Origin of the sequence: Arthrobacter sp. E44 (genome assembly GCF_041877125.1) — a bacterium.
Taxonomy (GTDB): domain Bacteria; phylum Actinomycetota; class Actinomycetes; order Actinomycetales; family Micrococcaceae; genus Arthrobacter.
In genome coordinates, this window is sequence record NZ_JBHDJA010000002.1 from 166,878 (window position 1) to 281,153 (window position 114,276).

100 protein-coding genes and 1 pseudogene (2 of these 101 running past the window's edge) are annotated in these 114,276 nt (G+C 66.2%); 37 read left to right on the forward strand and 64 right to left on the reverse strand.

The window, feature by feature from the left end; all coding sequences use genetic code 11:
• Together ACETK3_RS02930 and ACETK3_RS02935 are read left to right on the forward strand one after the other, a co-directional pair.
• Positions 1 to 366, forward strand: partial view of an AMP-binding protein gene (locus tag ACETK3_RS02930; RefSeq protein WP_373992484.1) — the final stretch only. It extends 837 nt beyond the left edge of the window; the window shows 366 of its 1,203 coding nt (coding positions 838–1,203); its start codon lies beyond the left edge, outside the window; the stop codon is at positions 364 to 366.
• A gap of 76 nt (positions 367 to 442) precedes the next feature.
• Positions 443 to 1,324: a 1,4-dihydroxy-2-naphthoate polyprenyltransferase gene (locus tag ACETK3_RS02935; RefSeq protein WP_236799501.1), complete on the forward strand. Its 882-nt coding sequence runs from the start codon at positions 443 to 445 to the stop codon at positions 1,322 to 1,324.
• On the opposite strand, the gene ACETK3_RS02940 is transcribed toward ACETK3_RS02935, so the two are convergent.
• Entirely contained in the window at positions 1,321 to 1,629 is a 309-nt protein-coding gene (locus ACETK3_RS02940; protein WP_236799502.1) for a DUF4229 domain-containing protein, read from the reverse strand. The two genes, ACETK3_RS02935 and ACETK3_RS02940, sit on opposite strands and share 4 nt — an antisense overlap.
• Before the next feature lie 62 nt (positions 1,630 to 1,691).
• Between ACETK3_RS02940 and ACETK3_RS02945 the strand changes: the two genes are divergently transcribed.
• Positions 1,692 to 2,081: a PLD nuclease N-terminal domain-containing protein gene (locus tag ACETK3_RS02945; RefSeq protein ID WP_236799503.1), complete on the forward strand. Its 390-nt coding sequence runs from the start codon at positions 1,692 to 1,694 to the stop codon at positions 2,079 to 2,081.
• A gap of 4 nt (positions 2,082 to 2,085) precedes the next feature.
• The gene (locus tag ACETK3_RS02950; protein ID WP_373992485.1) at positions 2,086 to 2,655 is read left to right on the forward strand and encodes a hypothetical protein; all 570 of its coding nucleotides are present in this window, start codon (positions 2,086 to 2,088) and stop codon (positions 2,653 to 2,655) included.
• Between the two features lie 23 nt (positions 2,656 to 2,678).
• Here ACETK3_RS02950 and ACETK3_RS02955 read toward each other — a convergent pair whose 3' ends face one another.
• The 10 genes from ACETK3_RS02955 to ACETK3_RS03000 all read right to left on the reverse strand — a co-directional run bounded on the left by ACETK3_RS02955 (position 2,679) and on the right by ACETK3_RS03000 (position 16,915).
• The gene (locus ACETK3_RS02955; protein WP_237428875.1) at positions 2,679 to 4,172 is read right to left on the reverse strand and encodes a dynamin family protein; all 1,494 of its coding nucleotides are present in this window, start codon (positions 4,170 to 4,172) and stop codon (positions 2,679 to 2,681) included.
• The gene (locus ACETK3_RS02960) at positions 4,169 to 6,091 is read right to left on the reverse strand and encodes a dynamin family protein (RefSeq protein ID WP_373992486.1); all 1,923 of its coding nucleotides are present in this window, start codon (positions 6,089 to 6,091) and stop codon (positions 4,169 to 4,171) included. Before ACETK3_RS02960 ends, ACETK3_RS02955 begins: the two co-directional genes overlap by 4 nt.
• A 126-nt stretch (positions 6,092 to 6,217) precedes the next feature.
• Complete coding sequence (locus ACETK3_RS02965; protein WP_237428877.1) at positions 6,218 to 7,330, reverse strand: IniB N-terminal domain-containing protein; 1,113 nt, start codon at positions 7,328 to 7,330, stop codon at positions 6,218 to 6,220.
• A 165-nt stretch (positions 7,331 to 7,495) separates the two neighbouring features.
• Entirely contained in the window at positions 7,496 to 9,583 is a 2,088-nt protein-coding gene (locus tag ACETK3_RS02970; protein ID WP_237428878.1) for a LuxR C-terminal-related transcriptional regulator, read from the reverse strand.
• Position 9,584: 1 nt separating this feature from the next.
• Entirely contained in the window at positions 9,585 to 11,777 is a 2,193-nt protein-coding gene (locus ACETK3_RS02975) for an Hsp70 family protein (protein ID WP_373992543.1), read from the reverse strand.
• A gap of 188 nt (positions 11,778 to 11,965) precedes the next feature.
• Positions 11,966 to 13,051: a c-type cytochrome biogenesis protein CcsB gene (gene ccsB, locus ACETK3_RS02980; protein ID WP_236799509.1), complete on the reverse strand. Its 1,086-nt coding sequence runs from the start codon at positions 13,049 to 13,051 to the stop codon at positions 11,966 to 11,968.
• Complete coding sequence (locus tag ACETK3_RS02985; RefSeq protein ID WP_237428879.1) at positions 13,051 to 14,850, reverse strand: cytochrome c biogenesis protein ResB; 1,800 nt, start codon at positions 14,848 to 14,850, stop codon at positions 13,051 to 13,053. The genes ccsB and ACETK3_RS02985 overlap by 1 nt, the downstream gene beginning before the upstream one ends.
• Positions 14,850 to 15,605 carry a cytochrome c biogenesis CcdA family protein gene (locus tag ACETK3_RS02990; protein WP_236799511.1) on the reverse strand — a complete coding sequence of 252 codons (756 nt, stop codon included), beginning with the start codon at positions 15,603 to 15,605 and terminating at the stop codon, positions 14,850 to 14,852. Before ACETK3_RS02990 ends, ACETK3_RS02985 begins: the two co-directional genes overlap by 1 nt.
• Positions 15,606 to 15,620: 15 nt before the next feature.
• A complete protein-coding gene (locus ACETK3_RS02995; protein ID WP_237428880.1) occupies positions 15,621 to 16,232 on the reverse strand; it encodes a TlpA disulfide reductase family protein in 612 nt (203 codons plus the stop codon).
• Positions 16,233 to 16,234: 2 nt separating this feature from the next.
• Complete coding sequence (locus tag ACETK3_RS03000; protein ID WP_237428881.1) at positions 16,235 to 16,915, reverse strand: histidine phosphatase family protein; 681 nt, start codon at positions 16,913 to 16,915, stop codon at positions 16,235 to 16,237.
• A gap of 203 nt (positions 16,916 to 17,118) precedes the next feature.
• Here ACETK3_RS03000 and ACETK3_RS03005 point away from each other — a divergent pair, with 203 nt between their 5' ends.
• Entirely contained in the window at positions 17,119 to 17,667 is a 549-nt protein-coding gene (locus ACETK3_RS03005; RefSeq protein ID WP_236799513.1) for a YceI family protein, read from the forward strand.
• Between the two features lie 203 nt (positions 17,668 to 17,870).
• The gene (locus ACETK3_RS03010; protein ID WP_237428882.1) at positions 17,871 to 18,653 is read left to right on the forward strand and encodes a Yip1 family protein; all 783 of its coding nucleotides are present in this window, start codon (positions 17,871 to 17,873) and stop codon (positions 18,651 to 18,653) included.
• A 74-nt stretch (positions 18,654 to 18,727) separates the two neighbouring features.
• Here the strand turns inward: ACETK3_RS03010 and ACETK3_RS03015 are convergent, their stop codons facing one another.
• Both ACETK3_RS03015 and ACETK3_RS03020 read right to left on the reverse strand, forming a co-directional pair.
• A complete protein-coding gene (locus ACETK3_RS03015) occupies positions 18,728 to 19,432 on the reverse strand; it encodes a redox-sensing transcriptional repressor Rex (protein WP_236799515.1) in 705 nt (234 codons plus the stop codon).
• Positions 19,433 to 19,443: 11 nt separating this feature from the next.
• Positions 19,444 to 19,698 carry a glutaredoxin family protein gene (locus ACETK3_RS03020; RefSeq protein ID WP_142132722.1) on the reverse strand — a complete coding sequence of 85 codons (255 nt, stop codon included), beginning with the start codon at positions 19,696 to 19,698 and terminating at the stop codon, positions 19,444 to 19,446.
• A gap of 78 nt (positions 19,699 to 19,776) precedes the next feature.
• On the opposite strand from ACETK3_RS03020, the gene ACETK3_RS03025 reads away from it, so the two are divergent.
• Complete coding sequence (locus ACETK3_RS03025) at positions 19,777 to 20,595, forward strand: HAD family hydrolase (protein ID WP_373992487.1); 819 nt, start codon at positions 19,777 to 19,779, stop codon at positions 20,593 to 20,595.
• 68 nt (positions 20,596 to 20,663) lie between these two features.
• Here ACETK3_RS03025 and ACETK3_RS03030 read toward each other — a convergent pair whose 3' ends face one another.
• The 9 genes from ACETK3_RS03030 to ACETK3_RS03070 form a co-directional block, all read right to left on the reverse strand.
• Positions 20,664 to 20,762: a 30S ribosomal protein bS22 gene (locus ACETK3_RS03030; protein ID WP_003792170.1), complete on the reverse strand. Its 99-nt coding sequence runs from the start codon at positions 20,760 to 20,762 to the stop codon at positions 20,664 to 20,666.
• Positions 20,763 to 20,913: 151 nt separating this feature from the next.
• Positions 20,914 to 21,126 (reverse strand): helix-turn-helix domain-containing protein, encoded by a 213-nt coding sequence (locus ACETK3_RS03035; protein WP_043452394.1) that lies wholly within the window; start codon positions 21,124 to 21,126, stop codon positions 20,914 to 20,916.
• Positions 21,127 to 21,280: 154 nt separating this feature from the next.
• Positions 21,281 to 22,402, reverse strand: a complete 1,122-nt coding sequence (locus tag ACETK3_RS03040; protein ID WP_237428885.1) for a 3-deoxy-7-phosphoheptulonate synthase — start codon at positions 22,400 to 22,402, stop codon at positions 21,281 to 21,283.
• A 234-nt stretch (positions 22,403 to 22,636) separates the two neighbouring features.
• Complete coding sequence (locus ACETK3_RS03045) at positions 22,637 to 23,962, reverse strand: glycoside-pentoside-hexuronide (GPH):cation symporter (protein ID WP_236820413.1); 1,326 nt, start codon at positions 23,960 to 23,962, stop codon at positions 22,637 to 22,639.
• A 49-nt stretch (positions 23,963 to 24,011) separates the two neighbouring features.
• Positions 24,012 to 25,031, reverse strand: a complete 1,020-nt coding sequence (locus tag ACETK3_RS03050) for an acetylxylan esterase (RefSeq protein WP_373992488.1) — start codon at positions 25,029 to 25,031, stop codon at positions 24,012 to 24,014.
• 2 nt (positions 25,032 to 25,033) lie between these two features.
• Positions 25,034 to 26,503: a rhamnulokinase family protein gene (locus tag ACETK3_RS03055; protein WP_373992489.1), complete on the reverse strand. Its 1,470-nt coding sequence runs from the start codon at positions 26,501 to 26,503 to the stop codon at positions 25,034 to 25,036.
• The gene (locus ACETK3_RS03060; protein WP_373992490.1) at positions 26,500 to 28,536 is read right to left on the reverse strand and encodes a bifunctional aldolase/short-chain dehydrogenase; all 2,037 of its coding nucleotides are present in this window, start codon (positions 28,534 to 28,536) and stop codon (positions 26,500 to 26,502) included. The genes ACETK3_RS03055 and ACETK3_RS03060 overlap by 4 nt, the downstream gene beginning before the upstream one ends.
• A gap of 7 nt (positions 28,537 to 28,543) precedes the next feature.
• Positions 28,544 to 29,710 carry an L-rhamnose isomerase gene (rhaI, locus tag ACETK3_RS03065; protein WP_373992491.1) on the reverse strand — a complete coding sequence of 389 codons (1,167 nt, stop codon included), beginning with the start codon at positions 29,708 to 29,710 and terminating at the stop codon, positions 28,544 to 28,546.
• A gap of 86 nt (positions 29,711 to 29,796) precedes the next feature.
• Positions 29,797 to 30,141 carry an L-rhamnose mutarotase gene (locus ACETK3_RS03070; RefSeq protein ID WP_373992492.1) on the reverse strand — a complete coding sequence of 115 codons (345 nt, stop codon included), beginning with the start codon at positions 30,139 to 30,141 and terminating at the stop codon, positions 29,797 to 29,799.
• Positions 30,142 to 30,293: 152 nt separating this feature from the next.
• Between ACETK3_RS03070 and ACETK3_RS03075 the strand changes: the two genes are divergently transcribed.
• A complete protein-coding gene (locus ACETK3_RS03075) occupies positions 30,294 to 31,331 on the forward strand; it encodes a LacI family DNA-binding transcriptional regulator (RefSeq protein WP_373992493.1) in 1,038 nt (345 codons plus the stop codon).
• A gap of 42 nt (positions 31,332 to 31,373) precedes the next feature.
• Here the strand turns inward: ACETK3_RS03075 and ACETK3_RS03080 are convergent, their stop codons facing one another.
• Entirely contained in the window at positions 31,374 to 31,751 is a 378-nt protein-coding gene (locus ACETK3_RS03080; RefSeq protein WP_236820420.1) for an STAS/SEC14 domain-containing protein, read from the reverse strand.
• Between the two features lie 302 nt (positions 31,752 to 32,053).
• Here ACETK3_RS03080 and ACETK3_RS03085 point away from each other — a divergent pair, with 302 nt between their 5' ends.
• Positions 32,054 to 32,620, forward strand: a complete 567-nt coding sequence (locus ACETK3_RS03085; protein ID WP_236820421.1) for an ABC transporter substrate-binding protein — start codon at positions 32,054 to 32,056, stop codon at positions 32,618 to 32,620.
• Positions 32,621 to 32,682: 62 nt separating this feature from the next.
• Here ACETK3_RS03085 and ACETK3_RS03090 read toward each other — a convergent pair whose 3' ends face one another.
• The 6 genes from ACETK3_RS03090 to ACETK3_RS03115 form a co-directional block, all read right to left on the reverse strand.
• Positions 32,683 to 33,381, reverse strand: a complete 699-nt coding sequence (locus ACETK3_RS03090; RefSeq protein ID WP_236820422.1) for a DUF1961 family protein — start codon at positions 33,379 to 33,381, stop codon at positions 32,683 to 32,685.
• Positions 33,382 to 34,074, reverse strand: coding sequence for a rhamnogalacturonan acetylesterase (locus ACETK3_RS03095; protein WP_236820423.1), 693 nt, complete (start codon positions 34,072 to 34,074; stop codon positions 33,382 to 33,384).
• A 24-nt stretch (positions 34,075 to 34,098) separates the two neighbouring features.
• Positions 34,099 to 34,971 (reverse strand): carbohydrate ABC transporter permease, encoded by an 873-nt coding sequence (locus tag ACETK3_RS03100; protein WP_236820424.1) that lies wholly within the window; start codon positions 34,969 to 34,971, stop codon positions 34,099 to 34,101.
• Entirely contained in the window at positions 34,971 to 35,945 is a 975-nt protein-coding gene (locus tag ACETK3_RS03105; RefSeq protein WP_373992494.1) for an ABC transporter permease, read from the reverse strand. The genes ACETK3_RS03100 and ACETK3_RS03105 overlap by 1 nt, the downstream gene beginning before the upstream one ends.
• Positions 35,946 to 37,478, reverse strand: a complete 1,533-nt coding sequence (locus ACETK3_RS03110; protein ID WP_236799531.1) for an extracellular solute-binding protein — start codon at positions 37,476 to 37,478, stop codon at positions 35,946 to 35,948.
• Positions 37,479 to 37,604: 126 nt separating this feature from the next.
• A complete protein-coding gene (locus tag ACETK3_RS03115; protein WP_373992495.1) occupies positions 37,605 to 38,267 on the reverse strand; it encodes a YesL family protein in 663 nt (220 codons plus the stop codon).
• Positions 38,268 to 38,521: 254 nt separating this feature from the next.
• On the opposite strand from ACETK3_RS03115, the gene ACETK3_RS03120 reads away from it, so the two are divergent.
• Positions 38,522 to 39,715, forward strand: a complete 1,194-nt coding sequence (locus ACETK3_RS03120; protein ID WP_373992496.1) for a Gfo/Idh/MocA family protein — start codon at positions 38,522 to 38,524, stop codon at positions 39,713 to 39,715.
• The gene (locus ACETK3_RS03125) at positions 39,715 to 43,017 is read left to right on the forward strand and encodes a family 78 glycoside hydrolase catalytic domain (RefSeq protein WP_373992497.1); all 3,303 of its coding nucleotides are present in this window, start codon (positions 39,715 to 39,717) and stop codon (positions 43,015 to 43,017) included. The genes ACETK3_RS03120 and ACETK3_RS03125 overlap by 1 nt, the downstream gene beginning before the upstream one ends.
• Before the next feature lie 78 nt (positions 43,018 to 43,095).
• On the opposite strand, the gene ACETK3_RS03130 is transcribed toward ACETK3_RS03125, so the two are convergent.
• The 5 genes from ACETK3_RS03130 to ACETK3_RS03150 are packed head-to-tail and all read right to left on the reverse strand — an operon-like array spanning position 43,096 to position 48,232.
• The gene (locus tag ACETK3_RS03130; RefSeq protein ID WP_373992498.1) at positions 43,096 to 44,358 is read right to left on the reverse strand and encodes an MFS transporter; all 1,263 of its coding nucleotides are present in this window, start codon (positions 44,356 to 44,358) and stop codon (positions 43,096 to 43,098) included.
• A 2-nt stretch (positions 44,359 to 44,360) separates the two neighbouring features.
• Positions 44,361 to 45,008, reverse strand: coding sequence for a Poxvirus protein I5 (locus ACETK3_RS03135; protein WP_373992499.1), 648 nt, complete (start codon positions 45,006 to 45,008; stop codon positions 44,361 to 44,363).
• Positions 45,009 to 45,026: 18 nt separating this feature from the next.
• On the reverse strand, positions 45,027 to 45,941 hold the full coding sequence (locus ACETK3_RS03140) for a carbohydrate ABC transporter permease (protein ID WP_373992500.1): 915 nt from the start codon (positions 45,939 to 45,941) through the stop codon (positions 45,027 to 45,029).
• A complete protein-coding gene (locus ACETK3_RS03145; RefSeq protein WP_373992501.1) occupies positions 45,938 to 46,891 on the reverse strand; it encodes a carbohydrate ABC transporter permease in 954 nt (317 codons plus the stop codon). The genes ACETK3_RS03140 and ACETK3_RS03145 overlap by 4 nt, the downstream gene beginning before the upstream one ends.
• Positions 46,892 to 46,942: 51 nt before the next feature.
• Positions 46,943 to 48,232, reverse strand: a complete 1,290-nt coding sequence (locus tag ACETK3_RS03150; protein ID WP_373992502.1) for an ABC transporter substrate-binding protein — start codon at positions 48,230 to 48,232, stop codon at positions 46,943 to 46,945.
• A gap of 173 nt (positions 48,233 to 48,405) precedes the next feature.
• On the opposite strand from ACETK3_RS03150, the gene ACETK3_RS03155 reads away from it, so the two are divergent.
• Positions 48,406 to 50,421, forward strand: coding sequence for a beta-galactosidase (locus tag ACETK3_RS03155; protein WP_373992503.1), 2,016 nt, complete (start codon positions 48,406 to 48,408; stop codon positions 50,419 to 50,421).
• Positions 50,422 to 50,583: 162 nt separating this feature from the next.
• Here ACETK3_RS03155 and ACETK3_RS03160 read toward each other — a convergent pair whose 3' ends face one another.
• The 3 genes and pseudogenes from ACETK3_RS03160 to ACETK3_RS03170 all read right to left on the reverse strand — a co-directional run bounded on the left by ACETK3_RS03160 (position 50,584) and on the right by ACETK3_RS03170 (position 54,085).
• On the reverse strand, positions 50,584 to 51,957 hold the full coding sequence (locus ACETK3_RS03160) for an ABC transporter substrate-binding protein (protein WP_373992504.1): 1,374 nt from the start codon (positions 51,955 to 51,957) through the stop codon (positions 50,584 to 50,586).
• A gap of 244 nt (positions 51,958 to 52,201) precedes the next feature.
• Positions 52,202 to 53,151 (reverse strand): annotated as a pseudogene (locus ACETK3_RS03165) (carbohydrate ABC transporter permease).
• Complete coding sequence (locus ACETK3_RS03170) at positions 53,141 to 54,085, reverse strand: carbohydrate ABC transporter permease (protein ID WP_236799552.1); 945 nt, start codon at positions 54,083 to 54,085, stop codon at positions 53,141 to 53,143. Before ACETK3_RS03170 ends, ACETK3_RS03165 begins: the two are co-directional and overlap by 11 nt.
• Positions 54,086 to 54,376: 291 nt before the next feature.
• Between ACETK3_RS03170 and ACETK3_RS03175 the strand changes: the two genes are divergently transcribed.
• Genes ACETK3_RS03175 through ACETK3_RS03190 form a run of 4 tightly spaced genes read left to right on the forward strand, consistent with a single transcriptional unit; the run spans position 54,377 to position 60,032 of the window.
• Entirely contained in the window at positions 54,377 to 55,672 is a 1,296-nt protein-coding gene (locus tag ACETK3_RS03175; RefSeq protein WP_373992505.1) for an ABC transporter substrate-binding protein, read from the forward strand.
• A 57-nt stretch (positions 55,673 to 55,729) separates the two neighbouring features.
• Positions 55,730 to 56,851 (forward strand): acetylxylan esterase, encoded by a 1,122-nt coding sequence (locus ACETK3_RS03180; RefSeq protein ID WP_373992506.1) that lies wholly within the window; start codon positions 55,730 to 55,732, stop codon positions 56,849 to 56,851.
• A gap of 29 nt (positions 56,852 to 56,880) precedes the next feature.
• Positions 56,881 to 58,920 (forward strand): DUF6807 family protein, encoded by a 2,040-nt coding sequence (locus tag ACETK3_RS03185; protein WP_373992507.1) that lies wholly within the window; start codon positions 56,881 to 56,883, stop codon positions 58,918 to 58,920.
• Positions 58,917 to 60,032 carry a M24 family metallopeptidase gene (locus ACETK3_RS03190; protein WP_373992508.1) on the forward strand — a complete coding sequence of 372 codons (1,116 nt, stop codon included), beginning with the start codon at positions 58,917 to 58,919 and terminating at the stop codon, positions 60,030 to 60,032. Before ACETK3_RS03185 ends, ACETK3_RS03190 begins: the two co-directional genes overlap by 4 nt.
• A 64-nt stretch (positions 60,033 to 60,096) precedes the next feature.
• Here ACETK3_RS03190 and ACETK3_RS03195 read toward each other — a convergent pair whose 3' ends face one another.
• The 5 genes from ACETK3_RS03195 to ACETK3_RS03215 are packed head-to-tail and all read right to left on the reverse strand — an operon-like array spanning position 60,097 to position 66,019.
• Positions 60,097 to 61,548 (reverse strand): aldehyde dehydrogenase (NADP(+)), encoded by a 1,452-nt coding sequence (locus ACETK3_RS03195; RefSeq protein WP_306968046.1) that lies wholly within the window; start codon positions 61,546 to 61,548, stop codon positions 60,097 to 60,099.
• Positions 61,549 to 61,590: 42 nt separating this feature from the next.
• Positions 61,591 to 62,697: a mandelate racemase/muconate lactonizing enzyme family protein gene (locus ACETK3_RS03200; protein WP_373992509.1), complete on the reverse strand. Its 1,107-nt coding sequence runs from the start codon at positions 62,695 to 62,697 to the stop codon at positions 61,591 to 61,593.
• Positions 62,697 to 63,602: a 5-dehydro-4-deoxyglucarate dehydratase gene (locus tag ACETK3_RS03205; RefSeq protein WP_373992510.1), complete on the reverse strand. Its 906-nt coding sequence runs from the start codon at positions 63,600 to 63,602 to the stop codon at positions 62,697 to 62,699. Before ACETK3_RS03205 ends, ACETK3_RS03200 begins: the two co-directional genes overlap by 1 nt.
• Entirely contained in the window at positions 63,599 to 64,558 is a 960-nt protein-coding gene (locus ACETK3_RS03210; RefSeq protein ID WP_373992511.1) for an NAD-dependent epimerase/dehydratase family protein, read from the reverse strand. Before ACETK3_RS03210 ends, ACETK3_RS03205 begins: the two co-directional genes overlap by 4 nt.
• Before the next feature lie 9 nt (positions 64,559 to 64,567).
• Positions 64,568 to 66,019: a Gfo/Idh/MocA family protein gene (locus ACETK3_RS03215; RefSeq protein WP_373992512.1), complete on the reverse strand. Its 1,452-nt coding sequence runs from the start codon at positions 66,017 to 66,019 to the stop codon at positions 64,568 to 64,570.
• Positions 66,020 to 66,367: 348 nt separating this feature from the next.
• Between ACETK3_RS03215 and ACETK3_RS03220 the strand changes: the two genes are divergently transcribed.
• The gene (locus ACETK3_RS03220) at positions 66,368 to 67,402 is read left to right on the forward strand and encodes a LacI family DNA-binding transcriptional regulator (protein ID WP_142132684.1); all 1,035 of its coding nucleotides are present in this window, start codon (positions 66,368 to 66,370) and stop codon (positions 67,400 to 67,402) included.
• Between the two features lie 84 nt (positions 67,403 to 67,486).
• On the forward strand, positions 67,487 to 68,824 hold the full coding sequence (locus ACETK3_RS03225; RefSeq protein ID WP_373992513.1) for an alpha-hydroxy-acid oxidizing protein: 1,338 nt from the start codon (positions 67,487 to 67,489) through the stop codon (positions 68,822 to 68,824).
• A 4-nt stretch (positions 68,825 to 68,828) separates the two neighbouring features.
• On the opposite strand, the gene ACETK3_RS03230 is transcribed toward ACETK3_RS03225, so the two are convergent.
• Positions 68,829 to 69,425 carry a helix-turn-helix transcriptional regulator gene (locus tag ACETK3_RS03230; RefSeq protein WP_236799563.1) on the reverse strand — a complete coding sequence of 199 codons (597 nt, stop codon included), beginning with the start codon at positions 69,423 to 69,425 and terminating at the stop codon, positions 68,829 to 68,831.
• Positions 69,426 to 69,491: 66 nt separating this feature from the next.
• Positions 69,492 to 70,703 (reverse strand): acetoin utilization protein AcuC, encoded by a 1,212-nt coding sequence (locus tag ACETK3_RS03235; RefSeq protein ID WP_373992514.1) that lies wholly within the window; start codon positions 70,701 to 70,703, stop codon positions 69,492 to 69,494.
• Between the two features lie 104 nt (positions 70,704 to 70,807).
• Between ACETK3_RS03235 and ACETK3_RS03240 the strand changes: the two genes are divergently transcribed.
• Both ACETK3_RS03240 and ACETK3_RS03245 read left to right on the forward strand, forming a co-directional pair.
• Positions 70,808 to 72,241, forward strand: a complete 1,434-nt coding sequence (locus tag ACETK3_RS03240) for a TrkH family potassium uptake protein (protein WP_236799565.1) — start codon at positions 70,808 to 70,810, stop codon at positions 72,239 to 72,241.
• Positions 72,234 to 72,920, forward strand: coding sequence for a TrkA family potassium uptake protein (locus ACETK3_RS03245; protein ID WP_142132679.1), 687 nt, complete (start codon positions 72,234 to 72,236; stop codon positions 72,918 to 72,920). Before ACETK3_RS03240 ends, ACETK3_RS03245 begins: the two co-directional genes overlap by 8 nt.
• Here the strand turns inward: ACETK3_RS03245 and proC are convergent.
• The 5 genes from proC to ACETK3_RS03270 all read right to left on the reverse strand — a co-directional run bounded on the left by proC (position 72,917) and on the right by ACETK3_RS03270 (position 80,090).
• Positions 72,917 to 73,750, reverse strand: coding sequence for a pyrroline-5-carboxylate reductase (gene proC / locus ACETK3_RS03250; protein WP_142132678.1), 834 nt, complete (start codon positions 73,748 to 73,750; stop codon positions 72,917 to 72,919). The genes ACETK3_RS03245 and proC overlap by 4 nt on opposite strands.
• A 276-nt stretch (positions 73,751 to 74,026) precedes the next feature.
• Positions 74,027 to 75,016, reverse strand: a complete 990-nt coding sequence (locus ACETK3_RS03255; protein ID WP_236799566.1) for a Ppx/GppA phosphatase family protein — start codon at positions 75,014 to 75,016, stop codon at positions 74,027 to 74,029.
• Positions 75,017 to 75,023: 7 nt separating this feature from the next.
• Positions 75,024 to 75,443: an SseB family protein gene (locus ACETK3_RS03260; protein ID WP_236799567.1), complete on the reverse strand. Its 420-nt coding sequence runs from the start codon at positions 75,441 to 75,443 to the stop codon at positions 75,024 to 75,026.
• A gap of 135 nt (positions 75,444 to 75,578) precedes the next feature.
• Positions 75,579 to 78,305, reverse strand: coding sequence for a type I DNA topoisomerase (topA, locus tag ACETK3_RS03265; protein WP_306968029.1), 2,727 nt, complete (start codon positions 78,303 to 78,305; stop codon positions 75,579 to 75,581).
• A 129-nt stretch (positions 78,306 to 78,434) separates the two neighbouring features.
• Positions 78,435 to 80,090 (reverse strand): methyltransferase, encoded by a 1,656-nt coding sequence (locus ACETK3_RS03270; protein WP_306968027.1) that lies wholly within the window; start codon positions 80,088 to 80,090, stop codon positions 78,435 to 78,437.
• 43 nt (positions 80,091 to 80,133) lie between these two features.
• Between ACETK3_RS03270 and ACETK3_RS03275 the strand changes: the two genes are divergently transcribed.
• Positions 80,134 to 80,631 (forward strand): hypothetical protein, encoded by a 498-nt coding sequence (locus ACETK3_RS03275; protein WP_306968026.1) that lies wholly within the window; start codon positions 80,134 to 80,136, stop codon positions 80,629 to 80,631.
• Positions 80,632 to 80,681: 50 nt separating this feature from the next.
• Positions 80,682 to 81,242, forward strand: coding sequence for a hypothetical protein (locus ACETK3_RS03280; protein ID WP_306968025.1), 561 nt, complete (start codon positions 80,682 to 80,684; stop codon positions 81,240 to 81,242).
• Positions 81,243 to 81,251: 9 nt separating this feature from the next.
• Here the strand turns inward: ACETK3_RS03280 and ACETK3_RS03285 are convergent, their stop codons facing one another.
• Positions 81,252 to 82,148, reverse strand: coding sequence for a rhodanese-related sulfurtransferase (locus ACETK3_RS03285; protein ID WP_236820452.1), 897 nt, complete (start codon positions 82,146 to 82,148; stop codon positions 81,252 to 81,254).
• A gap of 132 nt (positions 82,149 to 82,280) precedes the next feature.
• On the opposite strand from ACETK3_RS03285, the gene ACETK3_RS03290 reads away from it, so the two are divergent.
• Both ACETK3_RS03290 and ACETK3_RS03295 read left to right on the forward strand, forming a co-directional pair.
• Entirely contained in the window at positions 82,281 to 82,973 is a 693-nt protein-coding gene (locus tag ACETK3_RS03290) for a GNAT family N-acetyltransferase (protein ID WP_237428917.1), read from the forward strand.
• A gap of 71 nt (positions 82,974 to 83,044) precedes the next feature.
• Positions 83,045 to 85,420 (forward strand): DEAD/DEAH box helicase, encoded by a 2,376-nt coding sequence (locus ACETK3_RS03295; protein WP_236799572.1) that lies wholly within the window; start codon positions 83,045 to 83,047, stop codon positions 85,418 to 85,420.
• 20 nt (positions 85,421 to 85,440) lie between these two features.
• On the opposite strand, the gene ACETK3_RS03300 is transcribed toward ACETK3_RS03295, so the two are convergent.
• From ACETK3_RS03300 to ssd, 7 genes are all read right to left on the reverse strand, one after another.
• On the reverse strand, positions 85,441 to 85,731 hold the full coding sequence (locus ACETK3_RS03300; RefSeq protein ID WP_336885532.1) for an Rv3654c family TadE-like protein: 291 nt from the start codon (positions 85,729 to 85,731) through the stop codon (positions 85,441 to 85,443).
• A gap of 299 nt (positions 85,732 to 86,030) precedes the next feature.
• Positions 86,031 to 86,438 (reverse strand): TadE family type IV pilus minor pilin, encoded by a 408-nt coding sequence (locus tag ACETK3_RS03305; RefSeq protein WP_236799573.1) that lies wholly within the window; start codon positions 86,436 to 86,438, stop codon positions 86,031 to 86,033.
• Positions 86,439 to 86,614: 176 nt separating this feature from the next.
• Positions 86,615 to 87,127 (reverse strand): DUF4244 domain-containing protein, encoded by a 513-nt coding sequence (locus ACETK3_RS03310; protein ID WP_373992515.1) that lies wholly within the window; start codon positions 87,125 to 87,127, stop codon positions 86,615 to 86,617.
• Between the two features lie 227 nt (positions 87,128 to 87,354).
• A complete protein-coding gene (locus tag ACETK3_RS03315; protein WP_236799575.1) occupies positions 87,355 to 87,954 on the reverse strand; it encodes a type II secretion system F family protein in 600 nt (199 codons plus the stop codon).
• On the reverse strand, positions 87,951 to 88,751 hold the full coding sequence (locus ACETK3_RS03320) for a type II secretion system F family protein (RefSeq protein ID WP_373992516.1): 801 nt from the start codon (positions 88,749 to 88,751) through the stop codon (positions 87,951 to 87,953). The genes ACETK3_RS03315 and ACETK3_RS03320 overlap by 4 nt, the downstream gene beginning before the upstream one ends.
• A complete protein-coding gene (locus ACETK3_RS03325) occupies positions 88,748 to 89,962 on the reverse strand; it encodes a TadA family conjugal transfer-associated ATPase (RefSeq protein ID WP_373992544.1) in 1,215 nt (404 codons plus the stop codon). Before ACETK3_RS03325 ends, ACETK3_RS03320 begins: the two co-directional genes overlap by 4 nt.
• A gap of 92 nt (positions 89,963 to 90,054) precedes the next feature.
• Positions 90,055 to 91,113 (reverse strand): septum site-determining protein Ssd, encoded by a 1,059-nt coding sequence (ssd, locus tag ACETK3_RS03330; RefSeq protein WP_373992545.1) that lies wholly within the window; start codon positions 91,111 to 91,113, stop codon positions 90,055 to 90,057.
• 346 nt (positions 91,114 to 91,459) lie between these two features.
• Between ssd and ACETK3_RS03335 the strand changes: the two genes are divergently transcribed.
• Positions 91,460 to 93,196, forward strand: a complete 1,737-nt coding sequence (locus tag ACETK3_RS03335; protein ID WP_237430543.1) for a bifunctional 3'-5' exonuclease/DNA polymerase — start codon at positions 91,460 to 91,462, stop codon at positions 93,194 to 93,196.
• 158 nt (positions 93,197 to 93,354) lie between these two features.
• Positions 93,355 to 93,543 carry a DUF1508 domain-containing protein gene (locus ACETK3_RS03340; RefSeq protein ID WP_142132665.1) on the forward strand — a complete coding sequence of 63 codons (189 nt, stop codon included), beginning with the start codon at positions 93,355 to 93,357 and terminating at the stop codon, positions 93,541 to 93,543.
• A gap of 2 nt (positions 93,544 to 93,545) precedes the next feature.
• Here the strand turns inward: ACETK3_RS03340 and ACETK3_RS03345 are convergent, their stop codons facing one another.
• The 3 genes from ACETK3_RS03345 to ACETK3_RS03355 are packed head-to-tail and all read right to left on the reverse strand — an operon-like array spanning position 93,546 to position 96,534.
• Positions 93,546 to 94,223, reverse strand: coding sequence for a CoA pyrophosphatase (locus tag ACETK3_RS03345; protein ID WP_373992517.1), 678 nt, complete (start codon positions 94,221 to 94,223; stop codon positions 93,546 to 93,548).
• On the reverse strand, positions 94,220 to 95,014 hold the full coding sequence (nth, locus tag ACETK3_RS03350; RefSeq protein ID WP_373992546.1) for an endonuclease III: 795 nt from the start codon (positions 95,012 to 95,014) through the stop codon (positions 94,220 to 94,222). Before nth ends, ACETK3_RS03345 begins: the two co-directional genes overlap by 4 nt.
• 44 nt (positions 95,015 to 95,058) lie before the next feature.
• Complete coding sequence (locus ACETK3_RS03355) at positions 95,059 to 96,534, reverse strand: hypothetical protein (protein WP_373992518.1); 1,476 nt, start codon at positions 96,532 to 96,534, stop codon at positions 95,059 to 95,061.
• A gap of 407 nt (positions 96,535 to 96,941) precedes the next feature.
• On the opposite strand from ACETK3_RS03355, the gene acs reads away from it, so the two are divergent.
• The 5 genes from acs (at position 96,942) to ACETK3_RS03380 (ending at position 103,290) form a co-directional block, all read left to right on the forward strand.
• The gene (gene acs, locus ACETK3_RS03360) at positions 96,942 to 98,963 is read left to right on the forward strand and encodes an acetate--CoA ligase (protein ID WP_373992547.1); all 2,022 of its coding nucleotides are present in this window, start codon (positions 96,942 to 96,944) and stop codon (positions 98,961 to 98,963) included.
• A 208-nt stretch (positions 98,964 to 99,171) separates the two neighbouring features.
• Positions 99,172 to 100,482, forward strand: coding sequence for an ABC transporter substrate-binding protein (locus ACETK3_RS03365; RefSeq protein WP_236799579.1), 1,311 nt, complete (start codon positions 99,172 to 99,174; stop codon positions 100,480 to 100,482).
• Between the two features lie 83 nt (positions 100,483 to 100,565).
• On the forward strand, positions 100,566 to 101,534 hold the full coding sequence (locus ACETK3_RS03370) for a carbohydrate ABC transporter permease (protein WP_373992519.1): 969 nt from the start codon (positions 100,566 to 100,568) through the stop codon (positions 101,532 to 101,534).
• Entirely contained in the window at positions 101,531 to 102,445 is a 915-nt protein-coding gene (locus ACETK3_RS03375) for a carbohydrate ABC transporter permease (RefSeq protein ID WP_373992520.1), read from the forward strand. Before ACETK3_RS03370 ends, ACETK3_RS03375 begins: the two co-directional genes overlap by 4 nt.
• A gap of 59 nt (positions 102,446 to 102,504) precedes the next feature.
• Positions 102,505 to 103,290 (forward strand): DeoR/GlpR family DNA-binding transcription regulator, encoded by a 786-nt coding sequence (locus ACETK3_RS03380; RefSeq protein ID WP_373992521.1) that lies wholly within the window; start codon positions 102,505 to 102,507, stop codon positions 103,288 to 103,290.
• Here ACETK3_RS03380 and ACETK3_RS03385 read toward each other — a convergent pair.
• Both ACETK3_RS03385 and ACETK3_RS03390 read right to left on the reverse strand, forming a co-directional pair.
• Positions 103,287 to 103,976 carry a hypothetical protein gene (locus ACETK3_RS03385; protein ID WP_373992522.1) on the reverse strand — a complete coding sequence of 230 codons (690 nt, stop codon included), beginning with the start codon at positions 103,974 to 103,976 and terminating at the stop codon, positions 103,287 to 103,289. The two genes, ACETK3_RS03380 and ACETK3_RS03385, sit on opposite strands and share 4 nt — an antisense overlap.
• A gap of 206 nt (positions 103,977 to 104,182) precedes the next feature.
• Positions 104,183 to 105,199 carry a LacI family DNA-binding transcriptional regulator gene (locus ACETK3_RS03390; RefSeq protein WP_373992523.1) on the reverse strand — a complete coding sequence of 339 codons (1,017 nt, stop codon included), beginning with the start codon at positions 105,197 to 105,199 and terminating at the stop codon, positions 104,183 to 104,185.
• 215 nt (positions 105,200 to 105,414) lie between these two features.
• Between ACETK3_RS03390 and ACETK3_RS03395 the strand changes: the two genes are divergently transcribed.
• From ACETK3_RS03395 to ACETK3_RS03410, 4 genes are all read left to right on the forward strand, one after another.
• Positions 105,415 to 107,478, forward strand: coding sequence for a beta-galactosidase (locus ACETK3_RS03395; protein WP_373992524.1), 2,064 nt, complete (start codon positions 105,415 to 105,417; stop codon positions 107,476 to 107,478).
• A complete protein-coding gene (locus ACETK3_RS03400; RefSeq protein ID WP_373462132.1) occupies positions 107,465 to 108,400 on the forward strand; it encodes a carbohydrate ABC transporter permease in 936 nt (311 codons plus the stop codon). Before ACETK3_RS03395 ends, ACETK3_RS03400 begins: the two co-directional genes overlap by 14 nt.
• A gap of 74 nt (positions 108,401 to 108,474) precedes the next feature.
• Positions 108,475 to 109,308, forward strand: a complete 834-nt coding sequence (locus ACETK3_RS03405) for a carbohydrate ABC transporter permease (protein ID WP_373462131.1) — start codon at positions 108,475 to 108,477, stop codon at positions 109,306 to 109,308.
• Between the two features lie 77 nt (positions 109,309 to 109,385).
• The gene (locus ACETK3_RS03410; protein ID WP_373992525.1) at positions 109,386 to 110,717 is read left to right on the forward strand and encodes an ABC transporter substrate-binding protein; all 1,332 of its coding nucleotides are present in this window, start codon (positions 109,386 to 109,388) and stop codon (positions 110,715 to 110,717) included.
• 92 nt (positions 110,718 to 110,809) lie between these two features.
• On the opposite strand, the gene ACETK3_RS03415 is transcribed toward ACETK3_RS03410, so the two are convergent.
• Together ACETK3_RS03415 and ACETK3_RS03420 are read right to left on the reverse strand one after the other, a co-directional pair.
• Entirely contained in the window at positions 110,810 to 111,832 is a 1,023-nt protein-coding gene (locus tag ACETK3_RS03415) for a LacI family DNA-binding transcriptional regulator (protein WP_236799587.1), read from the reverse strand.
• A 10-nt stretch (positions 111,833 to 111,842) separates the two neighbouring features.
• Complete coding sequence (locus tag ACETK3_RS03420; protein ID WP_236799588.1) at positions 111,843 to 113,048, reverse strand: Gfo/Idh/MocA family protein; 1,206 nt, start codon at positions 113,046 to 113,048, stop codon at positions 111,843 to 111,845.
• 181 nt (positions 113,049 to 113,229) lie between these two features.
• On the opposite strand from ACETK3_RS03420, the gene ACETK3_RS03425 reads away from it, so the two are divergent.
• The gene (locus ACETK3_RS03425; protein ID WP_306968009.1) at positions 113,230 to 114,162 is read left to right on the forward strand and encodes a carbohydrate ABC transporter permease; all 933 of its coding nucleotides are present in this window, start codon (positions 113,230 to 113,232) and stop codon (positions 114,160 to 114,162) included.
• 10 nt (positions 114,163 to 114,172) lie between these two features.
• Positions 114,173 to 114,276 carry the 5' end (the start) of a carbohydrate ABC transporter permease gene (locus ACETK3_RS03430; RefSeq protein ID WP_236799590.1) on the forward strand. 820 nt of this gene lie beyond the right edge of the window, so the window shows 104 of its 924 coding nt (coding positions 1–104); its start codon is at positions 114,173 to 114,175; its stop codon lies beyond the right edge, outside the window.

Genomic DNA, 114,276 nt, shown 5'->3' on the forward strand with positions numbered 1-114,276 from the left:
ACCGTGCTGGGCCGCGCCGACGATGTGATCATCACCGGCGGCGTCAAGGTCTCCGCCGGCCACGTGCAGGAACAGCTGGAAAAGTCCGACGCCGTCGCCGCGGCTTTCGTGGCGGGCGTCCTGTCCGCCGAGTGGGGGCAGGCCGTGGCCGCCTATGTGGCGCTTGCCCCCGCAGGTACGGAAGGCACCGCCGGAGAAGGTGCCGGGGATCCCGCCGTCGTACTCCAACGTCAATGGCAGCGGCAGTTGGGGGTCTTGGCGCCCAAGACCGTCCTCGCGGCGCCGGCGCTGCGGATGCTGCCCAACGGCAAACCCGACCGGCTCGCCATGACCGCCGAACTCAGCGCCCTGCACCGGGGAAAGTAGAGTTGGACCTGCACCACCGCGGCGGGTGCGCACGTTCCATCCTGCCGTCTGACCGAAACAACACGAGGTACTAACCGTGGCCACAGCCGCCCAATGGATCCAAGGCGCCCGACTCCGGACGCTGCCGGCAGCGATCGCGCCGGTGCTGATCGGCACTGCCGCCGCCTACGAGATGGACTCGTTCCTGCTGCCCAACGCCATCCTCGCGGCGCTGGTGGCACTCCTGCTCCAGGTGGGCGTGAACTTCGCGAACGACTACTCGGACGGCATCCGCGGTACGGACGATGACCGGGTGGGGCCGCTGCGGCTCGTGGGATCCGGCGCCGCCAAGCCGGAGCACGTCAAGTGGGCCGCGTTCGGCACGTTTGCCCTGGCCATGGTGTTCGGCCTGGTGCTGGTGTTCCTCACCCAGGCCTGGTGGCTGATCCTGGTGGGCTTGGGCTGCGTCATGGCCGCATGGGGCTACACCGGCGGCAAGAACCCCTACGGCTACATGGGCCTGGGGGACCTCTTCGTGTTCGTCTTCTTCGGCCTGGTGGCCACCCTGGGCACCACCTACACCCAGGCCGGGCACATCAACCTGTCATCGGTCATCGGCGCCATCGGCACCGGCCTGATCGCCACCGCGCTGCTCATGGCAAACAACGTCCGGGACATTCCTACCGACATGCAGGCCGGCAAGAAGACGCTGGCGGTGCGGCTGGGGGACAAGCATGCGCGGGAAAGCTATGTCCTGATGCTCGCCGTCGCCATCCTGCTGGTGGTGATCCTGGCACCGGCCCGGCCATGGATCCTGATCGTCCTGCTGCTCATCCCCGCCTGCCTGATGCCGGCCTGGCTGATGATCAACGGCCGCAAGCGCAAGAGCCTGATCCCGGTATTGAAGCAGACCGGCCTAATCAATCTCGGCTACAGCGTGCTGTTCTCACTGGGACTGATCCTCAGCCACGGGTTCTAGCTGTTCTTGGTGCCCTTGGCGTTGTTGATGGTGATGTCCGGGTTGGCGTCCAGCAGGGCGTCCTCGGCATTGGCGTCCTGGACTTCACCGGCGGAGCGCAGCGGCTTGGCCTTCCCCGAGAAACGGTGCTGCAGGGCCGCCGCGGCAGCATCGCGCTGCTTCTGGAAAAACAGGTAGCTGATGGCAAAGGCAATGAGCGCGGCGCAGATCACGGCCATCAGCACCCCTACCTGCAGGAGCATGAACAGGACAAAAAGGGGGACAAAGATCGCCAAACGGATCAGGGAATATTTCAAAAAGGCCACTATTCAAGTTTAGCCGCCTCCGCCCGGCGGCCCCTGCCCGTCCTGACGATAGACTTGATGGCATGCTGTTCCGTGTGGCTTTGGCCGTCGCAGTCCTCGTCATCTTCGTGTATGGCCTGGTGGACGTGATCCGTACTGAAGGCCGCCTTACCCGGGGCATCTCGAAACCGGCCTGGATCATCGTGCAGATCGTCCTGCCGGTCCTGGGCGCCATCCTGTGGCTGCTGATTGGACGCCCACGGGGCACGGCGCAGCCGCGGCCCAGCTACCCCCATTCCATGGCCCCGGACGATGACCCGGACTTCCTCCGCAACCTCGAGGCCCGCCGCCGCAGCCAGGCCGAGGCCGAGCGACTGAAGAAACTCCGGGACGAACTGGAAGCAAAGGCCAAGGAGGACGGCGGAAAAGGACAGCGGGGCACCGACGAACACGATACCGACGGACTGAAATAGGCCTATGGCATTCCAGTCCGGCGGTGAAGAGCGGCACCCGTCCGCTCCCCCACCAAGGCCTGGCCCGTCCTACTCCACCCCGCCGCCCATTCCCGTTGTCACCCCGCTGCCCGGCACAGTCCGCACTGCGCGCACTTTGTGGCTCTTCAGTTTCGGTGCGGGACTGGCCGTCCTGCTGGGATCCTTCGTGGCTCGTGATTCCAATCTGCAGCGGCTCCACGGCGTGGTGGCAAACATGGCGGCAGGCAGTGGCGCCGCGGCCGTAGGCAGGACGGCGGAGATCGTCTTCTGGGGAAGCATCGGCGCCCTGCTGCTGGTGACCCTGTTTGAGGCAGCAGTGCTCGCCACCGTGCTGAACCGCCGGAACTGGGCCCGCTGGACCCTGCTCCCCCTGCTGGCCAGCCATGTCCTCATACTGCTCCTGGCGTCCGCCTTCCTGGTCCCCGCCGGTGCCGCCGGCAGCTACGTGGTGATGCTGTGGGGCGCCGGGCTACTCCTGGCGGTAGCCGGGCTGGCGCTGCTGTTCCTGCCGTCTGCCGGGGCCTGGCTGAGGCCGGAGAGTGCCAGGGCTTGAGCCGGCAAAGGCCTGGGAACGCCCTACGCCGACTTCGGCTGCCGGTTCCTCCCGGCGTATTCTGCCAGCACTCCCTCGCAGCTGCGGATCACCACCCGGCATGCCTCACCGGCTGACCGTGCCGTCAGCGGACTCTCAGCGATTGCGCGCCAGCGTGCCAGGCAGCGGCTCGCCTCAGCGGCCAGCACTTCCGGTCCGGCATCAGGCGCCACGGCCAGCCGGCGGTATGCGGTGGCGCCCTGGCCTCCGACCAGCCGTTCAGCTTCCGCAACCAGCTCCGGGGCGAGCTCCACCCCCGTGGTCCGCAGGGCCGCCAGCAGCCGGAGCTCGCGGAACTCATGAGCGTTGGCCTGCAGCCGCTCCAGGGATGCCGCCAGGTTTTCCGTCCCCTGGCGTGGCTGGCTGGCCAGGAGGTTTTCCACAGCCACCAGGGCGGTCCGGGCCTTGAGCGCTTCCGCCCTGGCCCGGAACTGCCGGTCCAGCACGTCCAGCAGGGTGTCCAGACCGCTCCGCCGGGCCAACTCGTGGGCCAGCGGCGTGGGTTCGGCAAACCCGTTGCGGATCAGGACCACGGCCAGCCGGATCCCGAAAAGCCCGTAGCGCTCCAGCAGTGACGCCCGCGCCTCTTCCGTCAGACCTGCGGGCCCGGTGGACCGGCGGAACCTGTCGGCGGAGAGCAGCATCCGTTCACGCTCGGCTCTGTCCAGGGTGGCCAGCAACCGCAGGGCTTCGAAGTCCGGCTGGCGCAAGGTACGGGCGCTTTGGGCCAGGAGCCCGGCCACCGGGACCACGCCGAGGGCAAGCTTCCGCAGGGCAATATCACGGCTGTACCTCTCCGCGATATTGCCGGCGGACAGAAGGGAGTCGATGCGGCCGGCTCCCACCTCGTCTGCCCGGGACAGCACCGCGATGGAATTGACCGTGCCCGAGCGGCCCGCCCCGGTGTCGCGGAAGGACTCCAGGAACCTCAGGTCGGACGCGTGCAGGTGGCGCATCAGGTAAATGACGGCGTCAGCCTCCGACGGCGAATCCTCCGGGGTCAGGAACGCCAGGGACCGCGCGGACACGTCCTGGGAGACCGAAGCGATGCCGGGGGTGTCGATCAAGGTCATGGCCCGCAGTGCCGGCGCCGGCCATTCGACGTCGAGCCGTTCCACTTCTTCCGCACGTACGCCGTCGAGGACGAAGACCAGGCGCCCGTCCACTCGCTTCAGCGGCAGGGCCCGGGGCTCCCCTGCCGCGGGGTGGAGGGTGATGCGGGGCGTATGGCCGTGCCGGTACCAGGTGACAATCCGGGTGCACTCGCCGGTGTCCGTGGGGGCGATTTCCTCACCGATGATGGCATTCAGGAGCGTTGACTTGCCTGCCTTCACCATGCCGGCAACGGCAATCCGCAGCGGCTCTGCCAACCGCCGCGCATAGCCGTGCAGTTCCTGGGTGGTGTGGAGGTCATCGGCATATACCTCCAGCGCTTCCCGGATCAACGCTGCCGCCCCGGCCGTGGTGGACGCCGTCATCCCACCCCCGCCGCTGTCTGGGTCCTGGCTGCAGCTGCCTCGGCGGCCACGGCTTCTGCAGCCCGATGGAGCGCATCCACCTTTTTCAGCTCCGCCCTGATGTCCCGCACGCGTCCTTCCTTCTCCTGTGCGTACGAGTTCGCAGCCTTCTGCGCCGCGGCCACCGAGTCGGACAGCGACCGGTGGTATTCATCGGCGATCTCGGTGAAATGGTCGCGGATGGTCCGCTGGACCAGGCGCAGCCTGTCCTTCAACTGCTTACCCACCTGGAACGTCACATCGTCCAGCTGCCGCCGCACCAAGGCTTTCGCCTCGCTCTGGCGCCGCTTCAGCCGGGTCTCCTTGTCCTCCCGGTAGGCCTTGCGCCCCAGCAGCAGCCCGGCACCCACGGACAGCGGGTTGATCAGGGCCATCCCGAAGATCCCTGTCAGGAGACCGAACATCAGGACGCCGCCGTAGGATCCCCGCATTCCGATGAGGACTTTTTGGACCGGGTTCACCCGGCCGGGATCCAGCTGCGGCATCTGCTCCACCGGATCCAGGGCGTCCCCGGAGTCGGAGACGTGCAGGACCGGCAGTGATACCTCGTCCGCCGCGAAGTGCTCAGCCACCTGGGCCGCCAGCCATTGGGACCGTTCGCTGGTCCAGACAAACGTGTCCGAAACCGCTGCGGCAACGCACTCTTCGAGCCACTGCGAGAATTGCGGCCACACCGGACCGGGATCGCCCTGGTCGATGGCGTTCTCCGCTTCCCGTTGGATCCCGCGCAGGCGGTCCCGGAGGTCGTACTCCATGTCGGCGATCAGGTCGTTGATGCCGTCGCTGAGCGTGAGCTGCCAGCGGGCGGACCGCTTTCGCAGATGGTCCGCCTCCGCCCTGGCCTGTTCCAGTTCTGCGAGCATCTGGGGCGTGCCACCAGGGTTTTCCAGGGCGTCCAGCTCGGACTGCAGGGACAGCCTCAGGTTCCCGGTGACGGACAGCAGGTCCTGGCTCACGGAGCGGCGCTGGATCCGTTCTGCCTCCCCCACCACGTCATTGCGCAGGTGGGCCACCAAGGCCGGGTAGCCGGATTCGTCGTTGAGCTCACTGTCCTGGAGCCGCGCAGCCTCCAGCCGAAGGTCTGCGGACAGTGGCAACAGCGGAATGTCCGGCGCCACCTGGTCCAGGTGCGCCCTGTCCAGCTCCGCCACCCGCCGCCAGTCCGGATACAGGTCTGTCTTGGAAAGAACGGCGGCAACGCTGGGGGTGATCCGCATGGCCTGGCGCAGGAACCGCAGTTCCGGCTCCGTGTATTCCTGCGACGCGTCCGACACCAGCAGCATGGCGTCCGCGGTGGGCAGGGCCGTAAGGGTGGTCAAAGTGTGCGTGGAGCCCATGCCGCCCACGCCCGGGGAGTCGATGATGCTGAGTCCGCCGGTGAGGAGCCGTCGGGGCAGGCAGACCTCCGCGGCGGCTATTTTCCTGCTGTTTCCCGGGTTCCCCTGCTCGGAAACAAAGGCCGGCAGGTCGGTAAGCGCCACCGGCCGACGCTCAATGCCGCCGCCGGCAGCATCCCCGGCGGGGTCTTCCGCCGTGAAGATGTCCGCGGCGAAATTATCCGGGGCGGGGACCAGGACCGCGGCCGACGCCGGCTCCCCGTAACGGACCACCGTGGGGACGGAAGTGGCGATGTCGTCGTCCACGGGGCATACCGGGGCGTTCACCAGGGCATTGATGAGTTTGCTCTTTCCCTGCTTGAACTCCCCCACGACAATCACCCTGATGCTCGGGTCCCGCAGGCGGGCACTGGCCTGCTCCAGCCTCCGGCGCAGGTCTGCGCGGTCCCCGCTGCCCACCAGCTGAAGGCCCTGCTCCACGAGCTTTCCCAACTGCCCGGCAGTGACGGGCCCCGGTGGCCTTGCCGGTGCTGCTTCTGCCACAGCGTGTCCCCCTGTCGGTGCCGAAATATTCCCAATGCCGGAAATACCGGAAGAGCCCGGCAGGAAGTGGATGCCTCCTGCCGGGCGGTTTGCCTCCCGCGAACAGCGGGTTGTTGGAATAGCGTGTTACAGCGCGGTGGAGTCGTCAACCACCGCGTGGTCGATGGCGGTGTGGTTTTCCAGGTCCACATCCGTGTGGCTCGGGTTGTCCTCCGTGAAATCGAGCTGGTTGTCTGCAACCACCAGGTTGTCCTGCACGGTGTTCGTGGCCGAGTTATCCTGGAAGGAGTCGTCAACGTGGACGTCCACCGCCGTGTTGGTGGAGTTGTCCGGGTTGAAGGAATCCTCCACCTCCACCGAGTTGTGGGTGGAGTTGTCGGAGTTGTCACTGAACGAGTCGCGGACATCCAGGGCTGTGTCCGTGCTGACGGAGTGGTCCGAGTGGTCGGAGTAGTCCGAATGGTCCGAGTTGTCGTTGAAGGAGTCGTCCACATCCAGGCCGACGTCGGTGTTGAAGGAATCGTCGGTGTTGAAGGAACCGGAAATGGCAGTCACCTCGTTGCCGATTCCAACGTCTCCGCCCGCGTGGATGGAGTTGTCCCTGGAGTTATCGGTCGAATGGTCGGCGTTGTACGAATCCCGAATGTTATTGGAGTCCCGGACACTGGCGTCGTCACCGGCCGCCACTGCGTAATCTCCGGAGGCCACAACGGCATCATGGTCAAACCACTGCTCCACGTCCCCATGCGCCCAGATGTTTTGGTTGACGGACTGGTCCGTGGTGGTGTCCCGGTCGTCGAGCATGGTGGTGTTGGTCGTGTAGGAAAAGTGGTTCACCACGTGGTGCAGCTGCTGGACCGCGTTGGCGTGGTCGTCCTGGTCGTAGTCGGTCCCGCCCTGCCCCGGGCTGGGCCCGCCGCCATGGATGGCCGCGGCACTCCCGGCGTGCGCCGCCGTCGTGCCCGCCTGCCCGGATCCCATGTACCCGGACCCCGTGTGCCCTGCCCAGGCACTGTTTCCGCCGGTGTGATGTACCCGGTCCAGGGATGAGGCGTTGACGGTGATGGGGGCGTAGTCGAGGACGACCGGCATGGCGGCGTCCACGTCAGCCGAGCACACGTTGCCCAGGCCGTGTTCCGCCAATGCCCTCTCGGGGTCGTCCAGGAACTCCTGGATCGCTTCCCGGTTGCCGAAGAGCTGCATCAGGAACTGAACAAGGTCGTTTGCGAGTGTTGGCATATGCGTGGTCCTCACATCTTCTTGAAGTTGCGGATCATCCGGCGAAACGTACCCGGTTATCTCAACCTAGGTTCGCTGCCGGGGACAGGACATCGGGCGGTTTCCCCCTAGCAGCGGCCGCCGATCCGGGGCGCCGGGCCTGGCACGCCTAGGGGTGTTAGGGGTTCATTCCTGCTGCGGATTCAGCTGCTGGGAACTTTCCACGCCAAGTGCCAGGCGCAGGCGGGCCAGCAGGTCCGACCGGTTCTCCGCGCCGAGCCGGCGCCTGATCCGGGCGATGTGGTGCTCCGCCGTCCTGGGCGAAATGTAAATGGCCTCGCCGATTTCCCGGTAGGTTTTGCCCTCAAGCACCAGCCTGGCAACTTCCTTTTCGCGCTCGCTTAGGCCGGATGCGTCCGGCTGCGCACCTTTGCCCACGCCGTCGGCACCGCTGCCTGCCTGCGCGTCGGCGCCCCCGGACGCTCCTGTGCTGCCCTGCGGATGCAGGTCCCGCGCGCAGGAGAGCAGGCGCATCATGTCCCGCCGTTCCTCTGCGCGGGCGGCTGCGTGTCCGGCCAGCCTGGCGCCCTCCCACGGCATTCCCACAGCTCCCAGCAGCCGGGCCGCGCCCTCCACCTCGGAAGTACGGAAACGGCCGGCCAGCACCGATACCCAGGCTTTGCCCGCCGTCGCCAGGACGGCGGCCAGCTGGCTGTGGGCCGAGGCCCTTGCCAGTGCCGTGGCGTGGGGGGCAAGATCGGCGGGGCTCTCATTGAGCAGCGCAGCCTGGACGGCGGCCCAGTGAAGGGGAACGGCCCACAACGCAGGTCCGCCCAGGCGCCCCAGCAGCTTCCACGCGTCGTCCAGGTACTGCGCCACGCGGCGCGTCTCCCGCAGGCGGGCAGCGGCAATCAGCAGCTCCCCCCACGGCAGGAGGTTGTAGAGGTCCACCGACGTGTGCAGCATTGCCTCCCGTGCCCGCTCCCACGCCCTGAGCAGCTCCGGTACGTCTCCGTTGCGGCGGGCAAGTCCCACCTCCAGGGCGGCGGACATGAACTCGTCGCGCGGGACCAGCGGCCAGTGGTTGGCCTTGGCTGCTTCCGCTGCGGCAAACCGTGCGTCCTCGAGTTTGTCCTGCATCATGGCTGCCCAGGCCTGGAGCAGCAAAAGCCTGGGCTGCGCGGCATTGCCACCTTGCCCGGCCACCACCGCGGCCCGGCAGACTGTTTCCGCCAGGTGCGGCTCGCCGCTGTGCAAGGCCAGGAGGGCTGCCAGGGCGGCCGGCGTTTCCGGCAGCGGCAGGGCCATGCCCGCCGAGTTCAACATGTCTGATGCGTGGATCAGGATGGAGATGCCCTGCTGCGGCTTTTCGCCCAGAGATGCGAAGACTCCCTGGCCGGTCTGCACCAGGGCAGCCGCGAGGAGGGTCGGGGACGACGCCGGAGCATCCGGCTGGAAGAAGGCTTCGGCACCTGCCCGGTCTCCCGCACCGATCATGGCGACGGCGGCAAGGGGCGCCGAGGCACCTACGCGGCCTGGCCCCAACCAGTTGTAGACGTCGGCTGCGCGTGCCAGCATTCCCCGCTGCGCCCACACAGAGGCCGCTACGTCCGCGCCGCGACGCACGTCCGGCGGGTCCGCACTGACCAGGAGCGCGTCGATGATGCGGGCGGCGGTATCCAGTTCACCGTCGCCGGCCGCGGCCTGGGCGCGCCGGGCCGCCGTTGCCAGCGTGTCGGCACCTGCAAGGAGCGCTTCCTCGTAGAGCTGGGAGGCGAGCCTGGGGTCGCTTTCCAGCGCAGCGTTGGCCGCTTGCTCAAGTTCCGCTGCAACCCTGGAATCGGCGAGTCCGCCCCTGGCGAGGTCGCGCGCCAGGTTGCCAAGCGGTTGCCCGGTGGACGCGAAAACGCTCACGAGCTCCCGCTGGAGCGCGTGCACCTTGGCGGTTGGAGTGGCGGTCAACAGGGCGTGCTGGGCAGTCCCCACCACGGTGCCATCCGGCCTCAGCAGGCCCGCGGCCTCTGCCCTGTCCACTAAGGAGTCCAGGTCCTCCACGGTCCCGCTGATGAATTTGTGCTGGAGGTCTGCCGGGAGCGGTCCGGGCAAGGCGAAGCCCACCGACAGTGCCAGCAGCAGCTCACGTACTGCCGCGTTTGCGCCCTTCAACTGCTTGGCCATCAGCTCGGCTGAATGGGGCGGCGGCGGGTGCCCCTGGTGGTCCGGAGACGTGTGCAGGGGTACGGGGCGTTCCGCCCGCTGCAGGTGCGCATCCATCTCAGGCCGCCGGAGCTGTGGTCGTGGCCGTGGCGACGGCAGTCTCAGTGGAGGCAGTGGTGATCTCCTCGGGCGTAGGTGCAGGCGCAACGGCAGGTGTGGGAGTCAGCTCGGTGGCCGTTGGCGTGACGAGCGCATCGCCAGTGGGGCCGGCGGCTGACATTGTTGCAGGCGTCATGCTGGGAGACGCGCTCTCGCTGGTCGGCGTCGCGGTGCCTGTGTCCGTGGGAACTGGACCGGAATTGAGAGTGGGACTAAGCGTGGGACTACTTGTCACCCCTGGTGATGTGCCGGGCGAGGCCGTGCCGGACGATGACGGGGCAGGCGATGTGGGCGGGGACGTTGTGGTCCCGGCTGCAGTAGTGGCAGGGGACGCGGGGACGGAGGTTGCAGGACTGGTCGGGAGAGGCTGCGAGAGGTCGGTAGGGCTTGCGGTGACAGTGGCAATGGAATCCGGAATGATGCCGGTGCCGGCCGCACCGGAGCCGGACAGCGTAGTCAGGGGAGCTCCCGCAGCGGGTCCACCGGCCTTCGCCCCACCGGGGGCGTTCCCGTCGCCGCTGCTCGCCGGCTTTCCGGCGGGCGGTGCGTAGGCAGCGGGTCCGGGCTCCTGGCTGAGCGGCTTCGTGGCGCTGGCTTCAACGCCCGCAAGGGGATGGGGAACGGCAACCACTGCTGCTCCCCCTGGATCGGGCGCTTCAGTTGTCCCTCCCCCGGTGGATCCACCCGTGGTGCTGGCCCCTGCCTGCGGCACGAACATCGCGGTCAGGCTCCCGAAGCCATCCGGACTTTGGGCGGCAGTGGCGGTAAGGACCGTAAGGACGGCAGCGGCCGCGGCGACGGCCGTGACCCGGACCGTGGGTTTCGGGGCGTGCGCGCCCCCTTTCCCGTGCAGCGCACTGCGGGAGGGCGCGGCAATGGCTCCTCCCGCCGTCGAATATTTACGCGACCAGCTGGGCCGTCCGGGGTGGCCCGTTCCAGGTGGCGCGCCGGAAGGCACGACGGCGGCACGCGCCTCATCAGCGTCCGCTCCGCTTGATCCCGGCCCGGCCAGTGCCGCTTCAGTTTCGACCGCCTCAGCTTCCGCCGACGCCGATGCCTTTGCGGCAGCGGTGTGTGCCAGGAGCGCCGCCACGGCGGCGCCGAGGCAGATGGAGGACTTCGGGTCGGCGTCCACCGCGATGGGCCGGCCCAGCTGCTCGGACACCAGCTGTGCCACCAAGGGGATTCGGGACGAGCCCCCGATCAGCAGCACCGTGGACAGGTCTTCCGGCTCAAGGTGCAGTTGGGCCAGGGAGTGTTCCAGTGCCGCCACCGTTTCCCGCACGGGCTCTTCGATCAGCGCTTCGAACTCGGAACGGACCAGGCGGACCTGCTGCTGGACGCCCGGCAGGAGTACCGGGATACTTGCCTCGCTGTCAGCGGACAGGGCTTCCTTGGCCTCCACGCATTCGCGCCGTAACCGCGTCAGGGCGCCAAGCACCACGGGGTCGGTGGCGTCGAGGCTGTCCAGTGCGTTCCCGCTGTGGCCTGCCACGTAGCGGAAGACCGCAGCGTCAAAGTCGGCTCCGCCCAGGTCTTCGATTCCCTCCGGGCGTCCCACGAGTTCAAAGCGACTGCTGCCGGACTTCCGCAGGACAGCGGTATCGAAGGTGCCGCCACCGAGGTCGTAAACGGCGATGGTGCTGCCTTCCTCCACCCGCACCTGCGACGCGTAGTGCAGGGCCGCGGCCTCCGGTTCGGGGAGGAGTGTCACGTTCTCCAGCCCGTGGGAACTGAGGGCGTCCCGCACCACGGACAGGCGGTGGCTGCCCCAGGCTGCAGGGTGGGTAAGGACGAAGGCCGACGCCGGGCCCCCTTCACGTTCGGCGGCGCGGTCTGCCACCCACCGGGCCATGGTGGCGAAGACGTCCTCAGGCTGCAGCGCCAGGCTGCCCAGGATGATGGGTACGTCGTCGCCAATCCGGCGCTTGAATTCCCGGACCACTCGCTCCGGTGTGTCCAGCCCGCGGCGTTCGGCGGCCTCGCCCACCAGGACAGTGCCTTCCTCCGGGTAGTACAGCACGGAGGGGACGGACGCTCCACGGGCGCCGAGGGGAAGGCACTCGGGCACGGGGGAAGCACCTTGGTGAAAGCGTACAACCGCGGCTGCCGTGAAACTCGTCCCGACGTCTACGGCGAGGGCGTAGCTCATGGTGACCTCGAAAGGCTGGTGGTCCACATGCAAGCTTCATCACAGTGAACAGTCACCAAATTAGCATTCACAGGGACCGGGGAACACCCCTGTTGCTACAACGAATGGTGATACGGCAGGTGGCTGCCGTATCACCGATCGATTTCGGGCCTTAAGACCCGTAAAACCAGCGGGTCTTAAGGCGCAGCTTAGAGGCCCGAGTAGGAGTGGAGCCCGTTGAACAACGTGTTCACGATGGTGAAGTTGAAGATCACGCAGAGGTAGCCCACGATCGACAGCCATGCGGCGCGGGTTCCGGTCCAGCCGCGGGTGGCACGGGCGTGCAGGTAGCCGGCGTAGACGACCCAGATGACGAAGGTCCACACTTCCTTGGTGTCCCAGCCCCAGAACCGGCCCCAAGCCTTCTCGGCCCAGATGGCACCGAACATCAGCGTGAAGGTCCAGCCGATGAAAGCGATGGCGTTGATGCGGTAGGACAGGTTCTCCAGGCTCAGCGCTGAGGGCACCAGGCGCATGAAACCGAGCTTGTCGGTGCCGTCCGCGGCCACGGTCTTCTGCCGGTGGGACTGCACCAGCTGCAGGGCGGACATGGCGAAAGTCAGGGTGAACAGTGCCGAGGAAAGCACCGCGATGGAGACGTGGATGACCAGCCAGTAGCTCTGCAGGGCGGGAACCAGGTGACCCACGGGGGTCCAGAAGGCCACCGAGGCCGCCACCAGCATGATGATCACCAGGCCCACCACGAAGGTGCCCAGGAAGCGGAGGTCGCGGCGGATCAGCGAAAGAAGGAAAACGGCTGCCACGAGGAATGCGCCGGTGGTAAGGAATTCGTACATGTTGCCCCACGGCACGCGGCCCGCGCCCAGTGCACGGGTGACCACGCCGGCCCCGTGGATGACGGCGGCGAGGATGGTCAGGGCTACGGCCACCCGCGCCGGGACCCGGCGCTCCGCGGCGTACTTCATGTCGCCGTCGGCCGTTACGACACTGCCAGTTCCTGCTCCGCCGGCCTTGGCGGACGACGACGGGCGCTCGGCCCGGTCGGCAGGCCCGTCCAGGCGGGCCCCGGCAGAACCTGCACCCACTCCTGCCGCTACGGGAACCTTGGCGGCGGTCCCGGCCTGGGCGGCCTTGAGGTCCACCGCGCGCAGCGCCTTGCTGCTCTTGGCCAGGTCCCAGGCGAAGGCGATGAAGGCCACCGTGTAGGTACCCGCCGCCAGCAGCATGAAGAGTTCGCTGTACTGGCCCATGGTTTCGTTGATTCCAAATGGCATTACTGGTCCTTTTCGGGCCCGGTGGGGCCTGCTGGGGTGGTGACGGAGCCGGCGCCAGTTTCAGCGGAGCCTGCCGCGTTATCGACGGAGCCTGCGACATTATCGCCTGCCCGGCTGGGAGTTTGCTGGGACGGAGCGGTGTCTTCGGACACAGCACCTTCAGAGTCAGTGCCTTCAGGCAGCTGCCACTCTGCGGTGAACAGCTTCCGGAGTGCCGCCGCCTCACCGGCCAGGCGGTGGTCCTCGCCGCGGGCCAGGAGCCCGTACTCCACCATGGTGCGGCCGTCAGCGGCTGTGCCCGTACGGACCCAGACGCGGCGGCGGTTGACGTAGAGCGACAGGATCAGGCCGGCCACGGCCAGGAGGGCGAACACCAGGGCGGAGAGCTGTCCCGGGTTGTGGTGGATGTCCACGCCGATGTAGCGCTTCACGCCATCGAAACTGATGGTGCCCTTGCCGTCCGGCAGGGTGTAGGTGGAGCCGGGGGCCAGCGTGATGCCGCCTGCCGCCAGGTTCCTGGCGTTCAGTGGCGTCAGGTTCTTGACATCCAGCTCGAAGACGTTTTGCGGCGCACCCGTGTTCAAGCCAAGGTCGCCGTAGTACGAGTTCAGGGTCAGCTGCGGGTTGAACAGCTCGGGATCGGCGCTGAACGAAATATTCTTGTCCGTGACGAACGCCGTGGGGAGGAAGAAGCCCACGAACCCGAGCTGGTCCGGCTTGGCGTCGGGGACCTTGATCACCACGGAGGAGTAGTAGTTCTCGCCCTGCAGCTTGGCCACCACCGGGCCCTGCATGGCGACGTTGCCCGCTCCGTCACGGACTGTCACCACCGGCGCATAGCCGTTGCCGGTCAGGTAGATGCTGGTGCCGCCCAGGCTCACGGGGTCGTTGACCTTCAGGATTTCCTGCTTCGGCGGAGCCTCCGGATTCTCCTTGGTGGTGACAGTGGCGGCAAAGTCGATGGGCTGGCCGAACTTGCCCTTCGATTCGCGGTCGAAGGTGATGTTGAATTTGTCCAACTGGAGCGAGTACGGCTGCAGCTGGCTGGACTGGAAGTTGGTGCCGGGGTTGAACTGGTCGTAGCCCACCAGGGTGTTCACGAACGTGTCGCCCTCCACCAGGATCCGCTGGCCGCTGTAGCCGAAGAGACCGCCGGCGGCCACGGAGACCAGCACACCGATGAGCGAGGTGTGGAACACCAGGTTGCCCACTTCCTTCATGAAGCCGCGCTCGGCACCCATGGACGGAAGCGCGCCCTCGGCATCCCTGACCTCCACCCGGTAGCCGCGTTTCCGCAGCAACCCAGCCGCACCGTTGATGGCGTCCGACGCCGGGATTCCGGCGCCCGAGGGAATCACCAATGTGCCGTATTCCGGCAGCCGGGACAGGCGCTGCGGGGTACGCGGCGGCTGGGAGCGCACGGCCTTGTAATGGGCGATGGCCCGCGGCACCACGCAGCCGATCAGCGAGATGAACAGCAGCAGGTAGATCGCGGAGAACCATACGGAGGAGTAGACGTCGTAGAGCTGCAGGGAGTCCAGCAGCTTGCCGTACTCCGGATGGTCCTTGATGTACTGGGTCACCGTGGCCGGGTTGGCGGGCCGCTGCGGGAACAGCGACCCGGGGACGGCGGCGACGGCGAGGAGCAGCAGGAGGAACAGCGCAGTCCGCATGCTGGTCAGCTGGGTCCAGGCCCACCGGAGCATGCCCCTGGGTCCCAGCGCCGGGAGGGCGGCCTGGGCCTTCGCCTCGGCAACAGGGGCGGATTGCTTCTTTTTTACCTTCACACGCTCGCTCATCAGATCGGCAACTTCACATCGGTTTGGAACCAGTACTGCAGCCCGGTCACCCAGGCACCCCACACGCCGGTGGCCATCAGCAGCCCCAGGACCACCAGGATTCCGCCACCGGTCCGCTGGATGGCCAGGCGGTGCTTGCGGAAGAACGCCATCACGCCCATCCCCCGGCGCAGGGCCAGTGCGATCAGCAGGAACGGAATGCCCAGCCCCAGGCTGTACACGAATGCCAGGAAAGCGCCCTTGGCGGCTGAGGACCCGCCGGAGAGGCTCAGCAGCTGCACGGCTGAGTAGGTGGGGCCGATGCACGGCGCCCAGCCCAGCCCGAAGGTCAGGCCCAGCAGCGGGGCACCCCAGAGACCGGCGGGCGGCTTGGCATGGATTTTTGCGTCCCGCTGGAGCCAGCTGAAGCCGCCCATGAACACGATGCCCATAATGATCACCAGGATGCCCAGAAGCTGGGTGATCCAGGCGTTCTGGCTGCCGGTGATGAGCGTGCCCAGCTGGCCGAACGCGCCGCCCAGCAGGACGAAGATCACCGAGAAGCCCAGGACGAACAATCCGATGCCTGCCAGCATGCGGCCGCGTTTTTGCTTTTCCAGGTCCACGCCGCTCAGGCCGGTCACGTATCCCAGATAACCGGGTACCAGCGGGAGGACGCAGGGCGAAAGGAAGGAGACCAGCCCGGCGAGCAGTGCCACCGGGATGGCCAGCAGGATGGAGCCGCTGAGGATGGCTTCGGCGAAGGGGCTGTTCACGGTCCCGGCCTGTTCCTATTCCGCCACTGCGGCGGTGATGAGGGCCTTTAGGGTGCCCTTCTCGATCTCGCCGAGGACGCGGGAGGCCACCCGCCCCTGCTTGTCCAGGACCAGGGTGGTGGGCACGGCTCCGGGCGGCACCAGGCCGGACACGGACAGCAGGACGGCGCCGTCCTTGTCGTCGAAGCTGGGGTAGGTCAGGTGGAAGGTCTTTTCGAACGCCTCCGCCGTTGGCTTCTCATCCCGGAGGTTGACGCCGAAGAACTGGACGCCCTGGTCCTTGAACTCCTGGTGCAGGGCTTCAAGGAGCGGCGCTTCCACGCGGCAGGGGGCGCAGGCTGCGAACCAGAAGTTCAGGACGCTCACCTTGCCCTGGAAGTCGGCAGGCGTGACGGCGGTGCCGTTGAAGAGGGCACCCTGGATCTGCACGGCTTCCTTGCGGTCCGCAGCGGCGAATTCGGTCACGGAGCCGTCACCGGCAACGTAGTTCTTGTTGTCCCCCGCCTTGGCCTGCTTGGCCAAAGCATCCTCCTGGGCACAGCCGGACAGGCCAAGGGTCAGCGCGGTCAGCGCCACGCCGCCGGCAGCGAGCAGGCTGCGGCGCGAGGGAAGGTTGCTGTTGCTCACTACTAGGCTCCAGGGGTGCTGGCGGCACCGGGAAGAAGGGATGCTGCGGGTTCGCTGTACTCAACCCGCAACAGCGAGCCGGCGTCGTCGAAGACCAGGGACGTAACGGAAGTCAGGGTGCACTCGCGCTTGCGGGGATCGTGCCACAAAGGCCGCCCTTCCGCGCTCAGCCGGGTGGCCCAGATGGGCAGCTGGTGGCTGACCAGGATGGCCTCAGGGCCTTCTGCGCCAAAATCGCCGGCCGCAAGTTCAATCGCCTTCCGGCGCGCGTCCTGCGCAGCCGCTGCCACCCGCGCCGCCTGCTGCTTGTACGGCTCACCCCAGGACGGGCGCAGCGGGTTGACCAGGTGCGGCCAGTGCCGTGGCCGGCGCAGTTCACCTTTGGTGACTTTCATGCCCTCGAAGTAGTTTTCCGCTTCGATGATCCGCTCGTCTGTGTGGATCTGCAGCTGCAGGGCTTCCGACGTCGGCCGTGCAGTTTCCTGCGCACGCTCGAGCGGAGAGGCGGCGAGGTAGGTGATGCGGGCTCCGTGCTCGGCGCGCTGCCGGAAGTACTCCGCAAGCATGCGGGCCATCTCCTGCCCCAACTCGGAAAGGTGGAAATCCGGGAGCCGCCCGTAGAGAACGCCGTCGGGATTATGGACCTCGCCGTGGCGGAGCAGATGGACAGTGGCTTGGGGCATGTTTACCAGTTTCTCAAAGATGGCGCGCGATCCGAAATCTTCTACGTTCAGTAGAACTGAAGTTTTTGGAGAAATGTTCCGGACCCGGGAACAAAACATGCAAATGCATGTTTATACTGAATGCAGCAAGTTAGTTGAGACTTCAACTTATGAAGCTTCAACAGCAGGATCACCACAGACACAGCTATACAAGGAGCAACATCATGGCACTTCCCGCAGACGTCACCACCGGCACCTGGACCCTGGACAACTCCCACAGCGAGATTGGCTTCACCGTCCGCCACGCCGGCATCAGCAAGGTACGTGGGCAGTTCACCGAAGCCGCCGCCACCCTGGACCTGGCCGAGGACGTGGTCGATTCCAAGATCAACGCCACCATCAAGACCGCCAGCTTTGACTCCGGCGACGCCAACCGCGACGGCCACGTCAAGGGCGGGGATTTCTTCGACGTGGAGAAGTTCCCCGAGATCTCCTTCGTCTCCAACGGCCTCGTGGCCAAGGGCAACAGCTACGAACTCACCGGCGACCTGACCATCAAGGGTGTTACCCGTCCGGTGACCCTGGAAACCGAGTTCAACGGCGTGGCCGTGGACCCGTTCGGCAACACCCGCGCCGGCGTCTCCGCCGAGACCACCATCAGCCGCAAGGACTTCGGCCTGACCTGGAACGCCGTCCTGGAAACCGGCGGCGTGCTGGTCAGCGACAAGGTTGCCATCAACCTGGAACTCGCCTTCATCGCTCCCGCAGCCTAATTCCCCTTCACGGCACCCCGGCCCGCCTGCACGGCACGGCCGGGGTGCCGTGTTTAACCTGCAAACGCGGTGCATCAACACCTCCCGAATGATCCACAACGCCGCCCGCCGGGGGTACGGTGGACTTAAGCCATGCTGGGGGGAAGGCTGAGGACCGATTCCCGGCAGCCTAACTGGATCCCGACCCTGCAGAAGGAACGCCCATGAGTACTCCTCCCGTCCCGCCTCCCGGGTCCGAAGACCCGCGCACCAGCCCCGGACAATCCGGCAACGACCAGTCCGGAGCCCAGCCGCGCTACGGCCAGAACGCTCCGCAGTACGGCCAAAACGCTCCGCAGTACGGCTCGCAGCCGCCGGCAGCACCGCAGTACGGCCAAAATGCACCCCAGTACGGCCAGAATGCACCGCAGTATGGGTCGCAGGCTCCCGGCTACGGCCAGTCCCAGTTCGGCCAGTCGCCGTATGGACAGTCCCCTTACGCCCAGTACCCCTCGGAGCAGCCGCAGCCCGCCGGAAGCAACGGCGTCCCCCAGCTTGTGAACATCTCCTTCTGGCTGCTGATTGCGTCGGCCGCCATTTTCGTCATCGGCATGCTCCTCGGGCTCACCCAGCTGGACGACCCCCAGTTCCGGCAGCTCTTTGAACAGCAGATGCAGTCGAGCGGAACAGACATCAGCTACGACAGCATCAAGAGCGTCATCGCCGGCACGCTGGTGGTCTTTGCCATCATCGGCGCCGCGCTCTACCTGCTGGTGGCCTTCTTCATCCGCAAGGGCAAGAACTGGGCCCGCATCCTGGGGACGGTCTTTGCAGCGCTGTCCATTTTCGGCCTGTTTGGGGTTCCCTCCCTCGGAACGCTTGGAACTGTCCTGGGCATCGTGGCCATTGTGCTGCTTTACCTGCCTGCAGCTGCCCCGTACTTCCGGAAGCAGCAGCCTTTCGCCAACCCGTACTCGGGTGGGTTCGGCAACCCTTACGGGCGGTAACCCAGCACGTCTGCTGGCAAACAGGCGGCCCGGGACGCAGCAATGCGTCCCGGGCCGCCTGCGTTAAGCCAGCGCTAGGCTGTCTGTCCGGGTGTCTGGGCCCGCTGCGCGTGGTAGGCCAGGATCTGGAGTTCGGTGGCCATGTCCACCTTGCGGAGGTTGACGCCGTCGGGAACCTGCAGCATCACCGGGGCGAAGCTCAGGACGCTGTGGACGCCCGCCGCCACCACCCGGTCGCAGACGTCCTGGGCCACGGCGGCCGGCAGCGCCAGCACCACCATGTTGGCCCCGGTGCGGTGCAGGACTGTTTCGAGGTCCGCGACGTCGCTGACCCGCAGCCATCCCACCTCGCTGCCCACCACCATCTGGTCGGCGTCGAAAATGGCCACGACGTCGAACCCGCGGGACTCGAAGCCGCCGTACCGCGCCAGCGCCTTGCCGAGGTTGCCGGCACCGACGATAGCCACTTTCCAGTCGTGCGTCAGTCCAAGCGCTGCCGCGATATGACGGCTGAGGTACTGCACCTCGTAGCCAACACCCCTGGTTCCGTACGATCCCACATAGGACAGGTCCTTGCGCAGGGTTGAGGAACTGACCCCTGAGGCTTCAGCCAGCGATTCGGAGGAGACGCGCTCCACGCCCTCAGCCAGCAGGGTGTTCAGGGCGCGGAGGTAGAGGGTCAGCCGGGCTACGGCTGCGGGCGGTATCTGCTTGGGCGGCGTGCCCGTCGCAGCTGGAAGGTCGGGAAGCGGCTGCGGCGTGGAATCCAGGGAGGTCACCGGCACTCCCCTTACTGGGCCATGGCGCGCTGCAGCACGCGTTCCAGCCGGGTTTCGTCGATTTTCCAGAAGTCGCGCTGTACGCCGTCCACCAGCACCACCGGGATTTCCTCGGCGTAGCGCTCCCGCAGCTCGGGCTGGTTGTCCACCAACTCTTCGCTCCAGGTAAGGCCCAATGAGGCAGTGACCCGGCTGACGGCGTCGCGCGCGTCTTCGCAAAGGTGGCAGTCAGCTTTGGTGACCAGGACGACGCGGGGTGTAGCCATGGCTTAACGGTATCGCCGTTCGCGTGCTGCCGGTGACGCCGACGGCGGCAGGCCAGCGGATTGACTAGACTCAACACCATGCCCGAGGAGAAATACGTCGCCGTAGTCACGCGCCCGGTTGCCGAGCCGCAGCCGGGCGAAGCGGCGTTTTTCGACGTGGACAACACCTTGATGCGCGGGGCCAGCCTCTTCCATGTGGCACGCAAGATGCACCAGCGCGGAGCCTTTACCCTGGCCCAGGCCGCCGGCTTCGCATGGAAGCAGTTCAAGTTCGTGGCCCGCGGGGAGAACATCGATGACGTCCATGCCGTGCGGGATTCGGCCCTGACGCTGGCCGCCGGGATCACCGTTGACGACATCAAGGCCCTGGGTGAAGAAGTCTACGACGAGATGATCGCCTCGCGGATCTGGCCGGGCGCCAAGGCACTGGCGGAGCAGCACCTCAGGGTGGGCCGCCGCGTCTGGCTGGTAACGGCCACGCCCATTGAGGTGGCCACCGTGATCTCCACCCGCCTGGGACTGACCGGAGCCCTGGGGACGGTGGGCGAAGTGTCGGACGGCATGTACACCGGCCGCCTGGTGGGAGACATCCTGCACGGCTCGGCGAAGGCCGTAGCCGTCCAGGCCATCGCCGACGAGGAGGGCCTGGACCTCAAGCGCTGCTGGGCCTACAGCGACTCCTTCAACGACGTCCCGCTGCTGTCGCTGGTGGGGCACCCCGTGGCCATCAACCCGGACGCCAAGCTGCGCCGCCACGCGCGGGACCGGAACTGGCCGGTCTACGACTTCCGCGCCGGCCGCCGCGCTGCCACGTTCGGCCTCAAGGCAGCCACTTTTGGCGGTGCGATTTACGGCCTTTGGAAGGGCTTCGCCCGGATGCGCGGCCCGCGGGCGTAGCCCGGTAACAAACAAAATGCCCGCCGCCTCGGAAGGCGACGGGCATTTGCACGCTGTTGGAAGTATTTCTACTTCTTGTTGCGGCGCTGGTGACGGGTCTTGCGAAGCAACTTGCGGTGCTTCTTCTTGGCCATACGCTTGCGACGCTTCTTAATAACTGAACCCACGAAAGTTCCTTACAAACTAGATGCAGTACCTGTCTGATGGAGAATGTCCGCGGACATAGCTACGAACTGAACAACTGACAGATTCTTACAATGACGTAAAACGTTCCTTAACAGGGTACCGCCTATTGGGAGCGGCTCAGGACAGGCTGCCTCAGGCCGTCTCGGTGTGACCGTCCACGACAGCACCCTTAAGGTACTGTTCAACGGCGTTTTCGGGGACCCGGTAGGAGCGGCCGAAGCGCACTGCCGGCATTTCGCCCGAGTGCACCAGCCGGTAGACAGTCATTTTGGAGACGCGCATGACCTCGGCCACTTCAGCCACGGTCAGGAACTTCGCGTTGGAGAAGTTCTGTTCTGCCGACATTTCCCTATTTTCCTTTGCTGACGGATGGACAACAGTGACCCCAGGTACGTGCCAATGCGGTGTTCCGATGCTGAGCCATCCACCAACCACCTAAGTAGATACTCTAGATGTTCCTGTGGCAGATGTGAAAGTGGCGGGCCCCCTATTTCATCCCCTAATTCGACCCCCGGCGCTTCCGTGCCGATGCCGCCAGCTGCTCCAGGACAGACGCGGAGACATCCCAGTCCATGCAGGCATCCGTGACGCTTTGGCCGTAGACCAGTTCAGCGCGCCCTGCTGCATGGTCAGCGACGTCCAGGTTCTGCGCCCCGCCCACCAGGAAGCTTTCCAGCATGACGCCGGCCACCGCGCGCGCTGCGGTCCCGCCGTCTTCCAACTGGGCGCCGATCTCCAATGCCACCTCGGCCTGCCGGTGGTGGCTCTTGCCGCTATTGGCGTGGCTGGCGTCGACGATAAGGCGGGGATTCAGTCCCTTGCCCGCCAGTTCGTTGGAGGCGCGTTCGACGTCGGCCGCTGAGTAGTTGGGCCCCTTGCGGCCGCCGCGGAGGATGACGTGGGTGTCGGGGTTTCCGGCCGTTGCCACCAGCGCGGCCCGGCCCTCGCCGTCGATCCCCAGGAACGCCTGGGCCGCCGCCGCTGCCCCGCAGGCGTCGATGGCCACCTGCAGGCCGCCGTCGGTCCCGTTCTTGAAGCCGATGGGCATGGACAATCCGGAGGCAAGCTGCCGGTGGATCTGGCTTTCGGTGGTGCGGGCACCGATGGCACCCCACGAGATGAGGTCGGCCATGTACTGGGGGCTGATCGGTTCCAGGAATTCGGTAGCAGTGGGAAGGCCCAGCGCAGTGACCTGCTGCAGGAACTGCCGGGCCGTGCGGAGGCCGGTAACCATGTCGTGGCTGCCATCCAGCCGTGGATCGTTGATCAGGCCCTTCCAACCCACGGTGGTACGCGGCTTTTCGAAGTAGGTCCGCATGACGATCAGCAGGTCTTCCTTGTGCTTTTCGGCCTGGCTGACCAGCCGGCGGGCGTACTCCAGCCCCGCCTTGGGGTCATGGATGGAACAGGGGCCAACAATGACCAGCAGGCGGTCGTCCACGCCGTCCATGATGGCGCGCACCTCGTCCCGTCCGCGTTCGACGACGGCAGCGGCGCGGGCGTCCAGCGGCAGTTCGGCGAGGAGTTCGGAGGGGGTGGGCAGCGGGGTGAATTCGCTGACGCGCAGGTTCGAGGTGGACTTGGTCTCGGTGGCGGGGGCTGCTGCTGTTGCGGTGCTCATGTTCGGGGTCCTGTTCCAGATGGGAAGCGGGCCCGGATTTCAGAACCCGCCGGAGAAACGGCGAAGGGCAGAGAATGATCTCTGCCCTGTTGGCTCTGAAGGAATGCTGGATGCGTGTCAGTTAGACGCGGGCCCCTCCAGAGCCAACGAAAAATACGCATACCAACGGTTAGTCATGGAAGAGACCATAAACCCGGGTGCACGCAGCCGCAAAATCAGTGCGTCACATTCCCTTCATCGCGATTCCTGAAGGCCCGCCACCAGTTCGGCGTGCTTTTGGTCAGTGAGGCGGTACCAGGACATGATGACGACGGCGGCCAGCACCAGGGCGGCGGGCAACAGTCCGGCAGCGGCGCGGATGGCGGTAAGGGTCGGGGCCGCCTGCTCCTGGACTGATGAGGAGTAGCCGCCCCACGCGAGCGCGAAGGCCACCAATCCTCCGCCGAAACCCATGCCCAGCTTCCGGGTGGCAGCCAGGAGGGCGTAGTTGATGCCCTGGACCCTGACGCCGGTCTTCCATTCGCCGTATTCCACGGTGTCCGCGATTAGTGCCCAGGTGAGGATGCTGATCGTTGCGGCTGAAAGCTGGGCCAGGACCATCCCGGCCACCGCCGGCCAGGGTGCTTCCGCCGGCACCAGGAAAACCACCAGTCCGCCTGCGGCGCCGAGCAGGCAGCCGACGGTGAACACTGCCTTCTTGCCCCATTTGGCCACTGGGCGGGGCATCAGCACGGCGAGTGCCAGGGTGATGACCACCTGTGTTGCGGCCATCAGGGGAAAGAGGTCCAGGCGGGACAGGACATCGCGCAGGTAGTAGAACTGGGCGGCCACGGTGGCGGAGTTGCCCGTCACCAGCAGCACGGAGGCAAGGCACAGGACCACCAGCGGCGAATTGACCCTGAGTGCTTCGATGGTCTGGCGCCAGGTGATTTTGGGGACGCTGCCGGCCACTCGTTCCCGGCAGGCGATCCCGGTGAACACATAGAGCCCGGAACCCAGAACCGCGAAGACCAGGGTCATCACGGTGAAGATCTGCTGGACGTCCCCTCCCCCGCCCAGGAGCGGTGCCACGAAGAACCCCAGCGTCGCCCCCACGGAGAGCCCGCCGATGGTCCGCGCTCCGGCAAGCCTGGCCCGATCGCGGGGGTCCTGGGTCATGGCCCCCACCAGGCAGCCGTACGGGACGTTAACCAGGCTGTAGGCAAGGCAGACCAGGAAATAGGTGCAGTAGGCGTAGAGGAGTTTCAGTGATGGCTCGACGTCGGGCACGTGGAACACGGCTACGCCCAGCACCAGTGGTATGAACCCGAAGATCAGGAAGGGGCGGAACTTTCCCCACCGGGGGCTGTGGAAGCGGTCAACGATCCTGCCCGCGGCGATGTCCGTGAAGGCATTGAACACCCGCGCGACTACCAGCAGGGTGCCGGCAGCCGCCGCGCCGATCCCGGCCACATCCGTGTAGTAGACCAGCAGGAACATGTTGGCGGTGCTGATGATCATGCTGTTGGCTGCATCGCCGGCGCCATAGCCTACGATTGCGGCCCTGTTCAAAGGCTTCATTGCTCCCTGTCCCCCGAATGAGAAAACGCTTTCTCATTCGAACAGGAATCTACCCCAGAATCTTGCGCAGAAACACCAGCTGCCGGATCCAGTGATGTTCCTGGCCGCCTTCGTGGTTGTTGAACCGGTACACCTCGATGTCCTTTACAGCTCCGGTGGCGGATGCGCCGGATGTTCCGGAGCCGTAGGCATTGAAGCTGGCGAAGACGGTGGACGGTGGGCAGATATCGTCCATCTGGGCAGCCGAGTACAGCGCCGGCGCCGTGGCGTACCGGGCCAGGTTGACGCCGTCGAAGTAGTTGAGGACGGCGAGGATGTCGTCGTAGCGCTCCCGGTGCCGGGCCAGGAACTGGGCGATCTCCGGGTACGGTCCCCGTGGGGTGATGTCGATGGCGCGGGGGAAGTCCTGCAGGAACGGAACGTCGGGCAGCGCGGCGATGACGCCGTCGAGCCGTCCCGCGGTGAGCCCCGCCGTGGCCACCACCAGGCCGCCGCCCTGGCTGACACCGGCCAGCACCACTTTGGCAGGATCGACGGCGGGGTGGGCCTGGGCGGCCTCCACCGCGCGGAAGGCGTCCACGTAGACACGGCGGTAGTAGTAATCCTCCCGGCTCGAGATGCCCCTCGTCATCAGGCCAGCATGCGCCACGTCGCCCGCGGACGGATGCGGATCAGCCGTGTCACCCACCAGGCCGCCGTACCCCTGGCCGCGGGTGTCCATAATGAAGTGCGCGTACCCGGCCTGCGCCCAGCGCGTGTCCTGGTTGGCCAGGCCACGGCCGCCGGAATAGCCAATGTAGGTCACTACCACCGGCAGCCGGGCGCCTGCCTCCCGGTTGGCCGGCAGGTGCAGCCAACCTTTGATGGGCGCGCCGCCAAAGCCGGAGAACGTGGCGTCGAAGGTGTCGATCACGGTCAGGTAGTTCTCCACCGGTTCGAAAGTGGCGTCCAGTGGATACGCCCGCGCTTCCCCCACCGTGGCATCCCAAAACGCCTGGAGGTCCCCCGGTGGCGTGACCCCGGAGGTATAGCTGCGCAGCTGGGCGAGGGGGAGGTCGAAAAGGGGCATTCCTAATTCACGCATCCCTGGCGCGCAGCGACAAGTGGTTGGTACCGGTCCAGGCTGGTCCCGGTGGCGACGATCCGGCGGAGCTCGGCCAGTCCGCCGGCAACGGCCCCGGCGGCCCGGGCCTGGACCAGCACGTTGCCCAGGGCGGTGGCTTCGACCGGCCCGGCGACGACGGGACGTCCGGTGGCGTTGGCCGTGAGCTGGCAAAGCAGGGCGTTCTGGGAGCCGCCGCCCACCACGTGCACCACGTCCACGGAACGGCCGGCGAGGCGTTCCGCAGCAGTGATGGTCCTGGCGTAGCCGGCCGCAAGGCTGTCCATGATGCAGCGGGTGATGGCTGCCGGTTCGCTGGACAGGACATCGCCGGTGCGCCGGACTGCCGCACGGATGCGCTCCGGCATGTTGTCCGGGGCGATGAAGTACGCATCGTCGGCGTTGATCCGGGGGCCGCCGGCGGGCAAAGCGGCGGCCGCGGCCAGCAGGGCCGTGAGGTCGGGTTTGAACCCTTCCGATGCCCAGGTGCGCTGGCATTCGCTCAGCAGCCACAGTCCGCCCACATTCCGCAGGTAGCGGGTGGTGCCGTCCACCCCGCGTTCATTGGTGAAGTTCGCTTCCCGGCTGGCCTCGGTCAGGACCGGATGCTTCAGTTCCAGCCCCACCAGCGACCACGTGCCTGAGGAGATGTAGGCAAAGTTTTCGCCCTGTGCGGGGACTGCGGCGACGGCGGACGCGGTGTCGTGCGAGCCGACGGCCACCACCTTCGTGTCCTGCAGGAGCCCCACCTGCGCGGCGATCTCCGGCAGCAGCGTGCCGACAGTTTCACCGGGCTGGATCAGGGGCGGGAACAGGTCCTTCCGCAAGCCCAGCGCCGTGAAGAATTCGGTGGCCCACTCCCCTGCCACGGCGTCGAACAGCCCGGTGGTGGAGGCGTTGGTGGCCTCTGTCCGCCGCACGCCGGTGAGCCGGAAGGCGATCAGGTCCGGGATGAGGAGTGCCTGCAGCCCGTCCAGGCCGCGTTCGGTGGCCAGCTGGTAGATGGTGTTGAACTGCAGGAACTGCAGGCCTGAGGTCTGGTACAGCCGGCTCGGGTCCAGCTTGGCATGCACGGGCGCGACGGCGGCCCGGCTGCGGTCGTCCCGGTAGCTGAAGGGCTGGGCCACGAGCTCGCCGGCCTTGTTGACCAGTCCGTAGTCCACAGCCCAGGTGTCGATGCCAATACTGGCAATCGTTTCGCCCTGCGCCGAGGCCACGGTGGCCGCGGTCCGAAGGCCGGCAAGGACTTCCGTGAACAGGGCGTCGAAGTCCCAGCGGAGGCCGCCGTCGTGCTCCACCACGCCGTTGGGAAAGCGGTGGACGGTCTGCAGCGATATTCCGCTCCCGCTGGCGCGGCCAAGGATCACGCGGCCGGAGGAGGCGCCGATGTCGACGGCGGCGAACACGCCGCCGTCGACACCGTTCGAAGACGTGCTCACCGGAGGAAGGCCGCCGCCACCCCGGCGTCCACGGGAATGTGCAGGCCGGTGGTGTGGGACAGTTCGTTGCTGGTCAGGACGGCGGCGGCGTTGGCCACGTGCTCGGGCAGGACTTCGCGCTTGAGCAGGGTGCGCTGGGCGTAGTACTCACCCAGTTTCTCCTCGTCGACGCCGTAGACCGCGGCGCGCTTGGCGCCCCAGCCGCCGGCGAAGATCCCGGAGCCGCGGACCACGCCGTCGGGGTTGATGCCGTTGACACGGATGCCATGTTCGCCCAGTTCGGCCGCGAGCAGCCTGACCTGGTGGGCCTGGTCTGCCTTGGTGGCGGAGTAGGCGATGTTGTTGGGCCCGGCGAACACCGAGTTCTTGGAGGAGATGTAGATGATGTCCCCGCCCATTCCCTGGGCAATCATGACCTTCGCGGCGGCCTTGGCCACCAGGAACGAACCCTTGGCCATGACGTTGTGCTGCAGGTCCCAGTCCTTTTCGGTGGTTTCCAGCAGCGGCTTGGAGATGGACAGGCCGGCGTTGTTGACCACCAGGTCCACCCCGCCGAATGCCAGCACGGCGGCGTCGATCGCCGCCGCGACCTGGGCTTCGTCCGTCACGTCAGCCTGGACGCCAATGGCAACATCGGAGCCGCCGAGTTCCTCGGCGACCTTCTGCGCGTTCTCCAGGTTCAGGTCCGCGATGACCACGCAGGCGCCTTCGGCGGTGAGGCGGGTGGCGATGGCCTTGCCAATGCCGGACGCGGCACCGGTCACCAGCGCGATGCGGGTGGCGTGCGACTTGGGCTTGGGCATCCGCGCCAGCTTGGCCTCCTCCAGCGCCCAGTACTCGATGCGGAACTTCTCGGATTCCTCGATCGGGGCGTAGGTGGAGATCGCCTCGGCGCCTTGCATCACGTTGATCGCGTTGATGTAGAACTCGCCGGCAACCCGGGCGGTCTGCTTGTTCGCGCCGAAGGAGAACATGCCCACGCCCGGGACCAGCACGATGGCCGGGTCCGCTCCGCGCAGGGCAGGGCTGTTTCCGTCCGCATGACGGTCGTAGTAGGCCTGGTAGTCCTCGCGGTAGTCCGCGTGCAGTTCGTGCAGCCGCGCGATCGACTCCTCAAGGGAGGCGTCCGCCGGCAGGTCCAGGATGAGCGGCTTGACCTTGGTGCGCAGGAAGTGGTCCGGGCAGGAGGTGCCCAGCGCTCCGAGCCGTGGGTGCTCCGCGGCTTCCAGGAAGTCAAGGACGACGGCATCATCGCTGAAGTGCCCCAGCTGCGGTTTGTCCGTGGAGGCCAGGCCGCGGATCACCGGTGCCAGGGCTGCCGCCTTGGCGCGGCGCTCGGCCTCCGGCAGCGCACCGTACCCGGGCAGCTTGGGCCCGAAGGGTTCAGCCTTGCCGTTGTCCCTGATGTATTTTTCGGCCTGCTCGATGATCCACAGCGAGTTCTGCTCTGCCTCGTCGCTGGTGGCACCCCAGGCGGTGATGCCATGGCCGCCCAGGATGGTGCCGATGGCCTGCGGGTTGGCGTCCTTGATCGCGGCGATGTCCAGGCCCAGCTGGAAGCCGGGGCGGCGCCAGGGCACCCACACCACCTTGTTGCCGAAGATCTTGGTGGTCAGGGCCTCGCCATCCGCCGCCGTCGCAATGGCGATGCCCGAGTCCGGGTGCAGGTGGTCCACATGTGCGGCATCAACCAGGCCGTGCATGGCGGTATCGATCGAGGGGGCGGCTCCGCCCTTGCCGTGCAGGCAGTAATCGAACGCTGCCACCATCTCATCCTCGCGCTCCACGCCCGGGTAAACGCCCTTCAAAGCGTTCAACCGGTCAAGGCGCAGCACCGCCAGGTTCTGCTCCTTCAGGGTGCCCAAGTCCCCGCCCGAGCCCTTGACCCACAGCAGCTGGACATCCTCACCCGTCACCGGGTCCTTTTCGGTGCCCTTGGCCGAGGTGTTACCGCCGGCGAAGTTGGTGTTCCGCTTGTCCGCGCCCAGGCGGTTGGAACGGGAAATCAGGTCTTCAACAGTCTTGTTCGTCATAACTTCCTCAGGCGCCCCATCCGGCTTGCTGGCCGCCCACGCGGTCCTCGTTGATCTGTTTCTGGTAGCCGCTGGCCTTGAACGCGGCCATCGGGTCCGCGGGCAGCCCGCGGGATTCACGCCACTCGGCCAGGATGGGCCGGACGTCGGTGTAGAAGGCGTCATTGAAGATGCCGTTGGCGGCCAGGACATCACCGGCGCGCTGGGCTTCGTTCAGGGCTGCGGTGTCCACCAGCAGGGCGCGCAGCGTCATTTCCTGGACGTTGAGCACCGAGCGGATCTGGCCCGGGATCTTCTCTTCAAGGTTGTGGCACTGGTCAAGCATCAGGGCCACGCCGGAGTCCTTGCCGTACCCGCCGCCGCGGATTACCTCATGCATGATCCGGAACAGCTGGAACGGATCCGCCGCACCCACAATGAGGTCGTCGTCGGCGTAGAAGCGGGAGTTGAAGTCGAAGGAGCCCAGCTTGCCCAGGCGCAGCAGCTGCATCACGATGAACTCGATGTTCGTGCCCGGGGCATGGTGGCCGGTGTCCAGGCAGACGAACGCCTTCTCGCCCAGCGCCAGGGTCTGGGCATAGGAGCTGCCCCAGTCCGGAACATCGGTGTGGTAGAACGCCGGTTCGAAGAACTTGTACTCAAGCACCAGGCGCTGCTCATCGCCGAGGGCGGCGTAGATCTCCTGCAGGGATTCGGCGAGCCGGTCCTGCCGGCCGCGCATGTCGTCCTGGCCCGGGTAGTTGGTGCCGTCCGCCAGCCAGATCTTCAGGTCCTTCGAGCCCGTGGCATGCATGATGTCGATGCAATCCAGATGATGGTCGATCGCGCGGCGCCGGACGGACTCGTTGGAGGATGTCAGCGAGCCGAACTTGTACTCGTCGTCCTGGAAGGTGTTTGAGTTGATGGTGCCAAGGCCCACGCCCAGGCTGGCGGCGTATTCCTTCAGGGCCGCATAATCATCCACCTTGTCCCACGGGATGTGCAGGGCCACGGTGGGCGCCAGTCCGGTCAGCTCGTGGACCTTGGCGGCGTCCGCCAGCTTCTCCTGGACGGTCCGGGGGGTGCCACGCGTGCCGAACACCCTGAACCGCGTTCCCGAATTTCCATAGGCCCACGAAGGGACCTCGATTGCAAGCTCCCCGAGCCTGCCCAGCGCCGTTGCTACGTCGTTCATGATGGTTCTTTCCGGTGTTTGAGCGTCATTCTGATGCGTTGTGGTTGATGCCCCGCTGCTGGAGCCCTGCTGGTTTTGTGCCCCGGTCAGCCCGCGGAGGGTTGGGCCGCCAACTGGCTGCCAAGGTTGAAGACTTCCTCAAGGACTTGGAACCCTTCGTCGGGCGCCTGGCCGGAATCTTCGAAAAGCGTTGCCATTTCCGCCTGCCAGCGGGCGTTCACCTCCGTCAGGGCCATGCGGGCACGGACGGCGTCAAAGTCGTCGCACTCCACGTACCCCACCAGGAGGCCGTCTTCTCCGAGGAAGAGGGAATAGTTATGCCAGCCTGCCTCCTTGAGCGCGTGCAGCATCTCGGGCCAAACCGCTGCGTGCCGCCGGCGGTACTCATCCATCAACGCCGGTTGCACCGAGGAACGGAAGCACACCCTCACTGGAACTCCTCTACAAACTTTTGGATTCTTTGAATCGTTTCATTGTTACGATTCAAAGTACTCTTGGATTTAAGCAGGTGTCAAGCAATGGCAAGAACTTTTGATTTCCCGCGCGGAACCAGCTGCCGCGGGCATATCAGCACGGAGAATCGATGAACCGCACAGCCAGCATCAAGGACGTCGCCACCCACGCGGGCGTGGCCGTAGGCACGGTCTCCAACGTCCTGAACTATCCGGACCGGGTGTCGGATCGGACCAAGGAGCGGGTGCTGCGCGCCATCGACGACCTCGGCTTTGTCCGCAACGATGCCGCCCGGCAGCTCCGCGTGGGGCACAGCCGCACCATCGGACTCATTGTCCTGGACGTGGGCAACCCCTTCTTCACCTCCGTGGTCCGTGCGGCGGAGGACGCCGCCGCACTGCAGGGAAGTGCAGTCCTGCTCGGCGACAGCGGCCACAATGCAGGGCGTGAGGCGAACTACATCGACCTCTTCCAGGAGCAGCGCGTGCAGGGCCTGCTGATCTCACCCGTAGGCGATGTCACGGACAGGCTGGACCTCCTCCGCGAACGCGGAGTGCCCACGGTACTGGTGGACCGACTGGCCGACGAATCCAAGTTCAGTTCGGTTGCCGTGGACGACGACGCCGGCGGATACCTTGCCGCCCGGCACCTGCTGGACACCGGCCGCCGTCGACTCGCCTTTGTTGGCGGTCCCACTTCCATCCGGCAGGTGGCAGACCGCCTCCAGGGGGCCCAGCGGGCCGTAAAGGAGGAGCCGGACGCAATGCTGGAGGTTTTGGAAGCCGAGGGACAGACCGTCCTGGCCGGACGCAGCGTGGGCGACACGTTGGTGGAGCGGGGCAGGGCCGAGTTGCCGGAGGGCATTTTCTGCGCCAACGACCTCCTGGCCCTGGGCGTAATGCAGTCACTCACCATGACCCACACGTTCCGCATCCCCGAGGACGTGGCCCTGATCGGTTATGACGACATCGATTTTTCAGTCTCGGCCGTGGTTCCGCTTTCCTCCATCCGCCAGCCGACGGAACTACTGGGCCGGACGGCCATCGAGTTGCTGTCCGAGGAAGTGGAGTCGCAGAATCCCGTCCACCGGTCCGTGGTGTTCACCCCAGAACTGGTGGTCCGGCAGAGCACTGCCGCACGCGGCACAAGCAGGCCCAGCGCCGGCTGACACAGGACTCGCCGGTCCAGCGGCGACGGACACCGGGAAAGGCTACTTGCCGGACTGCTGCAGCCACTTCATCGAGTCGCTCCGGGAAGTGAAGAAGCGCGTGGGGCACGGCGGGACGTGGACGCCCAAGAAGAAATTCGCGATGATCCGGTCCACAGGGCTTGCCCCCAGCAGGGCGATGCGGTTGGCCGCGCAGGGGATGGAGAAGACGGAGCGTGCCTGGATGCTGACATTCTCGGTGGTGGCCATGTCCACCAGCATGGGATAGGTTCCTTCGCCGGCTATGCGGTTCACCGCGGCCATGGCCGCGGTCGCATCCTCAACTTCTATCCGGACGCTGGGCTCCCAGATGAGGTGGATGATGCCGTCGGCGCGCAACTCCACAGTGCCCTTGCCGCCGTCGACCATTACGGGTTCCATATCCCGCCTCCCTCCAGTGGGCAGTTACTGACTCCCCTATCTTGCCTTAGTGCAGGGAACCCGGAACACGGCGCCCATGCCCAACAGCCTGCAAGCGGCTTGACTAATCAGCATACTTACTAATAGGTTGGTCGACGTGCCGTGGCCCGGATCACCATCCGGCAGCTGCGAGTCGCGGCCCGCGGGGGCTGCATCCGAAACAACTGCATTTGAAATAACCAGTTCCGCCGGGGTTCTCCATGGGGGCGGAGCCTCGGGGGGTTCATTGCGCCGCAACCCGGCGCTGAAAGGATCTACCGAAAATGCGAACAAAGGTCTCAGCTTCAGTCACCGCCATTGCCCTCTCCGGCGCCATGCTCTTTGGCATGGCAGGCCCGGCGACGGCAGCGGCTCCAGCGGCTCCTTCTGCCGCTTCCCAGTCATCACAGGTTGCCAACGTAACGGGAACCATCAACCAGACCATTGACGGCGTTGGCACCTTCGTCGGCTCGTTCACGCCGTCCGGCTTCAACGCCCAGAACGGCCAGCTGACCGTCACCGGCCTGGTGCAGGGTACCTTCACGGACCTTAACGGCGTGGCCACCCCTGTCACCCAGACGGTAACCACCACCGCTGCAGCCGCACCCTCCACCGCTGCTGCCCTCGCCAGCGGCGGCAGCTGCGACATCCTGAACCTGGTCCTCGGGCCGCTGCACCTGGATCTCCTGGGACTCAACGTGGACCTGAACCAGGTGGTCCTCGACATCACCTCCCAGACCGGAGCCGGCAACCTGGTGGGCAACCTCCTCTGCGCCGTCACCGGGCTCCTGGACGGCGGGACGGGCCTGAGCGGCCTGGCCAACCTGCTCAACCGCATCCTGGGCCTCTAGTTCCGGCAGGTCAAGAACCTGGAACGCCAGTAAAGCGGGCGGCCCCGAAAGGGCCGCCCGCTTTACTGTCCCGTGCAGGTGCGTGCCGCCTGGAGCTTCTCCACCACCAGGTTTCGGTAGGCAGCCCGGAGCGGTGCCATCTGCCGGAAGCCGATCCGGCCCCCGCCAAGTACCTTGTCCGACGAATCACGCCATTCGAAGAGCGGCAGCGCGTTGATGGAAAACGCCACCAGCGGGCCGTCCTTGAGCACTTCCAGCCGATAGAAGTCCGTGGCGTCTTCCGCGGGAGGCAACGGGTCCGCACCTTGGGCCACCAGTTCGAACCCCGCGCTCTTGCGCAGGTTGCAGGTCCGGAACGCCCGCTCGGACTGGTACTTGTGCCGGAAATAGGAGACGTGCAGGGCATCAATGTCGCCCGAATGGTACTGCGGGTAGTAGCCCGTCCTGGGTGCCAGGGACGGGCTGAAGAGGTCCAGCCCGCCGTGGCCCGCAGCGGCAAAGAACAGCATGGCAAGGCCTGGCTCATTAAGGGGCAAAAATTCCCAGCTGATGCGGATGCCGTCCGGAAATTCCTCCGGGCACCAGAACGTCCAGTGCGCATGGTCGTCGAAGTCCTGGTCATCCAGGCTGCCTGACAGCTCCAGCGCGCCCTCAAGGCTGCCTAAGCGTAGCGGCCCCTCCGCCACCCACCCGGCGACATCGTCCGGCCCGGCCAGCGGGTTGCGGTAAAGGATGCCTGTCTCCAGGCCCGCGCTGCCCACCTAGCCGCGTCCCGCCGTCGTACCTGCCAGCCGTTGCTTCGCGCCGTAGCCCAGGCCGCCAAGCTGCCGGGCCACCTCCCCCGCCACCAGCACGGCCCCGTGCTGGGAGAAATGCGTATTGTCGGCCAAGCCGTCCGGCCAGTGTGCGTGCCCACCCGGTGCGAAGTGGCAAAAGAGCTCCCGGGAGCCGTCCGGCCCCAGCCCAAGGTAAAGGCACCGCGTCCAGGCGTTCAGGTCCAGAACTGCGACGCCCAGCTCCAGGGCAAGCTCGCGGACCACCTCCGGATAGTCCTCCAGGCTTTCCTCCAGGACAGCGTCCGACGACGGCACGTCAAGGAAGTGCCGGCGCTCCACCGACGTGCAAAGCGCCGTAGCGGCGCCCACGGCATGCACCTCGGCCACCATGGTGCGCAGGTTCGCCGCATACCCGGTGCGGGCCGCGAGATGCTGCTTCTTCTGGTCGTTGTGGCCGAACTGGATGAGGACCAGGTCGCCCGGTCCTGCCGCGGCGAGCAGGTCCGCCCAGAGCCCCTCACTGCGGAAGGATTCGGTGCTGGCCCCGCCCTTGGCGAAGTTATGCACTGCTGCCCACGTGTAGGTGAGCGGGGCCAGGTGCGCGCCCCAGCCACTCATGGGGAACTCTTGCGTGGGACAGTTCGCGACGGTGGAGTCGCCGGCCAGCAGTATCTTCATGGTGTCCTTTCCTCCAGGCGGGAGTCAGCCCTTGACGGAGCCGATCAACATGCCCTTGGCGAAGTGCTTCTGCAGGAACGGATAGAAAATGAGGATGGGCAGGGTGGCCACCACGATCACGGCGAACTTGATGCCCTGTTCAGGCGGGATGTAGTTGGGGTCCACGTTGCCGGTGCCCAGCAGGTCGGAAGCGGCAGTGACCTGGCGCAGGTACATCTGCAGGGTCCACTTGGAGTTGTCGCTCAGGTACAGCAGGGGCGACATGAAGTCGTTCCAGATGCCCACGGCATAGAACAGCGCGAACGTGGCCAGGACCGGTTTGGACAGCGGCAGCAGGATCCGCCAGAGGATCCCGATTTCGGTAGCGCCGTCCATCTTGGCCGACTCCTCCAGTTCGGCGGGTAGTTCCTGGAAGAAGTTCTTGATGATGATCAGGCTGAACGGGTTGATGGCCGCCGGCAGGATCAGGGCCCAGTAGGAGTTGAGCAGGCCCAGGTCCTTGACCAGCAGGAACGTGGGGATCATTCCGCCGGAGAACACCATGGCGAAAACCACCAGGGAAAGGATCACGTTCCTGCCCCGCAGGGTCTTCTTGGCCAGCGGGTAGGCCATGGTCACGGTGAAGGCCAGCTGGACCAGGGTGCCCACCGCCGTGACCAGGATGGTGGTCACCAGGGCGCGGACGAACGCCGGCGTGGCGAAGATGTACTCGTAGGAGCCCAAGGTGAACTGCTCAGGCCAGACGAAGAATGCCCGGCGGGTAATCTCGGCCTCAGTGGCGAATGACCCGGCGAAGACGTAAACGAACGGCAGCAGCGTGATGATGCCGACCAGGGACAGGAAAACGTAGTTGGCGGCGTCAAAGATCCGGCCGCCGCGGGTGTTGTGGATCTTCATTAGAACAGTCCGCTCTGGTTGAATCGCTTGGCCAGCCAGTTGGTGCCGAAGATCAGCACGATGCCCACCAGTGATTTGAACAGGCCCACCGCCGTGGAGTAGCTGTAGGCGCCCTGGGTGATGCCCACGAAATAGACATAGGTGTCAAAGACGTCGGCCACTTCCCTGTTGAGGGCGTTGGTCATCAGGTAGATCTGCTCGAAGCCGGTGTTGAGCATCTGACCGATGGCCAGGATCAGCATCACGATGATTGTGGAGCGGATCGCGGGCAGGGTGATGTGCCAGACCCGGCGGAAGCGGCCGGCGCCGTCGATGATCGCTGCCTCGTACTGGTCCTGGTCCACGGTGGCCAGCGCTGCGAGGAAGATGATGGTGCCCCAGCCGGTGTTCTTCCAGATTTCCTGGAGCACGATCAGGGGCCGGAACCAGGCGGGGTCGCTCAGGAAATCGATATTGGTGCCCATGACGTTGTTCAGGAACTGGAACAACGGTCCAATGTCCAGGGCGAACAGCAGGAAGCCCAGCGACGCAACAATGGTCCACGACAGGAAGTGCGGGATGTACACCAGGGTCTGGACGGTGCGTTTGAGGACGGACAGCCGGACCTCATTCAGCAGCAGGGCCAGGATGATGGTCAGCGGGAAGGCCACGCCCAGGTTCAGGAACGCCAGGATGAGGGTGTTGCCCAGCAGCCGGGGAAAGTCGGGGTTGGCGAAGAAGTCCTCGAAGTTCCGGAAACCCACCCAGGGGCTGCCGTTCACGCCGAGGAACGGGACGTAGTCCTTGAAGGCGATGGACACCCCGTACATGGGTGCGTAGCGGAACACTGCGAAGTACACCACGCCGGGCAGCAGCAACAGGTACAGCCACTTGTAGTGCGCGAAATGGACGGAGAACCTGCCCCCCTTCCGGGGAGCGGGAGTGGTCTTGCCCACCCGCTCCCCGGCGAGGGTGTCGATGACAGGGGCTGCCATTTACTTGTTGTCCTGCCAGAGCTTGTTGATCTCTTCCTTGACCTTGTTACCGCCGCTGGTGTCCCACAGCTTGATGGCGTCCTTGAGGCCCTGCTCATCGATCTGGCCCGCCAGGTACTTGATCCGGGCATCGGCCACGATGTTGTCCAGTTGGGCGCCCTTGGCAACGTACGTGGCTGAAACATAGGGTGCTGCCGGGTTGTAGACCGCGCTCTTGAGATCCTCCGCCATGACTTCCGTGCGCTTGTCGAAGACCTGCTGCTCGTAGTCGGAGGGCTGCTTCACGGGATAGAACCCGTTGCCGGCAACGTTCATGCCCAGCTGTGCGTAGCTCTTGATGTCGGTGGTGACGGCCTTGCCTTCCGGGGTTTCCGGCTTGATGGTGGCCGCCTTGCCGTCCTCCACCTTGAAGTTCACACCCTCGATGCCGTTGTTCAGCAGGATCTGGACGTCCTTGCCGTTCATGGTGTTCAGGAACTGCAGGACCTTGTCCAGGTCAGCCTCGGTCTTGACGCTGGCCTTGGGCACGGCCAGGAACCCCGAGTACCCGTCGGTGGGGTGGGCGTGCAGTTTGCCGTCTGGCCCTTCGAGATTGCCCACGAAGCCCACCTTGTTCTGGAAGTTGTTGGGATCCGCCTGCTTAAAGAGGTTGATCAGCACGCTCACGCGCGAATCGACGTCGACAATGATGCCGCCCTTGCCGTTGAAGAACGGCTCGTTCCATTTGGTGCTGTCAAAGGTGGCGAAATCCGGGTTGATGAGCTTTTCGTCCACCATCTTCTTGATGAACCGGTCCGCCTCGAGGAATTCGTCCGTCTCGAAGCTGGGCACGAGTTTCCCGTCCCGCTCCGTCCAGCGGTTCCCGGCACCGTACCATTCCTCGATCAGGTCGTAGGGGCTGTTGGTTCCCAGCGCACCCCACTTGGGGATGGTGATGCCGTAGGTGTCATTTTGGCCGTTGCCGTCCGGATCCTGCTCCGTGAAGGCCTTGGCCACCTTGTACAGGTCCTCGACGGTCTTGGGCGGCTGCAGGCCCAGCTTGTCCAGCCAGTCCTGCCGGAACATCACCGCTGCGCGCATGGGGGCACGGCCACGGAACACGCCGTAGACCTTGCCGTTGACGCTGGCGTTCTTCTGGATGTCCGGGAAGGTGGTTTTGAGGTTCGGGTACTTGTCCAACTTGTCCGTCAGGTCCCAAAAAGCCCCTGCCTGGGCGTTCTTGACGAAGCCCGGAGTTTTACCCTGGATCACCATGACCTGCGGGATGTCCGACCCCGCCAGCGTGATGTTGGTCTTGTCCTCGTAGGATGCGTTGGGCGCCCAGTTGATCTTGACCTGCTTGCCTGTGAGTTCCTCGAGCTTCTTCTGGACGGCACCGTCCGCTGCAGGCGGCTGCGCCTCAAGGAACGGGGCCATGATGGACACCGAGGTGAGGTCCGCGGCCGGTGTGTCACCCCCGCCGCTGCACGCCGTGAGGCTCAGGGCCGTCGCAGTGACGACGGCGGCGGCAAGGGTAAGTTTCCTACGGATCATTTATTTTCCTTTTCCACTTCGTTGGGGTTCTTCGGGCGTTGGCGCCCTGGGTTGATACGTTTCATTTGAACGACACAGGCATGCGCCTGCCACCATCAGGGGTAGCCTGGCTGCCGGGGAATTGCTTTAGGTGGAGGCGCCCTGCAGGACGGCCCGCCCCACAGGTTCGGCCTGGCCTACGGCTTGGTCGTTGGCGGTGAAGAAGCGGTCGCACAGCCAGCCGGTCAGGTAGAGCCAGGCACCCATGCTGAAAAACGGGATCAGCCCCGGAAGGCAGCTGCTGCCATACAGCACGGCCGCGGACACGAACAGCAGGATGACTGTCCCCGCAAGGTGCCGCACGGCGAACCGGGACGACATCAGCAGGTACTGCGGGAGCGGAAGTTCGTACCTGGCGTACATCGGGAACACGTAGCAGAAGGCACCGGCGACGAAGACTCCCGCAACAAGCAGGACCACGGCCATGAGCTGCGGGAAGATCCCGTGGCCGCCTGAGAAGTAGTTCCAGTTCAGGACAAGCGCAGCCACCACCGCCATGACCGGAAGCGAGAGGGCATTGGCCCTGCCAAAGTTCCGGAAGTATTCGGCAGCGAAGCCCCGCAGCAGCGGAGCAGCATCGCCGGCCGCCCTTTTTCGCACCAGGATCTGCGCGGCCGCCGTTGCGGGGCCGGTACCAAGGACACCGAGGCCCAACACGGTGAACGCGATCCAGAGCAGGTTCAGGCAGGCAATCCATACAAGCGTGTCAAAAAACGAGTAGGCACGCGCACTGAAGGTCCCGGACAGCATGGCACGGCTCCCTTCTGTTTCTCCATCGTTGCAGGGGCGAAGCGGAACGTGTCCCGCATCACGCTGGTAATCGGTTTCTCGAAATGTAGACCTCCTGTCACACCACGGTCAAGTGGTTTTTTGAATCGTTACATAACTAGACTCGAAGTACGCGAATGCCGCACACTGAGTGATGGAAAGCGCTTGCTGGAAATATGCCAGCGCCTGGGACACCGGTGCCCGCGACGTGGTGCCGCCGGTCAGAACGGAGAACGATGGGAACGGCAACGGAAACCGCCGGCACGGCCACCACACCGGCGGCAAGGGTTGCGCTGGTGGGTGTGCACGGCTTTGGCACCCACCACCTCCGGAACCTCGAACGGCTCCAGGCCGCCGGCAGCGTTGAACTGGTCGCCGTGGCGGACCCGCAGCCTCCGGCGCCGGGTGCCGTGCCGCCGTCGGCCGCTGTTTACCCGGGGCTTGACGACCTCCTGAAGGCGGCCCGGGACCTGGACCTGGTTATCGTTGCCACCCCCATCCAGACCCATGCCCCGCTGGCCCTGGCCGCCCTGGCCACGGATGCGGAACTCTACTTGGAGAAACCGCCGGTCGCCTCCCTTGCAGACTTCAACCGGCTGTGCGAAGCCGCCGCAGCATCGGGCCGTGGAGTCCAGATCGGCTTCCAAAGCCTCGGCTCGCACGCCCTGAAGGCCGTCGAGGACCTGCTGGCCGCGGGAACCATCGGAACCCTGCAGGGCATTTCCGCCACCGGCCGCTGGGTCCGGGACCGGGCCTACTACAAGCGCTCCCGATGGGCCGGGAAACGGAGCATCAACGGTGTGGACGTGGTGGACGGCGTGGCCACCAATCCGCTGGCGCACGCCGTGGCAACGGCACTCCGTATTGCCGGGGCGCGCACCCCCACCGATGTGGCGTCCGTGGAAACCGAGTTGTACCGGGCCAATGACATCGAATCGGACGATACCTCCGTGATCCGGATCCGCACCGCCGCCGGACTGCCCATTACCTGTGCCCTGACCATTTGCGCCTCGGAGTCCGTTGAGCCTTACGTGACCCTCCAGGGCTCTAACGGGACGGCAGTGTTCCACTACACCGAGGACCGGCTCACGGTTGAAACAGCGGCGGGACGCACTGAGGAAACGTATGGCCGGGACGACCTCACGGAGAACCTCCTGGCCCACCGGTCCCGCGGGGTCCCGCTCATCAGCAGCCTGGAGGACAGTGGCGCCTTCATGCTGGTGCTGGAGGCCGTGCGCACAGCACCACTTCCCACTCCCATCGATCCCGCCTACGTGCGCTGGGAGGGCGAGGGGGACGCCGCGCACGCGGTGGTGGCCGGCATCGAGGAGGCCCTGGATCAGGCAGGCCGGCAACATGCCACCTTCAGTGAGCTGGGCCTGCCCTGGGCTGCAGCCGCCCCCGCGGTTTTTGACCTGCCGGTCTCCTGATGATGGACCGGGCGGGACTGCAGGAGGCGGCAACCGAGGGTGCAACCCGGCCCGGGAGCCAGGGTCGGCTGTATGCCGTCAACCTCCTGACGGACGGTCTCTCCCCCTGCCTGACGGCGGCCCCGTCCCCTGCGTTCGCCTGGCAGCTCGGGCAGGATGACGACGCCGACCCCGCCCTTGCACGGCAGGTGGGCTTTGAGCTTGAGGTCCGGGACGCCCGGGGCGGGGTGCTGTGGAGCTCCGGACAGATGGCCGGCGCTACACAGCGGGGTGTTCCCTACGGCGGCCCCCGGCTCGAGGACGACGCGGACTACGCGTGGCGCGTGCGCATTCTGGACGGAGCCGGCAATCCTGGCTCTTGGTCCGCGCTGCAACCCTTCAGTACCGGCCTCGGTGACGGCTCCTGGCAGGCCGGCTGGATGGGCCGTGCCCCGGGTGGACGCGCCCCGCTGGAAATCCTCAATCATTCACTCCGCGTGGCCGGTTCCCCTTTCCTGCCCCTCCCCTCCCCTGCGCTCCGCAGCTTCCGGCTTGAAGCGCGGCTGCGGCCCGTGATGGGCTTCGCCGGGCTCCTGCTCCGCAGCAGCGGCGCCGGAACCGGATTGCTGCTCGAACTGGGCCCGGACGGCAGCGCTGTACTGCGTCCCGCCCCGGGCTGGGAGATCCCCTCCCACGTGCCCGACACTCCGGTACTGGCCAGCGCCCGGGCCAAGGATCCGGCGCCGGGCAGCTGGCGGGACCTGGTTGTCACCGATGACGGCAGGACCATCCGCGTCACACTGGACGGGACGGAGCTGCTGGCCGTTGACCAGCCCGCCGCTGCGGATGATTCCGCCCTGCTCGCTTTGCACCAGGGCCCGCGGAGCCAGGCCGAGTACGCCGCACTGCGGCTCGCGGACACCGCTGCCGGCCGGCCGGAAGCCCTCGTTTTTGACCACCGCTTCGACACGGACGATAACCAGGGCCTTGCCTGCCTGGCCCAGTGGCCCCGGACCACCACCCACCGCCAGCCCGACGAGTGGACCCTGTTCCGCACGGCCCTCCAGCTGTCCGGGACGGTGCGGCGGGCGCGGCTCTATGCTGCCGCACACCACCACGCCCAGCTCTCCGTGGCCGGAACGCCCTGCCTGAACACCACATCGTTCGGCTACCCCGGCGAGGGCTATTACGACGCCGCCGACGTCACGGAGATCCTGGCCGGGCAGCCCGCCGGTTCGGCGGTCCAGGTGACGGCCCTGCTCCACTGGTACGGCCCGGGCCAGGGCCGGGCAGCGGGGGTCCCTGGCCTGCTGGTCCGGCTCACCGTGGACTACGACGACGGCCGCCGGGACGTTCTCGCCTCCGGCCCCGGCTGGTCCGCCGCCGAGGCGCCGTACCGCCAGTCCGGCTACCGGAACGATGAGGGCGATCCGGTCGAGCACCTGGACGGGTTGGCCGCTGCGGCACTCGACCCGGCCGATGACCTGCCTGCCGCTGTGGTCACGGGCCGCCACCCGTCGTCGGACTTTCCCCGCTTGCACCCCCGCCGGACGTTCCTTGCCGGGGAGTTCGTGGCACCGCGGCAGTTTTTGACCGCCGACGACGGCACGATGGTGGCGGACTTCGGCCAGGTCCTTCCCGCCCGCCCCGAGGTGGATTTCCTGAACGGCGTCCCCGGCCGCACCGTGACGCTCCGGGCCGGTTACGCCCTCCGCCCCGACGGCAGGGTTGACGCCGGGAAGACCGCCAGCCAGAACACGGACATGTCCTTCCCCTACACCCAGGCGGCCGGGCCACAGCAGTTCCGCGCCTCGGTGCACCTGGGTTTCCGCTACCTTGAACTGCCCGGGATCGACGCCGCAGAGGTGTCCCGCGTGGGTGCCACCACCGTCCACGCCGGCCATCCCGGCGAAGGGAGCTTCAGCAGCTCGGACCCGGTCCTGGACGCCGTGTTCGGGCTGCTGCGCGACTCCGCGCTGTACGGGGTGCAGGAGCAGTTCGTGGACACCCCCACCCGGGAGAAGGGCCAGTTCCTGGCGGACGCCGCCAACATTTCCTATGCCACCATGGCGCTGTTCGGCGAGCACGCCTACACGGCCCAGGCCCTGCGGGAGTTCGCATGGTCCGCCCGCCGCTACTGGAGCGCCGCAGGGGAAAAGGGCCGCTACAACGCCGTCTACCCCAACGGCGACGGCAAGCGGGACATCCCCGACTTCTCCCTGATGCTGCCGGAATGGGCCGAGGAGTACCACCTGCGAACCGGGGACTTGGCCCTGGTCCGGGAGTTGCTCCCCCACCTGTGCGACACGGCTGATTATGCGCTGCGGTACGTTCCGGCGGAGGGCCCGACGGCGGGACTGGTCACCAGGCTGGGCGGGGGCTCCGGACCTTACCTGCACGGCATCGTGGACTGGCCCTCGCCCGGCCGATTCGGCTACGACATGGAATGCGCGGCCAAGACCACCGTGAACGCGCAGGCCTACTCCGCGCTGGTCTCGACAGCCCGGCTCTGTAGCACGGCAGGCGACGAGTCCGCCGCGGTCCGCTATTCCGCCGCAGCCCGCGGCCTTGCCGACGCCATCCGGACCCGGCTCCGGGTGGACGGCGTCATGGTGGACGGACTCCACGGCGATGGCACACCCAGCTCCCACGCCTCCCAGCACGCAACATCCTTCCCGCTGTCCCTGGGCATCACCGAACCTGGATATGCTGCCGCAGATGCCGACCGGATCGCCGGGATGGGCATGCGGCAGGGACCCATGACTGTGCACCGGCTGGTCCGGGCCCTGCTGGGCCAAGGCAAACCGGACGCTGTGCTGGACCTCCTCACCAACAAGGACCAGCCCGGCTGGGCCCGGCTCCTTGACCGCGGGGCCACCTTCACTTGGGAGGCCTGGGACCTGGAAGACGGCACGGACTACAGCCAGTCGCATGCCTGGTCCGCGTCGGTCGTCAAGGAGATCCTGGAGTACCTGCTGGGCATCCGCTACCTCATCCCTGGCGGCAACGACGTGCTGATCGAACCGCCCGTGGGCCGGCTGGAGCATGCCCGCGGCAGCGTTCCGGCGGGCAACGGATACGTGCATGCGAACTGGCGGCGCCGCGGCGGCTTGATGGAGCTGGAGTGCATGGTGCCGCCCGGAACCGCAGCCACGGTCCGCCTGCCCGCCGGCAGCTACGGGGTCAAGGGGCCCCGGGCCGTTCACGGCCAAGGTGCGGATGCCGCCGTCGTGGATTCCGCTGCAGAAGCCGACGAACAAACCCCCGGCGCCGCCCGCGAATTCCGCGTCCACACCGGAACCTGGACGTTCACTCCCGTTTGAACCCTGCGAGTTGGCACTTCGCGGCAATCCCGTCACAAGCCACTGCCGCGAAGTGCCATCTCGCGCAGGGGTGCAGCGTCAAACCCGGTTCGGCCGCCGCCCGTGCCACCACAGCAGCAGTCCCACCACGGCCGCGGAGAGCATTCCCAAAGCACCGGTGGCCACCAGTCCGGTCCGGACGCCGAACTGTTCGGTCAGCCAGCCGGCCAGGAGCCCGCCGCACGCGTGCCCGCCCAACAGGAGCGGGAGGTACAGCGCCATCACCCGGCCGCGGATGGCGGGCCCGGCCTCCAGCTGGACGGCGGTGGCGGCACTGGTCAGGAACAGCAGCGTCATCATGCCCACCACCGCCAGCATGCCGATGAACAGCACCACGTTGGGCATCAGCGCGGCCACCAGCTGCGACAGTCCGAAGAGGCCCGCCGCGGTCACGATGCCCTTGCGGCCCATGTTGCCGAGCCGGGCCGCCAGGAGCGCGCCGGCCAGGGCCCCAACGGCGCTTACGGTGTTGAACAGGCCGAAGCCCCCCACGCCGTTGTGCCACACCTGCTGGGCGAACGCGGCAAGGACAACGGGTCCGTTCATGCCAAACGCGCCCAGGAGCCCCGCCAGCAGGATGAGGAGCAGCAGGCGCGGCCGCTCCCTGACGTAACGGAACCCGGCGAGCACCTGTCCGGGACCCCGCGCGGCCGGCGCGCTGGGGTGCAGTTCGTGGAGTCGGACGGCGGCAATAAGGCCGAGTATCACCAGGCCAATCAGGGCATTGGCGGCGAAGGCCGCTGCAGGCCCTGCCTGCGCAATCAGCACGCCACCCAGCGCCGGCCCGGCCATCGCCCCCAGCTGTGACAGCGCGTTGTTGAGTCCGATGGCGGGCCGCAGCGCGGCGTCGCCCACCACCTCGTTGACGAAGACCTGGCGGGTGGGCTGGTCCACCGCGGCGATGATGCCCAGGGCAACGCAGCTGGCGTAGACCACCCACACGGTGATGGTGCCGCCGGCAGCCCAGGCCGCGAGCCCCAGGCCCAGCAGGACGATGATGGACTGGCACACCATCATAATCCGGCGCTTCGGAAAGATGTCCACCACCAGTCCGGCGAGTGGACCCACCACGAGCATGGGCAGGAATTGGAGGGCGACGGCGGCGCCCATCGCAGCGGGGCTTCCGGTCAGCCGCAGCACCAGCCAGTCCTGGGCCAGGCGCTGCATCCACACGCCGAGGCTGCCGGCCAGCTGCATGGCCAGGAAGAGCCGGTAGTTGTGCTGCCTTAGGGGGTGGTACCAGCGGGGCTGGCTGCTGACGGCTTGTTCTGACTGGAGGGAGCGCGTGCGGCGGGCAGGCACAGTCAGCGTTTGGTGCGGCCGGAGCGCAGCTTCACTGCGGCGGCGGCCAGGATGAGGGTTCCGGGGACGACGACGAAAAGCGCGGCGAGCATCCAGACGAAGACCACGGCACAAAACAGGGCGGCGGCCAGCAGCAGCGACCCGGTCCAGTCACGGAGGGAGAATGCCTGGCCGGTTTCGAGGGCCCGGCGCCAAGTGTCCTTGCCGGTGGTTCCGGCGGCTGCAAAGTCGGACCCTCCGTAGTCGGACCAGGCGGATGCGGTGCGCAGCAGCACGATGGCGGCGCCGGCGGCAAGGATGAGCGTGGCGGGAAGGACCAGGCCGCGGCCGGGGAGCTGCCCAACCCAGGCGAGCAAGAGGTTGAGGACAATCACGACGGCGGCTGCCGCCGTCGTGATGCCAAGTTTCCAGCTGCCCGGCAGGGCAGCCTTGAACAGGCCCCACAGGCCGCGGACGGAATCGTCCCGGCCGTTCAGGTGCCGTTCGAGGTGCGCAGTCCCGGCGGCGTAGGCGGCCGGGATGGTGACGAGCGGGAGGGACAGCACCAGCACCAGCACCCCTGCCAAAAGGGTTTCGGAGAACACGGCGAACCGGTTCACCGGGATGGGTTCGTGCCTGGATGCGGGTGTGGTGCTGTCCATGACGCTCATTTTCTTCCTTTACTGCCTTTAGCCTTTGAGGCCCTGGGTGGAGACGCCTTCGACGATGTACCGCTGGAAGATCAGGAAGAAGATCAGCACGGGGAGCAGGGCCAGGACCGACATGGCGATCATGGCGCCGTAGTCCGAGGACTGGGTCTGGTCCACGAAGAGCCGCAGGGCCAGCGGCAGCGGGTACTTGTCCGGGGTGTTCAGGTACAGCAGCGGGCCCAGGAAATCGTTCCAGCTCCAAATGAAGGAGAAGATCGAGGTGGAGATCAGGGCCGGCTTCATCAGCGGCAGCATGATGGAGAAGAAGATCCGGGCGTGCCCGGCGCCGTCGATCCGTGCCGCCTCGTCCAGCTCCGTGGGCAGGCCGCGCATGAACTGGACCATGAGGAAGACGAAGAACGCGTCCGCAGCCAGGAACTTGCCGATCAGCAGCGGCACGTACGTGTCCACCAGGCCCAACTGCTGGAACACGATGTACTGCGGGATGATCACCACGTGGAAGGGCAGCAGCAAGGTGGCGATCATCATGCCGAAGAAGATGCTGCGGCCGGGGAAGTTGATCCGGGCGAACGCGTAGGCCGAAACGGACGCGGACAGGATGGTCCCCACCACCGCACCGAGGGCCAGGATCAGCGAGTTGGTGAAGAACTGCAGGGTGGACACCCCGCCGATCCCGTCCATGGCGGTGACGAAGTTGTCGAAGCTGAAATTGTTGGACCACAGCGACGTGTTCTGGCCGCCGATTTCGGAGTTCGGCTTGAAGGACGACGCGATCATCCAAAGGCCCGGGTACAGCACGATGGCCGTGAGGATGAGGGCCGCGGCGTGGAAGACCACGCTCTTGGCCCGTTTGGCCCCGGTGGACTCTGACTTCGGGTTGTAGGCCGGGGCGGTGTCCTGAGTGGACTGGGTGGGAGTTGCCATGGTTGTCATCGTGAATCACCGCTGTAGTGGACCCAGGACTTGGACGTGCGGAAGAAGATCAGCGTGATGATGCCGACCACGACCACCAGCAGCCAGGCCATGGCCGAGGCGTAGCCCATCCGGAAGTCGCTGAAGCCGCGCAGGTACAGGTAGAGGGTGTAGAAGAGGGTGGATCCGGCGGGGCCGCCGTCGCCGTTGGAGATGATGTAGGCCGACGCGAAAACCTGGAAGGCGTGGATGGTTTCCATCAGCAGGTTGAAGAAGATCACCGGGGAGAGCATGGGCCAGGTGATGTTGAAGAACTTCCGCACCGGGCCGGCGCCGTCCATGGACGCTGCTTCGTAGAGCTCGCCGGGGATCTGCTTGAGCCCGGCCAGGAAGATCACCATCGGGGCGCCGAACTGCCACACCGTCAGCAGGATGAACATCGGCATGGTCATGGCGGGGTTGCCCACCCAGCCGCCCAGGTTGATTCCGAAGAAGGACAACCCCTGGTCCACGGGCCCGGAGTCCCCGAACATCGCCTTCCAGACGATGGCGATGGACACGGACGCGCCGATCAGCGACGGCGCGTAGAACGCCGAACGGTAGAAGCCCTGGCCGCGGCGCTTGCTGTTCAGCAGCATGCCCACCGCCAGCGCCGCGGCGAGCTTCAGCGGGGTGCCGAAGACCACATAGGACAAGGTCACGCCCACGGACTGCAGGAACCGTTCGTCCTGGAACAGGGTGGTGTAGTTGTCCAGGCCGATCCACTTGGGCGCCTCAAACAGGTTGTAGTTGGTGAAGGACAGGTACAGCGAGGAGATCATCGGCCCTACCGTCAGGGCGATGAATCCCAGCAGCCAAGGCAGCAGGAACGTGTAGCCGGCACGGGCGTCCACCCCGTTGCGCTTCGACTTGCGAAGCTGCACGGGGGCGGCCGACGCCGAACGCCTGCTCAGGGTTGGGCTTGAAGTCACGAGATCATTCCGTCAGTGGTGGAACCAGGGCGGGAGGGCATGGCAGCCGGATCAGGCGTTCTGCTTGATGACGTCTTCGGCTTCCTTGAACCACGCGTCGACGGCACCGTCAACGGTGACCTTGCCGTAGTTAAGGTCGGAGGCGATCCGGCCGAACGAAGCTTCCAGCGTTCCGAAGCCGACGATGGGCGGCTCCGGGGCATCCTTGAGGTACTTTTCGATGGACTTCTCATAATCCACCACGAGCTTGTCGGCGCCGTCGAAGGTGGTACCGTCGCGCTGGGTCTTGGAAGCGGGGACGCCGCGGGAGGTCTTGAAGATCTGGCCCACCTCGGGGTCGTTGACCATGAAATCGATGAAGCGCGCGGCAGCATCCTTGAACTTGGTCTTGGCGCTTGCCACCATCAGCATGGAAGGCTTGAGGAACAGGCCCAGGTTGTTGGGGTCATCCGACGGCACGGGCACCAGCTTGAGTTCCTTTGCGCCGCTGTCCCCGAGGTAGCCGGCCATGAAGTTGTCCCAGGTAACCTCGGCAGCACTGACGTTCGAACCGAACGGCGACTTGGGCTTGAGCTGGGTCACCCTCTCTTCCGGAACGATGGCCTGGGTCCCGCGAAGCTTCGAGTTGAGGTTCCACCAGGTCTTCAGGTCGTCCTTGCTGAAACCCAGCTTCCCGTCGCTGTTGAAGGCCTGCATGTTCTTCTGCCGGAGCCAGATGTTGAACTGCCACCACACGCCGGTGAAGTCCGTGGACCCATAGAGGGTGCCGTTGCCCTTGTCGCCAACTTCCTTCAGGAATGCCTGGAATTCGGACCAGGTCCACTTGCCGGTGGGCTCGGCAATGCCCAGGGAGGCCAGCTTGGCGGGGTCGTAGTAGACGGCGAAGGCGTTGGTGCTGGTGGGGATGCCGTAGGTCTTGCCCTTGATCTGGCCTGAAGGCAGGAGGGACTTCTCGAAGGCGTCCGTGTTGATCTTGACCGTGCTGAGGTCCAGGAGCTGGTTGCGCTGGCCGTAGTCGCGCAGGTAGGACAGGTCCCACTGCATGACGTCCGGCAGCCCGCCGCCTGCGGCCTCGGTAGCGCGCTTCTGCCAGTAGCCGGCGAAGTCGGTGAAGTTGCCGTTGACCTTGATGTCCGGGTTCTTCGACTCGAACAGGGCGATGGCCTTGCGGGTACGCTCGGCGCGGTCGTCGTTGCCCCACCAGGTGTAGTTGATGGTGACGGGCTTGTCTGCGGAACCGGTCTGGCCGGACGAGCCGGATCCGTTCCCACAGGCCGACAGCGCTGCTGCGGATGCGGTACCAATGGCGACGGTTGTGAGGAAATGCCTTCTGTTGATCACGGGAGCCTCCTTGCTCAATGGGTGTTTGCCTTTTCTCGGTCTACAACGCGGTAGTGAGCTGGCTTACACGGCTTCTGAAACGATACAATAGCGACATTCCCAGAATTGGGCAAGCGTTTTCCAAAGGTCTGACCATTAGTTCGTTCCATCTACCCAGCTGACAAAGGAGTCCCATGACAGAACAGGCAACGCACGGACCGTCGAGCGTTTGGAGCAACGTCGAAGGCATCGCTTTCGGCGGTGATTACAACCCGGAGCAGTGGCCTGTCAGCGTCCGGCTGGAGGACCTGGAACTCATGCAGGAGGCCGGCGTGAACTTCCTCAGCGTGGGAATCTTCTCCTGGGCACTGCTCGAACCGGCAGAGGGCAAGTATGACTTCGGGTGGCTGGACGACGTCATGGACAACCTCGCAGGAATCGGCGTGAAGGTGGCGCTGGCCACCGCCACCGCTGCGCCCCCCGCCTGGCTGGTCCGAAAGCATCCGGAGATCCTGCCGGTCACCGCTGACGGGACCGTGCTGGGACCGGGCTCCCGGCGGCACTACACGCCGTCGTCGGGCGTTTACCGCCGCTATGCCACAGGCATCACCCGAGTCCTGGCCGAACGGTACAAGGACCACCCGGCCCTGGCGCTGTGGCATGTGGACAACGAGTTGGGCTGCCACGTCTCGGAGTTCTACGGCGAGGAGGACGCGGCAGCCTTCCGCGCCTGGCTGGAACGCCGGTACGGAAGCATTGAAGCCCTCAATGCTTCCTGGGGCACGGCATTCTGGTCCCAGAACTATGGCTCCTTCGAAGAAATCCTGCCGCCCGCCATCGCCCCAACCACGCTGAACCCGGGCCAGCAGCTGGACTTCCAGCGCTTCAACTCCTGGGCCCTGATGGACTACTACCGGAAGCTGGTGGCAGTCCTGAGCGAGGTCACGCCTTACATCCCGTGCACCACCAACCTGATGGCCTCCAGCGCCACCAAATCCATGGACTACTTCGACTGGGCCAAGGACCTGGACGTCATCGCCAACGACCACTACCTTGTCGCTGCGGACCCGGAACGGCACGTCGAACTGGCCTTCAGCGCGGACCTCACCCGGGGAATCGCGGGCGGTGACCCATGGATCCTGATGGAACATTCGACGTCGGCTGTGAACTGGCAGCCGCGCAACCAGCCCAAGATGCCCGGCGAGATGTTGCGCAATTCCCTGGCCCACGTGGCCCGCGGGGCCGACGCCGTCATGTTCTTCCAGTGGCGGCAGAGCTTTGCGGGCTCGGAGAAGTTCCACTCGGCGATGGTGCCACACGGCGGACGGGACACCCGCGTGTGGCGGGAAGTGGTGGAACTCGGCGCCGCACTGAAACGGCTGGAGCCAGTGCGCGGTTCGCGGGTCCAGTCGCGTGCGGCCATTGTCTTTGACTACGAGGCGTGGTGGGCCAGCGAAATCGATTCGAAGCCCAGCGTGGACGTCAAGTACCTGGACCTGCTGCGGGCCTTCCACCGCGGCCTGTTCCTGCGCGGCATTTCGGTCGACATGGTGCACCCCTCTGATGCCCTTGAGGGGTACGACCTGGTGCTGGTGTGCACCCTGTATGCCGTGTCCGACGACCACGCTGCCAACATCACCGCTGCCGCGGACGCCGGTGCCACGGTCCTGGTCAGCTACTTCAGCGGAATTGTGGACATGGAGGACCACATCCGTTTGGGCGGCTACCCGGGGGCGTTCCGGGAACTCCTGGGGGTTCGGGTGGAGGAGTTCCACCCCCTGCTGGCCGGATCGCAGCTGAGGTTGATCGACGGCACTGTTTCGTCCATCTGGAGCGAAGATGTCCACCTGGCCGGCGCCGAGGCCCTGCAGACCTTTACCGAGTACCCGCTGGAGGGTGTGCCCGCCCTGACCCGTCGGAGCGTGGGGTCCGGTGCCGCCTGGTACCTTGCCACCTTCCCGGACCGCCACGGGATCGACGCCCTCCTGGACAAACTGCTGGCGGAGTCCATGATCTCCCCCGCTGCCGTGGCCGATCCCGGCGTGGAGCTGGTGCGGAGGCGTTCGGCCGACGGGCAGAGTTTCCTGTTCGCCATCAACCACACCCGGGGGGATGTCTCCGTCTCGGCCACGGGAACTGATCTCCTGACGGGGGAGTCTTTCGGCGGCACCGTTCCGGCCGGCAGCGTGGCCGTGATCGCGGAGGCGTAGGCGCGGCGGACAGAAGTCCGAGGGCGGCACCTCCCCCGGTGCCGCCTCCCCACCGTCGCGGGGCACTTTGGGCACTATTTTCGTGCAAACCACGACGACGGCCGGCGAGTCCGTGTCAAAGTGCCCCGTTTTGGAGGACTCACCTCAAAACAGCCCTGCCGACTAGCTGCTGATAGCTGATTTCATTTCATCCGTTGCCTTCTTGCCGGCGTCCTCCGGGGACAGCCGCTCGAAGAGGACTTCCGACGTGTAGCGCTTGATGATCTCCTGGATGGCGCCGGCGCCCTTCGGCGGCGGCGCCGGGGCCTCCCCGAGCTCATCTTTGATTTGATCGATGAACTTGACCACCTTGACGTCGGCAGGGGTGAGCTTGGACTGGATGGCTGCCCGGACCTCCGAGTTCGGGTAGACGCCGCGGTCCGCCAGGAGTGCTTCACCGGCCTTGACGTTGTTGGTCAGGAAGTTGATGAACTTTGCTGTTTCCTGGGGGTGCTTGGTCCGGGAGGAAGCAGACCAGAACTGCGACGCCTTGTACCAGAGCTCGGCGTCGGCGGCTGACCCCGTCTTGGTGGGGAAGCGCAGGATCTTCAGGTCTCCGCCGCTGGCCTTTTCCAAGGCAGGGGCCTGGTTGGACCACCAGAAGGCCATGCCGTTCCTGCCGGTCGCCAGCCCGCTCTGGTCAAGCGGAGCGGCCTCGGCCTCCACCACCTCGGAGGCTGAAGGCACGGCCTTCTCCTGGCTGAGCTTCTTCAGGAAGGCCCACCATTCGGCGATGTCCCCGGGCTCGAAGCCCAGCTTGCCGTCCGACGTGTACAGGGACTTGCCGTTCTGCCGGAGCCACACGCCAAGGGAGGCCTCGTCGGTTCCATAGGCGGCCGCACCGTAGGTTCCCTTGGGGGACTTGGCGGTGATGTCGGCGGCGATCTTGCCGAAGTCCTCCCAAGTCCACTTCGTGTCGTCCGGAAGCGGGACGCCGGCAGCCTGGAAGACGGCCGGGTTGGCCAGGATAGTGGCGGCGTTGATGCCGGCGGCAATGCCCGTCAGGCCCTTCTCGCCCTTGCCGGCGTTGAGTGCAGCCTCGTCAAGTTTGGAAGTGTCGATCTCGTACTTGGAAAGGTCCAGGAGTGCCCCGCGGCTGGAATATTCGGTGATGTACTTTTCGTCCATCTGGATGATGTCCGGAGCATCGTTGGCCGCCACCTGGGTGGCCAGCTTGTCCCAGTATCCGCTCCAGTCGCCGAACTCCGGCTTGATCTTGATCTTGGGGTTCTCTGCTTCGAACTGCTTGATGGCTTCCTGGGTGAGCTGGGCGCGCTTGTCGCCGCCCCACCAGGAGAAGCGGAGCTCGACAGTACCGTCCGCGTTCTGGGGGGCTGCTCCCCCGCCGCAGGCACTGAGGGCCATAACGGCGGCAACTGCAGCCGCAACGGCGCCGGCTTTACGGGTTCGGCCTTGGCGGCCGTGGCGCAGTGCGCCTGAAGTGGGTGCCCCTGCCCGCTGCTTTGCAGCAGCTGCAGGACGGGGAAAAAGCGGCACTGTGTACTCCGATCTTCTTTGATCCAGGTGCGGGTGGTGTTCCAAGTGGGGACTCGGTTCCGGCTCAGCGATAGGGCCGAGCGGATCCGTTATGAAAGCGCTTTCTAGATCTCATGCTACAAGTCCACAACTTGTAATACAAGAAGCCTGAGTCGTGATCTTGAAAGATTTCGAACGGCGTGGACGGACGAACGGCCCGCCGCAAGGACGGGCCGTTCAGGGATATGGAAGTTGGAGGGCTGGGTTACTTGATGCCGGTGGTGGCGATGCCCTTGATCAGGAACCGCTGGCCAAAGAGGAACACCAGGAAGACCGGCAGCAGGGAGACGATGGACATGGCGAACAGGGATCCCCAGCTTGTGGCCGACTGCGAATCAACGAAGGCCCGCAGCGCCACCGGGACGGTGAACATATCGGGGTCCGTGAGGTAGATCAGGGCCCCGAAGAAGTCGTTCCAGGTCCAGATGAAGGTAAAGATGGTGGTGGTGGCCAATGCCGGCACCATGAGCGGCAGGATGACCCGCAGGAAGATGCGGGGATGGCCCGGCCGGCGCCGTCGATGCGTGCTGCTTCATCGAGTTCGCGGGGGATGCCGCGGATGAACTGCACCATCAGGAAGACGAAGAACGCGTCCGTCGCCAGCAGCTTCGGCACCAGCAGCGGCCAGAACGTGTTCACCCAGCCGATCTGCGAAAACAGGATGTACTGCGGAACGATCACCACGTGGAACGGCAGCATGATGGTCAGCAGCATGATGCCGAAAAACAGCCGCTTGCCCGTGAACTGGAGCCGGGCGAAGGCGTAGGCGGCCATGGAGCACGACACCAGGTTTCCCAGGATCGAGCCGATCACCACAATGGCCGAGTTCAGCATGTAGTGGCCGAACGGGTGCGTCAGGGCCGACCACCCCGAGGTGTAGTTGCTCATTTCCAGGCTGTTCAGCCACAGGCCGGGCTCGCGGAAGATCATCTCATTGGGGCGGAGCGAGGACACCACCATCCACAGGAGCGGGTAGATCATCAGGGCGCCGGCAAGGATGAGGATGCCGTGCTTCATCAGCGATTTGCCTCGCTGCGCGCGGCTGAAGGCCAGTGTTCCCCGGGACTCACGGACCCTGGGCTTGCGGTTGTTGGGCTTGCCGGCGCCGGCGGACTTCCTCTCCGGGGTGGGCAGCGTCTCAAGCTTAGTCGTCATAGAAAACCCAATACTTAGAAGCGATGAAGTTGATGGCGGTGAAGACACCGATGATGAGCAGCAGTACCCATGCCATGGCCGACGCGTAGCCCATGTCGAACTGGCCGAAGCCCTTTTGGTAGAGGTACAGCGTGAAGAACATGGTGGAGTCGGATGGGCCGCCGTTGCCGCCCGAGACAATGAACGCCTGGGTGAACGACTGGAATGAACCGATGATCTGCAGCACCAGGTTGAAGAAGATGATCGGACTCAGCATCGGCAGGGTGATCCGCCAGAACTGCTGCAGCGTGGTGGCGCCGTCAACCTTGGCGGCCTCGTAGTACATGTTTGGGATCTGCCGCAGGCCCGCCAGGAAGATGATCATGGGGGCGCCGAAGGTCCAGACGTGCAGCAGGATGATCGATCCCAGCGCCGTGCTGGGATCCGAGATCCAGCCCGGACCCTGGATGCCGAACATGGCCAGGACCTGGTTGACCAGGCCGGTGGTGCCGAAGATCTGCTTCCACAGGATGGCAACGGCCACGGAGCCGCCCAGGAGCGACGGCAAGTAGAACACCGAGCGGTAGAACGGAAGGCCGCGAAGCCCCTTGTCCAGGACGAGGGCGATCAACAGCGCCACAGCCAGCTGCAGCGGAACGCCCACGAAGACATAGGTAAACGTCACGCGCAGTGAGTTGTGGAGCCGGGCGTCGCTGAGCATTCGGGTGAAGTTGTGCAGCCCGGTCCATTCCGGCGGCTGGAGCAGGTTGTAGTCCGTAAAGGACAGGTACAGGGACATCAGCATGGGGCCGATGGTGATGGCCACCAGGCCCACCAGCCACGGCAGCAGGAAGATGTAGGCGGCCTTGTTGTCCCGCCTGTTGGCCTTCTTTTCAGCAGCGGTGGCTTTGCCCTTCCGCCGGGTGATGGAGCTGAGTTCGCTGATGGCGCTCACGGAAGCTGCTCCGTCCTGGGGATGTGTTTTGCGGCCATGTGGTCTCCTTTGGTCATCGTGGCCTCCACGTTGTTTCATCGCAGGGCGATGGGGTATCCGGCACCCAGGCCCGGCCCTGCTCCTGCCCGTGAGAGCGGAAGCGGTTCCGGCGCCGCGGGGCCGTATGAATTGCGGCTCCGTACCAAAGTAAACGCTTTCTTGACTCCTGTATAGCCCTTTGTTAGTTTTTGAGAAAACGCTTTCTGTTACCGCCGTCACTCGAGCACAACCAACCCGCCAAGGGGCACAACAATGAAGTTTGGTCTCAAGAAATCCGTCCTGGGCATCACCGGCGCCTGCGCCGCGGCCGCGCTGGCCCTCACCGGCTGCGGCAGCAGCCCGCAGGCAGGAAAAGTCGGGACGGCAGAAGATCCCGTCACCATCCGGTTCGCCTGGTGGGGCAACGATTCCAGGGCCAAAACCACCATGGAGGTGATCAAGGCGTTCGAAGCCGCGAACCCCACCATCAAGGTCCAGGGCGAGAACACCGAATTCAGCTCCTACTGGGACAAGATGGCCACCCAGATTGCGGGCGGAACCATGCCGGACGTCATCGCCATGAGCGGCGCCTATCCCAGCGAGTACGCCAGCCGCGGAGTCCTGCTGGACCTGGACAAGGTCAAGGACCAGATCGATACGTCCAAGTTCGCGGAAGGCACCGTGGACCTGGGCAAGATCGACGGCAAGCAGTACACCATCACCGCGGGCGTCAACTCCATGTCCATGGTCCTCGACCCCAAGGTCTTCGAGGCCGCCGGTGTTGCCATGCCGGATGACGAGACCTGGACCTGGGACGACTACGCCAGGATCGCTGCCGAAATCACGCAAAAGTCGCCGGCCGGAACGTTCGGCACCACGCCCATGGCCAACGATTCCTTCCTGGCCGTCTGGGCCCGCCAAAACGGGGAAGCCCTCTACACCGACGACGGAAAGAAGATGGGCATCAGCGAGGACACCCTGACCCGCTGGTTCGAGCTCAACAAGAAGCTGACGGAGACCGGCGGCGCCCCGTCTGCCTCGCAGACCGTGGAGGACGGTTCCGCGCAGCCCGAAATGACCCTGATGGGGCAAGGCAAACAAGGGATGAAGATTTCCTGGAGCAACCAGATGACCTCCTACTCCGGCTCGCCGCTGGTCATGGTGAAGCTCCCGGGCGAAAGCAAGACACCCGGCGCGTGGCTGCGCTCCTCCATGGAATACGCCATCTCGTCCAAGTCGCCACAGTCCAAGGAAGCTGCCCTCTTCATTAACTACCTGGTCAACAACATGGACGCAGCGTCCAAGATCAAGAGTGACCGGGGAATGCCCGCCAACACTGAACTCAAGGCCGGCATCACTCCTATGCTGAAGGAAACCCAGCAGAAGGAGGCCGCGTACCTGGACCGCATTGCCGCCATGAAGATCGAAGCTCCGAAGCCGTTCCCGGCAGGATCATCGGCGACCATGGAGGTTTTGAACCGTTACAACACGGATGTACTCTTCGGAAAGATCTCCCCGCGCGATGCTGCCAAGGGCATGATCTCCGAGGTCAACCAGAACCTCGCCTGACCACAGCATCCAAACCCGCCCAGCACCGGGAACCACCGCAGTAAGGAGGCCAGCCACGTGACCCCAACAGCACGGCCCAGCGCCATTGCCGGCTATGAGGACTGGCCCGACTACGTCCGGGAGCATCCGCTCCACGCAGCCTCCAGCGCCGCGGCGCAGGAGCTGGCGGACGCGCTGGGCGTCCCGGAGCGCGGTGCACTTCCTGAGGTAACGGTGCACTGGGAGGAAACGTACGACGGCGCCACCACCTCCCAGCTCAGCTGGCAGTTGGGCTTCGGTCCACGGACTACGGGCTGGCTGGTGAAGCCGGCCGGGAGTCTTGGTCCGCTGCCGGGCGTCCTGGCACTGCACTGCCACGGCGGGAACAAGTTCGGCGGGGCCGACCGGCTGGTGGAACTCCCGGACAACCACCCGTCGGCTGCCGCTGCCCGCGCAGGACACTATGACGGCCGCGCCCTGGCCACCGACATCGCCCGCCGGGGATTTGCCGTCCTGGCCCACGACACATTCGCGTGGGGCAGCCGCAGGTTCAACCTCGAAACTCCCCCATGGCGGACGGCCTCCGCAACAGCGGCGAGGCGGGCGCAGTGGCGGGAGGACGGCGTAGTGCCTTCCGAGGCGGAGGAATACAACGCCGCTGCCGGCTTTCATGAAGACACCGTTGCCAAGGCAGCCGGCCTGCTGGGCACCAGCCTGACCGGCATGGTGGCGCATGACGACCTTGCCGCCCTGGACATCCTGGCAGCACTTCCGGACGTCGACCAGGACAGGCTGGGCTGCATCGGCTTCTCGGGCGGCGGCGGCCGCTCCCTTGCCCTCGCCGCCCTCAGCCCGCGCGTCCGGGCCGCTGTGGTCACCTGCATGATGACCACCTTCGAGTCGCTCTTCCCCGCCTACCTGGACGCGCACTCCTGGCTGCTGCAGACTCCCGGCCTGTGGAAACTGGGCGATTGGCCGGAGCTCACCTGCCGGGCTGAAACGGCCCGGTTCCTGGTGCAGTACGCCCTGGCGGATGAGCTGTTCCCGGAGGACGGGATGCGCCAGGCGGACCGACTGCTGGAATCAATGCACACCGGCACGGACACCTACACCGGCAGCTTCTGGCCGGGCGGGCACGTGTTCACGGCGGGCATGCAGGACGAGGCCCTCGATTTCCTGGCCGGGACACTGACCTCTTGACCCCCTTTCCGACAGCACCGAGGACCCACGTGACCACACAGCACTCAGCGGAACCCACCCAACAGCAGCCCGCGTCCGCAGCCATCCCCCGCGTTGCCCTGGTGGGCGTGCACGGCTTCGGCGAGCGCCACCTCGCCAACCTGACCCGGCTCGAGGCTGCCGGCGCCCTGCAATTGGTGGCCGTGGCCGATCCCCTCCCGCCGCAGGCGGGCACCCTGGCCGAGTCGGTCGCAGTGTTCCCGGACCTGAACGCGCTGCTGGCCGCCCGGCCGGGTGCCGACGTCGTCATTCTTGCCACCCCCATCCAGACCCATGCCCCGCTGGCCGTCGCCGCGCTGTCAGCCGGGATGGACGTCTATGTTGAGAAGCCGCCGGTGGCATCGCAGGCGCAGTTCGAGCAGGTCCTTACCGCGGCGCGTGAGAACGGACGCCTGGTCCAGGTGGGCTTCCAAAGCCTGGGCTCCCACGCCCTGCCCGCCATCCGAGGCCAAGTGGCTGCGGGCGAGATCGGCACCGTCCTGGGCATCAGCGCCACGGGCCAGTGGCTGCGGACCAAGTCCTACTTCAAGCGTTCGCGCTGGGCAGGGAAGCGCAGCCTGGACGGCACCGACGTAGTGGATGGCGTGGCCACGAACGCGCTGGCCCACGCCGTTGCCACCGGTCTGTCCCTGGCCGGCGCCCACGCGCTCGCCGACCTAGCCTCAGTGGAAACCGACCTGTACCGGGCCAACGACACCGAGAGCGACGACACCTCGGTGCTCCGGGTCCGCACGGCCGGCGGAGACACCCTGCTGTGCGCGCTGACGCTGTGCGCCCCCGAACAGCAGGATCCCACCGTGACGGTGCACGGCACCCTGGGCGACATCACCCTGTTCTATACGCGGGACGAGGTGGTCATCACCACCGCCGACGGCGAGCGCCGGGAAACATATGGCCGCACCGACCTGCTGGAGAACCTGCTGAACGCCCGTGCCACCGGGACTCCGCTGCTCAGCGCCCTCCACGACACCGGCGCGTTCACCGCTGTATTGGAAGCCATCCGCACCTCCCCCGCGCCGGCCCCGATCGATCCTGCATCCATTTCCTGGGAGGGCGACGGCGACGACGCCCACCCCGTGGTCCAGGGCATCAGCGACCTGATCGGACGCGCCATCAAGGCGCAGGCAACGTTCGCCGAGCTTGGCGTCGCCTGGGCCCGGGCCCTGCCCCCGGTACGGACGCTGGCCGTGGAGGGCCGGCCGGTGGCCGACTACCAGGACGGCAGCCACATCCGCGCCGTATCCTCCCCGCGCCCCTACCTGCACCCTGTCCGGACCCTCGGCGGCACGGTGGTCACGGACCACATGCCGCTGGACCACGTGTGGCATCTGGGTGTTGGGGTGGCACTGCAGGACGTGGACGGCGTCAATTTCTGGGGCGGACGCACCTATACGCGGGAGGCCGGGCAATACATCTGGCGCCCGGACCACGGCAGCATCACGGCCACCGCTTCACAGCAGACCGACGACAGCGGCGGGCAAAAGGGCAGGCTCCAGGAGACCCTGGAGTGGAACGGCCCCGACGGCTCCCCCGTCCTGGTGGAGGAACGCACCTGGGCGTGGTCCGCCGTCGCGCCTTCCATCTGGCGGTTGTCCCTGGACTTTGCCCTGTCCCCCGCCGGGGACAAGCCCGTCAGCCTGGGCAGCCCGGGCTCCAACGGCCGCTTCGAGGGCGGCTACGGCGGTTTCTTCTGGCGCCTCCCGGCGTGCGGGGAAGCGGCGGTGTGGACGCAGGCCGGCAGCGGCGAGTCAAAGACCCACGGCAGCGTCACGCGCTGGCTCGCTTGGTCCGGAAGGTTCGACGGCGGGCCGGCCACCTTGGTGTTCGTCGCCCCGGAAGGCTGCACGGACCCGTGGTTTGTCCGCGTAGAGGGCTACCCCGGCGTGGGACAGTCGCTCGCCTGGGACAGTCCCGTCTTGGCCCGGCGGGGAAACCCGGTACAGCGGCACATTACCGTTTTCGTGGCCGACGGAATCCTGGCCACCGCCGACGTAGAAGCGCTAATTAACCAACAGGGGGACCCGTCATGACGCAAACAACAACCACAGCCGCTCCCCCGAAGGAGGCACGGCGGCCGCCGGGCTCAAGGACGGACCGCACCATCAAGCGCCGCCGCGTCCTGGACATCCTGGACGCTGCCGGGCGGGACTCCCTGCTCCTGACCTCCAACACTGCCCTGACGTGGTACTTGGACGGCAGCCGCGTGCACATCAGCTTGGCCGGCGACCCCATCGCAGCCCTCCTGGTGGACCGCGACGGCGACCACCTGGTCACCTTCAACAATGAGGCCGGGCGGATCGCGGCCGAAGAGCTTCCAGCCCAGGTCAACCTGCACACCGTGCCCTGGTACGGCAACCTGCACCAGACCGCCGCCGCCGTCGGAAGCAGTTCCCGGCCGCCGCTCGCGGAAGCGGACGTCACAGCGCAACTGCGCGCCGCCCGCCAGCAGCTCCTCCCGGCCGAGAGCGCGCGGTACTCCCAGCTCAGCGCCGAGCTGGCTGCCATGATGACGGACGTTCTTTCCGCAGCGCGCCCGGAGACCACCGAGTTCGAACTCGTCTCGGCGCTGGCCGCCCGCGTGGTGGCGGCCGGCGCGGAGCCGCTGGTACTCCTGTGCAACGGCAGCTCCCGCAGCGATTTCCGGCACCCTTTGGCCACCCACGCCCCGCTGGGCCGTCGTGCCATGGCCGTGGTGTGCGCCCGCCGGGACGGCCTGGTGGCCAACATCACCCGCTGGATCAGGTTCGACGCCGGCACCCCGAAAGAGCGCGACGCCGAGGCCCGTATCGCGGCCGTGGAAGCGGACATCTTCGATGCCACGGTCCCCGGGGCGCGCCTGGACAGGATCTTTGCCGAAATCCAGGCAGCGTACGCCCGGCACGGCTTCGGGGCGGACCAGTGGGAGCAGCATCACCAGGGCGGACCGGCCGGATACGCGGGGCGTGATCCCAGGGTGACGTCTGCGGTGACCGACACTGTGGTGCTGGACCAGGCCTTCACTTGGAACCCGTCAGGCCCCGGCGTCAAGATCGAAGACACCGTCCAGCTGACGGAGTCCGGCCTCCGCGTCCTGACGGTGGACCCGCGCTGGCCCATAAGCACCGTCAACGGGCTGGAGCGGCCGGTGACGCTGCAGCTGTAGTAAACGAGTTTCCCGGGCAGCAAAAAACCCCGGAGCCCAAAGGCTCCGGGGTTTTCTTTGTCAGCTACGGAAGCTGCAGTTCCCCGTCCACCCGGCGCGGGATGCGCAGCGGGTTGTCCTCCCGCAGTGCCGGGTGCAGCACGCTTTCCGGGGCGTCCTGGTAGGCCACGGGGCGCTGGAACCTGCGGACCGCCGTCGCACCCACCGAGGTGAACAGCGACGTGGTGGCGGGGTAGGGGCCGCCGTGCTGCTGGGCCCAGTTCACGGCCACACCCGTGGGCCAGCCTTCGAACAGGACGCGTCCGGCCAGCCCGGAGAGCTGCTCCACCAGGGCCTCGATATCCTCACCCTGCTCGCTGTGGAGCGTTGCCGTGAGGCTGCCCGGGACCTTGGCCAGGACGGCAGCCAGCTCCTCCCGGTCCTTGTACTCGATGAGGATGGTGGTGGGTCCGAAGCATTCCTCCAGCAGCTGCTCCGGGTTTTCCAGGACGTTGGCGGCACTGGTGGAAAAGACCACCGGAGCGGCGCCGTTGGCCACGGCGTCCTGGTCCACGCTGCCGCCCACCACGTCCACGCCGTCAACGGAAGCGAAACTGCGGAGCCCGTCCGGGTAGGCCTCGGCGATGCGGCTGGTCAGCATGCCCAGGGCCGGCTTGTCCTTGCTCGCTTCTGCCACCTCCGAGGCGAAGTCGGTTCCCGCGGGGATGAACACCAGGCCCGGCTTGGTGCAGAACTGCCCGGCGCCCAGGGTGAAGGACCCGGCAAGTCCGGCGGCGAGTTCCGCTGAGCGTGCCTGCAGCGCTTCCGCTGTGATGACCACGGGGTTGAGGCTGCCCAGTTCCCCGTAGAACGGGATGGGGTCGGGGCGGGAGGTGGCAAGGTCGAACAGGGCACGGCCGCCGGGGATGGACCCGGTGAACCCCACGGCCTTGACGGCAGGATCCTGGACCAGGGCTGTTCCCACTTCGCGGCCGTGGACCAGGGCGAACAGGCCCTCCGGTGCCCCGGCGCGGCGAAGCGCCTCCGCCACGATTTCCGCCGTCCGTTCGGAGAGCCGCAGGTGGCCGGAGTGTGCCTTGACGATCACTGAACAGCCGACGGCGAGCGCCGAGGCAGTGTCTCCGCCGGCCACGGAGAAGGCGAACGGGAAGTTGGACGCCGAGAAAACCGCTACCGGACCGATGGGCTTGAGGATCCGGCGGAGGTCCGGCCGGGGCGGGGTGGCGGCCGGCTCCGCGTGGTCGATGATGGCTTCCAGGTAGGAGCCTTCGGTGATCACGCGGGCAAACAGGCGCAGCTGGCCGGTGGTTCGCGCCACCTCGCCCGTCAGGCGGGTGGCCCCCAGGCTGGTTTCGGCGTCCGCGATGTCTACCAGCTCGGCAGCGTTGGCGTCCAGGGCGTCTGCCACCGCGTTCAACCAGCCGGCGCGTTCGGCGTCGGAGGCAGCCGCGGCGATTTTTGCTGCGGCCGTGGCGGCGGCAGTGAGTTCGGTGAGGGAAAGCGTTGCAGTTGTCACGTCAGGAACCTGTTCATCCAATAGAGGTCGTCTGGAAATTCATCATTGCAGCCTGTCCTTGAAGCGGAAACCCAGCCCGGCGCGGTCCGCGAGCGTCACCCGGCTGTTGCTGAACCGCACCGGCGATGGTTCGTCGAGGATGCCCAGCTGTTCGAAGGACGCCTCTTCGACGTCCTCCACCAGGGTGGGCTCCGCCAGGGTCAGTGCCAGCTGTCCGGACAGTTCCGGCAGCAGGTGCGGCATCACCTTGATGCTGTGGGTCCGTGCCAGCTCCACGATCCGCCGGAACGGGGTGATCCCGCCTACCCGGATGATGTTGGGCTGGATGATGTCCACCGCTTCCGCCTCAATGAAATCGCGGAACCGGTAGATGGTGTGCAGGTTTTCGCCGAGGGCGATGGGCACCGGTGAATGTTTCCGCAGCCGCCGGTAGGCCCAGAGGTCGTCCGCGCGAATGGGCTCCTCCAGCCACTCCAGCCCGAATTCGGCCAGGACATCCAGGGCGCGGAAGGTGGTGGGCAGGTCCCACCGTTGGTTGGCATCGATCATGAGCCTGCGGTCCGGGCCCAGGACGGAGCGCACTGCGGCAACGCGTTCGGCGTCCTCGCGGATGTCCGGTTTGCCTACCTTGATCTTGACCGCCCGGTGGCCCGCGGCGACCCAGCGTTCGACCTGCGCCACCAGCTCGTCCAGGGTGTAGTGCAGGTTCACCCCGGAGCCGTAGACCTCGGCGGAGTCCTGGCGCTGGCCCAGCAATCCGGTGACCGATGTTCCGGCACGGCGCGCCTGCAGGTCCCACAGCGCGAGGTCCACCCCGGCCATGGCAATGGTGGTGAGCCCGCCGCCACCGGCTTCGTGCAGGCGCTTCCACACCGCGTCCCACACGGCCTCGGGCGTGGCCGGCAGGCCGGTGACGAAAGGTGCGATGTCGAAATCGAGCAGCGCCTTGACTGCCTGGGGACCGATGGTAGGTGTCCAGGAGAAGCCAAAGCCCGTGCCGCCGTCGTCCGTGGAAAGCTCGGTTGCGATCACGTGGTTCTCCGGCGCCTCCGTACCCCAGTGCCGCCGCAGCGGAACGGTGAGGAGCCGCGTGGCCAGCCCGGTGATGCGGGGAACGGTGCGGACGGATTCGGCCGTAGGCGCCGTCATCAGCTGCCGGCCAGCTCGTGGCCCTTGGCCAGGATGGCCTTGAGCTCCACCAGCTGTTCCTCCGTGGGGTCCACCAGCGGCGGGCGCACCAAACCGACGGGCAGCCCGGCCAACCGCAGTCCCGCCTTGATTAGGGAAACGCCGAACCCCGGGGTCTGGTCGCGCAGGCGGACCAGGGGTGCGTAGAAACCCTCGAGCAGGGCGCTGCGCCGGTCCTCGTCGCCTGAAACGTAGGCGTCGTAGTAGGCCTTGGCGATCTCCGGGGCCATGGCGAAGGCTGCGGAGGAGTAGAGCGGGATGCCCAGGCCGCGGTAGGCGCCCTGGGTCAGTTCGGCGGTGAGCAGGCCGTTGAAGAAGGCGAAGTCTGTCCGGCCGGTGGCGCGGACGGCGGTCACGATCTCCTGGGCCAGGCCCACGTCGCCCAGGCCGTCCTTGAAGCCGATGACCTTTGGATTGGCGGCAAGTTTGGCCATGGACGCGGCGGTGAACTTCGCGTTGCCGCGGTGGTACACGATGACCGGCAGGCTGCTGGCGTTGGCCACAGCCTCAATGTAGGCCACCAGGCCGTCCGTCGGGCCCGTGACCAGGTAGGGCGGGAGGACCAGGAGGGCGTCTGCGCCCGCCTCCTCAGCGGCACGGGCGGCAGCGAGCGCGTGGCCCAAGGGCCCGCCCGCACCGGCCACCACGGGAACCTTGCCCGCGACGACTTCGACGGCGGCCGCCACCACGGTGCGGACCTCGTCAATGCTCAGGGCGTGGAATTCACCTGTGCCGCAGGCGGGAAACACGCCGCCGGGCCCAAAGGGCAGCCGGGAGCCGATGTGCTCCTTGAGCAGCTCCACGTCAACGGCACCTTCGGCCGTGAACGGGGTGACGGGGAAGAAGAGAACGCCGTCGAATTTCATGATGTCTCCTTGGCTCCGCCGCCGGCAGTGACCAGCGTGGAGGCCTCGTCGTTGAGGGTGGGTTTGAGTTCGGTGCGCCACGTGCGCTTGGGTTGCCAGCCGAGCAGTTCCTGGGCTTTGGCGATGGAGAATGCGGGGCTGGTGCCGGTGAGGCCGGCGCTGAGTGCTTCGCTTCCGGGCAGGAATTTCGGCATCAGTTCCGCAAGGGGTGCAGTGGCAAGTGCGTCCGCCGCGCCCACGAAAAAGGTTTCCCCGTTGGGGATGTCTTCCATCTTGTGAAGCAGCAGGTCCAGGAAGTCCGCCACGTCCCGCGCATCCACGTAGTTGAACAGGGCCGGGGCGGAGAGTGCAGGGTCCGCCAGGCGCTCGGCGAGGGTGTGGCCCTGCTGCGTGGGGGCGCCTTCCCATTCCTCGGGCGAGATCACGAAGCACGGCCGGAAGGCCGCATACCGGATCCTCTCCCCCTGCGCTGCGGCAAACATCTGTACGGTCTGTTCGGCGATGAGCTTGGACAGGGCGTAGGCGTTCCAGGGCTTGGCCGGGGTGCGTTCGTCCAGCGGGAACGACGGCGGCAGCCATCCTGCAGGGCATCCGTAACCGAGCACGGTGGGGCTGCTGGCCGTGACGATCTTGGGGACCCCCACCTCCGTCGCCGCGCTGATCACCGCGAAGGCGAGCCGGGTGTTCGTGCCGAAGATGACGTCCTCCGGTGCGCTGAACGGAACGGCGATCGCTGCAAGGTGGATGACGGCGTCGGGCTTTGCTGCCCCGATCAGGCGCAACGCCTCACCTGGGGCCAGCAGATCGGCGGTTTCCTGGACGACGCCGGCCGGCAGCAGTTCAGCGGGTACGGCGTCGCGGTCCACCGAGACTACCTCGTGGCCGGCCTGGGCGAGCCCGGCCACAACGCTGCGGCCCAGGCGGCCCGAGCCGCCGGTGACAAATATCCTGCTCATGGCCTTTTCCTACTTGCCGCGGCGAAGGTCGACGCCGAGGTCCAGGTCCTCGACGCGCACGGGCAGGGATGTTTCGAGGGAGCGGTTGCCGGCGATGCCCACGGACACCGAACGCAGTCCGTCCAGGTAGCCGGAGGGTCGGCCCAGAGGATCCTCGCCCGGTCCGTTGAACAGGTCGGACAGCAGCAGCTCGTCACCGCCGCCATGGCCGCCCTCACCATTGATGATGGGCACCTCGTAGGCAGCCTCCCAGTGGCGCTGCACCACCAGGCGCTCGCCGTTGCGGCGTACGGCGTCCTCTTCCTCGACCGGTGTGGCACTCGGGTCCACCACCGTCTTCTGGTCCGTGCTGTGCAGGACGGCGGCGCGTTCCACCACGTCGAGCTCGGCCCGGCCCTCGGTGCCGTTGACCGCCACCCGGTACCCCTCCCAAGGGCTGTGCGCGTTCAGGGAGTAGCTCAGGCGCGGGCCGCCCTGGTACTCCACCACCAGGGCCAGGTTGTCCTCGATGGTGATGCCGCTGGTGAAGACGTCCTGGTCGCGGCGGTAGCCGTCGTAGTGTTCGTTGTCCAGGAAGAGGGCCTTGAGCCGCTCATCCTCCCTGAGGTCCAGTGCGAAGGGATCCTTGTCGCCTGCGGGGGCATCGGCGTCGGGCGTTCCACGCTCGGGGCGTGGGCCCAGCCCGCGCTCGGCGGCGTTCTTGTCGCCGTAGAACTTCAGGCCGCCGGAGGCGAAGATCCGCTCCGGGACATCGTCGATCCACCAGTTCACCAGGTCGAAGTGGTGGGAGGCCTTGTGGATGAGCAGGCCGCCGGAGTTCTTCTTCTCCCGGTGCCAGCGGCGGAAGTAGTCGGCGCCGTGGACCGTGTCCAGAACCCAGCTGAAGTCGACGGAGGTGACCTTGCCGATCACGCCGCTCTGGATGATTTCCTTCAGGGCGCTGTTGCGCGGCGAGTAGCGGTAGTTGAAGGTGACCACCACGTTCCGGCCGGTCTCGTGGACGGCCTGGACGATGCGGCGGCAGCTTTCGGCGTTGATGGTCAGGGGCTTTTCAACCACCACGTCAGCCCCGGCGCGCAGGCCCTCCACGATGTAGTCGGCGTGGGTGTAGTCCGGCGTGGTGACAATGATGCGGTCGATGTTGTTGGCCTGGATGAAGGCGGTGAGTTGGCCGGGCTCGAAGGAGGCCACCGGGCCCGGGGCGCCAAGTTCCTGGATGAGCTTCTGGTAGAACTCCACCCGCCCGGGGTTCACGTCGGAGAATGCCACCAGTTCGGCAGTGTCCGCATGCTTGCCGAAAATGGCGCGGATGTACATCTCGGATCGCCCGCCGGTGCCGATCAGGGCAATGCGGGCCTTCCGGCCGTCCCCGGCGGTTGTGGCTGCTGCGGTGGCCGTGCCGGCGGCGGTGCCGGGCCGGGAGGCAGCTGCGGCCGAAGTGGTCTCGGCGGTGTTGACCATGATGGGTCCCTTTCGAAAAGCTCATTACCCGGCCGTGGGAGCGGCCGTTGACGTTCGGCGTGGTGCCCGCGGGCACCGGATGAGAAAGCGTTTTCTCGCTTCGCTATAGCAGTTGTATCAATCCGCCGGTGGGTACGTCAACCACTTTAGGCACTGGAAGAAAGCGCTTTCTAGCCGTAAGGTTCGGATCGCTCCGCGTGGGCCGGGAAAACAGCGGGAAAAGAAAGAAATCGCTTTCCCAAAGCCGTATATGCTGTCCTTCAAAGCACCTGCCTTCCGGCCTGCGCCCTCCAGGTCACTGACTGTTCCGGAGGACGCGGCCGGGCGGCGTAAAAGAAGGGTTCCCCTATGGCCAGGAAATCGGCAAGCGGCCGGATCGGCATCGCGGATGTCGCCGTGAAGGCGGGAGTTTCCCATGCCACCGTCTCCCGCGTCATGAACGGGAACTTCACCGTAGATCCGGACATTGCAGCCAGGGTCCGTGCCGCCGCCGCGGAACTGAAGTACCAGCCCAACCCGGTGGGACGCAGCCTGGCGCTCGGCAAGACGGACACCATCGGCATCGTGGTGCCGGACCTGGCCAACCCCACCTTCCAGGAGATCCTCCGCGGCCTCAGCCGGGCGGCAGCCCAGGACGGCTACCGCGTCCTTATCGCCGACTCGTTCGAAGTCTCCAGCGAAGAGTCCATCCTGGCCGGCGAAGCCCGCCGGCGGTGCGACGGGCTGGTCCTGTGCGCCCCGCGCATGTCGGATGCGGAACTGGAAGAGATTGCCCCCTCCCTGCACCCACTGGTGTTAATCAACCGCACCACGGCCACCCCTGGCGTGCCCAGCCTGGTGGTGGACTACGGCCAGGGCGTGCAGGACATCGCCGGGCACCTGGTGGAACTGGGCCACACCCGCCTGGCGTTCCTCGCAGGGCCGCCCCGCAGTGCCTCCAACGAGATGCGGCTCAGGGGCCTGGAAACCTTCAAGGCCGCCCACCCGGAGGTTGAAGTGACCATGCTGGAGGGCGGCTCGGACTTCGACACCGGCCATGAAGCGGTGGACGCCGTCCTGGCCAGCGGAGCCACCGGCATCCTGGCCTTCAACGACCTGGTGGCGATGGGCTTGATGAGCGGCCTGCACGAGCGGGGCCTGGACGTCCCCGGCGACATCTCCGTGACCGGCTTCGACGACATCCCCTTCGCCAGGTATACGACGCCGGCGCTCACCACCGGCGCCGTCCCGATCAGCGAATTGGGCGAGCAGGCATGGCACCAACTGAGGGCGCTGATCCGCCAGGAAGGCGACGGAACCTCCGGCAGCCGCTACCAGCCCCGCCTGGAAGTCAGGGCCAGCACGGGACCGGCCAAGGCACCGCGCAGCACGGTCCACGGCTGACCCACGACGACAGCCTGCCGCGGTCCGGCCGGGCCGCACGGCCGCTGCCGCCACCCGAAGCTACCCAACCCCATAGGAGGAGCCATGACGCACACCATCCAGCCCAACAATCCGGAGGCCACCCCGGCGCCGGACACCACGGACATCCCCGCAGCGCCGGCACCTGCCAAGGCTCCGTCGTCGTCCGCCCTGCCCCCAGCCCTGAAACGGCGGGTCCCCAAGTACTCCGACCTGGCCCCGCTGATGCAGTTCAAGAAGCCGGAGTTCAGCAAGGAGGCCCGGCTGAAGCGGGCCAGCACCATCTGGGAGCTCCGCGACATCGCCAAGCGCCGCACGCCCAAGGCGCCCTTCGATTACACGGACGGGGCAGCCGAAGCGGAAATTACCCTCCGCCGCGCACGCCAGGCGTTCCTGGACATCGAGTTCCGGCCGGGCATCCTGCGGAACGTATCCAGCATCGACCTCAGCACCAACATCCTGGGCAAGCCTTCACGCCTGCCCGTGGGCATCGCTCCCACCGGTTTCACCCGGATGATGCAGTCCGAGGGTGAATATGCCGGCTCCCAGGCGGCGGAGGCCGCAGGTATCCCCTACACCCTCTCCACCATGGGCACCGCCTCCCTGGAGGACGTCGCCGAGGCGGCCCCCAACGGCCGCAACTGGTTCCAGCTGTACCTGTGGACGGACCGGGACCGCTCGCTGGAGCTCATCGAGCGCGCCGCCAAGGCCGGCAACGACACCCTCATGGTCACCGTGGACACCGCCGTGGCCGGCGCCCGCCTCCGCGACGTCCGCAACGGCATGACCATCCCGCCGGCCCTGACCCTCAAGACCGTCCTGGACGCGTCCTACCGGCCGGCCTGGTGGTTCAACTTCCTCACCCACGAGCCGCTCACCTTCGCCTCGCTGTCACGCTATACGGGCACCGTGGCGGACCTGATCAATTCCATGTTCGATCCCACGCTCACGTTCGAGGACCTGGACTGGCTGCGCGAAACGTGGAAGGGCAACCTGGTGGTCAAGGGCATCCAGACCGTGGAGGACGCCCGCCGCGTTGTGGACCACGGCGCCGACGGGGTGATCCTCTCCAACCACGGCGGCCGCCAGCTGGACCGCGCGCCCATCCCGTTCCACCTGCTGCCCGAGGTCAAGCAGGCCTTCGCCAGTGACAACAGCGATGCCGCCATCATCCTGGACACCGGCATCATGAGCGGCGCGGACATTGTGGCCGCGCTGGCCCTGGGCGCCGATTTCACCCTGATCGGCCGCGCGTACCTTTACGGCCTGATGGCGGGCGGCCGGGCCGGTGTGGACCGCACCCTGCAGATCCTCGAAAAGGACATGGTCCGCACCATGGCCCTGCTGGGCGTCAGCCGGGTTTCCGACCTCACCCCGGACCACGTGCGGCTGTTGGGACAGTAGCTCCCTACTTCTTACGCCCAAACTTGGGCAGGTTGGGAAGATTCGCCAGCAGGTCGGCCGCCTTGGTGGCGGCGCGGCCAACGGTGCGTCCGATTTGCTGCGGAACGCTGTCGTCGCTCAGCGGCGCGGTGGTGCCGCCGGGAATCACGACGGCGGGGCTCAGCTCGGCGCCTTCCCGCACCAGGACAGGGGCCGGGGCTTCCTCCCCGGCCGGCTGCGCGGTTTCCAGGGGCCTTGGGGCAGGCGGCAGCGACGCCGCCACAGCGGCGACGCCCTCCCTCAGGTGGGCGGGGACTGTCTGGTCCTGGCCGGCTGGTGCGGCGGCGGCTGTGGTGCGGGTGCCGACGTCGAACGTTTCCAGCCAGGTGGCGATGCCCTCCAGCGGACCCCGATTCAAGGCGTAGTACCGCTTCTGGCCCTGCGCGCGCATGCTGACCAGCTGCGCTTCACGGAGGACTTTCAGGTGCTTGGAAATGGTGGGCTGGCTGGCCGCCAGTTCCTCCACCAGTTCCCCCACGGCTTTGTCTCCTGCACGGAGGGCCACCAGGATGTCCCGCCGCGTGGATTCCGCTATGACGGCAAATACGTCGTCTGTCACCATGCCTCCCACCCTAACGACATATACGCCGAAAGGCATCACTATTTCGGCTGCCGCTGGTGGAGCCGGCTAGTCGAACCAGGGATCCAGGCCGTGCAGCGGGAACACCGCCTTGCGGGTGGCCATGACCGTGCGGTCCACCGCGTCATTCGGGTCGAAGCCCACCTCCCAGGAACGCCACCACAGCTCCACGTCGTCCCCCATCAGGGCGGGCGCTTCCCTGCCGAACTTCTCCACCACGTACTGCCGCCAAACCTGTGGCACGGGCGTCCGCAGCGGCACGGGCCGCCCCGCGGCGATGGCCACCAGGTGGCTCCACGCCCGCGGCACCACGTCCAGCACGTTGTACCCGCCGCCGCCGGTGGCGATCCAGCGGCCGCCGCAGTACCGCTCGGCCAGATGCCCGACGGCGTTCGCTGCCTCGCGCTGTCCGTCCACACTCAGGTTGAGGTGCGTGAGGGGGTCGCTGCGGTGGGAGTCGCAGCCGTGCTGGCTCACGATCACGTCCGGTTCGAAGGCGGCCACCAACTGCGGCACCACGGCGTAGAAGGCGCGCAGCCATCCGGCGTCGGAGGTACCGGCCGGCAGCGCGACATTCACCGCCGTCCCCTCGGCTGCCGGGCCGCCGATTTCGTTGGCGAACCCTGTTCCGGGAAAGAGCGTCAGGCCGGTCTCATGAAGCGAAACGGTAAGGACCCGGGGGTCGTCCCAAAAAATGTTCTGGGTGCCGTCGCCGTGGTGCGCGTCCACATCGACGTACGCCACTTTGCGCACGCCGCCGTCGAGCAGCTTCTGCACGGCAATGGCGGCGTCGTTGTAGATGCAGAACCCGCTGGCCCGCTCCCGGGCGGCATGGTGCATGCCGCCGCCGAAGTTCACGGCATGTACGGCAGAACCTTCCAGCACCCGCTGCGCTGCGAGCAGGGACCCTCCGGCAAGGCGCGCCGCGGCTTCATGCATGCCGGCAAAGGCCGGATCGTCTTCGGTTCCCAGCCCGCGGGACTCGTCCGGCCGGGACGGGTCCGCGCTGACCCGGCGGACTGCCGCCACATAGTCGGATGAATGGACGGACTCCAGTTCCGCGTCAGATGCCACCTCAGGTGCCGCCACGTCAACATGCTCCAGGTCGAAGATACCGAGGCTCCGGGCCAAGCGGGCCGTCAGCTCCATTCGCTCCGGCGCCATGGGGTGGCCCGGGCCGAAGTTGTAGGCTGTCATGTCAGGACTCCACGCCACCACCGTTGGCGGCGCGGGTTGGCTGAGGCCGGGCAGGTATGTCATCAATCACAGGCTACCCGAGCCCAGCCTGCCGTCCGCCCGGCCAGGACGCCGGCTTTAGTGGTTTACTACTGAAGGAAGCCGTTTCAACCGAGGAAAAGCCACACATGACGCAGAGCCAGTCAAGGCCCCGGACCCCGGCCATCTGGCACCCCCCGGCACAGGAGCGGGAGGGCCTCTGGATCCTGACGCGGCTGCGCGACTTCATTGACGACATCGCCAACACCACCCCGGCACGGCTGGCGCTAACGGCCTTCGCCGCCGTATGCCTCGTATTCACCTTCCTGCTGTCCCTGCCGGTGTCTTCGGCCAACGGAACGCCCACCCCCCTCGACGAGGCCCTGTTCACCGCAGTCTCGGCTGTGTGCGTCACAGGCCTCACGGTGGTGTCGACGGCGGTCCACTGGTCCTTCTTCGGGCAACTGGTGATCCTGGTGGGCATCTTCATCGGAGGCCTGGGAACCTTGACGCTGGCGTCCTTGCTGGCCCTGATGGTGAGCAAGCGGCTGGGTGTGCGCGGCAAGATCATTGCCGCCGAGTCCATGAACAACGCCGGGCGCCTGGGCGAGGTGGGTACCCTGCTCCGGATCGTCATCACCACATCGGTGGTGATCGAGGGCATCCTGGCGCTGGCGCTGATCCCGCGGTTCCTCGCCCTGGGCGAGCCCTTCTGGCAGTCCGTCTGGCACGGCATTTTCTATTCCATTTCGTCGTTCAACAACGCCGGATTTACCCCGCACTCGGACGGCATCGTGCCCTATGAGACGGACCTGTGGATCCTCATCCCGCTCATGGTGGGGGTCTTCCTGGGCAGCCTGGGGTTCCCCGTGGTGATGGTCCTGCAGCAGAACGGCCTGAACTGGAAGAAGTGGAACCTCCACACCAAGCTCACCATCCAGGTGTCCCTGATCCTCCTGGTGGCTGGGGCATTCCTCTGGGCACTGATGGAGTGGGACAACGTCCGGACCATCGGTTCCATGGGCGTGGGCGACAAGATCACGCACGCGCTGTTCGCCTCCGTGATGATGCGCTCCGGGGGGTTCAACCTGGTGGACCAGAACCAGATGGACTCCACCACCATGCTGCTGACCGACGCCCTGATGTTCGCCGGCGGCGGTTCGGCGTCGACGGCCGGCGGCATCAAGGTGACCACCATCGCGGTGATGTTCCTGGCCATCATCGCCGAGGCCCGGGGCGATGCCGACGTCAAGGTGTACGGCCGGACCATCCCGCAGGGCAGCATGCGGGTGGCCATCTCCGTGATCGTTGCCGGCGCCACCCTGGTGTCCGTGTCCGCGTTCCTGCTGCTGCACATCAGCGGCCAGTCGCTGGACCGCGTATTGTTCGAAACCATCTCGGCGTTCGCCACGGTGGGTCTCAGCACCAACCTGAGCGCCGAGGTGCCGCCCGCCGGGGTCTACGTCCTCACGGTGCTGATGTTCGCAGGCCGTGTGGGCACCGTAACCCTCGCCGCCGCGCTGGCCCTGCGCCAGCGCAGCCAGTTGTACCACTACCCCGAAGAGAGGCCGATCATTGGCTAGTTCCACAGACGCCCCCCGGCGCCCCGCCCACAACTCCCCGGTCCTGGTGATCGGGCTGGGCCGCTTCGGATCATCCACCGCAGAGCAGCTGGTCAAGCAGGGCCGGGAAGTGCTGGCCATCGAGCGGGACCGGAACCTGGTGCAGAAGTGGGCACCCCTCCTGACCCACGTGGTGGAGGCCGACGCCACCAATATCGATGCGCTGCGCCAGCTCGGCGCCCAGGAGTTCAGTTCCGCCGTCGTCGGCGTGGGCACCTCCATCGAGTCCTCGGTGCTGATCACCGTCAACCTGGTGGACCTGGGCATCGAGCACCTCTGGGTCAAGGCCATCACGCCCTCGCATGGCAAGATCCTGACCCGGATCGGCGCCAACCACGTCATCTACCCGGAGGCTGACGCCGGCGTGCGCGCCGCGCACCTGGTGTCCGGCCGGATGCTGGACTTCATCGAGTTCGACGACGACTTCGCCATCGTCAAAATGTACCCGCCGCGCGAAACCGTGGGTTTCACCCTGGACGAGTCAAAGGTCCGGTCCAAGTACGGCGTCACCATTGTGGGGGTGAAGTCCCCGGGTGAGGACTTCACCTATGCGCGGCCCGAGACCAAGGTGTCCTCGCGGGACATGCTGATCGTTTCCGGCCACGTGGACCTGCTGGAGAGGTTCGCAGCGCGCCCCTAGCCGAGCTGCTTGGTGATTTCGGCTGCGCGGTCGGCGGCCGCCCTGGCGCCGGCGGCGATGATGGCCGGGATGCCCTGTTCGTCGAAGGTGGCAATGGCGCGTTCCGTGGTGCCGTTGGGGCTGGTGACCGCCTTGCGCAACGCTGCGGGGTTTGCCCCGGGCTCGGCCAGCATGAGGCCTGCCCCAGCCACCGTTTCGCGCGCAAGCAGCAGGGACAGTTCACGGTCCAGGCCCAGCTTTTCGCCCGCGTTGGCCATGGCTTCTGCAAGGTAGAAGGCGTAGGCCGGCCCGGATCCGCTGATGGCAGAGAGCGCATCCACCTGCTCCTCAGGGACCTCAACGACGGTCCCGGCACCCTTCAGGATGTCCTTGACCAACTGAAGCTGCTCGGGGGTGCAGTGCGTTCCCGGCGACACGGAGACGACGCCGCGGCCCAGCTTTGCCGGGGTGTTGGGCATGGTCCTTATCACCGGCTGCCCGGCCGGCAGTGCGGCCTCAAGCTGGGCGATCGACACGGCCGCGGCCACGCTGACCACCACGGTGTCCGGTGACAGGGCGGGGCTGATTTCCCGGGCCAGGTCCGCGATGCCCACCGGCTTGACGCCAAGGATGACGACGGCGGATCCCTTGGCGGCCTGTCTGTTGTTGTCGGGCTCTTCCTCGCCCGCGATGGCAGTGATGCCGTGGTACCGTTCGGCCAGTTCCGAGGCGCGCTCAGCGCGGCGGACGGTGGCCACCACATCCCCGGGGTCCGTTCCTGCCTTCAGCAGGCCGCCAAGAATGGCTTCGTTCATGGATCCACAGCCAAGGAATGCGATTCGGTTGCTCATGCCTCCATCATTGCAGGAGGCGGGCATTCACAGGCAACTCCCATCTTCACCGCAGGCAGCACACAACTTACGGTCCTAACGTAGTTATTACCTCATTGAGGGTGCGAGTGATGCGGCAGGCATGGGGATGCCTGCCAGGGCACCGGCGGCGTGGCAACAGGTTTTCCCCCATTTTCCTGTTGCCCGCCCCGGTGCTTCCGCTTTTAACCGCGGGCTTTCAACAGCCAGGGCTTCGCCGGGGAGTACGACGGCGGCAGGCAGCAAGGCGCCCGGCGTCTAGACGGGTGCATCCACCGACTGCGCGGCGGCCACGTGGGGCGCCGGCTGGAGCGGGCCGGAAAACACCAGCTGGTCCAGGCGCCGCAGGATGAGCCCTTCACGCAGGGCCCACGGGCAGATGCGCAGCTTCTTGAACTTGAACATCTCCAGGGCGGCCTCAGCCACCAAAGCGCCGGCAAGCAGCTGGTGGGCCCGTGCCTCGGACACGCCGGGAAGATGCAGCCTGTCTTCCGAGCTCATGGCCGAGATCCGCTGGGTCCAGATGCCCAGGTCCGAGGCGTGCAGTTCGCGTTTGACGTAGGGGCCTTCAGCGCTGGGGGCGGCACCGGCGATCCGGGCCAGGGAACGGAAGGTCTTGGACGTACCGGCCACCACGTTTGCCCGGCCCAGGCCGTCGAACTCGCGGACCGCTGGCTTGAGCGTGGCCCTGATATAGCGGCGGAGTTCCTTGACGCTCTTTGCCGACGGCGGGTCGCCGGCAAGCCAGTCCCTGGTGAGCCTGCTGGCGCCCAGCGGCACGGAGGTGGCCACCTCGGGCAATTCGTCCTGGCCGAAGGCCATTTCGAAGGAACCGCCGCCGATGTCCAGGTTCAGGATGGGGCCGGCACCCCACCCGTGCCAGCGCCGGACGGCGAAGAACGTCATGGACGCTTCCTCGCTGCCCGTGAGCTCCTGCAGGGTCACCGTGGTTTCGTGCTTGACCCGGGCCAGGACCTCGGGGCCGTTGGTGGCCTCGCGGATGGCCGACGTACAGAACGCCAGCAGGTCCTCGGCCTTGTGCCGGGCAGCGAATTCCCAGGCTTCCAGGACGAATTCGGTCAGCTCGTGCTGGCCTTCGTCGCTGATGCTGCCGTCCGGTTCGAGGTACTGGACCAGGGACAGCGGCCGCTTGTGCGATGCGAACGGGACCGGCTGCGCGCCGGGGTGGGCATCCACCAGGAGCAGGTGGACAGTATTGGAACCAATATCGAGGACGCCTAGACGCATGGGGACATTATTGCTCGTCAGCGCGCTTGAAGTCGCGCCGGATGTTGGCCACGCCCTCGGGGTTGATCTCAAAGCCGTAGGCGGCTCCGGGGTTGATCACCATGCCCAGCTCATCGCCGAGGTTGGCGATGATGGCTGCCCCCTGCGTGCCCAGCACGTTCGGGGCCGCTTCCAGGTACTGCTGGTCCACCCTGCTGGGGTGCGAAAAAACGGCGAGGACGGGGTCGCCATCGGCGTTGGCCAGGACCAGCGGCTCCACCTGGGAGTCCACGCCTTCCACCGTGTCCGAGCTGATGATGTAGACCTCGCTGTTGAGGAACGACAGGATGACGTCCACGGGGTTCGCGTCAGGCTGCCCGCCAGTGGAGAGCTTCTCCTCAAGGTCGTTGAGCGGATTGGTGTCGTCGATTCCCTGCTGTTCAGTCATACAACTAGCCGATCACGTTGTGCCCTGCACCGCAAACAGAGTCGCTGTCTTGACGCGAAATCGCCGGAAGAATGCGGTCTCGCCGGTTCTTTCCAGCGAGACCGCACCGTTCCGGCGAACTCGGCGATCCCAGCGCTACTTCTTCGCCGTTGCCTTCTTCTTGGCCGGAGCCTTGCGGGTGGCGGTCCGCTTGACCGGACCCTTGGCGCGTTTCTCGGCCAGGAGTTCCACGGCCTGTTCGCGCGTCAGTTCCTCGAGGGGCGTGGCCCGCGGAACCGTGATGTTGGTGATCCCGTCGGTGATGTAGGGGCCGAACCGGCCTTCCTTCACCACGATGTTCTTCTCGGACACCGGGTCCGGGCCGAACTCTGCCAGCGGCGGAACCGCGGCACGGGCGCCCCGCTGCTTGGGCTGGGAGTAGATCTCCAGCGCCTGCTCCAGCGTGATGGTGAAGATTTCCTCTTCCGAGCCGATGGACCGGGAGTCGGTTCCCTTCTTCAGGTACGGGCCGAACCGGCCGTTCTGCACCGTGATGAGGTTGCCCTCGGCGTCCTCGCCCAGGACGCGGGGCAGGCTCATGAGCTGCAGCGCCTCGTCCAGCGTGACCGATTCGACGGTCATGGATTTGAACAGCGAACCGGTGCGCGGCTTGGCCTTGACCGGCTTCTTGGGCGGCTTGGGCTTGCCGTTCTTGTAGTACTCCACCGGCTGCGCCGCAATTTGTTCCTCGGTCATCTCCGGGATGATTTCGGTGACGTAGGCGCCGTAGCGGCCGTTCTTGGCAACAACGGTGTGGCCGGTGTGCGGGTCGGTGCCCAGCACGCGTTCCTCCGGCGCCGCCGTCTCCATCAGTTCGATGGCCTTGGCGGCGGTGAGCTCGTCGGGGGCCAGGTCCTCGGGCACATTGGCGCGCGCCGATTCGACGATTTCGCCGGTCTTCGGGTCCACCACTGCCGCCGAGCTTTCCAGGTAGGGGCCAAACTTGCCCACCCGGAGGGTGATGTCGTCGGTGATGGGGATCGAGTTGATTTCCCGGGCATCGATCTCGCCCAGGTTGTTCACGATGCTCAGCAGGCCGGGGTCGGAGTCCTCGCCGAAGTAGAAGTGCCGCAGCCATGACGCGCCGGCTTCCTGGCCGTTGGCGATCTTGTCCAAATCGCCTTCCATGTCGGCGGTGAACTCGTAGTCCACGTAGTCGGAGAAGTGCTGCTCCAGGAGCCGAATGACCGAGAAGGCGATCCAGCTGGGCACCAGCGCGGAGCCCTGCTTCCGGACGTAGCCGCGGTCCTGGATGGTGGAAATGGTGGAAGCGTAGGTGGACGGGCGGCCGATGCCCTTCTTCTCCAGTTCCGCGGTGAGGGATGCTTCGGTGTAGCGCGGCGGCGGGGAGGTCTCGTGGCCCACGGCCTGGATGTCCGTTGCGGTGAGGGAGTCGTCCTTGGCCACGTTGGGCAGCCGGCGGGCTTCGTCGGAGTCGTCGTCGCCGCGGGTCTCGTCCTTGCCTTCCTCATAGGCGGCGAGGAAGCCGGGGAACGTGATCACGGTGCCGGAGGCGGAGAACTCGGCGTCCCGCCCGTCGGTGGACACGGCACCCAAGCGGATGGTCGCCGTCGAACCCTTGGCATCGCCCATCTGGGAGGCGACGGTGCGCTTCCAGATGAGTTCGTACAGGCGGAACTCGTCCCCGGACAGCTGTTTCGCCACCTGGGCAGGCGTGCGGAAGGAGTCACCGGCGGGACGGATGGCCTCGTGCGCTTCCTGCGCGTTGGCGGCCTTGTTCGAGTACACACGCGGGGACTGCGGCACGTATTCCGGGCCGTACAGCTCGGACGCCTGCCGGCGGGCGGCGGTGACGGCCTCGTCACTCAGCGCCGAGGAGTCGGTACGCATATAGGTGATGTAGCCGTTTTCATACAGCCGCTGGGCGATCTGCATGGTGCTCTTCGAGGAGAAGCGCAGCTTGCGGCCGGCCTCCTGCTGGAGCGTGGAGGTGGTGAACGGGGCAGCGGGACGGCGCGTGTACGGCTTGGTGTCCACTGAGCGGACACGGAAGTCCGCGTTCTGCAGTCCGGCCGCCAGGGACGTTGCCAGTTCCTCGTTGAGGTGGGCCACGTTCCGGGAGGTGAGCTCACCGTTGTCGTTGAAGTCGCGGCCCGTCGCCACCTTGGCGCCGTTCACGGCGGCAAGCTTGGCCTTGAACGAGCCCGATTCCGCGCCGAACTGGCCGGTCAGGTCCCAGTAGGAGGCAGCCTTGAAGGCCATCCGCTCGCGTTCGCGGTCCACCACCATGCGGGTGACCACGGACTGCACGCGCCCGGCGGAGAGGCCGCGGGCCACCTTGCGCCACAGCACGGGCGAGATCTCGTAACCGTAGAGGCGGTCCAGGACGCGGCGGGTTTCCTGGGCGTCCACCAGGTCCTGGTCCACGTCGCGCAGGTTGCCCATGGCGCGCTGGATGGCTTCCTTGGTGATTTCGCCGAACGTCATCCGGTACACCGGGACCTTGGGCTTGAGTACTTCCAGCAGGTGCCACGCGATGGCTTCGCCCTCGCGGTCCCCATCTGTTGCGAGATAAAGTTCGTCGGCGTCCTTGAGGGCGGCCTTGAGCTCGGTGACCTTTTTCTTCTTGTCCGGGGACACCACGTAGTAGGGCTTGAAGTCGTGGTCAATGTCGACGGCGAACTTGCCCACTGAGGTCTTTTTCAGCTCTGCAGGCAGTTCGGACGGCTGCGGCAGGTCCCGGATGTGACCGATGGAGGCCTCCACGATGAAGCCCTCGCCCAGGTACTTGGCGATGGTCTTGCTCTTGGCCGGAGACTCCACGATCACGAGTTTCTTGCCGGTTTTGGCCTTGCTTGGCACGGTGCTCCTACAGAAAAAGGTTGCTGGGGCAGATGAGCCCATGTTCGCCTAGTTCACCATATTTTGGGGAATCGTGCGCATTCATGTGGAAAAGACGGGGCTCCATTGCGGGCTTACGGGGGCGTCCCGTCAGGCAGGGATCCCGGCCGGGATGAGGAAGCCGTCGCGGACCAGATTGGCAACGTCCGCGAGCAGCGCACCCTGGAAGGACCCGGCGTCGAAGGCTTCCTCGCCGCCAAAACCCCCGCCCAGGAGGGCCTCCAAAGCGCCGGCAATCTGCCCGGCGGTAAGGTCGCCGTCGCACGCTGACACGAACCCGGCCAGCTCGGTGCTCATCAGGTTCGTGCGGCGCAGCCCGGCACCCTGCCGGAGCAGGATCACGCCTGGGTGCTCGGCGCCGGGGCGCTGGTGGCGTTCCTCGGTAACGTCGTCCGCCACCAGCAGGTGCGTGTTGCCAAGATCATGCGCAGCGAGCCAGTCACAACGGTCGACGGCGGCAGCCAGGTGGGGGCCGATGGGCTGCTCGATGGGGTAGGTGAGTTCCTCGAAGCGGCTGATGGCGGCCGGCACGCCGCTGGCAGGGCGGCGCAGCCACACCATGCCGAAGCCGATCCCGGCCACATTCCTGGAGGCGAAATCCGCAAGGTAGGCCGCGTACGCCTCCCGGTAGTGCTGCCGGTCGCGGGATTCCGAGGCGTCCTGCAGCCAGGTTTCGGCGTATTGTTCCGGGCTGACCTGCTCGCGCTGGATGAACCAGGCGTCCGTGCCCGGCTGCACCCAGGACCTGGGCCGTTCGTCCCAGGCGTCATCCGCTGGGACTTCCCAGTTCCCCAGCATCTGGGCCCAGCCGCCGGGCGCCAGGATGCCGGGCAGGTCCGCCACCAGGGACGCGACAATCTCATCTCCCGGCAGGCCGCCGTCGCGGTAGGTGAACTGGTCCGCGGCATCCTCGCCCGCGCTGCGCGGGGTGATAACGAACGGCGGGTTGGAGACCACCAGCCCGAACTCCTCGCCCGCGACCGGCTCCAACAGGGAACCCAGGCGCAGGCTCACCCGGTCCTCGAGCCGGTCCGGGTCCACCGAAAGCGCCTCAGCATTCAGCAGGATGTTGAACCGCGCGTAGGCCAGGGCCCGCTCGGAGATGTCAGTGGCGGTGACATGCTGGCAGTGGTGCAGCAGGTGGAAGGCCTGGATGCCGCAGCCCGTGCCCAGGTCCAGTGCGCGCTGGGTGTGGCGGCGGATGGTGGTCTGGACCAAGGTGGTGGACGCCTGCCCGATGCCCAGGACGTGGTCGTGCCTCAGCACGCCCGCCTGCTGATGGGCGGCAAGGTCGCTGGCAACCCACAGCTCCGCTCCGCCGCTGCCGTCATCATTCTTGTCCCAGCCGTACGGCCGCAGGTCTGCCTTCGCAGTGAGCAGCGCCGAGCCGGGGACGGGCTGCACCAGCCCCAGTTCCAGGAGGCCTTCCACGCCGGTATCCGGCAGCGCAGCGTCGAGCGTTTCCCGCTCCTGTGGCTCGGCGAGGAGCCAGAGGCGGACGATGGCGGCAAGCGGCACCACGCGGTTGTCCTCCCTTACAGCCTGCTCGGCAGCGAGCAGTGCGGGAATGGTCTGGTCCCGGTTCAACGCCGCAGAGGCCGTGGGGCCCAGGAGCCGGGCAACGCCGTCGAGCGTGTAGTCCAGGCGGCGCAGGTCCGCAGCAAGCGCGGCCAACAGGCCGGGGAGGTCGCTGCGGGGAGCGTCGGGGGTGTTGCCGGCGGTGAACTCGTAAGGGGATTTAGGCACCGCTCAAGTTTAGTCCGGCATGGCTGCGGGGTACGGTGGAGCCATGCCTTCCCGCCTTTCCCCCGTTCCGTGTGCCCGCACGGCCGCCTCGTTTGCCCCCATGGAAGGCTCGAGTGTCCGGCGCTGGCTGCGGGGGCCGGCGGCTGCCGCGGTACTCGGCCTGGCCCTGGCGGGATGTTCGCCGGTGAGCTCGGTGGAAAATGCCGACGTTCCGAAGTGGCGGGCTACTGCCCTGCCATCATCTCCGGCCAACGTGGTGCTGCAGGACTCGGGGAAGATCCTCAACCGGGACCGCATCGTGCAGGAAGCCGCAAGGGTGCCCGCCGGCAGCTACACCCTCGCGGCGGTGTGCGACGGCACGGGCAAGGCATTCTTCGCCGTGTCGCTGGACGGCAAGGCCGTGGCGGAAGCCGGGGCAGCGTGCAATGGCCGGCAGGAATCCACCAGGATCACCCTTCCAGCCGCCGGACGGGTGGAAATCAGCACCTCCAGCGTGGACGCTCCGCTGCTCTACGCCTACCGGCTGGTGCCCGCGCAATAGCCCCTCCTCCGGCTCTGGCCCGCCGCCCGTTGCGGGCATAAGGTCGGACTATGCCCAGCGTGCGGAGAAACTCCGCGCCCCTTACCCGAGGGACAGCACGGGCGCCCCTGGCACCGAAGCCGGCGGCCGCCGTCGCCCTTGGACTTGTGCTTGCGGCAGGTGCGCTGGCGGCCTGTGAATATACGTACGACGACCGCGCCGGAAGCGCGCAGGATACCGCTACCGTCGCCCCGGCGCCGGCCTTCACCCGCGACCCGCTGCAGCAGGACCCGGTCAGCGACGCCGAGCTTGGCGACTGGGTGTCGCGGGCACTGCCTGAGAGCACCGGTCCCGTGGTCCAGGCCGATGCCGGGCTCCTGGGCGCCGGGGAGGTACGGCATGTTTCGTCACCGGTACTTGAGACCGGAACCTACATCCTCGCCATCGCCTGCCGGAGCCAGCGCCGGGTGACCTTTACGGTACGCACCGAAACCCTCACCTTGGTGGACTTGGCCCTGCGGTGTGGCATCAACCGCGAAAACGTCATCTACCTGTCAACGGACAGCGTCCTCACGGTCCGGGTGGAGGCCAGGACGCCTGCCAACTACGCCTTCCGCGTTCGCCGGCTTTGAACGCGTCTGCTACGCCGCTGCGCAGCCGTCCGGGCAGCGGAGGGTTTCCGGGCTGGCCGCACACTCAGCGCAGTACAGCGTCAGGGTCCGGCAGCTGGGGTTGGAGCAGTTCTCGAACTTGTTGGTGGGTGCGGAGCAGCGGGCGCACGCACCGATGGTCTTGGCGTCCTCGCTGAACTCCAGGTGCATCCGCTTGTCGAAGACGTAGAGCGAGCCTTCCCAAAGTCCCTGGTCCTTGAATGCTTCGCCGTACCGGACGATGCCGCCGTCCAGCTGGTACACCTCTTTAAAGCCGCGGTTCACCATCAGGCTGGAGAGCACCTCGCAGCGGATGCCTCCGGTGCAGTAGGTGACCACCGGTTTGTCCTTCAGGGCGTCGTACTTGCCGGAGTCCAGCTCCTTGATGAAGTCATGGGTGGTGGCCACGTCCGGGACCACCGCGTCCTTGAACCGGCCAATTTGCGCTTCGAACGCGTTCCGTCCGTCGAAGAAGACCACGTCCTCGCCGTCCTGCTTCCTGGCCTCGACGAGCTCGTGCAGCTGCTCGGGCTTGAGGTGCTTCCCGCCGCCGACCACTCCGTCCGCGTCCACCTTGAGTTCTCCGGGAGCACCGAAGGAGACGATCTCGTCCCGCACCTTCACGCTGAGCCGCGGGAAGTCCTCCGCGCCGCCGTCGGACCACTTCACGTCGATGCCGCGGAAGCCGGGGTATTCCCGGGTGGTTTTGACGTACTGCTTAACAGCGCGGATTTCCCCGCCCACCGTGGCATTGATCCCGTCCTTGGAGATGAGGATGCGGCCGGTCAGGCCCAGCTTCTCGCACAGCGCGCGCTGCCAGAGCCGCACCGCTTCGGGATCGGCGATGGGGGTAAAGCCGTAAAAGAGCACAATCTTGTTCAAAGCCACGTATTTAAGGGTACCGGCTGGGCTGTCTGTCCCTGCCTGCCCCGCATAACCCAGCCCTGGTGCTCATCACAATTGCATAAGCACTTCCACACCCCCTGTTGCTGGCGATCGGGCTGGAATATTGTTCATCCCATGAGTCCGGAAACCCTGGTTGAAGACATCACTGGCCTGCTCGAAGTGTGGGTTGCCGGCTGGGCGGGATGTCGCGGCTACCGGACCTCCACGGAGGGCCGCTTCCCCTCCGTGCTCCGGTCCGACACAAGTGGGGAGTGGGAAGTCTTCGCCTCCGAACCCACGGCCGATGAGTTCGCAGCACTGGCCGCCAGGACGGCCGAATCCCCGGCCCGCGTGCTCACCGTCCTCACCAACGACCCCTCCCGGTATGCGGACCTGGCTGCCCGGCACGGGCTGAATGTCACCTCAGACACGCAAACGATGATGATCGTGGACATGGAGACCCAGGACGCCGAGGACCCCTGGCTTTCCGACGATGAGCTGAGCCTGTCCACCTTCGAGCAGGATGGCGTCCACTATGCCGAGGTCCGTTCCGGAGATGCCCTAGCGGCGAGCGGCAGGGTGTTCGTAGTGGGTGACACCGCAGTGTTCGACAAGATCATCACCGAACCCCGGTTCCAGCGCAGGGGCTTGGGCAGCTTCATCATGCGCGCCCTGGCGGCCCAGGCCTTCGGCCACGACGTGCGGACCGGCCTCCTGCTGGCTTCGGCGGACGGGCAGAAGCTCTACTCACACCTCGGCTGGACCACGGTAGCGCGGGTCCTGATGCTCTCGGCGTCCCACGAGGGCGCGGACCTCTCGCTGAGCTGAAGCTGGCTGCCCGGTTTTTCCGTGGGCGAACCGCTGGCCGTGCGTTAGGCGCCGGATGAAAGAATGGTGGGGTGAACCCCCATGACTCCCTGATTCCTTTGCTGGGCCGCGGCCCGGACCCGGAGCAGCTTCGTCATGTCCACACCATCCCCGCGCGGGAGGCGGTCCACGCACCATGGCCTGAGTGGCTGCATCCGGACATCGCTGAGGCATACGGCTCCCTCGGCATCCGGGAGCCATACCTGCATCAGGTGGATGCGGCCAACGCAGCCCACTCGGGCCAGCACGTCGTGGTGGCTACCGGAACCGCATCCGGAAAGTCCCTGGCGTACCAGCTGCCGGCGCTGGACGCGATCCACCGGTCCGAGCTGCAGGTGCTCGCGGACCCGGGAAAAATCCACGACGACGGCGCCGTCACCCTCTACCTCTCCCCCACCAAGGCCCTGGCAGCCGACCAGTTGAACGCCATCCGTGCCCTCAAACTGCCCACCGTCCGGGCCGAAACCTACGACGGCGATACTGATCCGGCCGCGCGCCGGTGGATCCGGGACCACGCCAACTTCATCCTGGCCAACCCGGACATGCTGCACTTTGGCATCCTTCCCAACCACGCCTGGTGGGCAGGGTTTTTCCGCCGGCTGCGCTATGTAATCGTGGATGAGGCCCACAGTTACCGCGGCGTGTTCGGATCGCATGTGGCCAACCTGATGCGGCGGCTCCGCAGGATCTGCGCCTATTACGGGGCAGGAACGGCGTTCCCGGAGCCCGTGTTCATTGCGGCCTCCGCCACCGCTTCGGAGCCCGATGTCTCCTTCTCCCGCCTCATCGGCGCCCCCGTAAAGGCGGTGTCCAGCGACTGTTCGCCTCACGGGGCCACCACCGTGGCATTGTGGGAACCGGCGCTGACCGAAGTCCGGGGTGAGAACGGAGCCAAGGAGCGGCGGACCGCTGTTGCGGAGACTTCGGACCTGCTGGCCAACCTGGTGTCAGCCCGGATCCGCACCATTGCCTTCATCAAGTCCCGGCGCGGGGCCGAGACCATCTCCGCCATCACCAAACGCCTCCTTGACGAGGTGGATCCCAGCCTTCCCCAGCGGGTGGCGGCCTACCGTTCCGGATACCTGCCGGAGGAACGGCGTGCTGTGGAAAAAGCCCTGCGTTCAGGGCAGCTGCTGGGCGTTTCCAGCACATCCGCCCTGGAGCTGGGCATCGACATCTCCGGCCTTGACGCCGTCCTGGTGGCCGGCTGGCCGGGCACGCGCGCATCGCTGTTCCAGCAGATAGGCAGGGCCGGCCGCGCGGGCCAGGACGCCATTGCGGCGTTTGTGGCCAGCGACGATCCGCTGGACACGTTCCTGGTGAACCACCCCGAAGCCATCTTCGACGTATCGGTCGAGGCCACCGTCTTTGACCCTTCCAACCCTTACGTGCTCGGACCGCACCTGTGCGCGGCGGCAGCGGAACTTCCGCTGGGACCTGCCGAGCTCGACCTCTTCGGCCGAACCGCCGAAATGCTCCTGGACCGGTTGGTGGCACAGGGCTACCTCCGGCGGCGGCCCGCGGGCTGGTTCTGGACCCACTCGCAGAGCGCCGCCGCCATGGTCAATCTCCGGGCCGACGGTGGCGGGCCGGTCAGCATCGTCGATGCCGAGACCGGTTCCCTCCTGGGAACGATGGACTCGCCGCAGACCCACTACCAGGCGCACACTGGCGCGGTGTACGTCCACCAGGGCGACACCTACGTGGTGGAGGACCTGAACGAGGACGACCACTGCGTCATGGTGCGCCGGGCAAATCCCGACTACTACACCACTGCACGGGATGTGACCCAGATCGAGGTCCTGGACACCGTGCGGACCATGCAGTGGGGCGATGTCACGGTCCACTTTGGCGATGTGAAGGTCACCACGCAAGTTGTCTCCTTCCAGCGCAAAGCCCTGATTTCCAACGAGGTCCTCGGGGAGGAGCCGCTTGAGCTGGGTGCACGCGAGCTCTTCACCAAGGCGGTCTGGTTTGTGGTGGACAACCGTTCGCTGACCGGGGCCGGACTGATTGAAGCGCAGTTTCCCGGTGCCCTGCACGCAGCGGAGCACGCAGCAATCGGGCTCCTGCCCCTCGTTGCATCCAGCGACCGCTGGGACATCGGCGGGGTCTCCACTGCCCTGCACGCCGACACCGGAGTGCCCACCATCTTCGTGTACGACGGGCACCCCGGCGGGGCTGGCTTTGCCGAACGGGGATTCGACAAAGCCATGGTGTGGCTGGCAGCGACCCGCGACGCCATCAAGGCCTGCGAGTGCGAGGCGGGCTGCCCGTCCTGCGTCCAGTCGCCAAAGTGCGGAAACAAGAACAACCCGCTGGACAAGGCTGCCGCGGTGACCCTGCTGGATGTCCTGCTCAAGGACGCCACGGAAGCGGTGCCGGTGGAACAGGAAGCCCGGAACTGACTCCCGCAAGGCCGCGATTCCTATGGTGGAGGTCCGGCCCGGGCACGACCGGTGGCCGCGCCCAACAGTGAGCGCTCCGCAAGCTCGGTCCGCACCTCAATGGTTTGTCCCGCCCCCTCGGTGCAGCCGAGGACCGTTGCCGCGTGGCGGGCTGCCACCTCGGCGGCAACCGTGCAGGGCTCGCCACTGCTGATGCCGCGAAGTGCGTCCGCCGCTGCAAGCGCGGCCAGGTCTGCGGCCGATGCCGCACGGCTTGCAAGTACCGCTGACTGGGCCAGCAGCAGCATGACCGCCATTGCCGTTATGACCACAAGTGCCAGCCCTGCAGCCAGGACGGTCCCCGAACCGCGCTCACTCCTATCGTCGAACCCCCACCGCCAACGGCCGGTAGCAGGCCTGGGAACAGGGCGGTCCCGACTGGCCTGGGCCCTGCGGCACCGCCTGGTTGAAGGGCTGTTGCACCGCCTGGCCGGGCCGCCTCCGCACTGCCCCGTTAGAGCGCTGTCGCACGGACTGGCCGGGCCGCCTCCGCACTGCCCCGTTAGAGCGCTGTCGCACGGACTGGCCGGGTTACCTGCGTTACCCACAGGGCGTAGCTTGGCTTGCTCCATCATTTGAGCCCTGCGCCCTCGGTCAGGCCACCGCCAACGCCACCGCCCACTCGGGTCCCCGCTGTTTCACTGCGCGTTGTGGCACGGGCGGTGAGGGTCCAGGGGATGGCGGATCCTAAAGGTCCTGATACCCGGTCCGTCACGGTGATACTGAACCATCCGCCGTCAGCAGAGACGGATGCCGCCGCCGAGCCGCCGGCAAGCGTCCGGACTGTCCGTTCCACCGCTGCCGGGTCATCGCCTCTCGCCAAAGCCCTGGCACCGGCCCGGGCTCCCTCTTCGATACGCAGCTGCGTCATGCCCGCGGCGGCACCGGCAAGCAGCATGGCCAGCAGCGCCAGCACGGCAGGAAGTGCCACGGCAAACTCTGCCGTTACCGCACCGCGTGCGTTGACTACTGCGTTCAATGCCCTGCCTCCATGCCCACCGCCGTTCCCGCTGGCTGCTTTAGTGCCGGTGATGCGGCAACACGCGACTGCGACCCCGGACACCGGGCTGCTGACGACTCGGCTGCAGTCCACGCTGCCGGTGCTAGTTGGAAGCGGTCGGCCGGAACGAAGGAGAGTCACGGCAGGTGTTGGTGTCACGGCAGCGCCAAGGCGGTGCGAATGAGGTTGAGCAGGAAACCCCGAACTTCATCGCTGCGGAGGATGAACACAAGCAGCCCGGCAAACCCAACCGCGGCCAGGGTGGCGATGGCATACTCCGCAGTTGCCATTCCGGCTTCGGAAAACATCAGCGTTGCGGTGCGCGGGGACTTCGACGAGGCGCGGGCTGGACCGGACACGACTGGGCGGCTATCCACCGAGCGGGGACCAACAAAACCATGCCCCACTGAATTGGGGTAGAGCTCCACCACGTTGCCTGGCAGAGGGACGGACGTGGTCGGGGCTGAAACTGTTGGGGCCGATGCCTTCCTGGAAGGTGCGTCCACGAGCGGTGCAGGGCTGGAAGGGTATTGGGTGCCGCCGGAGTTACGAAGGCGGCCCTCACCTCGACCGGACTGCAGCGGCCCTGGCCGCAGTCCGGAAGCGGCGAGCGCTGAGGTCCCGGCGGAGTAGCTGGCGTTCTGACGACGGCGGTGGTTGGTGGACATATGGTTTCCTTTCGGTTGTTTTGCCGGTGGCTTTGCCGGCTGCCTTTGACTCTTCCCCGCGTACCTGTAGCCGGTAAGGGAAGCGGTTCGCTAAGTGGAAAAGCCGGGCATCTCTCCCTGTGTGGAGGAAGAGATGCCACGAATGACTGCACGTGAAGCAGGCCGGAACCATCGACTCTGGTAGCCGGACGACACTGGCCTGCTGGGAGCCTGACGGCACTCGCCCGCTACGAGCCTGACGGCACCAGGGCCAGCAGCACCGGCACGACTCCAAGGCAAATGAAGGCAGGAAGCGAGCACAGGCCCAGCGGAACCACCAGCTTTACCCCAAGCGAGGCAGCCCGCTTTTCCGCGGCCCGGAACCGCTCGCGGCGAAGCCTTGCGGCCTGGGCATAAAGGATCGCGGAGGACGGAGCGCCGGTGAGGGCTGCGAACGCCAGGGCATCACGGAGCTCCAGGATCCCGGTGCTGCGGACGGCGGAGCTGCGCCAGGCGGTCTCCCAGTCGGCGCCGATGGCCAGTGCCGAAACCACGGGCCGCAGCGAGTCCCGGTACTCCGGTGCCGCCGAGGCGGCCACCAGCTCGAGCGATCGCCCAATCCCGGCCCCGGCGTCGAGCATCGCTGCAACGAGTTCAAGCATCATCGCCGTATCGTTCAGGCCCCTGCCGTGACTGCTTCCGGGCCCAGCGGTGGCCTTTGCACCCGGCACTGGAGGAGCCAGGCGGCGAAGCCGTTGGCGGGAACGGTCATGGCTGGAACAGGCGAGCCAGGCGCCGGCCGCGAGCAGCAGGAAGAGCGCGAGGCCCGGGCCCAAACCCGTGCTCATGGAGTTCCTGACCCGGCGGCGGCCGCTACAAGTCGCGCGGACCAGGCCCTCCCCGCAACCGTGAGGACTGCTCCGCCCAACAGTGCCGCCAGTCCTGGAGGTGTTCCCAGCAGGGTGGCCAGTGGGTCCACCCCCAGGGCCGCACCCAGTCCAAGACCCATCAATGGAAGCCAGGTCAGTAGCCGGACGGTTGCCTTGGGCCCGGCGAGGGCTGTTTGCCGCGCCGCGTCTGCGTCATCCTCCGCTTCGAGCTGGGCCGCAAAGCGCGCCAGCACGTCGGCGAGCGGACATCCGCTGGCTTCTGCGATGTCGAAGCAGGCAGCGAGCTGGGACCAGGTCCGGGCCTCCCTGTCCCTGCCCTTGAAGGCTGTGGGCAGTGCCCGCCGGATGGCTTCGGCTACGGGAGCTCCCGTTGCGGCAGCCGCCCGCGCGGACGCGAGTACGGCAGCTGATCCCTCTGAGAGCGCCGAGCCGGCGTGGAGTGGCCCCCAATGCGGCTGCCCGTTCCCGTTGGGGACGCCGTAGACCATCCAGAGTTCCTCCCACAGACGCCCAGGTGTTCGTCCACCCCTGAGCAGCGCCGCAAGCTGCTGCACCACCAGGGTCAGGCCGGGCTCTCTCGTCGTTTTGGCGTTTCCGCCGGCCGCCCTGGCCCACGGCAGTTTCCGAATCCTTGGAAGCGCGGGCGATTTGGGACTGCTCCTGGTTGCTGCCCGCAGCCTAGAGGCAGCATCCAGGGGCGGCTTGAGGAGCAACAGCACAGCAGCGCACAGCACCAGGGTGAAGAGAGGAGTCACAACACGCCCTCCGGGTCCATCCCCAACCGGGCTGCCAGCGCCGGCCATGCAGGGCCCGGAGTCCCCGATTGTCCAACGGCCGGCACCACCGTTAGTCCTTCCGGGCCGTCATTGATAAGTCCAATGCACAGGACTTCCCTTCCCCGCTGCGTCCTGCCGACGTGGATGACCACATCCAGCGCGCTGGCCGCCTGGAGCCGCACCGCCTCGGGGCCGAGCCCTGCGAGCGCGCCGAGGGCGTTGAGCCTGGCGGGTACGGCTGCTGCCGTGTTTGCGTGAATGGTGCCTCCGCCCCCGCTGTGCCCGGTGTTCATCGCGGTGAGGAGCTCACGTACTTCAGCGCCCCGGCACTCCCCCACCACCAGCCTGTCCGGGCGCATCCGCAGCGCCTGGCGAACCAGTTCCCCCAAGTCCACCGCGCCGCCGCCTTCAAGGTTTCCGTGGCGTGATTCGAGCGCGACGACGTGTGGGTGGACAGGGTTCAGTTCGGACGCGTCCTCGATCAGGACCAAACGCTCTTCCACGGAACACAGGCCCAGCAGGGTGGACAGCAGGGTCGTCTTGCCGGAGCCCGTAGCCCCGCTGATCAGGAAACTCAACCTTTGCGCGACAACCCTCTCCAGCACCGCACGCACTCCCGGCACGAACATGCCGCCGGAGCCCAGCTCCGCCATGGTGAAGACACGTTCCCTCCGGATCCGGACGCTCAGCAGCGTCCCGGACGTGGATACCGGCGGCAACACGGCATGGACACGGTAACCGCCGGCAAGCCTGACATCGACACAGGGTGAACCGTCATCGAGGCGGCGACCGCCTGCAGCCACGAGCCTGCAGGCCAGTGCCCGCAGCTGTGCCTCTCCGTCGAACAGGACGGCAACGCGTTCGATGCCCCGCCCCCGGTCCACCCAGACGGAGTTGGGAGCGTTGACGAAGATGTCTGTGACGCCGGGGTCGCGCGTCAGCTCCTGCAGCGGCCCCAGCCCATTGAGCTCGGCGCTGATCCGCTCCACGGCTGCGAGCGATCCGGCGGTACCTAACAATTTGCCCGTGGCCTGGACCGCCGCGGCCACTCGGGACGGCGTCACCGCTCCGGCCTCAGCCATCATCGACTCGCGGACGGATTCCAGCAGCCCGGAATCCACGGCCCTGCCGGTGCCGGCGGGGTCCCGGTCCCTGCTACGCCCGGCGTGTCCGGCCTGGTTCGCTGCCAGGATCCGGGCGCTGCGCCGTTCCCCGAGGCCGCCCGCCCCTGGGATCCTGCCGGTTTCCGGGGCCGACGTTATCGGAGTACCCGATGCCCGCCTCACGCCATGACCCCCGCCTGCAGATCCTCTCCGAGCCAGTCGAGCACGGTTCCGCCGAAGTGCCGCACATTCCGCCGCTTACCCAGGTCCAAAAGCCGCCCGGATTCCATAGCCCCGGCGACAGCACGCAGTTCGGGGATACGGCCCTGCACCGGCAGCCCCAAGGCCTCAGCGATCAGGGAACTGTCGAGCGCCGCGCCGGTCCGCCCCCTAACCAGGAGGGCCCCCTCCACCGGGGGAAGCTCCTGCAGCAGGCGTACGGCCGCCATCGCCGCCTTCAGCTGGGCCGGCACCACCAGCAAGATGCGGTCGCAGTCCCATGCCACCGTGTGGAGCGGCTCGGCACCGCGTCCCACGTCGACGACAACCAGTTCGTATCCCCGCCGCGCGGCGTCGAGAACCCCGGCTGCGGCAGCGGCGGCGACTGCAGCGGGCGGTTCCCGCGTGGCAGGCCAGGACAGGAAGGAAAAGCCGCCGGCGACCGGGAGGGAATCTGAGAGCTGCAGCGGATCAATGCTTCCCCTAGCCTCGGCGAGGTCCGGCCAGCGCAGACCGGGACTCTCCTCGGCGGCAAGCGCCAGTTCCAGTCCTCCTCCCCAAGGGTCGCCGTCAACCAACAGAACCCGGGCGCCCAGCCCTGCCGCGGCCTGCGCTATCCAGATGGCGGCGGTAGTGGCCCCGGCGCCACCACAGCCGCCAATAACACCGAGGACCAGGCCGCCCGGACCCGGCGAGCGCGACCGGCTGAGATGGTCCGCCAGCCAGGCGGCGGCGTCGGGCAGTACTGCAACACGTTCGGCACCCAGAGCAGCCGCAAGATGCCAAAGGCTGTCCCCCTCGCCGTCAAGGCCCACCATGACCGCGGGCGTACTCCGCCGGGGCGGCAGTTCCCTAATGTCGCTTCCCACCAGGACGGCCGATGCAGCGTCCCAGTAGCTCCCGCCCTCCACCGCGTCCTCGACGACGCGCAACTGGGCGCCGGCGGCTGCCACAATGCGCTCCACTTCGGCGCGGAGGACGCCGGAGGAGGTGACCAGCAGTACCTCGCCCGGACCCATCGCCACTGACGCACCCGAACCGGCGAGCGATGCGTCGTGCCGGCCGGCACCATATGGCCCGGCCCCATAGTGACCGGCCCCATCCGGAAGCCATGCGGCACCACGTTCCCTCGTCCCGACGGACAAAGGATCCCCGGGCGCCAAGGGGCTCTCCGGTGGTGTTGAGGCCGGATCCGTTGGCGGCCAGGAGGAAGCTCCCGCCTTTTCCTGCCCGGATGGCGCTGCGTTCAACTGGTGCCTGCTCATGGAACCACTCTGTTCCTGCGCCATCGCCCAGGTAAGGGAGCACATCCTGTATGTGGACAACCCGGAACTGCGTCATCTCCAGACAGGGCACAATGGGAGCATGTACCTGCTGCTCGCCGCCCACCCCCGCGGCGCGGCCCTCCAGGAACTGACCCAGGCCGGGCATGCCCAGCCGGCCAACCCCGAACCCCAAGTGGTGGCACTCAGCGACCTCGCCGCCGTCGTCCGCGAACTCGAAGCCACGCGCCCGGGCGGCCTGCCGCCCCGCTGGATCTGGCACCGGACCCAGGACTGGTACCCGCAGCTGCTCGCCTCCGGCGTGGAAGTGGAACGCTGCTATGACGTCACACTCTGCGGCAACATCCTGGCCTTTTCCCAGTTCAGCGCCCACACGGACTACGCCAGGAACACCGACCGAACCCCGGTGGAGGATCCCGTGCTTCCCCCGAAAGCGCTGCTGCCGCCCCGTCCCCCGGCCGACCAGGGTGCACTGTTCGATGATCCCGCGACCGGCCCGCCGCCGGGCGTTGCCCTTGAGGACCTTCGGACCGAATACGCTGCCCAGCAGGGCGCACTGGCGGAGGTGGACACGGAGGATAACCGCCGTAAGCGCCTTCAGCTGCTGCTCGCGGCGGAGTCGGCTGCCGCCATGGTGGCTGCTGAGATGCAGCACGCAGGCGTTCCCTGGCGGGAGGACCTGCACGAACAGATCCTCGTCAGCCATCTCGGTCCGCGCCCGCCGGCCGGCCAGCGGCCGCAAAAGCTTGAAGCGCTGGCCGCGGAACTGCGCTCCCTGCTCCAGGCTCCCGGGCTCAACCCGGATTCGCCGCAGGACCTGATGCGTGCCCTCCACCGCAACGGGATCGAAGTGAAAAGCACCCGCAAGTGGGAGCTCAGGGAGTACACACACGCGGCTATCGAACCATTGCTGGAGTACAAGAAACTCTCCCGCCTGCACACCGCCAACGGCTGGTCCTGGCTGGACGCCTGGGTGGACGGCGGCCGGTTCCGGCCGGAGTATGTGGTGGGCGGCGTGGTGTCGGGGCGTTGGGCGTCCCGGGGCGGCGGCGCGCTCCAGATCCCGCGCCAGGTCCGCGGCGCGGTGCACGCCGATCCAGGCCACAAGCTCATCGTTGCGGACGCATCGCAGCTGGAACCGCGCGTCCTGGTGGCCCTTGCCCAGGATTCCACCATGGCGGAGGCGGCTCGGGACCAGGACCTTTATGCCGGCATCGCTGCCAAGGGTTTCGGCGGCGACCGGGCCAAGGCAAAGATGGCATTGCTGGGCGCCATGTACGGGGCCACCTCGGGTGAGGCAGGTCGGCTCATGCCGCAGCTGGCGCGCACCTATCCGCGCGCCGTGGACTTCGTGGAGAGGGCAGCAAGGGCGGGCGAAGCCGGCGGGACGGTGACCACGCGGCTGGGCCGGAGCAGCCCCCCGCCTTCGGAACGGTGGTTCCTAAGCCAGCGATCGGCAACAGCGGAGGAGCAGCGCCGGGCGGAGTCCATTGCCCGGAGCCGGGGGCGCTTCACCAGGAACTTCGTGGTCCAGGGGTCGGCGGCGGATTGGGCGGCGTGCTGGCTGGCGGAATTACGACGGCGGCTGCGCACCTTGCGGACGCCAGGCACCGGTGGCGGTGGCGGTGCTGTCCTGGCTGAGCTGGTCTTCTTCCTGCACGATGAGGTGATGGTGCATGCGCCCGCGGACGGCGTCGACGCCTGCATCAGGGCGATCGAGGAGTCGGCCAGGGCTGCGAAGGAACTGTTGTTCGGTCCTATCCCTGTGGAGTTTCCGGTCAGCCTCGCCGTGGTTGACTCCTACGACCTCGCGAAATAACAGTCCCCGGCGCGTCAACAGCTTGCGTTCGAGACGCAAAGTAATCTACCCGGCGGTAGCTATGCGGGTCCGGTGACTGACGTTACAGTCGTAGCGGCGACTGAAGCAGATCGGTCCGCACGCTGATGCAATGACGCATACCAGGGAGGTCCCCGTCCATGGCGGGAAGATTTGAAATCCACCGTGCAGGCGACGAGTCGTACCGGTTGCGGCTCACCGACGCCGAGGGCAATGTGGTTGCGGTGTCGCCAACCTTTCGGTCCCTGAGCCTGCTCCGCGATGGCATCAATGCCATGCGTGAGAACGCCGCCACGGGAATCGTGGTGGACTTGCGCCAGCAGGCCTGAAACTAGACTCCCATGGGATGCAGCCGGTTCCGGTCCCACGGAACCGACCAGCCGAGTTGGTCGAAGAGGCCGCTCAGCACAATGCCGGTGAAGCCCCACACCACTACGCCGTTGACGGTGAAGGCAGGACTGTCAAAGGTGCGGCCTGCCCGGTGCACGGTGGCCATGACCCGGTTGTCCGGATCCAGCAGGTCGCGGACGGGAATGCGGAAAACCTGCGCGGATTCGGCGTAGTCCACCACCCGGACCGGAGACGGGGAATGCCACCACCCGAGCACCGGCGTCACCAGGAAGTTGCTGTGTGCCAGGCCAAGCTCCTGGAGCGTGCCCAGGACCTCAACCCCGCCTGAGTCCAGTCCGGTCTCCTCCTCTGCTTCGCGGAGTGCCGCGGCCACTGCGGTTTCTCCCCTGTCGATGCCGCCGCCGGGGAACGCAACCTGCCCTGGATGCGACCCCAGGGTGTGGGCGCGTTCGAGGAGCAAAACGTCCAGGTCAGCCGGCGCCAATGGCTTGCCGGACTCCGCCGGGACGTCGTCAAGGACACCGAAAAGCATCAGGACAGCGGCCCTGCGGGCATGTGCGGCATCCACCGTGAGCGCGGCCCAGCGGGGGTGGGGAGGCCCGGCCGTTCCGGATTCCGCCCTCCTGATCAGCTCAGCCAGGTCTTCGCGTGCGCTCACGGTGTCCTCAGCTGGGAGGCCATCCGGATTTCCGCGGCCCGGTGTTCCTCTGCCAGGTACTGCGCCAGCAATTCCTCGCTGCCGGGCGCAAGTTCGTATTTGAGGAGCTTGGCTGCTTTGTCGGGATCAGTCTCGCCCAGCCCGTAACTGGGGCACCAGTTGGCGACGGGGCAGGCACCGCAGGCGGGCCTGCGGGCATGGCAGACGCGGCGGCCATGGAAGATGACCCGGTGGGACAGCATGGTCCAGTCCTTGCGCTCGAACAGTTCGGCCACGTCCTGTTCAATCTGCACGGGGTCCTCGGACTGGGTCCACCCGAACCGCTTGGCGAGGCGGGCGAAGTGCGTGTCAACCGAGATCCCCGGAACACCAAAGGCGTTCGCGAGCACCACATTGGCCGTTTTCCGCCCCACCCCCGGCAGCGTGACCAGGTCCTCCATCCGGCCCGGGACCTCGCCGTCAAAGTCGTCCACCAGGCGGGTACACAGGGCAAGGACATTCCTTGATTTCGCGCGGAAGAACCCGGTGGGCTTGAGGATCGTTTCAAGCTCGGCAGGATCCGCCTCGGCCAGCGAACGCGCGTTGGGGTAGCGCGCGAACAGCACTTTGGTGACCTGGTTGACGGTGACGTCGGTTGTCTGGGCGGACAGGACGGTAGCCACCAGCAGTTCGAACGGGTTCCTGAAGTCGAGTTCCGCGTGGGCGTAAGGGTATTTCTCGGCCAGGGCCCGGTGGATGCGCCGTGCCCGCCGCTTCAGCGCCAGGACTGATTCGGACGAGACCACCGGCATCCCGGCGGCCTGGCCGGCTTTGGTGCGGACCCCGGCCACCGGCGTCAGCCGCGCTCGATGTTGCTGAGGTCGCGCAGGACTCCCAGCCGCCCGTCGGTGTGCTGGACCAGGAACTCGTGGCCGCGGTCCTCGAGTGCCAGGACCCAGCCGCCGGGTTCGATCACGAAGGCAGGGGCGCCAGTGCGGGGATCGAAGGCTGTGCGGTGCTGCGCAACCGCAAACCAGAAGGCCTCGTGGATCGGCTGGCCGTCATTTTCGTCATGGCGGCTGGCCGGGTCCACGGTTGCGCCGATGGGCTGCTCGGCGCGGACCTGCTGATGGACGGCGGTGGCGGCCGGCGGCTCGTAGGCCGCTTGCGGAGCATTGGCTGCGGGGACGTCTGCGTACTGGGTCTCCTCGGCGGCCGGCGCAGAGGCAGGGCGGACGACGTCGGCTGCCTGGGTGGGCGGACCGGCTTCCACTTCAGGGATCCGGTCGGAGACTTCCGGGGCGGTTGAGACGGGCGTCGGGGAGGCAGCGCCTCCAGCGCTGGCAGGTGCCGCGCCGGCGGCTGCGGCGCCGGAAGTGGCCGCGCCGGCATCCGGGGTGGAAGCCGGGGTGCTGCTGCTCCCGGCACCGGCAGCCGCAGCGGCCGATCCTCCTGCTGTGGCAACGGGGACTGCAGCGGTGGCAGGCGTGTGGTTTGACCGGACAGGCTCAGGACTGGCCGGCTGGGCCGAGGGCACCGGCTGGTTAACGGACCCGGGCTGGGCAGAGGAACCGGGCTGGGCAGAGGAACCGGGCTGGACGGCGGAGGAGCCTGCACCCGCACCGCCGAAGATGCCGGCGTTCTTAAGGCCGCCCTTTGACTGGTTGGAGCCGGCTTCCAGCTTGGGTGCTTTGGGGGCGCGTGGCTTGCGTACCGGGACCGCGGCGTCGCGTGCCACGAGGTGCGCCGGTGCCTCGGGCCGGTCCTTGAAGTCGCCCGAGAGGTACGGCAGGAAGCGGCCCAGCACCGTGGCGGCGAAGAGGACGAGCGAACCGATCAGTCCCACCAACAGGCTGGCCACGTAGCCGCCGGCAACCGACAGGAAGAAGAAGGCAACCGCGAAGGAGGCCACCACGGACGCGAACTGGTCGATCGAGAGCGAACCAACCCGGATTTTCGTGGCAGGGGCCAGGCGGCGGGCGGCAAAGAGGGCACTGGTGATCAGCGGCAGGATGATGCCCAATCCCAGGAAGAACAGGTTGTTCAGGTTCCACAGGTTGTACCGGGTACCGAACAGGGGCAGCAGGGACGCCACAAACAGGATCAGGGTACCGGCGAAGACGGCCAGGTCACGCACGGTGAACGGACCGAGCACGGCCTGGTTGGCCTGGGGATCCAGCTTTCCGGCACCGGCCTTTTGTCCTGCAGCCTGTCCCTTGGCGGCACTGCCGGCAGCAGCTGGCTGCCCCGGTCCCCCGGCCGTTGTTCCGGAGCCTCCGGGCCCCGCATCGGTGTCCGGGGCCCTTCGCTGGCCGAAGCTCTGCTGGTTCATTCTGCTCTCCTTAGCGTGGCGGCACCGGGTCCTTGAGGCCCCGAAAACTGTGCCGTCTTGACATGCGGTTCCGGCCCGGCGCTGCGCGATCAGCACGTTGCCGGAGTGGTCCGAAGTGAAGTCACAATTCCATCTCAGCCTAGTCAACAGCCAAGCTGATCACTAGCTGAGGCGAGCCTTCGGGAGCGCCGCCGGAGCGATCAAGACGCCATTCACCGCTTAAAAAATGCCGCTCGCTGGCACTTCTGTGACGGGGCGCACAGAGGATGGGCGGCAAGCACTAGGCTTGGTTTCGGAACAGCTCTTTGCGGTATGTCCGTCCCGGCTGGAGCCCAGCGCCGTGCGAGCGGCGGGCCCTGCGGTGGCGGTATCCCGCGCGGCAAAGATCGATGAATGATGAGGTTCACATGTCCCAGGACACTCCCAGCTCCACCGCCACCGTTCCGTCCGCTTCCGACCAGCCGGCAGGCCAGCAGGGCCACCAGGGCGACGCCTTCGAAAACCTGCTGAGCGAGACGCGGGCCTTCCCGCCCAGCCCGGAATTCGCAGCGGACGCCGTTGTCACCGCAGCAGAGTACGGCGAAGCCAGTACTGACCGGCCCGCCTTCTGGGCCAAGAAGGCACGGGAGCTGCTGACCTGGAGCAAGGACTTCACCCAGGCACTGGACTGGTCCGATCCACCGTTCGCCAAGTGGTTTGTCGGCGGTGAGCTTAACGCCGCCTACAACGCCCTGGACCGGCACGTCGAAGCCGGCAAAGGCGACCGGGTTGCCATCTACTTCGAGGGCGAGCCCGGGGACACCCGGACGTATACCTACGCGCAGCTGACGGAAGAGGTGAAGAAGGCAGCCAACGCCTTCGAATCCCTGGGCGTGGCCAAGGGCGACCGGGTGGCGGTATACCTTCCCATGATCCCGGAGGCCGTCATCACGCTGCTGGCCTGCGCCCGGATCGGCGCGGTCCACTCGGTGGTGTTCGGCGGTTTCTCCGCCGAGGCCCTGCGTTCCCGGATCGACGACGCCGAGGCCAAGCTCGTTGTCACCGCAGACGGCACCTACCGCCGCGGCAAGCCGAGCCCGCTGAAGTCGGCCGTGGATGACGCCCTGGCGCACGATGGCCACACGGTGCAGAACGTGGTGGTGGTCAAGCGCAACGGCCAGGACGTGGATTGGAAGGAAGGCCGGGACCACTGGTGGGCCGACACCGTGGAGACCGCGTCCGCCGAGCACAGCGCCGTGGGCCATGACTCCGAGCACCCGCTGTACATCCTTTACACCTCCGGTACCACCGGCAAACCCAAGGGCATCCTGCACACCACCGGCGGCTACCTCACGCAGACCGCCTACACCCACAGGGCGGTCTTTGACCTGCACCCGGAAACGGACGTGTACTGGTGCACGGCCGACGTCGGCTGGGTCACCGGGCACTCCTACGTCGCCTATGCGCCGCTCATCAACGGCGCCACCCAGGTGATGTACGAAGGCACCCCGGACTCCCCGCACCAGGGCCGCTGGTGGGAGATCGTGGAAAAGTACAAGGTCTCCATCCTTTACACCGCCCCCACCGCTATCCGCACCTTCATGAAGTGGGGCTCGGAGATTCCGGCGAAGTACGATCTCTCCTCGCTCCGCGTGCTGGGCTCGGTGGGCGAACCGATCAACCCCGAGGCCTGGATGTGGTACCGCAAGGTCATCGGCGGCGACAAAGCCCCCATCGTGGATACCTGGTGGCAGACCGAAACCGGAGCCCAGATGATCGCCCCGCTGCCCGGCGTCACGGCCACCAAGCCCGGATCGGCGCAGGTGCCGTTGCCCGGCATCGCCGTGGACGTGGTCGACGAAATGGGCGAATCGGTGCCCAACGGGCACGGCGGCTTCCTGGTGATCCGGGAACCGTGGCCCTCCATGCTCCGCGGCATCTGGGGTGACCCGGAGCGGTTCAAGGACACCTACTGGTCGCGGTTCGAGAACATGTACTTTGCCGGGGACGGTGCCAAGAAGGACGAGGACGGCGACATCTGGCTGCTCGGGCGCGTGGACGACGTCATGAACGTCTCCGGGCACCGGCTCTCCACCACTGAGATCGAATCGGCACTGGTGAGCCACCCCGCCGTGGCGGAGGCCGCCGTCGTGGGTGCCACGGACGAAACCACCGGCCAGGCCGTCGTCGCGTTCGTCATCCTCCGCGGTGACGCCGTGAACAACGGCGACGCCACCGTCCAGGAACTGCGCAACCATGTGGGGAAGGAGATCGGACCCATCGCCAAGCCCAAGAACATCCTGGTGGTGCCCGAACTGCCCAAGACCCGCTCCGGGAAGATCATGCGCCGCCTCCTCAAGGACGTCGCAGAGGGCCGCGACCCGGGTGATGCCACTACCCTGTCCGACCCGACGATCATGCAGCAGATCGCCCAGTCGCTCAGAAAGTAACACAGGCTTAGTACCTGTCCCCCATGCTGCAGGATGGCCCTGCTTCCCTGTTATTACAGGGAAGCAGGGCCATTTCGCTGTTGTGACGATTCAAAGGGCATCGACACCCAAAGTGTTATTTACCGTTGTTCCATGTTCTCTTTTGCGAGGTTATAGTCGGAGCTAATGTGAGGTGCCTCACATGCGGCTAGTACTCAAGGGAGAGACCATGGCTTCACAGTTTGATGCGTCGGCAACTGCTTTCCCCAGCAGGCGGACCATCCTCAAGACCGTCGGTGTGGGCGCAATGGGCCTGGCCGGCATCCCGTTCCTCGCGGCCTGCACCGGCGGAAGCGCTCCGTCCGGCACAGGTTCCGACTCTTCCGGCCTCACGTTCGGTTCAGGTTCCTCGGACGACGTCCCCAAGCGGGCGTACCAGGCGGTCACCGATGCTTTCACAGCCAAGACCGGCAAAAAGGTCACCACCAACGTGGTGCCCCACAACGACTTCCAGAACAAGATCAATTCCTACCTGCAGGGCTCTCCCGACGACGCCTTCACCTGGTTCGCCGGCTACCGGATGCAGTACTACGCGGGCAAGGGCCTCCTCGCTCCCATTGATGATGTCTGGCAGACCATTGGCGGCAACTACTCCGATGCGCTGAAGAAGGCATCCACGGGGCCGGACGGCAAGATGTACTTCGTCCCCAACTACAACTACCCATGGGGCTTCTTCTACCGGAAGAGCCTGTGGGCGGAGAAGGGGTACCAGGTGCCGGCCACCTTTGATGCGCTCAAGGCCCTGGCAACGAAAATGCAGGCAGACGGCATCATTCCCATCGGTTTTGCCGACAAGGACGGTTGGCCCGCCATGGGCACCTTCGACTACATCAATATGCGGCTCAACGGCTACCAGTTCCATGTGGACCTCTGCGCACACAAGGAATCCTGGGACCAGCAGAAAGTAACGTCCGTCTTCGACACCTGGAAGGCGCTACTGCCCTTCCAGGATCCCGCCGCCCTCGGCCAAACATGGCAGGACGCGGCCAAGGCGCTGGAAGCCAAGAAGACCGGCATGTACCTGCTGGGCTCCTTCGTCACCCAGCAGTTCACCGACCCGGCGGTGCTGTCGGACATCGACTTCTTCCCCTTCCCGGAGATCGCCATGGAGGGCCGGGACGCAGTCGAAGCCCCCATTGACGGCCTGCTGCTGTCCAAGAAAGGCGGGGACAACAAGGCGGCCCGCGACTTCATGGCATTCATGGGCACGCCCGAGGCCCAGGACGCCTATGCCAAGGTCGATAACTCGAACATCGCCACCGCCAAGGGTGCAGACACCTCGAAGTTCACACCCCTCAACAAGACATGCGCAGACACCATCAAGAACGCCAAATACATCAGCCAGTTCTTCGACCGCGACGCGTTGCCGGCCATGGCCAACAACGTGATGATCCCGGCGCTGCAGAGCTTCATCAAGGACGGCAGCGTGGACGTCAAGAACCTTGAGGCCCAGGCCAAGAACCTCTACGCAGCGCAGTAGCCCCGCCAAAGGAAGGACGACGGCGGCACGGGGCTCCCGCCGTCGTCCTGCCTCCTGCATTCAACAGCAAGGAAAGACACGCCATGAGCAGCACCGCACGAGAACTGATTCCGCCGGAGGCGCGGGAGCCGGCCGCACCTGCCCGCCGGGCCAAAGGCGGCCGCGTCCGCCGCCTGTCCGGACGCGACAAAGTGGTCCTGTCCCTGATGGTGGGCATCCCCACGCTGATTGAACTGGCGATGGTTTGGCTGCCCATGCTGATGTCGGTGGGGCTCAGCTTCACCCGGTGGAACGGCCTGGACCTGGCGGACATCCGCCCGGCGGGGACCGCAAACTACCAGTTCATCGCCCAGGACTACCCCCCGTTCTGGCCGGCTGTTCAACACAACATGCTGTGGCTGCTGTTTTTGGCCCTCATCGCCACGCCCCTGGGCCTGCTGCTCGCGGTGCTGCTGGACCAGAACATCCGCGGAAGCAAGATCTACCAAAGCATCTTCTTCGCACCCGTCATGCTGTCGCTAGCCCTGATCGGCATCATCTGGCAGCTCTTCTACCAGCGGGACAACGGCCTGCTCAACTTCCTCCTGGGCACTGCCGGCACGCCGCAGGCCGTTGACTGGTTCGGCGATTCGTCGGTCAATATCTGGGCGGCCATGATTGCGGCCACGTGGCGCCACGCCGGCTACGTCATGTTGCTCTACCTGGCAGGCCTGAAGGGCGTGGACCCCAGCCTCAAGGAGGCCGCAGCCATTGACGGCGCCTCCGCCGTGCAGACCTTCTTCCGGGTGGTTTTCCCGGCCATGCGGCCCATCAACATCGTGATTGTCGTGATCACCATCATCGAGTCCCTCCGCGCCTTCGACGTCGTCTATGTGATCAACCGCGGCACCAACGGCCTGGAAATGCTCAGCGCCCTGGTGATCCAGAACCTCGTGGGCGAAGGCCAGGTGATCGGCGTCGGCTCCGCCCTCGCTGTGGTGCTGCTGGTCATTTCACTCGTTCCCATCGTCTTCTACCTCAGCCGCACCTTTGGCAAGGAGAACCAAGCATGAGCATCGCCACAGCCCGCGCCAACGGGTCTTCCGCAGAAGCCACCGGCCGGTCCGGAAGCCGCCCCAAGCGCCATTACGGGACGCACATCTTCCTGGTGGTGATGGCCGCCGTCTGGCTGGTTCCCTTGGGCTGGTCCGTCTTCACCGCACTGCGGCCGGTGGCGTCCACCAACGAGCACGGCTATTTCAGCGTTGCCGGCGAGTTCAACTTCGACAACTTCGTCCAGGCCTGGACGCAGGGAGGTTTTGCCACCTACTTCTGGAATTCCGTCATCATCACCGTGCCTGCGGTCCTGCTGACCCTGTTCCTCGCCTCGCTCATGGCCTTCGCCGTCAGCCGCGTCAGCTGGAAATTCAACATCACCCTGCTGATCATGTTCACCGCGGGAAACCTGCTGCCCCCACAGGTTCTCGCTGCGCCCCTGTTCGAGATGGCCAAGCACTTCCAGGTGCCCTACTCCTTCAGCGATTCCGGCAACATGCTCAACACCTACATCATCGTCATCGCGGTGGACACGGCGTTCCAGATGGGGTTCTGCACCTTCGTGCTCTCGAATTACATGAGGGCCCTTTCCGCCGACCTCACCGAGGCGGCATTGGTGGACGGTGCCAGCATCTGGCGGCAGTACCGCGAGATCATCCTGCCGCTGTGCCGCCCGGCGTTCGCCGCGCTGGGCACCCTGGAAGTCATCTTCATCTACAACGACTACTTCTGGCCCCTCCTGTTCATCCAGAGCGGCAACCGGCTCCCCATCACCACCGCCATCAACAACCTGCAGGGCCAGTTCCTGAACAACTACAACCTCCTGGCGGCAGGAGCGGTGATCACCGTTATCCCCACGTTGATCATCTACCTGCTCCTCCAGCGGCAGTTTGTTGCGGGGCTGACTCTCGGTTCCAGCAAGGGATAGACCATTATGGAACAAGACGGAACATAGCTTTCCGGCTCGAGCAGCACGAAAGGACCCCCATGCTCCCTGCCGCACGCCATCAGGCCATCGTGGACGTTGTCCGGCGCGAACGGGTTGTCCGTGTCTCAGACCTGGCCCAGCAGCTGGGTGTTTCACTGATGACCGTCCGCCGGGACATCGAGTTGCTGGAAGAAGGCGGGAAGCTGGAGCGCATCCACGGCGGGGCCAAGCTTCCCGGCGATGCCAGCACCCATGAACCCGGGTTCGAACTGAAGTCCACGCAGTTGACGCTGGAAAAGCGCGCCATAGCCGTAGAGGCGGCCGCTTTGGTCCAGGAAGGGATGGCTGTTGGCCTAAGTGCCGGAACCACTACATGGGCGCTCGCCAAGGAACTGGTCGATGGCCCCCGGATCACCGTGGTGACCAACTCGGTGAGGATCGCAGACCTCTTCCACCACGCTGCTTCCTCTGGCTCAGCCCGCCAGTCGTCAACCGTCATTCTCGTGGGCGGCGAGCGCACGCCGTCGGACGCCCTGGTGGGCCCAATCGCAACGGGCGCACTCAAGCAACTGCACCTGGATGTCCTGTTCCTGGGCGTCCACGGGATGGATGCCGATGCCGGGTTCACCACGCCCAACCTGCTGGAGGCCGAAACGGACCGTGCGTTCGTGGCGGCTGCGCGGAAAACAGTGGTGCTGGCTGACCACACCAAGTGGGGCATGCTGGGGATCAGCTCCATCGCCGCCTTGGATGACGTGGACGAGGTCATCAGCGACGCCGGGCTCAGCACCGAGGCGCGCCGGGTACTCGGCGAACGGGCCAAACTGCGGGTGGTCCCTGCCTAGGGCTTCTTCACGGCTTCGCCTGATCTGAGCCGCCATCCCACCCCGGAATCAAAGGTCCCGGAACGGGGCGTGCCCGCGATGTCCACAGTGAGCTGTCCGAACGACGACAGGGCATCGGAGGTTGGGAACCAGCGCCGGCCGGCGGGCACGAGAATGAGGAGCCCGTCATGGTTCCCCATCGCATGGAAGCTTTGCCCGTCGCCGGCGAAAGACTGAATCCCGAACGCATCCCCTATCTCCTGTATGGAGCGTGCGACATCCGGCACGGCAAGCCCTACTTCGCTGATACATACGAGGCTTGCGCCGGAAAACGGCGCGGAGGAAGCGTTGTCCAACTGCTGCCGGGAGATTAATTCCAAAATCATCCGGTCCGGGCCTTCGAAGTAGACCGACTCCGATTCCCAGGGCTCCCCCAGCTGAAACTCGTCATTTCCATTGAGGCTTATGACCCTGGTTCTGCCAGACAGCCAGCGCTTCCCGTCTGCCAACCGGTTGGCCGGAATGGTGAAAGCCAAATGGTTGCTGCCTTCAGAGGCATTGCCTTCGAAGAACTCAAGCAGGCTGGAGCCAACCTCGACGACCACCGTTTCCTTGGATTGCCGGACCGGAAGACCAAGAACGTCACGGTAGAAAACTGCGCTGCCTTCAAGATCAGGGGAAGGCATCCGAATGCTTTTGAGATGCATTGTTTCTCGCTCCTGTTATTCAGTGCTGACGCACATTTGACCTTCCGGCCCAAATTCGCGGCTGTTCAGCTCCACTGCAGTTCTGACGCGATGGATAGCACTGGGGCAATCACTCTCGGCCGGACAGGCGTTTGGCGGCATGGTGGTTCTCGCGTCCGTTGGTTTCATCCTGTTCCGGAACCAGAGCGGGGATGCGCCCCGAAAGGTCAGGCAGAACCGCGCCACTGGATCGCTGTCTCAAGGACCCGCGGCGTGCCCGGAAGCCCCTTGAGCTGGGCAAGGACGAGCTCAGCAGCGGCACTCCCCAGCAGATCCGCGGGCTGGCGGACTGTGGAGAGCTGCGGGCGGCAGCGCAGGGCCCAACTGCTGTCATCGAACCCGACAACGCCCACATCTTCGGGCACCCTTCGGCCGGCCTCCTGCAGCGCGGTCATTGCGCCCGCAGCCACGGCATCGGAGGCGGCGAAGACTCCATCGATGTCCGGCGCCCGCCGCAGCAACTCCTGCATTCCATCGAAGCCTGCGGCATAGGTGTACAGGGGATACTCAACAACCAGGTCGGGATTGAAGCGTCCGCCCAGTGCAGCGCGAAAGCCTGCCACGCGGTCCTTCCCGGAATCGCGGTCCAATGCGCTGGCGATCATACCTACCTGTTTGCGCCCAGTTTCGAGCAACCTTCCGGTGATGTTGCGGGCGGCCTCCACATTGTCGATGGCGGCGTAGGGCAACTCGGGAGTCCCCTCCGGATGCCCCACAAAAGCGGCCGGCAAGCCGATCTCCGCCACGGCCGCCGCAATCGGATCGGAGGCGCGGGCCGAGATGATGACGGCACCATCAACCAGGCCGCCCCGCAGGTAATCAGCCACCCGGCGGCTGTCACGGTCCGAGTCAATGATCAGCGAAACCAGTTGATAGTCAGCCTTGGACAGGACCTCGTTGGCCCCCAGCAGGATGGAGCCGATGTTCGGATCTTCAAACAACAGCGAGTGTGGTTCGTGGATGATCAGCCCGATGGCCCGGGACTCCTGGGTGACCAGGTTCCGGGCGGCGCTGTTCCGGACGTACCCAACCCGGGCAATGGCTTGCTCCACCGCCTGCCTGGCCTCGTCCGACACATATTTTTCCCCGTTCATAACACGTGAAACGGTCCCCCTGGAAAGCCCGGCAGCGTCCGCCACATCGTTGATGGTGGCGCGGCGGGCACGGGTGCGTGTCAGCGACATATTTGTACTGTAGCCGAGTCTGCAGGAAGGGATGTCCTGCCGCACGCATTGACACCCCTCGCGCCGATGCGTACTCTGGGAACGTTCCCAGATGATCTACATCACTCGCTGCATTGCTTCTCTGGGAACGTTCACAGAAATCGTTGAGACAACAGCGTCCAGGAGTCCGGGTCTGCCCCGGTCTTGCACGTCTGCTGCAAGCCGAAGGAGCAGGGTTGAGCACCACCAGAACGCCGGTTGCCGGGCTGTCCCCGAGCGGACAACTCGTTTACGGCTGCGACTACAACCCCGAGCAGTGGGACAACACCGTATGGCAGGAAGACGTCCGCCTCATGAAACAGGCCGGCGTAAATCTCGTCGCCGTCAATATTTTTGGCTGGGCAGAACTGGAATCAACCGAGGGCATCTTTACGTTCGACCGCCTTGACGAGATCCTGGACCTGCTCCACGCCAACGGCATTGGCGTCAACCTGGGGACGGGAACAGCCTCCACACCGGCCTGGCTCACAGCGCTTCACCCGGACATCCTCCCCCAGTCGGCATCGGGAACCCGCGCCTGGCCCGGCGGGCGCCAGGCCTGGTGCCCCAGTTCCCCGCACTACCGCGAATACGCCCTCCGGCTGGTCACCGAGGTGGTGCGCAGGTACGGCGCCCATCCGGCCGTCAGGCTGTGGCACGTCTCCAACGAACTCGGTTGCCACAACGCACTGTGCTACTGCGACGTCTCCGCCGAGGCTTTCCGCGGCTGGCTGGTCACCCGGTACGGGACCCTCGAGTCGCTCAACAGCGCCTGGGGCACCGCCTTCTGGTCACAGCGGTACTCGGACTGGAGCCAAATCCTGCCGCCCCGCACCACTGTTTCCACCAGCAACCCGACCCAGGTACTGGACTTTCACCGCTTCAGCTCGGATGAACTGCTGGGTTACTACCAGTCCGAAGCCGAGGTCCTGAGGCGGCACAGCGACGTTCCCGTCACCACCAATTTCATGGTCGCCGCCCACATCCGCAACCAGGATTACTGGTCATGGGCACCGCATATGGACGTCATTGCCAATGACCATTACCTCGACCACCGGCTTGAAGACCCCACCATCGAACTGGCCTTTGCCGCCGACGCGACCAGGGGCCTCGCCCAGGGCCGGCCGTGGTTGCTCATGGAGCACTCAACGTCGGCCGTGAACTGGCAGCCCCGCAACATTGCCAAAAACCCTGGCGAGATGCTCCGCAACTCACTTGCCCACCTGGCCCGCGGCGCCGATGGGCTCTGCTTCTTCCAGTGGCGCGCTTCAGTCCAGGGCAGTGAAAAGTTCCACTCCGCAATGCTTCCCCACGCAGGAACGGATTCCCGGATCTGGAAGGAGGTGGTGGAACTCGGCGGCATACTGGAGCAGCTTGCCGAGGTAGCCGGTTCGACAGTCACGGCGGAGGCGGCCCTAATGTTCAGCTGGGAAGCGTGGTGGGCCTACGACCAGGAGTCCCACCCATCTTCAGACGTTCGGTACCTGGACCAGGTGCACGCGATGTACAAGGCACTGTGGGACGCGGGCATCACGGTAGACATCGTGGCCCCCGGCGCCGACATTTCCGGCTACAAACTCGTGGTGGTGCCCGGCTTGTACCTCGTCCGGGACAAGGAGTCAGCAGCGCTTGCGCACTACGTCAGCAGCGGCGGCCATGCCATCGTTACCTATTTCAGCGGCATTGTGGACGAAAACGAAAAGGTGTTGGCCGGCGGCTATCCCGGCGCCTTCCGGCAACTGCTCGGCATCCGGACGGAGGAATTCATCCCCCTGGCCCCGGGACAGGCCAGGACCCTCGACAACGGTGCTGATGCCTCCCTGTGGACCGAAGCGTTGCGGCTGGAGGGAGCGGAGGCAATAGCCTCCTTCAACGATGGGCCCCTCGCCGGCACGGCCGCCGTCACCCGCAACCAGCACGGGTCCGGAACGGCGTGGTACCTGGCGACGGCGCTGGACCAGGCATCACTTCGCCACATCGTGTCCGAGGCTGCTGCCGGCGCTGGAGTGGTTGCCTATGAGTCAGCCCCAGGGCTTGAAGTCGTGGTCCGGGCAGGCCTTGACCACGACTACACCTTCCTGATCAACCACACCGAAGAAGAGCACAAGTACGCGGCCCGCGGCCACGAACTGATCGCCGGCGAAGAAGTCGCCACCGCCGTCGCCATTCCTGCGGGCGCCGTGAGGGTTGTCCGCACCGCCACATCAGCTCCCCCGACTACTGGCCAGAACACCGGCCAGAAAGATGATGAACGTGACTAGACCCATTACCGCGCCGGCAACGGCCACCGGAGTGCCGATGCCCCGGAAGTCCAAAACCACAGGCGCCCAGCGCCGCGCCGTCCTCCTGTTCGTTGCGCCATTCGGCGTCCTTTTCCTTGCCTTCTATGCGGTTCCGATCATTTTTGCCGTGGTGCAGTCGCTGCTCACCGTTGAACGCAAGGGAACATTCGGACCTCCCCAGCAGGTCTTCGGCGGGCTGGTCCAATACCAGCAGGTGTTCCAGAACAGTGAATTCTGGGAGTCTGTGGGGCGGGTACTGCTCTTCGGAGTGGTCCAGGTGCCCGTCATGCTTGGCCTTGCACTCCTCTTCGCCCTGCTGCTCGACTCGCCCCTCCTGAAGGGGAAGAAGTTCTTCCGGCTGGCGTTTTTCGCCCCTTATGCCGTCCCCGGCGTCATCGCAGCGATCATGTGGGGCTTCCTCTATTCGCCGTCGCTTTCCCCTTTTGATGCCGTTACCTCGCAGGTCAACTTCCTCTCGGCAGACCTGGTCCTGTGGGCAGTGGCAAATATTGTGACCTGGGTATACGTCGGCTACAACATGCTGATCATCTACTCGTCCCTGCTGGCAATCCCAACGGAGATCTACGAAGCGGCCCGACTGGACGGTGCCAGCAACTTCCAGATCGCCTGGCGCATCAAGATCCCCCTCGTGGTGCCGGCCATCATCCTCACCGGCGTGTTTTCCATCATCGGAACGCTCCAGCTCCTGGCGGAACCGCAGACCCTGCGCAGTTTCAGCACGGCCATCAGCAGCACCTTCACTCCCAACCTCGCCGTTTACACAACAGCATCAGTCCCGAACTACAGCCTGGCTGCCGCATTCTCGGTGGTGCTTGCGTTGGCAACATTCGTTCTTTCCTTCGTCTTCCTCAAGGCAACCCAGCGGAAGGTTTCCCAGTGAGCGCAGCAACGGCCATGACCACAAAAAAGCCGGCCACCACGGCAACCACACCCCGGGGACCCCGGCACAGCATCATGTCCCGGGGAGCGGCCATGCTCATCATGGGCGTCTTCACGCTCTACTTTCTGACCCCCATCTGGTGGCTGCTGGTCTCCTCCTCCAAGACCGGCGGGGACATCACAGGCACGGCACCGCTGTGGTTCACCGCGGACTCCATCCCCACCTTCTTCGCCAACCTGGGCAACCTGTTCACCTACAGCGACGGCGTGTTCGGGCGCTGGTTGGCCAACAGCGCCCTCTACGCGGGGCTGGGCGCCCTGGTTGGTACCGTCATTGCCGCCATGTGCGGCTATGCCCTGGCCAAGTATGAGTTCCGTGGCCGTGAGGCCATCTTCAACGTCGTGCTCAGCGGGGTGCTGGTGCCCGCAACTGCACTCGCCCTCCCGCTGTTCCTGATCTTCAGCCAGGTGAAACTGACCAATACCCTTTGGGCAGTGTTCCTGCCCAGCCTGGTCAGCCCCTTCGGCGTCTACCTTGCCCGGATCTACGCGGCGGCAAGCGTCCCCACGGAGCTGCTGGAGGCTGCACGCCTCGATGGTTCATCTGAGGCCAGGACCTTCTTCACGGTTTCCACCCGCCTTATGGCTCCTGCCCTGGTGACCATCTTCCTGTTCCAGTTCGTAGCCATCTGGAACAACTTCTTCCTGCCCCTGATCATGCTGCGGGACCAGACACTGTTTCCGGTCACGCTGGGCCTGTATGCGTGGAACAGCCAGATCAGCCAGATTCCGGAGCTCCGGGTCCTGGTGATCGTCGGCGCTCTGGTGTCGATCCTCCCGCTGATCGCAACGTTCCTCGGGCTGCAGCGCTTCTGGAGCAGCGGCCTGGGCGCCGGAAGCGTCAAATAGCCCACAAAATTTTCCCCCCACAACCCGTCCCGCGGCCCACTGCCCCGGTACACCCACCCCACTAATAAGGAATAGAAATGCGCGTGCGTTACGGAAAAGCCACTGCCGCCTTTGCCATAGTCTCGGCGCTGTCCCTTGCGGGCTGCTCAAGCGGCGAAAGCACCTCTGCTGCCCAGGACACCACCTCCTGCAAGCCCTCCTCCGGACCGGTTGAGTTGTCCTTCACCACCTGGGTGCCTGGCATGGACAAGGTGGTGGACCTCTGGAACAAGGACCATCCTGACATCAAGGTAAAGGTCCAGACCGGGCCCAACGGCAACTCGGGCACGTACCAAAACTTCTTCAACCAGCTACAGGCGGGCAACGCCCCCGACCTGGGGCAGATCGAATACGACGCACTCCCCAACTTCCGTGTGCAGGACGGACTGGCGAACATCGCCGGCTGCGAGGGAGTGGCAGAAGCCAAGGACAAGTTCGTGGACTGGACCTGGGGCCAGGTCACCTTCAACGAGGACAAGGCCGTCTATGCCATCCCGCAGGACAGCGGTCCGATGGCGATGTTCTACCGGGCAGACCTCTTCAAGGAGGCGGGCATCAAGGTCCCCACCACCTGGGACGAATACGCTGCGGCAGCTGAGCAGATCAAGGCCCGCGGCTCCTACATCACCAACTTCCCCCGCAGCGACGTCAACTGGTTTGCCGGCAACGTATGGCAGGCGGGCGGACAGTGGTTCTCCAACACCGATGACAAGTGGGAGGTAAACCTGACCGGCAAGGAGTCCGCGAAGGTGGCCGACTACTGGCAGAAGCTGCTCGAAAAGGGCGAGGTATCCACGCTTCCCTCCTTCTCCGATGAGTGGAACGCCTCCTTCAACAAAGGCCAGCAGTGGACCTGGGTCTCTGCGGTCTGGGGCGCGTCCACCCTGGCAAGCGGAGCCCCCGACACCGCGGGCAAGTGGGCAGTTGCGCCCATGCCGCAGTGGGAGGCCGGCGGAAAGGCTGCGGGCAACTGGGGCGGTTCCTCGACTGCAGTCCTCAAGGGCTCCAAGCACCCGTACGAGGCAGCCAAATTCGCGCTGTGGCTGAACACGGATCCTGAGGCGCTGGCGCTGGCCAACAAGCTCGGCGGCCTCTACCCCGCGGCCAAATCGGCCAAGGACCTGGGCGCCTTCTCCGGCGGCGTGGACTACTTCGGTGGCCAGAAGATCTACGACGTTTTCGCAGAGGCCTCGTCAAACGTGAATCCGAACTTCACCTGGGGCCCCACCATGACCAAAACCTACACCGATGTGTCGGATGGTTTCGGCAAGGCGGCCGGCGGCAGCGGCACGCTCCTGGATGCACTTAAAAACGGCCAGCAGAAGACCGTCGATGCCCTGAAGGCGCAGTCCATCCCCGTCAAGGAATAACGAGCTGGAGGCACAGCCTCGACACAACTCCTGACAACAGAGGCCACCATCCCCGCGCCGCGGGGATGGTGGCCTTTGTTGTCAGACGGCGTTCAGGGGCACCCGCACGACTGCCGGACGTGGAGCTTTGTGGGAAATATTCTGTGCTTTGGCTTCCCGCCGCGCTTGGCTTCCACCAGGGCCTGCACGGCGGCTTCCGCCATCGCAGCCACGGGCTGCTCCATAGTGGTCAGGGGCGGCCACGAATATTCGGATTCAATGGAACCGTCGAAGGACGCGACGGCGATCTCACCCGGCACGGCCAGGCCCGCCTCATGAATGGCGCGGAGCAGGCCCACCGCCTGGGTGTCCGAGGTTGCGAATATCGCCGTGGGCCTGTTGATCGAGGCCAGCAGCCGTTGGCCGGCCGAATAGCCGCCGGGCCAGGTGAAGCCGCTGTATACGATGGGGCCCTCCGGCAGGCCTGCCTCCTGGAGCGCCTGGCGCCAACCCACCTCGCGGCCGTCCAGGCTGCCGGAAACGTTGGTGCCCATCGCCAGACCGATATTGGTGTGCCCATGACCGATCAGATGGTTCACTGCGATCCTGGCCCCTGCTGCGAGGTCCACACCGATGCTGTTGAAGCCCGGGGCATCGCGTTCCTGGTTCAGCAGCACGGCCGGGATGTCCGCCGTTTCCAGCGCTTCCAGGTCAGGTTCGAAAAGGACACTTGCCAGCAGCACGCCGTCCACCTGGCGGGCGGCGAGGTTGCGGATGTTCCGCCGCTCCTTGGACAGGTTCCCGTCGGAGTTGCTGAGCACCAGGGCGTAGCCCAGATCCGCGGCAGCGTCCTCAACAGCATGGGCCAGGAGGGAAAAGAAGGGGTTCGTGTTGTCCGGGATGATGAGCCCCAGCGTCTCGCTTGAACCCAGCTTGAGCGCCCGGGCGGCGGCGTTGGGACGGTAGCCAAGGACGCGGATGGCGTCCTGGACCTTGGCTTCCGTTGCCGGTGCCACTTTCTTGGGCCCGCCATTGACAACGTAGCTGACGACGGCGGTGCTGACGCCGGCATAACGCGCAACGTCCTTGCGGGTTACGGGGCCGCCGCGGGAGGCCTGCGCGGGCGGGGAGGTCATAGTGTCCATGCTAACTGCTGGTACCGGGCGCATCACCGAAGTCACGGATGGGAAGCCGTACGCCGTTTTGAAGTGCTGACTGGTGGGCCACGATGCCAGGCAGGGTGTAACGGGCCGCCACCCAAGCATTGACCGGCGGCAGGGTGCCGGTGTTCACGGCCGTGACAAAGTCGTCCACCAGGAAGTGGTGGCTGCCTTCATGTCCGTTGGGTGCGCCGCGGAACTCCTCCGGGAGCCGTTCTGCGTCGTGGACGGGCGAGAGTCCGGAGACGAAGGCGTCGCGAAGCTCCGGGGCCACGTTTGCCAGGGAGGGGTCGTCCAGGGACATGCTGGGACGGGTCTCCATCTGCTCGGAGATGTCATGGACGTTTTGTTTGTCCTGCCAGACCGTAACCTTGGCAAGCTGTTCGAAGCTCGCCTCCGTGCCGAAGAACCTGAAGCGGGACTCACGGATATGGGAGGGATAGCCCACGCGGCGCATCTCGTTGGTTCGCATCACGCCGCCGTCGTTCAGTTCGAACAGTGCGGTGGCGTTGGAAAAGTCGTTGCCGAACATACTGATGTCCCTGTTGAAGACGCCGTCGTTCCGGTCGTCGCGGACTCCAACGCAGCTGACGCTGACGGCGTGTCCTGGAATGGCACCCAGCACACCACCGATTGCGTGGGTGGGGTACAGCATCGGCGGGTAGCTGGCGGTCTCCTTCCACCGCTCACCCCCGCTGTACTGGTAGGCGTCGTAGAAGCCCAGGTCCATGTCATGGACGTAATCGCCCTCAGAGTAGAAGATCCGCCCGAACCTGCCGGCCGCCTGCTGTTCGCGGGCATACACCGTAGCGGGGTTGTAGTAGCTGGTCTCCCCCATCATGTACACCAAGCCGGTTTCCCGGACGGACTGGATGATGCGGGCGATCTCCTCTTCCGATACCGCCATGGGTACTGCTGAGTAGACGTGCTTGCCTGCCCGGAGCGCCTGTTCGACCAGCGGGCCGTGGGTCCAGCGCTGGGTGAAGATGGCAACGGCATCAACGTCGGAGGCGAGGAGCTCCGCGAAGTCCGCCTTGGCCCCTGCCAAGTGGTACCGCTCCACAGCCTCGGCCGCGCGCTCGGGCCGCTCGTCCACCACGAAGACGTCGCTGACGCCGGGGTGGAGGTTGAAAAGGTGCGCGAACTGTCCGCCGAACTGCCCAACGCCGAGTACGCCGATCGAAAACGCCATTGTCTGCCTTCCATTTGAAGTTTCTCTGAGTGTTTCATCACTATCTACTCGAGTCAATATCCATTTACTGGCGAAAACATCAAGAAAATCCACCTCAGAACGCCTCTTGCGATCCTCCTATCTACTCGTGTAGATTGCTGCCCAGCTTGTTACTTCCATCACACTCAGGAAAGGGTCGACGATGACCACCCTTACCAGGAACGCCAGCCGGACGGAGCACTCAGTGCACCGGCCCCTGAAGCGCAGGGGACAAAGCGACCTGAAGATCGCACTGCTCTTCATCGCCCCGGCCATGATCGGATTTATCGTTTTCTACCTGGTGCCCACCCTGCGGGGCATCTACCTCAGCTTCACCGAATACAGCATCCTCGGTGACCCAACATGGATTGGCACTGCCAACTATGAAGCCATCGCCAAGGACCCTCTGTTTTGGAACGCCCTGGCGGTCACCGCGCAGTACGTCCTGATCAACATCGTCCTGCAGACTGCCCTGGCACTCGGGCTGGCGCTGCTGATGCACCGGGTGGCCAAGTCAACCCTGATCCGCGGCGCACTCCTGTTGCCGTACCTCATGGCAAACGTGATCGCCGCCCTTCTCTGGTTCTGGCTCCTCGACTACCAGATCGGCATCGTCAATTACTTCATTGAGGCAGTCGGCCTGCCCAAGGTGGCATTCTTCGGCAGCGAGGAATGGGCCATCCCCACCCAGGCCCTGATCAACACCTGGCGGCACATGGGCTACACGGCACTGCTCCTCTTCGCCGGCCTGCAGGCCATCCCCAGCCACGTCTATGAAGTGGCCAACCTGGACGGCGCCTCCCCCTGGCAGACGTTCCGCAAAATCACCATGCCGCTGCTCCGGCCGGTGCTTGCGCTGGTGCTGATCGTCACCGTGATCGGCTCCTTCCAGGTGTTCGACACCGTAGCCGTAACCACCATGGGCGGCCCCGTCAACGCCAGCCGGGTGCTGCAGTTCTACATCTACCAAAAGGCCTTCACGGAATCGGACTTCGGCTACGGCTCCGCCCTGGCAGTCATCCTCTTCGTCATCCTCGCCCTGGTGGCCTTCATCCAGATGAAGTTCCTCAAGGGCAACGAATCAGACCTGGACTAAGGACACTTCCATGACCACCGCAAAAGTCTCCGCACCCGCCCGGGCAACCGCCCGCCGTCGGACGTTTACCTGGCGCCGCGGCGGCGCCTGGCTCCTCGTAGCCCTCGCCGTTGC

Bases quoted from the DNA above. Each gene is read 5' to 3' on its own strand.
- ACETK3_RS02945 (WP_236799503.1), top strand. From the start codon at position 1,692: ATGCTGTTCCGTGTGGCTTTGGCCGTCGCAGTCCTCGTCATCTTCGTG.
- ACETK3_RS02950 (WP_373992485.1), top strand. From the start codon at position 2,086: ATGGCATTCCAGTCCGGCGGTGAAGAGCGGCACCCGTCCGCTCCCCCA.
- ACETK3_RS02955 (WP_237428875.1), bottom strand. From the start codon at position 4,172: ATGACGGCGTCCACCACGGCCGGGGCGGCAGCGTTGATCCGGGAAGCG.
- ACETK3_RS02965 (WP_237428877.1), bottom strand. From the start codon at position 7,330: ATGCCAACACTCGCAAACGACCTTGTTCAGTTCCTGATGCAGCTCTTC.
- ACETK3_RS02970 (WP_237428878.1), bottom strand. From the start codon at position 9,583: ATGGATGCGCACCTGCAGCGGGCGGAACGCCCCGTACCCCTGCACACG.
- ACETK3_RS02975 (WP_373992543.1), bottom strand. From the start codon at position 11,777: ATGAGCTACGCCCTCGCCGTAGACGTCGGGACGAGTTTCACGGCAGCC.
- ccsB (WP_236799509.1), bottom strand. From the start codon at position 13,051: ATGCCATTTGGAATCAACGAAACCATGGGCCAGTACAGCGAACTCTTC.
- ACETK3_RS02985 (WP_237428879.1), bottom strand. From the start codon at position 14,850: ATGAGCGAGCGTGTGAAGGTAAAAAAGAAGCAATCCGCCCCTGTTGCC.
- ACETK3_RS03000 (WP_237428881.1), bottom strand. From the start codon at position 16,915: ATGCCCCAAGCCACTGTCCATCTGCTCCGCCACGGCGAGGTCCATAAT.
- ACETK3_RS03005 (WP_236799513.1), top strand. From the start codon at position 17,119: ATGGCACTTCCCGCAGACGTCACCACCGGCACCTGGACCCTGGACAAC.
- ACETK3_RS03010 (WP_237428882.1), top strand. From the start codon at position 17,871: ATGAGTACTCCTCCCGTCCCGCCTCCCGGGTCCGAAGACCCGCGCACC.
- ACETK3_RS03020 (WP_142132722.1), bottom strand. From the start codon at position 19,698: ATGGCTACACCCCGCGTCGTCCTGGTCACCAAAGCTGACTGCCACCTT.
- ACETK3_RS03025 (WP_373992487.1), top strand. From the start codon at position 19,777: ATGCCCGAGGAGAAATACGTCGCCGTAGTCACGCGCCCGGTTGCCGAG.
- ACETK3_RS03035 (WP_043452394.1), bottom strand. From the start codon at position 21,126: ATGTCGGCAGAACAGAACTTCTCCAACGCGAAGTTCCTGACCGTGGCT.
- ACETK3_RS03040 (WP_237428885.1), bottom strand. From the start codon at position 22,402: ATGAGCACCGCAACAGCAGCAGCCCCCGCCACCGAGACCAAGTCCACC.
- ACETK3_RS03045 (WP_236820413.1), bottom strand. From the start codon at position 23,962: ATGAAGCCTTTGAACAGGGCCGCAATCGTAGGCTATGGCGCCGGCGAT.
- ACETK3_RS03050 (WP_373992488.1), bottom strand. From the start codon at position 25,031: ATGCCCCTTTTCGACCTCCCCCTCGCCCAGCTGCGCAGCTATACCTCC.
- ACETK3_RS03060 (WP_373992490.1), bottom strand. From the start codon at position 28,536: ATGACGAACAAGACTGTTGAAGACCTGATTTCCCGTTCCAACCGCCTG.
- rhaI (WP_373992491.1), bottom strand. From the start codon at position 29,710: ATGAACGACGTAGCAACGGCGCTGGGCAGGCTCGGGGAGCTTGCAATC.
- ACETK3_RS03075 (WP_373992493.1), top strand. From the start codon at position 30,294: ATGAACCGCACAGCCAGCATCAAGGACGTCGCCACCCACGCGGGCGTG.
- ACETK3_RS03080 (WP_236820420.1), bottom strand. From the start codon at position 31,751: ATGGAACCCGTAATGGTCGACGGCGGCAAGGGCACTGTGGAGTTGCGC.
- ACETK3_RS03085 (WP_236820421.1), top strand. From the start codon at position 32,054: ATGCGAACAAAGGTCTCAGCTTCAGTCACCGCCATTGCCCTCTCCGGC.
- ACETK3_RS03095 (WP_236820423.1), bottom strand. From the start codon at position 34,074: ATGAAGATACTGCTGGCCGGCGACTCCACCGTCGCGAACTGTCCCACG.
- ACETK3_RS03100 (WP_236820424.1), bottom strand. From the start codon at position 34,971: ATGAAGATCCACAACACCCGCGGCGGCCGGATCTTTGACGCCGCCAAC.
- ACETK3_RS03105 (WP_373992494.1), bottom strand. From the start codon at position 35,945: ATGGCAGCCCCTGTCATCGACACCCTCGCCGGGGAGCGGGTGGGCAAG.
- ACETK3_RS03110 (WP_236799531.1), bottom strand. From the start codon at position 37,478: ATGATCCGTAGGAAACTTACCCTTGCCGCCGCCGTCGTCACTGCGACG.
- ACETK3_RS03115 (WP_373992495.1), bottom strand. From the start codon at position 38,267: ATGCTGTCCGGGACCTTCAGTGCGCGTGCCTACTCGTTTTTTGACACG.
- ACETK3_RS03120 (WP_373992496.1), top strand. From the start codon at position 38,522: ATGGGAACGGCAACGGAAACCGCCGGCACGGCCACCACACCGGCGGCA.
- ACETK3_RS03125 (WP_373992497.1), top strand. From the start codon at position 39,715: ATGATGGACCGGGCGGGACTGCAGGAGGCGGCAACCGAGGGTGCAACC.
- ACETK3_RS03135 (WP_373992499.1), bottom strand. From the start codon at position 45,008: ATGAGCGTCATGGACAGCACCACACCCGCATCCAGGCACGAACCCATC.
- ACETK3_RS03140 (WP_373992500.1), bottom strand. From the start codon at position 45,941: ATGACAACCATGGCAACTCCCACCCAGTCCACTCAGGACACCGCCCCG.
- ACETK3_RS03155 (WP_373992503.1), top strand. From the start codon at position 48,406: ATGACAGAACAGGCAACGCACGGACCGTCGAGCGTTTGGAGCAACGTC.
- ACETK3_RS03175 (WP_373992505.1), top strand. From the start codon at position 54,377: ATGAAGTTTGGTCTCAAGAAATCCGTCCTGGGCATCACCGGCGCCTGC.
- ACETK3_RS03190 (WP_373992508.1), top strand. From the start codon at position 58,917: ATGACGCAAACAACAACCACAGCCGCTCCCCCGAAGGAGGCACGGCGG.
- ACETK3_RS03200 (WP_373992509.1), bottom strand. From the start codon at position 62,697: ATGACGGCGCCTACGGCCGAATCCGTCCGCACCGTTCCCCGCATCACC.
- ACETK3_RS03205 (WP_373992510.1), bottom strand. From the start codon at position 63,602: ATGAAATTCGACGGCGTTCTCTTCTTCCCCGTCACCCCGTTCACGGCC.
- ACETK3_RS03210 (WP_373992511.1), bottom strand. From the start codon at position 64,558: ATGAGCAGGATATTTGTCACCGGCGGCTCGGGCCGCCTGGGCCGCAGC.
- ACETK3_RS03215 (WP_373992512.1), bottom strand. From the start codon at position 66,019: ATGGTCAACACCGCCGAGACCACTTCGGCCGCAGCTGCCTCCCGGCCC.
- ACETK3_RS03220 (WP_142132684.1), top strand. From the start codon at position 66,368: ATGGCCAGGAAATCGGCAAGCGGCCGGATCGGCATCGCGGATGTCGCC.
- ACETK3_RS03225 (WP_373992513.1), top strand. From the start codon at position 67,487: ATGACGCACACCATCCAGCCCAACAATCCGGAGGCCACCCCGGCGCCG.
- ACETK3_RS03230 (WP_236799563.1), bottom strand. From the start codon at position 69,425: ATGGTGACAGACGACGTATTTGCCGTCATAGCGGAATCCACGCGGCGG.
- ACETK3_RS03235 (WP_373992514.1), bottom strand. From the start codon at position 70,703: ATGACATACCTGCCCGGCCTCAGCCAACCCGCGCCGCCAACGGTGGTG.
- ACETK3_RS03240 (WP_236799565.1), top strand. From the start codon at position 70,808: ATGACGCAGAGCCAGTCAAGGCCCCGGACCCCGGCCATCTGGCACCCC.
- proC (WP_142132678.1), bottom strand. From the start codon at position 73,750: ATGAGCAACCGAATCGCATTCCTTGGCTGTGGATCCATGAACGAAGCC.
- ACETK3_RS03255 (WP_236799566.1), bottom strand. From the start codon at position 75,016: ATGCGTCTAGGCGTCCTCGATATTGGTTCCAATACTGTCCACCTGCTC.
- ACETK3_RS03260 (WP_236799567.1), bottom strand. From the start codon at position 75,443: ATGACTGAACAGCAGGGAATCGACGACACCAATCCGCTCAACGACCTT.
- ACETK3_RS03275 (WP_306968026.1), top strand. From the start codon at position 80,134: ATGCCTTCCCGCCTTTCCCCCGTTCCGTGTGCCCGCACGGCCGCCTCG.
- ACETK3_RS03280 (WP_306968025.1), top strand. From the start codon at position 80,682: ATGCCCAGCGTGCGGAGAAACTCCGCGCCCCTTACCCGAGGGACAGCA.
- ACETK3_RS03290 (WP_237428917.1), top strand. From the start codon at position 82,281: ATGAGTCCGGAAACCCTGGTTGAAGACATCACTGGCCTGCTCGAAGTG.
- ACETK3_RS03310 (WP_373992515.1), bottom strand. From the start codon at position 87,127: ATGTCCACCAACCACCGCCGTCGTCAGAACGCCAGCTACTCCGCCGGG.
- ACETK3_RS03315 (WP_236799575.1), bottom strand. From the start codon at position 87,954: ATGAGCACGGGTTTGGGCCCGGGCCTCGCGCTCTTCCTGCTGCTCGCG.
- ssd (WP_373992545.1), bottom strand. From the start codon at position 91,113: ATGGGTCCGGGCGAGGTACTGCTGGTCACCTCCTCCGGCGTCCTCCGC.
- ACETK3_RS03335 (WP_237430543.1), top strand. From the start codon at position 91,460: ATGTACCTGCTGCTCGCCGCCCACCCCCGCGGCGCGGCCCTCCAGGAA.
- ACETK3_RS03340 (WP_142132665.1), top strand. From the start codon at position 93,355: ATGGCGGGAAGATTTGAAATCCACCGTGCAGGCGACGAGTCGTACCGG.
- nth (WP_373992546.1), bottom strand. From the start codon at position 95,014: ATGCCGGTGGTCTCGTCCGAATCAGTCCTGGCGCTGAAGCGGCGGGCA.
- ACETK3_RS03355 (WP_373992518.1), bottom strand. From the start codon at position 96,534: ATGAACCAGCAGAGCTTCGGCCAGCGAAGGGCCCCGGACACCGATGCG.
- acs (WP_373992547.1), top strand. From the start codon at position 96,942: ATGTCCCAGGACACTCCCAGCTCCACCGCCACCGTTCCGTCCGCTTCC.
- ACETK3_RS03365 (WP_236799579.1), top strand. From the start codon at position 99,172: ATGGCTTCACAGTTTGATGCGTCGGCAACTGCTTTCCCCAGCAGGCGG.
- ACETK3_RS03370 (WP_373992519.1), top strand. From the start codon at position 100,566: ATGAGCAGCACCGCACGAGAACTGATTCCGCCGGAGGCGCGGGAGCCG.
- ACETK3_RS03375 (WP_373992520.1), top strand. From the start codon at position 101,531: ATGAGCATCGCCACAGCCCGCGCCAACGGGTCTTCCGCAGAAGCCACC.
- ACETK3_RS03380 (WP_373992521.1), top strand. From the start codon at position 102,505: ATGCTCCCTGCCGCACGCCATCAGGCCATCGTGGACGTTGTCCGGCGC.
- ACETK3_RS03385 (WP_373992522.1), bottom strand. From the start codon at position 103,976: ATGCATCTCAAAAGCATTCGGATGCCTTCCCCTGATCTTGAAGGCAGC.
- ACETK3_RS03390 (WP_373992523.1), bottom strand. From the start codon at position 105,199: ATGTCGCTGACACGCACCCGTGCCCGCCGCGCCACCATCAACGATGTG.
- ACETK3_RS03400 (WP_373462132.1), top strand. From the start codon at position 107,465: ATGAACGTGACTAGACCCATTACCGCGCCGGCAACGGCCACCGGAGTG.
- ACETK3_RS03405 (WP_373462131.1), top strand. From the start codon at position 108,475: ATGTCCCGGGGAGCGGCCATGCTCATCATGGGCGTCTTCACGCTCTAC.
- ACETK3_RS03410 (WP_373992525.1), top strand. From the start codon at position 109,386: ATGCGCGTGCGTTACGGAAAAGCCACTGCCGCCTTTGCCATAGTCTCG.
- ACETK3_RS03415 (WP_236799587.1), bottom strand. From the start codon at position 111,832: ATGACCTCCCCGCCCGCGCAGGCCTCCCGCGGCGGCCCCGTAACCCGC.
- ACETK3_RS03420 (WP_236799588.1), bottom strand. From the start codon at position 113,048: ATGGCGTTTTCGATCGGCGTACTCGGCGTTGGGCAGTTCGGCGGACAG.
- ACETK3_RS03425 (WP_306968009.1), top strand. From the start codon at position 113,230: ATGACCACCCTTACCAGGAACGCCAGCCGGACGGAGCACTCAGTGCAC.